The 115,343-nt window shown below is 56.4% G+C and carries 97 protein-coding genes and 1 tRNA gene (1 of these 98 running past the window's edge); 58 read left to right on the top strand and 40 right to left on the bottom strand.

From position 1 onward, the window contains the following. Positions 1–74 precede the first annotated feature (74 nt). The 5 genes from ACQG03_RS14975 (at position 75) to ACQG03_RS14955 (ending at position 4,056) form a co-directional block, all read left to right on the top strand. A complete protein-coding gene (locus tag ACQG03_RS14975) occupies positions 75–518 on the top strand; it encodes a PTS sugar transporter subunit IIA (protein ID WP_023306641.1) in 444 nt (147 codons plus the stop codon). Positions 519–597: 79 nt separating this feature from the next. Next, on the top strand, positions 598–870 hold the full coding sequence (locus ACQG03_RS14970; protein WP_003861447.1) for a PTS sugar transporter subunit IIB: 273 nt from the start codon (positions 598–600) through the stop codon (positions 868–870). Between the two features lie 21 nt (positions 871–891). Further along, a complete protein-coding gene (locus ACQG03_RS14965; RefSeq protein WP_017383437.1) occupies positions 892–2,283 on the top strand; it encodes a PTS ascorbate transporter subunit IIC in 1,392 nt (463 codons plus the stop codon). Further along, positions 2,280–3,110 (top strand): transketolase, encoded by an 831-nt coding sequence (locus tag ACQG03_RS14960; RefSeq protein WP_063163612.1) that lies wholly within the window; start codon positions 2,280–2,282, stop codon positions 3,108–3,110. Before ACQG03_RS14965 ends, ACQG03_RS14960 begins: the two co-directional genes overlap by 4 nt. Then, the gene (locus ACQG03_RS14955) at positions 3,103–4,056 is read left to right on the top strand and encodes a transketolase family protein (protein WP_038416451.1); all 954 of its coding nucleotides are present in this window, start codon (positions 3,103–3,105) and stop codon (positions 4,054–4,056) included. Before ACQG03_RS14960 ends, ACQG03_RS14955 begins: the two co-directional genes overlap by 8 nt. A 110-nt stretch (positions 4,057–4,166) precedes the next feature. On the opposite strand, the gene pta is transcribed toward ACQG03_RS14955, so the two are convergent. Further along, a complete protein-coding gene (gene pta / locus ACQG03_RS14950; protein WP_022648836.1) occupies positions 4,167–6,308 on the bottom strand; it encodes a phosphate acetyltransferase in 2,142 nt (713 codons plus the stop codon). Between the two features lie 75 nt (positions 6,309–6,383). Continuing rightward, positions 6,384–7,586, bottom strand: a complete 1,203-nt coding sequence (gene ackA / locus ACQG03_RS14945) for an acetate kinase (RefSeq protein WP_022648835.1) — start codon at positions 7,584–7,586, stop codon at positions 6,384–6,386. 335 nt (positions 7,587–7,921) lie between these two features. On the opposite strand from ackA, the gene yfbV reads away from it, so the two are divergent. The 4 genes from yfbV (at position 7,922) to ACQG03_RS14925 (ending at position 11,542) form a co-directional block, all read left to right on the top strand. Further along, on the top strand, positions 7,922–8,377 hold the full coding sequence (gene yfbV / locus ACQG03_RS14940; RefSeq protein ID WP_003861459.1) for a terminus macrodomain insulation protein YfbV: 456 nt from the start codon (positions 7,922–7,924) through the stop codon (positions 8,375–8,377). 91 nt (positions 8,378–8,468) lie between these two features. After that, positions 8,469–8,963 (top strand): YfbU family protein, encoded by a 495-nt coding sequence (locus ACQG03_RS14935; RefSeq protein WP_008502874.1) that lies wholly within the window; start codon positions 8,469–8,471, stop codon positions 8,961–8,963. 11 nt (positions 8,964–8,974) lie between these two features. Further along, complete coding sequence (locus ACQG03_RS14930; protein ID WP_063163613.1) at positions 8,975–9,634, top strand: sugar phosphatase; 660 nt, start codon at positions 8,975–8,977, stop codon at positions 9,632–9,634. A gap of 75 nt (positions 9,635–9,709) precedes the next feature. After that, entirely contained in the window at positions 9,710–11,542 is a 1,833-nt protein-coding gene (locus tag ACQG03_RS14925) for an SLC13 family permease (protein WP_063163614.1), read from the top strand. An 82-nt stretch (positions 11,543–11,624) separates the two neighbouring features. Here the strand turns inward: ACQG03_RS14925 and yfbR are convergent, their stop codons facing one another. Beyond that, positions 11,625–12,224 carry a 5'-deoxynucleotidase gene (gene yfbR, locus ACQG03_RS14920; RefSeq protein WP_022648832.1) on the bottom strand — a complete coding sequence of 200 codons (600 nt, stop codon included), beginning with the start codon at positions 12,222–12,224 and terminating at the stop codon, positions 11,625–11,627. Between the two features lie 117 nt (positions 12,225–12,341). Next, positions 12,342–13,556: an alanine transaminase AlaA gene (alaA, locus tag ACQG03_RS14915; protein ID WP_022648831.1), complete on the bottom strand. Its 1,215-nt coding sequence runs from the start codon at positions 13,554–13,556 to the stop codon at positions 12,342–12,344. 936 nt (positions 13,557–14,492) lie between these two features. On the opposite strand from alaA, the gene lrhA reads away from it, so the two are divergent. From lrhA to nuoN, 14 genes are all read left to right on the top strand, one after another. Next, the gene (gene lrhA / locus ACQG03_RS14910; RefSeq protein ID WP_058677682.1) at positions 14,493–15,431 is read left to right on the top strand and encodes a transcriptional regulator LrhA; all 939 of its coding nucleotides are present in this window, start codon (positions 14,493–14,495) and stop codon (positions 15,429–15,431) included. 631 nt (positions 15,432–16,062) lie between these two features. After that, complete coding sequence (nuoA, locus tag ACQG03_RS14905) at positions 16,063–16,503, top strand: NADH-quinone oxidoreductase subunit NuoA (protein ID WP_003861475.1); 441 nt, start codon at positions 16,063–16,065, stop codon at positions 16,501–16,503. Between the two features lie 15 nt (positions 16,504–16,518). Beyond that, entirely contained in the window at positions 16,519–17,193 is a 675-nt protein-coding gene (gene nuoB / locus ACQG03_RS14900; protein ID WP_003861482.1) for an NADH-quinone oxidoreductase subunit NuoB, read from the top strand. A gap of 89 nt (positions 17,194–17,282) precedes the next feature. Continuing rightward, entirely contained in the window at positions 17,283–19,085 is a 1,803-nt protein-coding gene (nuoC, locus tag ACQG03_RS14895) for an NADH-quinone oxidoreductase subunit C/D (RefSeq protein ID WP_003861484.1), read from the top strand. A gap of 2 nt (positions 19,086–19,087) precedes the next feature. Continuing rightward, entirely contained in the window at positions 19,088–19,588 is a 501-nt protein-coding gene (gene nuoE / locus ACQG03_RS14890; RefSeq protein WP_006176513.1) for an NADH-quinone oxidoreductase subunit NuoE, read from the top strand. Further along, a complete protein-coding gene (nuoF, locus tag ACQG03_RS14885; protein ID WP_063163615.1) occupies positions 19,585–20,922 on the top strand; it encodes an NADH-quinone oxidoreductase subunit NuoF in 1,338 nt (445 codons plus the stop codon). The genes nuoE and nuoF overlap by 4 nt, the downstream gene beginning before the upstream one ends. A 54-nt stretch (positions 20,923–20,976) precedes the next feature. Beyond that, on the top strand, positions 20,977–23,700 hold the full coding sequence (nuoG, locus tag ACQG03_RS14880) for an NADH-quinone oxidoreductase subunit NuoG (protein WP_023300626.1): 2,724 nt from the start codon (positions 20,977–20,979) through the stop codon (positions 23,698–23,700). After that, positions 23,697–24,674, top strand: a complete 978-nt coding sequence (gene nuoH, locus ACQG03_RS14875) for an NADH-quinone oxidoreductase subunit NuoH (protein ID WP_022648828.1) — start codon at positions 23,697–23,699, stop codon at positions 24,672–24,674. Before nuoG ends, nuoH begins: the two co-directional genes overlap by 4 nt. Positions 24,675–24,688: 14 nt before the next feature. Then, positions 24,689–25,231, top strand: a complete 543-nt coding sequence (gene nuoI, locus ACQG03_RS14870) for an NADH-quinone oxidoreductase subunit NuoI (protein WP_003861491.1) — start codon at positions 24,689–24,691, stop codon at positions 25,229–25,231. Between the two features lie 10 nt (positions 25,232–25,241). Next, positions 25,242–25,796, top strand: a complete 555-nt coding sequence (nuoJ, locus tag ACQG03_RS14865) for an NADH-quinone oxidoreductase subunit J (protein ID WP_063146681.1) — start codon at positions 25,242–25,244, stop codon at positions 25,794–25,796. After that, a complete protein-coding gene (nuoK, locus tag ACQG03_RS14860) occupies positions 25,793–26,095 on the top strand; it encodes an NADH-quinone oxidoreductase subunit NuoK (protein ID WP_006176506.1) in 303 nt (100 codons plus the stop codon). Before nuoJ ends, nuoK begins: the two co-directional genes overlap by 4 nt. After that, positions 26,092–27,933, top strand: coding sequence for an NADH-quinone oxidoreductase subunit L (gene nuoL / locus ACQG03_RS14855; RefSeq protein WP_023300625.1), 1,842 nt, complete (start codon positions 26,092–26,094; stop codon positions 27,931–27,933). Before nuoK ends, nuoL begins: the two co-directional genes overlap by 4 nt. Positions 27,934–28,093: 160 nt before the next feature. Then, positions 28,094–29,623: an NADH-quinone oxidoreductase subunit M gene (gene nuoM / locus ACQG03_RS14850; protein ID WP_023300624.1), complete on the top strand. Its 1,530-nt coding sequence runs from the start codon at positions 28,094–28,096 to the stop codon at positions 29,621–29,623. 6 nt (positions 29,624–29,629) lie between these two features. Then, on the top strand, positions 29,630–31,087 hold the full coding sequence (gene nuoN, locus ACQG03_RS14845; protein ID WP_022648825.1) for an NADH-quinone oxidoreductase subunit NuoN: 1,458 nt from the start codon (positions 29,630–29,632) through the stop codon (positions 31,085–31,087). 99 nt (positions 31,088–31,186) lie between these two features. On the opposite strand, the gene ACQG03_RS14840 is transcribed toward nuoN, so the two are convergent. After that, positions 31,187–32,191, bottom strand: a complete 1,005-nt coding sequence (locus tag ACQG03_RS14840; protein ID WP_023306639.1) for a chemotaxis protein — start codon at positions 32,189–32,191, stop codon at positions 31,187–31,189. A 64-nt stretch (positions 32,192–32,255) separates the two neighbouring features. Further along, positions 32,256–33,173, bottom strand: coding sequence for a ribonuclease BN (rbn, locus tag ACQG03_RS14835; protein WP_022648823.1), 918 nt, complete (start codon positions 33,171–33,173; stop codon positions 32,256–32,258). Between the two features lie 71 nt (positions 33,174–33,244). On the opposite strand from rbn, the gene ACQG03_RS14830 reads away from it, so the two are divergent. From ACQG03_RS14830 to menE, 8 genes are all read left to right on the top strand, one after another. Further along, complete coding sequence (locus tag ACQG03_RS14830; protein WP_023300622.1) at positions 33,245–33,709, top strand: GNAT family N-acetyltransferase; 465 nt, start codon at positions 33,245–33,247, stop codon at positions 33,707–33,709. Between the two features lie 50 nt (positions 33,710–33,759). Continuing rightward, the gene (elaB, locus tag ACQG03_RS14825) at positions 33,760–34,065 is read left to right on the top strand and encodes a stress response protein ElaB (protein WP_022648821.1); all 306 of its coding nucleotides are present in this window, start codon (positions 33,760–33,762) and stop codon (positions 34,063–34,065) included. Positions 34,066–34,151: 86 nt separating this feature from the next. Beyond that, on the top strand, positions 34,152–35,447 hold the full coding sequence (menF, locus tag ACQG03_RS14820; protein WP_023306637.1) for an isochorismate synthase MenF: 1,296 nt from the start codon (positions 34,152–34,154) through the stop codon (positions 35,445–35,447). Between the two features lie 88 nt (positions 35,448–35,535). Continuing rightward, on the top strand, positions 35,536–37,206 hold the full coding sequence (gene menD / locus ACQG03_RS14815) for a 2-succinyl-5-enolpyruvyl-6-hydroxy-3-cyclohexene-1-carboxylic-acid synthase (protein WP_022648819.1): 1,671 nt from the start codon (positions 35,536–35,538) through the stop codon (positions 37,204–37,206). Beyond that, positions 37,203–37,979 (top strand): 2-succinyl-6-hydroxy-2,4-cyclohexadiene-1-carboxylate synthase, encoded by a 777-nt coding sequence (menH, locus tag ACQG03_RS14810; RefSeq protein WP_063163616.1) that lies wholly within the window; start codon positions 37,203–37,205, stop codon positions 37,977–37,979. Before menD ends, menH begins: the two co-directional genes overlap by 4 nt. Further along, positions 37,976–38,833: a 1,4-dihydroxy-2-naphthoyl-CoA synthase gene (gene menB / locus ACQG03_RS14805; protein ID WP_014832749.1), complete on the top strand. Its 858-nt coding sequence runs from the start codon at positions 37,976–37,978 to the stop codon at positions 38,831–38,833. Before menH ends, menB begins: the two co-directional genes overlap by 4 nt. Beyond that, positions 38,833–39,798 (top strand): o-succinylbenzoate synthase, encoded by a 966-nt coding sequence (gene menC, locus ACQG03_RS14800; protein ID WP_063163617.1) that lies wholly within the window; start codon positions 38,833–38,835, stop codon positions 39,796–39,798. The genes menB and menC overlap by 1 nt, the downstream gene beginning before the upstream one ends. Further along, positions 39,795–41,156 (top strand): o-succinylbenzoate--CoA ligase, encoded by a 1,362-nt coding sequence (menE, locus tag ACQG03_RS14795; protein ID WP_063163618.1) that lies wholly within the window; start codon positions 39,795–39,797, stop codon positions 41,154–41,156. The genes menC and menE overlap by 4 nt, the downstream gene beginning before the upstream one ends. Here the strand turns inward: menE and ACQG03_RS14790 are convergent, their stop codons facing one another. Genes ACQG03_RS14790 through ACQG03_RS14780 form a run of 3 tightly spaced genes read right to left on the bottom strand, consistent with a single transcriptional unit; the run spans position 41,157 to position 44,106 of the window. After that, the gene (locus ACQG03_RS14790; RefSeq protein ID WP_023300617.1) at positions 41,157–42,671 is read right to left on the bottom strand and encodes a tripartite tricarboxylate transporter permease; all 1,515 of its coding nucleotides are present in this window, start codon (positions 42,669–42,671) and stop codon (positions 41,157–41,159) included. Between the two features lie 11 nt (positions 42,672–42,682). Then, a complete protein-coding gene (locus ACQG03_RS14785; RefSeq protein ID WP_022648813.1) occupies positions 42,683–43,114 on the bottom strand; it encodes a tripartite tricarboxylate transporter TctB family protein in 432 nt (143 codons plus the stop codon). Positions 43,115–43,125: 11 nt separating this feature from the next. Continuing rightward, positions 43,126–44,106, bottom strand: coding sequence for a Bug family tripartite tricarboxylate transporter substrate binding protein (locus ACQG03_RS14780; RefSeq protein ID WP_022648812.1), 981 nt, complete (start codon positions 44,104–44,106; stop codon positions 43,126–43,128). Between the two features lie 152 nt (positions 44,107–44,258). On the opposite strand from ACQG03_RS14780, the gene tctD reads away from it, so the two are divergent. The 4 genes from tctD (at position 44,259) to ACQG03_RS14760 (ending at position 48,292) form a co-directional block, all read left to right on the top strand. Further along, positions 44,259–44,933, top strand: coding sequence for a transcriptional regulator TctD (gene tctD, locus ACQG03_RS14775; protein WP_063163619.1), 675 nt, complete (start codon positions 44,259–44,261; stop codon positions 44,931–44,933). Then, positions 44,920–46,329 carry a sensor histidine kinase gene (locus tag ACQG03_RS14770; RefSeq protein ID WP_023306632.1) on the top strand — a complete coding sequence of 470 codons (1,410 nt, stop codon included), beginning with the start codon at positions 44,920–44,922 and terminating at the stop codon, positions 46,327–46,329. Before tctD ends, ACQG03_RS14770 begins: the two co-directional genes overlap by 14 nt. Before the next feature lie 129 nt (positions 46,330–46,458). Next, entirely contained in the window at positions 46,459–46,998 is a 540-nt protein-coding gene (locus tag ACQG03_RS14765) for a YfaZ family outer membrane protein (RefSeq protein WP_022648809.1), read from the top strand. 94 nt (positions 46,999–47,092) lie between these two features. Beyond that, positions 47,093–48,292 (top strand): nicotinamide mononucleotide deamidase-related protein YfaY, encoded by a 1,200-nt coding sequence (locus ACQG03_RS14760; protein WP_063163620.1) that lies wholly within the window; start codon positions 47,093–47,095, stop codon positions 48,290–48,292. Between the two features lie 31 nt (positions 48,293–48,323). Here ACQG03_RS14760 and glpC read toward each other — a convergent pair whose 3' ends face one another. Genes glpC through glpA form a run of 3 tightly spaced genes read right to left on the bottom strand, consistent with a single transcriptional unit; the run spans position 48,324 to position 52,346 of the window. Beyond that, a complete protein-coding gene (gene glpC, locus ACQG03_RS14755; protein ID WP_023306631.1) occupies positions 48,324–49,514 on the bottom strand; it encodes an anaerobic glycerol-3-phosphate dehydrogenase subunit GlpC in 1,191 nt (396 codons plus the stop codon). Continuing rightward, on the bottom strand, positions 49,511–50,728 hold the full coding sequence (gene glpB / locus ACQG03_RS14750; RefSeq protein ID WP_063163621.1) for a glycerol-3-phosphate dehydrogenase subunit GlpB: 1,218 nt from the start codon (positions 50,726–50,728) through the stop codon (positions 49,511–49,513). The genes glpC and glpB overlap by 4 nt, the downstream gene beginning before the upstream one ends. Then, positions 50,718–52,346, bottom strand: a complete 1,629-nt coding sequence (gene glpA, locus ACQG03_RS14745; RefSeq protein ID WP_063137699.1) for an anaerobic glycerol-3-phosphate dehydrogenase subunit A — start codon at positions 52,344–52,346, stop codon at positions 50,718–50,720. The genes glpB and glpA overlap by 11 nt, the downstream gene beginning before the upstream one ends. Positions 52,347–52,596: 250 nt before the next feature. Between glpA and glpT the strand changes: the two genes are divergently transcribed. Further along, a complete protein-coding gene (gene glpT, locus ACQG03_RS14740; protein WP_022648804.1) occupies positions 52,597–53,949 on the top strand; it encodes a glycerol-3-phosphate transporter in 1,353 nt (450 codons plus the stop codon). Positions 53,950–53,960: 11 nt separating this feature from the next. Further along, on the top strand, positions 53,961–55,019 hold the full coding sequence (gene glpQ, locus ACQG03_RS14735; protein ID WP_063163622.1) for a glycerophosphodiester phosphodiesterase: 1,059 nt from the start codon (positions 53,961–53,963) through the stop codon (positions 55,017–55,019). A 542-nt stretch (positions 55,020–55,561) separates the two neighbouring features. Here glpQ and yfaE read toward each other — a convergent pair. The 4 genes from yfaE to ubiG all read right to left on the bottom strand — a co-directional run bounded on the left by yfaE (position 55,562) and on the right by ubiG (position 60,418). Then, positions 55,562–55,816 (bottom strand): class I ribonucleotide reductase maintenance protein YfaE, encoded by a 255-nt coding sequence (yfaE, locus tag ACQG03_RS14730; protein WP_003859419.1) that lies wholly within the window; start codon positions 55,814–55,816, stop codon positions 55,562–55,564. Next, entirely contained in the window at positions 55,816–56,946 is a 1,131-nt protein-coding gene (nrdB, locus tag ACQG03_RS14725) for a class Ia ribonucleoside-diphosphate reductase subunit beta (RefSeq protein ID WP_063163779.1), read from the bottom strand. Before nrdB ends, yfaE begins: the two co-directional genes overlap by 1 nt. Before the next feature lie 108 nt (positions 56,947–57,054). Continuing rightward, positions 57,055–59,340: a class 1a ribonucleoside-diphosphate reductase subunit alpha gene (gene nrdA, locus ACQG03_RS14720; protein ID WP_023300610.1), complete on the bottom strand. Its 2,286-nt coding sequence runs from the start codon at positions 59,338–59,340 to the stop codon at positions 57,055–57,057. A 349-nt stretch (positions 59,341–59,689) separates the two neighbouring features. After that, positions 59,690–60,418 (bottom strand): bifunctional 2-polyprenyl-6-hydroxyphenol methylase/3-demethylubiquinol 3-O-methyltransferase UbiG, encoded by a 729-nt coding sequence (gene ubiG, locus ACQG03_RS14715; protein WP_023300609.1) that lies wholly within the window; start codon positions 60,416–60,418, stop codon positions 59,690–59,692. A gap of 146 nt (positions 60,419–60,564) precedes the next feature. Between ubiG and gyrA the strand changes: the two genes are divergently transcribed. After that, the gene (gyrA, locus tag ACQG03_RS14710) at positions 60,565–63,201 is read left to right on the top strand and encodes a DNA topoisomerase (ATP-hydrolyzing) subunit A (protein ID WP_023300608.1); all 2,637 of its coding nucleotides are present in this window, start codon (positions 60,565–60,567) and stop codon (positions 63,199–63,201) included. A gap of 134 nt (positions 63,202–63,335) precedes the next feature. Then, on the top strand, positions 63,336–66,182 hold the full coding sequence (rcsC, locus tag ACQG03_RS14705; RefSeq protein ID WP_023300607.1) for a two-component system sensor histidine kinase RcsC: 2,847 nt from the start codon (positions 63,336–63,338) through the stop codon (positions 66,180–66,182). A 111-nt stretch (positions 66,183–66,293) separates the two neighbouring features. Here the strand turns inward: rcsC and rcsB are convergent, their stop codons facing one another. Together rcsB and rcsD are read right to left on the bottom strand one after the other, a co-directional pair. Continuing rightward, on the bottom strand, positions 66,294–66,944 hold the full coding sequence (gene rcsB / locus ACQG03_RS14700) for a response regulator transcription factor RcsB (protein WP_003859405.1): 651 nt from the start codon (positions 66,942–66,944) through the stop codon (positions 66,294–66,296). A 16-nt stretch (positions 66,945–66,960) separates the two neighbouring features. After that, positions 66,961–69,633: a phosphotransferase RcsD gene (rcsD, locus tag ACQG03_RS14695; protein WP_023300606.1), complete on the bottom strand. Its 2,673-nt coding sequence runs from the start codon at positions 69,631–69,633 to the stop codon at positions 66,961–66,963. A 745-nt stretch (positions 69,634–70,378) separates the two neighbouring features. On the opposite strand from rcsD, the gene ACQG03_RS14690 reads away from it, so the two are divergent. The 6 genes from ACQG03_RS14690 to mgtE all read left to right on the top strand — a co-directional run bounded on the left by ACQG03_RS14690 (position 70,379) and on the right by mgtE (position 77,721). Continuing rightward, positions 70,379–71,473: a porin OmpC gene (locus ACQG03_RS14690; protein ID WP_063163780.1), complete on the top strand. Its 1,095-nt coding sequence runs from the start codon at positions 70,379–70,381 to the stop codon at positions 71,471–71,473. Positions 71,474–71,587: 114 nt separating this feature from the next. Next, positions 71,588–72,643, top strand: coding sequence for an FAD:protein FMN transferase ApbE (apbE, locus tag ACQG03_RS14685; protein WP_063147195.1), 1,056 nt, complete (start codon positions 71,588–71,590; stop codon positions 72,641–72,643). 72 nt (positions 72,644–72,715) lie between these two features. Next, on the top strand, positions 72,716–73,774 hold the full coding sequence (gene ada, locus ACQG03_RS14680; RefSeq protein ID WP_063163781.1) for a bifunctional DNA-binding transcriptional regulator/O6-methylguanine-DNA methyltransferase Ada: 1,059 nt from the start codon (positions 72,716–72,718) through the stop codon (positions 73,772–73,774). Further along, on the top strand, positions 73,774–74,424 hold the full coding sequence (alkB, locus tag ACQG03_RS14675) for a DNA oxidative demethylase AlkB (protein WP_063150346.1): 651 nt from the start codon (positions 73,774–73,776) through the stop codon (positions 74,422–74,424). The genes ada and alkB overlap by 1 nt, the downstream gene beginning before the upstream one ends. Positions 74,425–74,500: 76 nt before the next feature. Next, positions 74,501–76,144: a multidrug ABC transporter permease/ATP-binding protein gene (locus tag ACQG03_RS14670; RefSeq protein ID WP_003859392.1), complete on the top strand. Its 1,644-nt coding sequence runs from the start codon at positions 74,501–74,503 to the stop codon at positions 76,142–76,144. A gap of 140 nt (positions 76,145–76,284) precedes the next feature. Then, positions 76,285–77,721, top strand: a complete 1,437-nt coding sequence (gene mgtE, locus ACQG03_RS14665; protein ID WP_006811337.1) for a magnesium transporter — start codon at positions 76,285–76,287, stop codon at positions 77,719–77,721. Here mgtE and ACQG03_RS14660 read toward each other — a convergent pair. After that, positions 77,684–78,979 (bottom strand): SulP family inorganic anion transporter, encoded by a 1,296-nt coding sequence (locus tag ACQG03_RS14660; protein WP_045308675.1) that lies wholly within the window; start codon positions 78,977–78,979, stop codon positions 77,684–77,686. The genes mgtE and ACQG03_RS14660 overlap by 38 nt on opposite strands. A gap of 187 nt (positions 78,980–79,166) precedes the next feature. Between ACQG03_RS14660 and mqo the strand changes: the two genes are divergently transcribed. Beyond that, positions 79,167–80,816: a malate dehydrogenase (quinone) gene (mqo, locus tag ACQG03_RS14655; protein WP_058646988.1), complete on the top strand. Its 1,650-nt coding sequence runs from the start codon at positions 79,167–79,169 to the stop codon at positions 80,814–80,816. 134 nt (positions 80,817–80,950) lie between these two features. Here the strand turns inward: mqo and eco are convergent, their stop codons facing one another. Beyond that, on the bottom strand, positions 80,951–81,460 hold the full coding sequence (eco, locus tag ACQG03_RS14650) for a serine protease inhibitor ecotin (protein WP_032622478.1): 510 nt from the start codon (positions 81,458–81,460) through the stop codon (positions 80,951–80,953). A gap of 202 nt (positions 81,461–81,662) precedes the next feature. Between eco and ACQG03_RS14645 the strand changes: the two genes are divergently transcribed. Then, positions 81,663–81,923, top strand: a complete 261-nt coding sequence (locus ACQG03_RS14645) for a DUF2534 family protein (RefSeq protein ID WP_006811332.1) — start codon at positions 81,663–81,665, stop codon at positions 81,921–81,923. 65 nt (positions 81,924–81,988) lie between these two features. Here the strand turns inward: ACQG03_RS14645 and ACQG03_RS14640 are convergent. The 3 genes from ACQG03_RS14640 to ACQG03_RS14630 form a co-directional block, all read right to left on the bottom strand. Further along, a tRNA-Pro gene (locus tag ACQG03_RS14640) sits at positions 81,989–82,065 on the bottom strand. Between the two features lie 73 nt (positions 82,066–82,138). Then, positions 82,139–83,899 (bottom strand): LPS biosynthesis-modulating metalloenzyme YejM, encoded by a 1,761-nt coding sequence (gene yejM / locus ACQG03_RS14635; protein ID WP_022648735.1) that lies wholly within the window; start codon positions 83,897–83,899, stop codon positions 82,139–82,141. Between the two features lie 19 nt (positions 83,900–83,918). After that, complete coding sequence (locus ACQG03_RS14630) at positions 83,919–84,146, bottom strand: YejL family protein (RefSeq protein WP_001135586.1); 228 nt, start codon at positions 84,144–84,146, stop codon at positions 83,919–83,921. A 134-nt stretch (positions 84,147–84,280) separates the two neighbouring features. Here ACQG03_RS14630 and yejK point away from each other — a divergent pair, with 134 nt between their 5' ends. Continuing rightward, entirely contained in the window at positions 84,281–85,288 is a 1,008-nt protein-coding gene (yejK, locus tag ACQG03_RS14625; protein WP_017693031.1) for a nucleoid-associated protein YejK, read from the top strand. 51 nt (positions 85,289–85,339) lie between these two features. On the opposite strand, the gene rplY is transcribed toward yejK, so the two are convergent. Together rplY and ACQG03_RS14615 are read right to left on the bottom strand one after the other, a co-directional pair. Continuing rightward, entirely contained in the window at positions 85,340–85,624 is a 285-nt protein-coding gene (rplY, locus tag ACQG03_RS14620) for a 50S ribosomal protein L25 (protein ID WP_022648733.1), read from the bottom strand. A gap of 125 nt (positions 85,625–85,749) precedes the next feature. Then, on the bottom strand, positions 85,750–87,510 hold the full coding sequence (locus ACQG03_RS14615) for a DEAD/DEAH box helicase (protein ID WP_022648732.1): 1,761 nt from the start codon (positions 87,508–87,510) through the stop codon (positions 85,750–85,752). Between the two features lie 151 nt (positions 87,511–87,661). On the opposite strand from ACQG03_RS14615, the gene rsuA reads away from it, so the two are divergent. The 3 genes from rsuA (at position 87,662) to ACQG03_RS14600 (ending at position 90,205) form a co-directional block, all read left to right on the top strand. Beyond that, positions 87,662–88,369 (top strand): 16S rRNA pseudouridine(516) synthase RsuA, encoded by a 708-nt coding sequence (rsuA, locus tag ACQG03_RS14610; protein WP_022648731.1) that lies wholly within the window; start codon positions 87,662–87,664, stop codon positions 88,367–88,369. 15 nt (positions 88,370–88,384) lie between these two features. Then, positions 88,385–89,584, top strand: coding sequence for a Bcr/CflA family multidrug efflux MFS transporter (locus ACQG03_RS14605; RefSeq protein WP_022648730.1), 1,200 nt, complete (start codon positions 88,385–88,387; stop codon positions 89,582–89,584). 276 nt (positions 89,585–89,860) lie between these two features. Next, the gene (locus ACQG03_RS14600) at positions 89,861–90,205 is read left to right on the top strand and encodes a YejG family protein (RefSeq protein ID WP_003859372.1); all 345 of its coding nucleotides are present in this window, start codon (positions 89,861–89,863) and stop codon (positions 90,203–90,205) included. A gap of 3 nt (positions 90,206–90,208) precedes the next feature. Here the strand turns inward: ACQG03_RS14600 and yejF are convergent, their stop codons facing one another. The 9 genes from yejF to ACQG03_RS14555 form a co-directional block, all read right to left on the bottom strand. After that, positions 90,209–91,798 carry a microcin C ABC transporter ATP-binding protein YejF gene (gene yejF / locus ACQG03_RS14595; RefSeq protein WP_032623895.1) on the bottom strand — a complete coding sequence of 530 codons (1,590 nt, stop codon included), beginning with the start codon at positions 91,796–91,798 and terminating at the stop codon, positions 90,209–90,211. A gap of 1 nt (position 91,799) precedes the next feature. After that, positions 91,800–92,825, bottom strand: a complete 1,026-nt coding sequence (locus ACQG03_RS14590) for a microcin C ABC transporter permease (protein WP_063146219.1) — start codon at positions 92,823–92,825, stop codon at positions 91,800–91,802. Next, on the bottom strand, positions 92,825–93,919 hold the full coding sequence (locus tag ACQG03_RS14585; RefSeq protein ID WP_003859369.1) for a microcin C ABC transporter permease YejB: 1,095 nt from the start codon (positions 93,917–93,919) through the stop codon (positions 92,825–92,827). Before ACQG03_RS14585 ends, ACQG03_RS14590 begins: the two co-directional genes overlap by 1 nt. A 9-nt stretch (positions 93,920–93,928) precedes the next feature. After that, the gene (locus ACQG03_RS14580; protein ID WP_063163782.1) at positions 93,929–95,734 is read right to left on the bottom strand and encodes an extracellular solute-binding protein; all 1,806 of its coding nucleotides are present in this window, start codon (positions 95,732–95,734) and stop codon (positions 93,929–93,931) included. A 75-nt stretch (positions 95,735–95,809) separates the two neighbouring features. Then, positions 95,810–97,363, bottom strand: a complete 1,554-nt coding sequence (locus ACQG03_RS14575) for a cyclic di-GMP phosphodiesterase (protein WP_426726134.1) — start codon at positions 97,361–97,363, stop codon at positions 95,810–95,812. A 127-nt stretch (positions 97,364–97,490) separates the two neighbouring features. Beyond that, on the bottom strand, positions 97,491–98,060 hold the full coding sequence (mepS, locus tag ACQG03_RS14570) for a bifunctional murein DD-endopeptidase/murein LD-carboxypeptidase (RefSeq protein WP_003859364.1): 570 nt from the start codon (positions 98,058–98,060) through the stop codon (positions 97,491–97,493). A gap of 424 nt (positions 98,061–98,484) precedes the next feature. Continuing rightward, positions 98,485–99,189, bottom strand: coding sequence for a phosphatase PAP2 family protein (locus ACQG03_RS14565; RefSeq protein ID WP_046619110.1), 705 nt, complete (start codon positions 99,187–99,189; stop codon positions 98,485–98,487). Positions 99,190–99,222: 33 nt separating this feature from the next. Further along, positions 99,223–100,209 (bottom strand): CobW family GTP-binding protein, encoded by a 987-nt coding sequence (locus ACQG03_RS14560; protein WP_045308657.1) that lies wholly within the window; start codon positions 100,207–100,209, stop codon positions 99,223–99,225. A 123-nt stretch (positions 100,210–100,332) separates the two neighbouring features. Then, a complete protein-coding gene (locus tag ACQG03_RS14555; RefSeq protein WP_063163783.1) occupies positions 100,333–101,799 on the bottom strand; it encodes a mannitol dehydrogenase family protein in 1,467 nt (488 codons plus the stop codon). 205 nt (positions 101,800–102,004) lie between these two features. Here ACQG03_RS14555 and uxuA point away from each other — a divergent pair, with 205 nt between their 5' ends. Next, entirely contained in the window at positions 102,005–103,195 is a 1,191-nt protein-coding gene (gene uxuA, locus ACQG03_RS14550) for a mannonate dehydratase (protein WP_022648722.1), read from the top strand. 116 nt (positions 103,196–103,311) lie between these two features. Here uxuA and yeiP read toward each other — a convergent pair whose 3' ends face one another. Beyond that, complete coding sequence (yeiP, locus tag ACQG03_RS14545; RefSeq protein ID WP_003859355.1) at positions 103,312–103,884, bottom strand: elongation factor P-like protein YeiP; 573 nt, start codon at positions 103,882–103,884, stop codon at positions 103,312–103,314. Positions 103,885–104,048: 164 nt separating this feature from the next. Between yeiP and ACQG03_RS14540 the strand changes: the two genes are divergently transcribed. Then, positions 104,049–104,303: a YkgJ family cysteine cluster protein gene (locus ACQG03_RS14540; protein ID WP_032622476.1), complete on the top strand. Its 255-nt coding sequence runs from the start codon at positions 104,049–104,051 to the stop codon at positions 104,301–104,303. Here the strand turns inward: ACQG03_RS14540 and setB are convergent. Further along, on the bottom strand, positions 104,300–105,481 hold the full coding sequence (gene setB, locus ACQG03_RS14535) for a sugar efflux transporter SetB (protein ID WP_038416423.1): 1,182 nt from the start codon (positions 105,479–105,481) through the stop codon (positions 104,300–104,302). The two genes, ACQG03_RS14540 and setB, sit on opposite strands and share 4 nt — an antisense overlap. A gap of 103 nt (positions 105,482–105,584) precedes the next feature. Further along, complete coding sequence (locus ACQG03_RS14530) at positions 105,585–105,764, bottom strand: hypothetical protein (RefSeq protein WP_139152663.1); 180 nt, start codon at positions 105,762–105,764, stop codon at positions 105,585–105,587. Positions 105,765–105,839: 75 nt separating this feature from the next. Between ACQG03_RS14530 and fruB the strand changes: the two genes are divergently transcribed. The 3 genes from fruB to fruA are packed head-to-tail and all read left to right on the top strand — an operon-like array spanning position 105,840 to position 109,610. Next, positions 105,840–106,970 (top strand): fused PTS fructose transporter subunit IIA/HPr protein, encoded by a 1,131-nt coding sequence (gene fruB, locus ACQG03_RS14525; RefSeq protein ID WP_063163784.1) that lies wholly within the window; start codon positions 105,840–105,842, stop codon positions 106,968–106,970. Then, positions 106,970–107,908 carry a 1-phosphofructokinase gene (gene fruK / locus ACQG03_RS14520; protein WP_006811313.1) on the top strand — a complete coding sequence of 313 codons (939 nt, stop codon included), beginning with the start codon at positions 106,970–106,972 and terminating at the stop codon, positions 107,906–107,908. The genes fruB and fruK overlap by 1 nt, the downstream gene beginning before the upstream one ends. 16 nt (positions 107,909–107,924) lie before the next feature. After that, positions 107,925–109,610, top strand: coding sequence for a PTS fructose transporter subunit IIBC (gene fruA / locus ACQG03_RS14515; protein ID WP_022648704.1), 1,686 nt, complete (start codon positions 107,925–107,927; stop codon positions 109,608–109,610). A 74-nt stretch (positions 109,611–109,684) separates the two neighbouring features. On the opposite strand, the gene nfo is transcribed toward fruA, so the two are convergent. Both nfo and ACQG03_RS14505 read right to left on the bottom strand, forming a co-directional pair. Continuing rightward, a complete protein-coding gene (nfo, locus tag ACQG03_RS14510; protein ID WP_023300589.1) occupies positions 109,685–110,542 on the bottom strand; it encodes a deoxyribonuclease IV in 858 nt (285 codons plus the stop codon). 64 nt (positions 110,543–110,606) lie between these two features. Further along, positions 110,607–111,653, bottom strand: a complete 1,047-nt coding sequence (locus tag ACQG03_RS14505) for a YeiH family protein (RefSeq protein WP_023306611.1) — start codon at positions 111,651–111,653, stop codon at positions 110,607–110,609. A gap of 97 nt (positions 111,654–111,750) precedes the next feature. On the opposite strand from ACQG03_RS14505, the gene yieE reads away from it, so the two are divergent. Together yieE and ACQG03_RS14495 are read left to right on the top strand one after the other, a co-directional pair. Then, the gene (gene yieE, locus ACQG03_RS14500) at positions 111,751–112,617 is read left to right on the top strand and encodes a DNA-binding transcriptional regulator YeiE (protein ID WP_003859337.1); all 867 of its coding nucleotides are present in this window, start codon (positions 111,751–111,753) and stop codon (positions 112,615–112,617) included. A 170-nt stretch (positions 112,618–112,787) separates the two neighbouring features. After that, positions 112,788–114,257 carry an amino acid permease gene (locus ACQG03_RS14495; protein ID WP_022648700.1) on the top strand — a complete coding sequence of 490 codons (1,470 nt, stop codon included), beginning with the start codon at positions 112,788–112,790 and terminating at the stop codon, positions 114,255–114,257. Between the two features lie 54 nt (positions 114,258–114,311). On the opposite strand, the gene ACQG03_RS14490 is transcribed toward ACQG03_RS14495, so the two are convergent. Continuing rightward, positions 114,312–115,343 carry the 3' portion of a ligand-gated channel protein gene (locus ACQG03_RS14490; protein WP_032623906.1) on the bottom strand. Its footprint extends 954 nt past the window's final position, so only the last 1,032 of its 1,986 coding nucleotides appear in the window; the start codon falls outside the window, past its right edge — the gene reads right to left on this strand; the stop codon is at positions 114,312–114,314.

The following is a 115,343-nucleotide window of genomic DNA, read 5'->3' as shown; positions in this document are numbered from 1 at the left end:
TGATCGCGATCGCAGTCATTAATTGATGGGTTGAATAGAGTTTGCCCATGTCTGGTCTTTAGCGGGAGTGAAAAATGCTCAAAAAGTGGATATATGATACAACCATCATCCTACAGGATAGCGTTGAAAGCTGGCCCCAGGCGCTGGAACTGTGCGCGAAACCGCTGCTGAATTTGCAGGTCATTGCGCCGGAATATGTCACGGCTATCATTGAGCAGCATCACAGGTTAGGTCCCTACTATGTGCTGGCTCCAGGACTGGCAATGCCACATGCGCGACCGGAAGAAGGAGCGAAAGGACTTGGCCTGTCATTATTAAAACTGAAACAGGGCGTCTCTTTTGGTGCCGGTGAGTTTGACCCCGTCGATGTGATTGTGATGCTGGCGGCGCCGGACAAGCATAGCCATATCGAAATGATCTCTGCCTTAGCGGAATTATTTTCCAGCGACGAAGATATGGCTGAATTACATCGGGCGAATACGCTGGAGGAGATAAAAACCATCATCAATCGCTTCTGATTTAATTATTTAATCCGATTCATCTCAACATTACGCGTCAGCGTGATGGGGCGTACTCTACTTAAAAAAGGGGATAACAATGAAAATCATGGCTATTTGCGGCTCCGGCCTGGGCAGCAGTTTTATGGTCGAAATGAATATTAAAAAGGTGCTCAAAAAACTGGAAATTGAGGCAGAGGTTGAACACTCCGATCTCTCCTCGGCCACGCCAGGCGCGGCGGACCTGTTTGTAATGGCGAAAGACATTGCCGCCAGCGCCAGCGTGCCGGAAAGCCAGCTGGTGGTGATCAACAATATTATCGATATCAACGAACTCGAAGCGCAGCTGCGCGCCTGGTTCGAAAGACAATAATCCTGAAAAGGCGAGGTGGATATGTTTATCCTTGAAACGCTGAATTTCGTTGTTGATATTTTAAAAGTCCCTTCAGTCCTGGTCGGGTTAATTGCCCTGATTGGTCTGGTGGCGCAGAAAAAAGCCTTTTCAGATGTGGTAAAAGGCACAATTAAAACCATTCTCGGCTTTATTGTACTGGGCGGCGGCGCAACCGTGCTGGTGGGCTCTTTAAATCCGCTCGGTGGTATGTTTGAGCACGCCTTTAATATTCAGGGCATTATTCCCAACAATGAAGCTATTGTGTCAATTGCCCTGGAAAAATATGGTGCCTCCACCGCGCTCATTATGGCTTTCGGGATGGTGGCGAATATTATTGTCGCGCGCTTTACCCGCCTGAAGTACATCTTCCTGACCGGGCATCACACCTTCTACATGGCGTGCATGATTGGCGTGATCCTGACGGTCGCAGGCTTCGAAGGGGTAGGGCTGGTCTTCACCGGTTCGTTGATCCTCGGCCTGATTATGGCCTTCTTCCCGGCGATTGCGCAGCGCTATATGAAGCGTATTACCGGCAACGATGAGATTGCCTTCGGTCATTTCGGCACGCTGGGCTACGTGCTGTCCGGCTGGATTGGCAGCAAGGTCGGTAAAGGCTCGCGCTCCACCGAAGAGATGAACCTGCCGAAGAACCTCAGCTTCCTGCGCGACAGTTCGATCTCCATCTCACTGACCATGATGATTATCTACCTGATTATGGCGGTGAGCGCCGGGCGTGAGTACGTGGAGGCCACCTTCAGCGGCGGCCAGAACTACCTGGTGTACGCCATCATTATGGCCATCACCTTCGCGGCAGGCGTGTTTATCATCTTGCAGGGCGTGCGCCTGATTCTGGCAGAAATTGTCCCGGCCTTTACCGGCTTCTCGGAAAAACTGGTGCCCAATGCGCGACCTGCGCTGGACTGCCCGGTGGTCTACCCGTATGCGCCAAACGCGGTGCTGATTGGCTTCCTGTTCAGCTTCCTCGGCGGGATTGTAGGCTTGTTCATTTGCGGTCAGTTTAGCTGGGTGCTGATCCTGCCGGGCGTCGTGCCGCATTTCTTCACCGGTGCAACGGCGGGCGTGTTTGGGAACGCCACCGGCGGACGTCGCGGGGCGATGATTGGCGCCTTTGCTAACGGCCTGCTGATCACCTTCCTGCCGGTCCTGCTGCTGCCTGTTCTGGGCGCGATTGGCTTTGCGAATACGACCTTCTCGGACGCCGACTTTGGCGCCGTCGGGATTGTGCTCGGCAACCTGGCGCGCTTCCTGTCGCCGCTTGCCATCACCGGACTGGTTGTTGTGTTGTTTGCGCTGCTGGTGGCCTACAACGTCTTCGCTAAAAACAAACCTGCCAGCGGTAACGCGCAGGAAAACCCCGGAGCCAAATCATGAATGAAAATGAAATAACCGAACTGGCGCGTCAGATCCGCCTTGAGACGCTGAAATCCCTGACGCAGCTGGGTTTTGGTCACTACGGCGGCAGCATGTCAGTCGTTGAAACACTGGCCGTTCTGTACGGCGCGGTAATGAAAATTGACCCGGCCGATCCGGACTGGCCAGAGCGCGATTACTTTGTGCTGTCGAAGGGACATGCGGGCCCGGCGCTGTACAGCACGCTGGCGATTAAGGGCTACATCCCGATTGAAGAGCTGAGCACGCTAAACCAGAACGGAACGCGTCTGCCAAGCCACCCGGATCGCCTGAAAACACGCGGCGTGGATGCCACCACCGGATCGCTGGGTCAGGGGATCTCCATTGCAGGCGGCATGGCGCTGTCGCACAAGCTGGCAGAAAGGCCAAACCGGGTGTTTTGCATCGTTGGCGACGGGGAGCTGAACGAAGGGCAGTGCTGGGAAGCCTTCCAGTTTATTGCTCACCATCGACTGAACAATCTGACGGTGTTCGTGGACTGGAACAAACAGCAGCTCGACGGCGAGCTGGACGAAATCATCAGCGCCTTCGATCTGGAAGGCAAATTCCGGGCCTTTGGTTTTGACGTGGTGATGGTGAAGGGGGATGACATTCCGGCGCTGCTGGAGGTGACCGTACCGATCCCTGCGGCCGATGCGCGTCCGCGGGTGGTGATCCTCGACAGCATCAAAGGGCAAGGGGTGCCATACCTGGAACAGCTCAGCAACTCGCATCACCTGCGATTAACTGAGGAGAGCAAAGCAGCGCTCAACGAGACGATTCGCCAACTGGAGGCTTCACATGATTAAGGTTGCACCGACAGGACAGAAAGATGCCGTTGAGATGCGTAAGGTCTATGCGGGTTTTGTGGCAAAACAGATTGAGGCCGGGAGCGAGATTATTGCGCTCGAAGCGGATCTGATGAGCTCGATGGCGATGGACGGCGTAGCGCGTGATTATCCACAGCACGTCATCAACTGCGGCATTATGGAGGCTAACGTGATTGGGACGGCCGCCGGGCTGTCGCTCACCGGACGTAAGCCGTTCGTCCATACCTTTACCGCCTTTGCCAGCCGTCGCTGCTTCGACCAGCTGTTTATGTCCCTGGACTACCAGCGCAATAACGTGAAGGTGATTGCCTCGGATGCGGGCGTGACGGCCTGCCACAACGGCGGGACGCATATGTCGTTTGAGGATATGGGCATCGTGCGCGGTCTGGCGCATTCAGTGGTGCTGGAGGTGACCGATGCGGTGATGTTCGAAGATGTGCTGCGTCAGCTTATCGACCTGGAAGGCTTCTACTGGGTGCGGACCATCCGTAAACAGGCGCCGAGCGTCTATGCCCCGGGGTCAACCTTCACCATCGGCAAGGGCAACGTGCTGCGCGAGGGAACCGATATTACCCTGATTGCTAACGGCATTATGGTGGCGGAAGCGCTGGAGGCGGCGCGCCAGCTGGAGCAGGAGGGGGTAAGCGCAGCGGTCATCGACATGTTTACCCTGAAGCCCATCGATCGGATGCTGGTGAAAAATTATGCCGAGAAAACCAGGCGTATTGTGACCTGCGAAAACCACAGCATTCACAACGGGCTGGGGTCGGCGGTGGCGGAAGTGCTGGTGGAAACCTGTCCGGTGCCGATGCGGCGGGTTGGGGTGAAGGAGCGTTACGGTCAGGTAGGCACGCAGGACTTCCTGCAGAAGGAGTATGGCCTGACGGCACATGACATTGTGTCGGCGGCACGAGAGTTGCTGTAATAAAAAAGGCGACCGTTGAATGGTCGCCTTTTTTTGCCGGATGGCGCTTCGCTTATCCGGCCTACAAAACCCTGGGCCCGGTAAGCGCTAGCGCCACCGGGCTTTTTAGCTTACTGCTGCTGCGAAGACTGAATCGCCGTCAGCGCGATGGTGTAGACGATATCGTCAACCAGCGCACCACGAGACAGGTCGTTCACAGGCTTGCGCATACCTTGCAGCATTGGCCCGATGGAGATCAGGTCTGCTGAACGCTGTACCGCTTTATAGGTGGTGTTACCGGTGTTCAGATCCGGGAAGATGAACACGGTAGCGCGACCTGCAACCGGCGAGTTAGGCGCTTTAGATTTCGCAACGTCAGCCATTACCGCGGCATCGTACTGGAGCGGGCCGTCGATCATCAGATCCGGACGTTTTTCCTGCGCAATGCGGGTCGCTTCACGGACTTTCTCTACGTCGCTGCCTGCACCAGAGGTACCGGTGGAGTAGGAGAGCATCGCGACGCGCGGTTCGATACCGAAGGCAGTCGCGGAGTCCGCAGACTGGATTGCGATTTCTGCCAGCTGCTCTGCGGTTGGGTCCGGGTTGATCGCGCAGTCGCCATAAACGTAAACCTGTTCAGGCAGCAGCATGAAGAACACGGAGGAGACCAGAGAGCTGCCCGGTGCGGTTTTGATCAGCTGCAACGGTGGACGGATGGTGTTCGCGGTGGTGTGAACCGCACCGGAAACCAGGCCGTCAACTTCGTCCTGCTCCAGCATCAGCGTACCCAGCACGACGTTGTCTTCCAGCTGCTCGCGCGCAACGGCTTCGGTCATGCCCTTGTTCTTACGCAGCTCAACCAGGCGGGCAACGTAGCTTTCGCGAACCACTTCCGGGTCAACGATCTCAATGCCAGCGCCCAGCTCAACGCCCTGAGACGCCGCAACGCGGTTGATCTCATCCGGGTTACCCAGCAGCACACAGGTCGCGATACCGCGCTCTGCACAGATGGCCGCCGCTTTAACGGTACGTGGTTCGTCACCTTCTGGCAGAACCACGCGTTTGCCCGCTTTACGCGCCAGCTCGGTCAGCTGGTAACGGAAGGCTGGAGGAGACAGACGACGGCTGCGCTCGGACGTCGCCGTCAGGGATTCGATCCAGTCTGCGTTGATGTAGCCCGCAACGTATTCCTGAACTTTCTCGATACGCTCGTGGTCATCAACCGGCACTTCGAGGTTGAAGCTTTGCAGGCTCAGGGAGGTCTGCCAGGTGTTGGTGTTCACCATGAAGACTGGCAGGCCAGTGGCAAACGCACGTTCGCACAGCTTGCTGACGCGCGGGTCCATCTCGTAGGCACCGGTCAGCAGGATCGCACCGATTTCCACGCCGTTCATCGCAGCCAGGCACGCTGCAACCAGCACGTCTGGACGGTCAGCAGAGGTCACCAGCAGGGAACCTGCGCGGAAGTGTTCCAGCATGTGCGGAATGCTGCGCGCGCAGAAGGTCACGGACTTCACGCGGCGGGTGTTGATATCGCCTTCGTTAACGATGGTGGCATTCAGGTGACGCGCCATATCGATTGCACGGGTGGCAATCAGATCGAAGCTCCATGGCACCGCACCCAGCACCGGCAGTGGGCTGGAATCCTGCAGCTTAGCCGGGTCAACTTTGATGACTTTCGCTTTGGAAGAGTCGTCGAAGATTTCGGACAGGTCAGGACGCGTACGGCCCTGCTCATCTACTGGCGCGTTCAGCTTGTTAACAATCACGCCGGTGATGCTGGTGTTTTTCGCACCGCCGAAGCTGCTGCGCGTCAGTTCGATACGCTCTTTCAGCTGCTCTGGGGTGTCCGTGCCCTGAGACATCACGAAAACAATCTCTGCGTTCAGGGTTTTCGCGATTTCAAAGTTCAGAGACTGGGCAAACTGGTGTTTACGGGTCGGGACCAGGCCTTCAACCAGCACCACTTCAGCGTCCTGCGCGTTTGCGTGGTAGTTGGCGATGATCTCTTCCATCAGCACGTCTTTCTGGTTGCTGGAGAGCAGAGATTCAACGTGGCTCATCTTCAGCGGTTCAGCCGCTGGCAGATTGGAGTTCTTACGAACGATGGAGGTGGTCTGGTCTGGCGCATCGCCACCGGCACGTGGCTGGGCGATAGGCTTAAAGACGCTCAGACGAACGCCTTTGCGTTCCATAGCGCGGATCACGCCGAGGCTGACGCTGGTCAGGCCGACGCTGGTTCCGGTAGGGATCAGCATAATAGTACGGGACACGGTTTATCCTCTTTCGTTACCGCCGCGTTGGGCGGGCTACAAAACAGCACCGCCAGCATTGCTGGCGGTGTGGAATCAGGCAGTCAGGCGGCACGCGTCTTGCGCGATGACCAGCTCTTCGTTAGTTGGGATAACGATAGCCGGGCGGGTGCCTTCTTTGTTGATGAAGCCAGACTTGCCGAAGCGGGCAGCCAGGTTACGCTCGTGATCGACTTCGAAGCCCAGTACGCCCAGTTTGCCCAGGGACAGCTCACGTACCATTGCCGCGTTCTCACCGATGCCGCCGGTGAAGATAACCGCGTCCAGACGACCGTCCATCAGCGCGGTGTAAGAACCGATGTACTTCGCCAGACGGTGGCAGTAAACGTCCATTGCACGTTTAGCGTCAGCTTTTTCTGCGTAGTTGTCTTCAACGTAACGGCAGTCGCTGGTGACTTCGGTCAGACCCAGCAGGCCAGACTCTTTGGTCAGCATTTTGTTGATGTCGTCAACGCTCATGCCCAGGGTGTCGTGCAGGTGGAAGATGATCGCCGGGTCGATATCACCGGAACGGGTACCCATCACCAGACCTTCCAGCGGGGTCAGACCCATAGAGGTATCAACACACTTACCGTTGCGGATTGCAGAAACAGAACCACCGTTGCCCAGGTGGCAGGTGATGATGTTGACTTCTTCAACCGGCTTGTTCAGTACTTTTGCGGCTTCCTGAGTCACATAGAAGTGGCTGGTGCCGTGTGCGCCGTAGCGACGTACGCCGTGCTCTTTGTACAGGCTGTATGGCAGGGCATAGAGGTAAGACTCTTCCGGCATGGTCTGATGGAACGCGGTGTCAAACACGGCCACGTTTTTATCTTTCAGATTCGGGAAGGATTTCAGTGCTTCAGCGATACCGATCAGGTGAGCCGGGTTATGCAGCGGTGCGAAAGACGCAGAGTCTTTGATGCCCTGAATCACAGAGTCGTCGATTACCACGGAGCTGGTGTATTTTTCGCCGCCGTGGACGATACGGTGACCAATCGCAGTCAGCTGAGCAGACAGTTCTGGTTTTTGTGCCAGAATAGTGTTAACGATAAAGTTCAGCGCTTCACTGTGAGCGGCGCCTGCACCTAAAGCCGCTTCTTGTTTGCTGCCGTCCATCTTCCACTTGATACGTGCTTCAGGCAGATGGAAACATTCGGCCAAACCAGAGAGGTACTCATCACCGTTGAGCGCATCGATGATGGCGAATTTCAGTGAAGAGCTACCGCAGTTCAGAACCAGTACTAACTTACTCGACATGGAAGTACCTATAATTGATACGTGGCTAAAAAAACGTCAATGAGTCTAAAGCGTAACGCATGCTGACTCAGACATTTATGATTAACATCATGCCAAACGAACATTCTGGCAGGATGGAAGAAATACCTATGATTTTAAGCCATTTTGAACATTTTTCAGACAATGGCATAATATGCGATAATTTGACGAGTTAACGCTTCTCGTCTACGGCCTATCAGGCTGGCACAGGATACCCGATACGGGGTAGCGATGACAAAATATTTTGAACGTTGTCATAGCCTGTTGTGGTTTTGCACGAAAATTTTAATTTTTATATGTGAAGTTGAGGTACAGCCATGTCAACACCTGAAATCCCGTCCGTGAACTTTTTTAGTCTGTTTCGTCGGGGACAGCATTACGCAAAGACATGGCCGATGGAAAAGCGCCTCGCGCCCATGTTTATTGAAAATCGCACTATTCGCGCCACGCGCTATGCGATTCGCTTTATGCCCCCGATCGCCGTCTTTACTCTTTGCTGGCAAATTGCGCTGGGTGGACAGCTTGGACCTGCCGTCGCGACGGCGCTCTTTGCGTTAAGCCTGCCGATGCAGGGATTGTGGTGGTTAGGTAAACGTTCCGTCACGCCACTTCCGCCTTCTATTTTACACTGGTTTTATGAAGTGCGTGGAAAACTGGAGGAGGCCGGCCAGGCGCTCGCCCCGGTTGAAGGCAAGCCGGATTATCAGGCGCTGGCGGACACCCTCAAGCGCGCGTTTAAACAGCTTGATAAAACATTCCTCGATGACTTGTGATTGATCATCGAAACGACGACCAAAAGAAGGCACAGTAACAATCAGTTACCGTGTCTTTTTTTACAGTGCAATGCGCTACAGGAGTCGAAAGATGGAAATGACCCATGCTCAACGTCTGATTTTGTCTAACCAGTACAAGATGATGACTATGCTTGATCCCGATAACGCTGCGCGCTACAGCCGCCTGCAAACCATTGTTGAACGTGGTTTTGGCTTGCAGATGCGCGAACTGGATCGCGAATTTGGCGAACTGAAAGAGGAAACCTGCCGTATCGTTATCGACATCATGGAGATGTACCATGCGCTGCATGTGTCCTGGACCAATCTGAAAGACCAGCAGTCCATTGACGAGCGCCGCGTAACGTTCCTGGGCTTTGATGCCGCGACAGAAGCGCGCTATCTGAGCTATGTGCGCTTTATGGTGAACACCGAAGGGCGCTACACTCATTTTGATGCGGGTACGCACGGCTTCAACGCCCAGACCCCAATGTGGGATAAGTATCAACGTATGCTGAGCGCGTGGCACGCCTGTCCGCGTCAGTACCATTTAAGCAGCAACGAAATTCAACAAATCATTAATGCCTGACGGAGGTGCGTGTGCAGTGTAAAGGTTTTCTGTTTGATCTGGACGGTACGCTGGTGGATTCGCTGCCGGTAGTGGAGCGTTCCTGGTGTCATTGGGCCGACAGGCACGGCATTGACCATCAGGATGTACTGAATTTCATCCATGGCAAACAGGCCATTACCTCATTGCGGCACTTCCTGGCGGGACGTCCTGAGGAAGAGATTCAGGCGGAGTTCAAATATCTGGAGCAGATTGAAGCTACCGACACTGAGGGCATCACCGCGCTGCCCGGTGCGCGCGAATTGCTTGAGCATCTGAATGAAGCGCAGATCCCGTGGGCTATCGTCACCTCCGGCTCGGTTCCTGTCGCGCATGCCCGCCATAAGGCGGCCGGTTTACCGACGCCGGACGTCTTCATTACCGCTGAGCGCGTAAAGCGCGGCAAGCCCGAACCGGATGCGTTTCTGCTCGGCGCTGAACTGCTCGGCTTTGCGCCAGCGGAGTGCGTGGTGGTGGAAGACGCGGCGGCAGGCGTGCTGGCCGGGCTGAACGCCGGAAGCCACGTCATTGCCGTTAACGTCCCGGCGGGGTCCCCCCGGCTGGAGGAGGCGGATTTTGTGCTTAATACTCTGACCGCCATCGACGTCTCGAAGGCATCAGACGGCGTTGTAACCGTCTCGCTAAAAATGTAATCCCATGATATAGCCCCGCATTACCGGGGCTTTTTTATGGGAGAATTGCTTCTCCTCCACTGACAAGGACATGTTGTGAACGGTGAACTGATTTGGGTCCTGAGCCTGCTGTTACTCGCCATCATTCTTTTTGCCACGGGCAAGGTGCGCATGGATGCCGTCGCCCTGTTTGTGATTGTCGCGTTCGTTCTGAGCGGTACCCTTTCCCTGCCGGAAGCCTTTTCCGGGTTTAGCGATCCCAACGTTATTTTGATTGCCGCCCTGTTTATTATTGGCGACGGGCTGGTACGCACCGGCGTGGCGACAATGATGGGGTCGTGGCTGGTTAAAGTGGCGGGCAGCAGCGAAACCAAAATGCTGATTTACCTGATGCTGACGGTCGCCGGACTGGGTGCGTTTATGAGCTCGACGGGCGTCGTGGCCATCTTTATCCCGGTTGTGCTGAGCGTCTGCATGAGGATGCAGATCTCCCCGTCGCGGCTGATGATGCCGTTGAGCTTTGCCGGGCTCATCAGCGGCATGATGACGCTGGTCGCGACCCCGCCGAACCTCGTCGTAAACAGCGAACTGATCCGTGAGGGGCTTGAGGGGTTTAGCTTTTTCAGCGTCACGCCGATCGGGCTGGTTGTACTGGTGATGGGCATTATCTATATGCTGTTGACCCGTTTCGCGCTGAAAGGGGAGAAGCAGGACAAAGCCAAAGAGGGCTGGAAGCGGCGAACTTTTCGCGATTTGATCAAAGAGTACCGTCTGACCGGGCGCGCCCGTCGGCTGGCTATCCGCCCCGGTTCGCCGATGATAGGCCAGCGGCTGGACGACCTTAAGCTACGCGAACGCTATGGCGCGAACGTCATCGGGGTTGAGCGCTGGCGTCGTTTTCGTCGGGTAATCGTTAACGTGAATGGGGTGTCAGAGTTTCGCGCGCGTGACGTCCTGCTGATTGATATGTCCACCGCGGACGTGGATCTGCGAGAGTTTTGTAGCGAGCAGCTGCTGGAGCCGATGGTGCTGCGCGGCGAGTATTTCTCCGACCGGGCGTTGGATGTGGGTATGGCCGAGGTGTCGCTGATCCCGGAATCGGAGTTATTGGGCAAAACCGTGCGCGAAATCGGCTTTCGTACCCGCTATGGCCTCAACGTAGTGGGCCTGAAGCGCGATGGCGTAGCCCTTGAAGGGGCGGTGGTGGATGAGCCGATCCTGCTGGGGGATATCTTCCTCGTGGTCGGCAACTGGAAACTGATTAGCCAGCTCGGGCAGAAAGGCCGCGATTTTGTGGTGCTGAATATGCCGATTGAAGAGAGCGACGCGTCACCGGCGCACAGCCAGGCGCCCCATGCGATTTTTTGCCTGGTGTTGATGGTCGCGTTGATGCTGACGGACGAGATCCCTAACCCGGTGGCGGCGATAATCGCCTGTCTGTTAATGGGCAAATTCCGCTGTATCGACGCCGAAAGCGCTTACAAAGCGATTCACTGGCCAAGCATCATTCTCATCGTTGGGATGATGCCCTTCGCCCTGGCGCTACAGAAAACCGGCGGGGTGGATTTGATCGTAAAAGGCTTAATGGACGCGGGCGGGGGATATGGTCCGTACCTGATGATGGTTTGCCTGTTCGTCATGTGCGCCACCATTGGTTTGTTCATCTCCAATACCGCAACGGCGGTGCTGATGGCGCCTATTGCGCTGGCGATGGCAAAATCGATGGGCGTTTCGCCCTATCCGTTTGCGATGGTGGTAGCGATGGCGGCGTCCGCGGCATTTATGACGCCGGTATCTTCCCCGGTCAATACCCTGGTGCTGGGGCCGGGAAACTATCGATTCAGCGATTTTGTAAAGCTGGGCGTGCCGTTCACCGTGCTGGTGATGCTGGTATGCGTGGTGCTGATTCCGGTGTTATTCCCGTTCTGAGAACATCGCCGGGTGGCGGCTACGCCTTACCCGGCCTACGTGATTCGTAGGCCCTGCAAGCGCAGCGCCGCTGGGCGAAAAACTACAGCGGTGAATCCTGACTGATCTCATCCAGCGACAAATGGAAGCTCGGCACAAACACCTGCATAAAGTAATCCATCTCTTCGCTACGGCGGGAGTCGAGCGTTTTCTCCAGGCGCGTTTTCGCCAGCAGGAACTCGTTATTCCCCGCGGATAACTCTTCCAGACATTTCAGGTAGGCGCACAGCGCATCGGCCTGCTTAACCAGGGATTTCTCCTCTTCCGTATACTGATGCTCGTCGATCAGCGGCCCGAAGATATCACGCAGCTCATCAGGCACCATATCGATCAGCTTCTGCTGGGCAATCTTCTCAATGGCCTTATATTCCTGGGCAATCTGCGAGTTGAAATATTTCACCGGCGTAGGCAGATCCCCGGTCAGCACTTCCGATGCATCGTGGTACAACGCCAGCAGGGCGATACGTTCGGCATTAACCTGCCCGTTGAATTTGCGGTTTTTAATCGCGGCCAGCGCATGAGCGACCATGGCAACCTGCAAACTGTGCTCAGACACATTTTCAGTGCGCACGTTGCGCATCAGCGGCCAGCGGTTGATGAGTTTCAGGCGGGAGAGGTGGGCAAAGAAATGACTCTGACTCATAGGTTACCTTATGTCTTCACTGCGACGGACTTCATTGTGCGGGGAGGGGAGGGAAGATGCAAATTTGCAGATGTTACAGGCCGGGTAAGCGCAGCGCCACCCGGCGGAAAGTCAGCGTTACTGATGGTACCCCGAGAGGAATCGCCCGAAGCGGCTGATGGCCATTTCGAGATCGTCTTCGCGTGGCAGGGTTACAATACGCACGTGATCCGGCCACGGCCAGTTAAACGCCGTCCCCTGAACCAGCAGCACTTTTTCCTGCAACAGGAAGTCGAGCACCATTTTCTGGTCGTCGTGAATATTGAAGCGCTTCGCGTCGATTTTCGGGAACATATACAGCGCGCCGTTAGGCTTCACGCAGGAGACGCCCGGAATATCATTAATTAATTCCCATGCACGGTTGCGCTGTTCATAGAGGCGGCCGCCTGGAACGATAAACTCGCTGATGCTTTGATAGCCCCCGAGTGCTGTCTGGATCGCATGTTGCGCCGGTACGTTGGCGCACAGACGCATGGATGCCAGCATCTCCAGCCCTTCAATGTAGCCTTTCGCATGTTTTTTCGGACCGTTCAGTACCATCCAGCCCTGACGGAAACCGGCAACGCGGTAAGTTTTAGACAGTCCGTTAAAGGTGACCGTCAGCAGATCGGGCGCCAGCGCGGCGATAGAGTGGTGCTGCGCCGCGTCGTACAGGATCTTGTCGTAAATCTCGTCGGCAAAGATGATCAGGTTGTGCAGGCGGGCGATCTCGACGATCTCCATCAGCAGCTCTTTTGAATAGACCGCGCCCGTCGGGTTATTCGGGTTAATGATCACGATTCCCCGGGTGCGCGGTGTTATTTTGGCGCGAATGTCATCCAGATCCGGGAACCAGTCCGACGATTCATCGCAAAGATAGTGCACCGCTTTACCGCTGGAGAGCGATACCGCAGCCGTCCACAGCGGATAGTCTGGAGCGGGAACCAGCATTTCATCGCCGCTGTTCAGGAGCGCCTGCATCGCCTGAACGATCAGCTCCGAGACACCGTTGCCAATGTAGATATCTTCAACGGTGACGTCGCGCATACCGCGAGCCTGATAGTGCTGCATGATGGCTTTACGGGCGGAGTAGAGCCCTTTTGAATCGCAGTAGCCTTGTGCAGTGGGCAGGTTACGGATCACATCCACCAGGATCTCATCCGGCGCTTCAAAACCAAATGGCGCGGGGTTGCCGATGTTGAGTTTCAGAACCTTATTGCCTTCCTCTTCAAGGCGTTTTGCCTCTTTGAGTACCGGGCCACGGATGTCGTAACAGACGTTGTCGAGCTTGCTGGATTTTTCGATAGGGGACATGAACCTTTAACCTTTTCGCTATTATTGCAACTTCCTGCCGTGGAAGCAGCACGGAACAATGTACTCCCACCGCGCTTCGTTTTGAAGGGCGCACAGAAGAAGATTTTGTCCAACCAGGCAGCACTGCTGTGATTGCTTAATCTAATGATGGAGTGATTTTGCGCCTGAAATTACCGTGAAAACGCTTATTGTTGGGTTTTTTATGCTGAAAGTTTCACATAAATATTAATATTATTCTGATTTAAATAAAAAGACGATCCGGGCTGAAGCGTTAGTCCCCCTGAGTGACCATTCGTAAAACCTGAATGCTGAGATACAGTTTGCTCTATTAGCAAAGCCAGGTTAAAAGTTACTCATGTGAAATTAATGTTAAGTGTTATTAATGAATGGCCTGAATCTAAATTAAACTTTATTTATTATTAACGACGAAAATGCAACTTTCGTTAATTTTAATAAAAAGAGTGTAGTTGCTTATCATTGGCGTTAAATCCGTTATATTGCAATAAGACTTATAAATATAGTGGATTTGGGTTAAGATGTGTTTTGGGAATGCAGCGTAGCGATAGGCCTGTTACGTATATCAGCTTCTGCCTTCCTGTATTAATCGATTGTTATTGTTAAAGTAATCTCTGGCTGATTGGGTAAGTCACATCTTGCTACGCTGGCAACGCCGCGATATAGATGGCAGAAAACATGTCTTACTCTTAATGGAATTTACATCTACCTTCAGATAACGAAATATCCTGAACGCAAGAGAATAAAAATAACGTCATGAAACGTGATTTCTGACTGTTGATATACCAAAGTACAATAACTATCTGTCAGGCAGTCTGCCGGGCCGGGACGCGAGGGAAACTCTTCAGAAGGAATTGCTTAACTGTTACACACAGCTTCAACCCGGGCAGCTCCGCACGAGCAACCTGAAAGTGAAAAGATATGATAAATGCAAATCGTCCGATAATGAATCTCGACCTCGATCTGCTGAGAACGTTTGTTGCGGTCGCCGATCTCAACACTTTTGCAGCAGCTGCTGCCGCCGTTTGCCGTACCCAGTCCGCCGTGAGTCAGCAAATGCAGCGGCTGGAACAACTGGTTGGTAAAGAGCTTTTTGCGCGTCATGGACGTAATAAGCTTTTAACAGAACATGGTATTCAGCTTCTGGGTTATGCCAGAAAGATACTGCGCTTTAATGATGAAGCCTGTATGTCATTAATGTTTAGCAACCTTCAGGGAGTGTTAACATTAGGGGCGTCAGATGAATCAGCAGATACCATTTTGCCCTTCCTTCTCAACCGAATTAGCTCGGTTTATCCGAAGCTTGCCCTGGACGTTAGCGTTAAACGCAATGCCTTCATGGTTGAGATGCTGAAAGAAAACGAGGTTGACCTGGTGGTCACCACGCATCGACCTGGCCAGTATGACTGCCTGACGCTGCGTACTTCTCCTACGCACTGGTACTGTGCCGCGGAGTACGTATTGCAAAAAGGTGAGCCAATACCCCTGGTCCTGCTGGACGATCCTAGTCCGTTCCGCGATATGGTGCTGACTGCGCTCAACGAAGCCAGTATTCCGTGGCGCCTGGCGTACGTTGCGTCAACGTTGCCTGCGGTACGAGCGGCAGTGAAGGCCGGACTTGGCGTAACAGCCCGTCCGGTGGAGATGATGAGCCCCGATCTGCGTGTGCTGGGTCAATCTGAGGGACTCCCGTCGTTGCCGGATACGGAGTACCTGCTGTGCCATAATTCCGCCAGCAATAACGAGCTAGCGAAAGTGGTATTCGAGGCAATGGAAAACTACCACAATCCATGGCAGTACGCGCCTGTTACTCCGGAAGGAGGGGATGACTCCCTGATTGTGGAAAGGGATTTTGAGTGATCATTCCCCCAAAATTCTCGTAACAAAATGTAAGTGCAAAAAAGAGCCACTCGCATGATTTTTTCCTGCGAGTGGTTTTTTTTGCTATTCATAACCGCGAACGGAGCAGGGTTAAAGCAAATACCGCTTATTTATCAATGCAGAAAATGCTTTTGGTTAAGTTGTAAACGATACCTCTTCTAACTTGCCTAATACCCCGCCGATGTTAAAAAAACAGGAAATATGTTGCTGTTTTTTTGATTGAATTAACAAAAGCGTGTCTCAGATCAAGAAAATACTCCCATTTGGGGGGAGGAATCGTTGGCAAATCCTGTCAAAATAGGAGGGTTATTTTTTTTACTTCCAAAACGGACACGATTCAACAAGATGCATTTGACGTAAAGTCATGTACCCACCAGGGTTAAAGGGCACCAAATGTTAATGAGAATCGCACGTTGTAATTTAATGTGAAGAAACCTTTGTTAAAGTTGACAAAAGGTTATAGAAAGGAGTAAAAAAACCCATCATTTTGCTGTCTATGTCTCATTTCTGACAGTTAGTGTAAGGTTATTTTGTTCCTCCCCATGAATCGATGTGATGCCCATCTGCCAGCAAGAGCAGTGTCGTCGGTATCACTTTTGATGAGTAAGCAATGAGTATGTCAACATCCACAGAAGTCATCGCTCATCACTGGGCATTCGCAATCTTTCTTATTGTAGCCATTGGCCTGTGCTGCCTGATGTTAGTCGGCGGCTGGTTCCTGGGCGGTCGCGCCCGCGCAAGGCACAAGAACACACCTTTCGAATCAGGTATTGATTCAGTAGGTACCGCTCGCTTACGCCTGTCTGCCAAGTTCTACCTGGTAGCCATGTTCTTCGTCATTTTCGACGTGGAAGCGCTTTACCTCTTCGCGTGGTCTACCTCCATTCGCGAAAGTGGTTGGGTGGGCTTTGTCGAGGCCGCAATTTTCATTTTAGTGTTACTGGCCGGTCTGGTTTATCTGGTGCGTATTGGCGCGCTGGACTGGACACCTGTGCGTTCACGCCGTGAACACATCAACCCGGAAAACAGTATCTCTAATCGTCAGCAGTAACAGCGAGGCAATAAGATGGATTATACGCTCACCCGCATAGATCCTAACGGTGAGAATGACCGTTACCCCCTGCAAAAACAGGAGATCGTAACCGACCCCCTGGAGCAAGAAGTCAACAAAAGCGTGTACATGGGCAAACTCGAACATGCCATGCACGATATGGTCAACTGGGGTCGTAAGAACTCCATCTGGCCATACAACTTTGGCCTTTCTTGCTGCTACGTTGAAATGGTGACGTCATTCACTGCGGTGCATGACGTTGCGCGTTTTGGGGCCGAGGTACTGCGTGCTTCTCCACGTCAGGCTGACCTGATGGTGGTGGCCGGGACCTGCTTTACCAAGATGGCACCGGTTATTCAGCGTCTTTATGACCAGATGCTGGAGCCAAAATGGGTAATCTCCATGGGCGCATGTGCAAACTCCGGCGGTATGTACGACATTTATTCCGTTGTGCAGGGCGTTGATAAGTTCATTCCGGTGGATGTGTACATCCCGGGCTGCCCGCCGCGTCCAGAGGCCTATATGCAGGCGCTGATGCTGCTGCAGGAGTCAATCGGTAAAGAACGCCGTCCGCTCTCCTGGGTTGTTGGCGATCAAGGTGTCTATCGCGCGAACATGCAGTCTGAGCGCGAGCGTAAACGTGGTGAACGTATTGCCGTCACCAACCTGCGTACGCCTGACGAAATTTAATTTGCGCCTGTGGGCCTGGAGAACACCTTCGCATATCACTACTCAAATAGCGCGAAGCCAGGCTTAACAGTCACCACGGACCATTTGCAATGGTGAACAATATGACCGACTTAACCGCGCAAGAAGCCGCCTGGCAGACCCGGGATCATCTCGATGACCCCGTCATTGGCGAACTGCGCAACCGTTTTGGGCCGGATGCCTTTACTGTTCAGGCCACCCGCACCGGGGTACCCGTTGTTTGGGTGAAGCGTGAGCAATTACTGGAAGTTGTCGATTTCCTCAAGAAATTGCCAAAACCTTACGTCATGCTGTTTGACTTACACGGCATGGATGAACGTCTGAGAACGCACCGCCAGGGTCTCCCTGCTGCGGATTTTTCCGTTTTCTACCACCTGATCTCAATAGACCGCAACACGGATATCATGCTCAAGGTGGCATTGTCTGAAAACGACATGCATCTGCCGACGATCACCAAACTTTTCCCAAACGCTAACTGGTACGAGCGTGAAACCTGGGAAATGTTCGGCATGACCTTCGACGGCCACCCCCATCTGACGCGCATCATGATGCCGCAGACCTGGACCGGCCACCCGCTGCGTAAAGACTACCCGGCACGCGCCACCGAATTCGACCCGTTTGAGCTGACCAAAGCCAAGCAGGATCTGGAGATGGAAGCGCTGACCTTCAAGCCGGAAGACTGGGGCATGAAGCGCGGCACCGAAAACGAGGACTTCATGTTCCTTAACCTCGGTCCAAACCACCCCTCTGCGCACGGTGCATTCCGTATTATCCTTCAGCTTGACGGCGAAGAGATTGTCGACTGCGTGCCTGACATCGGCTATCACCACCGTGGTGCCGAGAAGATGGGCGAGCGTCAGTCCTGGCACAGCTACATTCCGTATACCGACCGTATCGAATACCTCGGCGGCTGCGTGAACGAAATGCCATACGTGCTGGCCGTTGAGAAACTGGCAGGCATCACCGTCCCGGATCGCGTTAATGTGATTCGCGTGATGCTGTCTGAACTGTTCCGTATTAACAGCCACCTGCTGTACATCTCCACGTTCATTCAGGACGTCGGCGCGATGACGCCGGTCTTCTTCGCCTTTACCGACCGTCAGAAAATCTACGATCTGGTGGAAGCGATTACCGGTTTCCGTATGCACCCGGCCTGGTTCCGCATCGGCGGCGTGGCGCACGATCTGCCGCGCGGCTGGGACCGCCTGCTGCGTGAATTCCTCGACTGGATGCCGAAACGTCTGGCGTCTTACGAGAAAGCCGCGCTGCGTAACTCCATCCTGAAAGGCCGCTCCCAGGGCGTTGCCGCCTACGGCGCGAAAGAGGCGCTGGAGTGGGGAACCACAGGTGCTGGCCTGCGCGCAACCGGTATTGATTTCGACGTGCGTAAAGCCCGTCCTTACTCTGGCTACGAGAACTTCGACTTTGAAGTCCCGGTTGGCGGCGGCGTTTCCGACTGCTACACCCGCGTGATGCTGAAAGTGGAAGAGCTGCGCCAGAGCCTGCGCATCCTTGAGCAGTGCCTCAACAACATGCCGGAAGGCCCGTTCAAGGCGGATCACCCGCTGACGACGCCGCCACCGAAAGAGCGCACGCTGCAACATATCGAAACCCTGATCACCCACTTCTTGCAGGTTTCCTGGGGCCCGGTCATGCCGGCACAAGAATCCTTCCAGATGATTGAAGCGACCAAGGGTATCAACAGCTACTACCTCACCAGCGACGGCAGCACCATGAGCTACCGTACCCGCGTGCGTACGCCAAGCTTTGCGCACCTGCAGCAGATCCCGGCCGCTATTCGCGGCAGTCTGGTCTCCGACCTGATTGTGTATCTGGGTAGTATCGATTTTGTTATGTCAGATGTGGACCGCTAATTATGCACGAGAATCAACAACCACAAACCGAGGCTTTTGAGCTGAGTGAAGCAGAGCGTGCCGCCATTGAGCACGAGATGCACCACTACGAAGACCCGCGTGCGGCGTCCATTGAAGCGCTGAAAATCGTACAGAAACAGCGTGGTTGGGTGCCGGATGGGGCGATCTATGAGATCGCAAAAGTGCTGGGCATTCCGGCAAGTGACGTAGAAGGCGTAGCCACGTTCTACAGCCAGATCTTCCGTCAGCCGGTCGGCCGCCATGTGATCCGCTACTGTGACAGCGTTGTCTGCCACATTACCGGTTATCAGGGCATTCAGGCTGCGATTGAGAAGAAACTTAATATTAAGCCGGGCCAGACCACGTTCGACGGACGCTTTACCCTGCTGCCAACCTGCTGCCTGGGTAACTGCGACAAGGGACCGACCATGATGATTGATGAGGACACTCACAGCCATCTGACGCCGGAAGCGATTCCTGACCTGCTGGAGCAGTACAAATGAAAACTGTAATTCGTACTGCTGAGACGCATCCGCTGACCTGGCGTCTGCGCGATGACAAACAGCCGGTCTGGCTCGACGAATATCAGAGCAAAAACGGCTATGCCGGTGCGCGTAAAGCCCTCGGCGGCATGGCGCCAGACGACATCGTTAATGCGGTGAAAGAGTCTGGCCTGAAAGGGCGCGGCGGTGCGGGCTTCTCCACCGGTCTGAAGTGGAGCCTGATGCCGAAAGATGAATCCATGAACATCCGTTACCTGCTGTGTAACGCCGATGAAATGGAGCCGGGTACCTATAAAGACCGCCTGCTGATGGAACAGCTGCCGCACCTGCTGGTGGAAGGCATGCTGATCTCCGCGTTCGCGCTGAAAGCGTACCGTGGCTACATCTTCCTGCGCGGTGAATACATCGAAGCGGCTGAAAACCTGCGTCGCGCGATTGCCGAAGCCACTGAAGCCGGACTGCTGGGAAAAAACATCCTGGGCACCGGGTTTGACTTCGAGCTGTTCGTGCACAGCGGTGCCGGGCGTTATATCTGCGGTGAAGAAACCGCGCTGATTAACTCCCTGGAAGGCCGCCGCGCGAACCCGCGCTCCAAGCCACCGTTCCCGGCAAGCTCCGGCGTGTGGGGTAAACCGACCTGTGTAAACAACGTCGAAACCCTGTGTAACGTTCCGGCTATCCTTGCGAACGGCGTGGAGTGGTATCAGGGCATCTCATCAAGTAAAGATGCCGGTACCAAGCTGATGGGCTTCTCCGGTCGCGTGAAGAATCCTGGCGTCTGGGAGCTGCCGTTCGGCACCACCGCACGTGAAATTCTTGAAGACTACGCCGGCGGCATGCGCGATGGCCTGAAATTCAAAGCCTGGCAGCCGGGTGGGGCAGGGACAGACTTCTTAACCGAAGCCCACCTTGACCTGCCAATGGAGTTCGAAAGCATTGGTAAAGCAGGCAGCCGTCTGGGTACCGCGCTGGCGATGGCCGTCGACCACGAGATCGGCATGGTATCCCTGGTGCGTAACCTGGAAGAGTTCTTCGCCCGCGAGTCCTGCGGCTGGTGTACACCATGCCGTGACGGTCTGCCGTGGAGCGTGAAGATCCTGCGCGCTATCGAACGTGGCGAAGGCCAGCCTGGCGATATCGAGACACTTGAGCAACTGTGTCGATTCTTAGGGCCAGGAAAAACCTTCTGTGCCCACGCACCGGGTGCCGTCGAGCCGCTGCAGAGCGCGATTAAATATTTCCGCGACGAATTCGAAGCAGGCATCAAGCAGCCGTTCAGCAATACCCATTCTATCAATGGTATTCAGCCGAACCTGCTGAAAGCACGCTGGTAAAAACAGAATTTTGATTAACGCTCGGTTTCGGCCGAGCCAACTGGAAGCATGCTAATGGCTACGATTCATGTAGACGGCAAAGAATACGAAGTCAACGGGGCGGACAACCTGCTGGAAGCTTGTCTGTCTCTTGGCCTCGATATTCCGTACTTTTGCTGGCATCCGGCGCTGGGCAGCGTCGGTGCTTGCCGCCAGTGTGCGGTGAAGCAATATCAAAACGCGGAAGACACGCGTGGTCGACTGGTGATGTCCTGTATGACGCCAGCCACCGAAGGCACTTTTATTTCGATTGATGACGAAGAAGCCAAACAGTTCCGCGAAAGCGTAGTGGAGTGGTTGATGACCAACCACCCACACGACTGTCCGGTGTGTGAGGAGGGTGGTAACTGCCACCTTCAGGATATGACCGTCATGACCGGTCACAGCTTCCGTCGCTATCGCTTTACCAAGCGTACCCACCGAAATCAGGATCTGGGGCCGTTCATCTCTCACGAAATGAACCGCTGCATCGCCTGCTACCGCTGCGTGCGTTACTACAAAGATTATGCAGACGGTCAGGATCTGGGCGTGTATGGCGCGCATGACAACGTTTACTTCGGTCGTCCGGAAGACGGTACGCTTGAAAGCGAATTCTCCGGTAACCTGGTAGAAATCTGCCCGACCGGCGTGTTCACGGATAAAACCCACTCCGAGCGTTACAACCGTAAATGGGACATGCAGTTTGCGCCAAGCATCTGCCAGCAGTGCTCCCTCGGCTGTAACACCAGCCCGGGTGAACGTTACGGTGAACTGCGTCGTATCGAAAACCGTTACAACGGTACCGTTAACCACTACTTCCTCTGCGATCGCGGTCGTTTTGGCTATGGCTATGTGAACCTGAAAGACCGTCCGCGTCAGCCGGTTCAGCGCCGTGGCGACGACGTCATTACCCTCAACGCTGAACAGGCGATGCAGGGCGCGGCAGATATTCTGCGCCAGTCGAAGAAAGTGATCGGCATCGGCTCCCCGCGCGCCAGCATCGAAAGCAACTTCGCGCTGCGTGAGCTGGTTGGGGCGGAAAACTTCTATACCGGTATCGCCCATGGCGAGCAGGAACGTCTGCAACTGGTGCTGAAAGTGCTGCGTGAAGGCGGTGTACACACGCCTGCGCTGCGCGAAATCGAATCCTATGATGCGGTTCTGGTGCTCGGGGAAGACCTGACGCAGACCGGCGCACGCGCGGCTCTGGCGGTTCGTCAGGCGGTGAAGGGTAAAGCACGTGAAATGGCAGCGGCGCAGAAAGTGGCTGACTGGCAGATTGCGGCGATCCTCAACATCGGCCAGCGCGCGAAGCATCCTCTGTTTGTGACTAACGTCGACAACACCCGTCTGGACGATATCGCCGCGTGGACCTACTGCGCACCGGTTGAAGATCAGGCGCGCCTCGGCTTTGCCATTGCCCACGCGCTGGACAGCAACTCGCCGGCCGTTGAACTGGATCGCGACCTGCAGAACAAGGTCGACGTGATTGTTCAGGCGCTGGCGGGGGCGAAGAAACCACTGATCATTTCCGGTACCAACGCCGGTAGCGCTGAAATCATTCAGGCCGCAGCGAACGTTGCCAAAGCCCTGAAGGGCCGTGGCGCTGACGTCGGTGTGACCATGATTGCCCGTGCGGTGAACAGCATCGGACTGGGCATGATTGGCGGCGGCTCGCTGGAAGAAGCGTTAAGCGAACTGGAATCCGGTTCTGCTGATGCGGTGGTAGTGCTGGAAAATGACCTGCATCGCCACGCTTCGGCCGCTCGCGTTGACGCCGCGCTCTCCAAAGCACCGCTGGTGATGGTTATCGACCATCAGCGCACCGCGATCATGGACAAAGCACACCTGGTGCTCTCTGCTGCAAGCTTCGCAGAAAGCGACGGGACGGTGATCAACAACGAAGGCCGCGCACAGCGCTTCTTCCAGGTTTATGACCCGGCCTACTACGACAGCAACACCGTGATGCTGGAAAGCTGGCGCTGGCTGCACTCTCTGCACAGCACCGTGCAGAGCCGTGAAGTGGACTGGACGCAGCTCGACCACGTTATCGACGCGGTTGTTGAGAAACTGCCTCAGTTGGCGGGCATTAAAGACGCCGCGCCTGACGCAAGCTTCCGTATTCGCGGCCAGAAACTGGCGCGTGAGCCGCACCGCTACAGCGGTCGTACTGCGATGCGTGCCAATATCAGCGTGCACGAACCGCGTCAGCCGCAGGATAAAGACACCATGTTCGCCTTCTCGATGGAAGGGAACAACCAGCCGTCTGCGCCGCGTTCGCAAATCCCATTTGCATGGGCACCGGGCTGGAACTCCCCGCAGGCATGGAACAAATTCCAGGCTGAAGTGGGTGGTCATCTGCGCCACGGCGATCCGGGCGTGCGTCTGATTGAAGCCTCCGAAACCGATCTGGACTTCTTCTCTACCGTTCCGGAACGTTTCCAGGCTCAGGAAGGCCACTGGCGTATTGCGCCGTACTACCATCTGTTCGGTAGCGACGAAATGTCCCAGCGTTCTCCGGTATTCCAGCAGCGTATGCCGCAGCCGTACATCAAGCTCAACCCGGCGGATGCCGCGAAGCTTGGCGTTAACGCGGGTGCGAACATTGCCTTTAGCTACGACGGCCAGACAATCAGCCTACCGCTGATTATTTCTGAAAGCCTGTCAGCAGGGCAGGTGGGTCTGCCGATGGGGATGCCTGGCATCGCGCCGGTCCTGGCGGGTGCGCATCTTGATAACCTTCAGGAGGCAAAAGCATGAGTTGGTTAACGCCGGATCTTATCGACATCCTGCTGAGCATTCTGAAAGCGGTCGTCATTCTGCTGGTGGTCGTCACCTGCGGCGCGTTCATGAGCTTTGGTGAACGTCGTCTGCTCGGTCTGTTCCAGAACCGTTACGGACCGAACCGCGTGGGCTGGGGTGGTTCACTCCAGCTGGTGGCGGACATGATCAAGATGTTCTTTAAAGAGGACTGGGTTCCGCGCTTCTCGGACCGCGTGATCTTTACGCTGGCGCCGATGATCGCCTTTACCTCGCTGCTGCTGGCGTTTGCTATCGTTCCCGTCAGCCCGACCTGGGTGGTGGCTGACCTGAACATCGGCATTCTGTTCTTCCTGATGATGGCAGGCCTCGCGGTGTACGCGGTGCTGTTCGCAGGCTGGTCCAGTAACAACAAATACTCGCTGCTGGGTGCGATGCGTGCTTCCGCGCAGACGCTGAGCTACGAAGTGTTCCTGGGACTCTCCCTGATGGGCGTGGTGGCGCAGGCCGGTTCATTCAACATGACCGACATCGTCAACAACCAGGCCGACATCTGGAACGTTATCCCGCAGTTCTTTGGTTTTGTGACCTTTGCTATCGCGGGCGTGGCGGTGTGTCACCGTCACCCGTTTGACCAGCCAGAAGCCGAACAGGAACTGGCCGACGGTTACCACATTGAATATTCCGGTATGAAATTCGGTCTGTTCTTCGTGGGCGAGTACATCGGTATCGTCACCATTTCCGCGTTGATGGTAACGCTGTTCTTTGGTGGCTGGCATGGCCCGTTCTTACCGCCGTTCATCTGGTTCGCGCTGAAAACCGCGTTCTTCATGATGATGTTCATTTTGATTCGTGCGTCCTTACCGCGTCCGCGTTATGACCAGGTAATGTCCTTCGGCTGGAAAGTGTGCCTGCCGCTGACGCTCGTCAACTTGTTGGTAACGGCGGCTGTCATTCTCTGGCAGCAGCCATAAGGGGCTTTGAGATCATGACCTTAAAAGAATTACTCGTAGGCTTTGGCACCCAGGTACGCAGTATCTGGATGATCGGCCTGCACGCGTTTGCCAAACGCGAAACCCGGATGTATCCGGAAGAGCCGGTATATCTGCCGCCGCGCTACCGTGGCCGTATCGTGCTGACGCGCGACCCGGACGGCTCCGAGCGCTGCGTAGCCTGTAACCTGTGTGCGGTAGCGTGTCCGGTAGGCTGTATCTCTCTGCAGAAAGCCGAGACGGTAGACGGCCGCTGGTACCCTGAGTTCTTCCGCATCAACTTCTCACGCTGCATTTTCTGCGGTCTGTGTGAAGAAGCGTGCCCAACCACGGCGATTCAGCTGACTCCAGACTTCGAGCTGGGTGAGTACAAGCGTCAGGACCTGGTGTACGAGAAAGAGGATCTGCTGATTTCCGGTCCGGGCAAATACCCGGAATATAACTTCTACCGGATGGCGGGTATGGCAATCGACGGCAAAGATAAGGGCGAAGCAGAGAACGAAGCTAAGCCTATCGACGTCAAGAGCCTGTTACCGTAAGGAGAGGGCAATGGAATTCGCTTTTTATATCTGTGGCCTTATCGCCATCCTGGCTACGCTGCGAGTGATCACGCACACCAATCCGGTGCATGCGTTGCTGTATTTAATCATTTCGCTGCTGGCTATTTCCGGGGTGTTCTTTGCGCTGGGCGCGCATTTTGCCGGTGCGCTGGAAATTATCGTCTACGCGGGTGCCATTATGGTGCTGTTCGTGTTCGTGGTGATGATGCTCAACCTGGGCGGCTCTGAAATTGAGCAGGAACGTCAATGGTTAAAACCGCAGGTGTGGATTGGCCCGGCAATTTTGTCGGCCGTCATGCTGGTGGTGATTGTTTACGCTATTCTGGGCGTTAACGACCAGGGCATTGACGGCACGCCAATCAGCGCCAAGGCTGTTGGTATTGCGCTGTTTGGTCCGTACGTTCTGGCGGTTGAACTGGCCTCTATGCTGCTGCTGGCGGGCCTGGTTGTTGCCTTCCACGTCGGTCGCGAAGAACGTGTTGGTGAGGTGCTGAGCAACCGCACTGATGACCGTGCGAAAAGAAAAACGGAGGAGCGCGCATGATCCCCTTAACACATGGACTGATCCTCGCTGCGATTTTGTTCGTTCTGGGCTTAACCGGTCTGGTTATCCGCCGCAATCTGCTGTTTATGCTGATCGGTCTGGAAATCATGATCAACGCTTCCGCGCTGGCCTTTGTGGTCGCCGGCAGCTACTGGGGCCAGGCCGACGGTCAGGTGATGTACATTCTCGCCATCAGCCTCGCGGCTGCCGAAGCGAGTATTGGCCTGGCGCTGTTGCTGCAGCTCCATCGTCGCCGCCAGAACCTGAACATCGATTCAGTAAGTGAGTTGCGTGGATGAACATGCTTGCCTTAACCATTATTTTTCCGCTGATTGGCTTCGTGCTGCTGGCATTTTCTCGCGGCCGCTGGTCTGAGAATCTGTCTGCCACCGTGGGCATTGGCTCAATCGGTCTGGCTGCGCTGGTGACAGCGTATGCGGGTATCGATTTCTTTAACAATGGACGTCAGGCCTATAGCGTGCCGCTGTGGAACTGGATGTCGGTCGGTAACTTCAACATCGGTTTCAACCTGGTGCTGGATGGTCTGTCTCTGACCATGCTCTCCGTGGTCACCGGCGTCGGCTTCCTGATCCACATGTTCGCCTCCTGGTATATGCGCGGTGAAGAGGGATACTCCCGCTTCTTCGCCTACACCAACCTGTTTATCGCCAGCATGGTGGTTCTGGTGCTGGCCGATAACCTGCTGCTGATGTATCTGGGCTGGGAAGGCGTGGGTCTGTGCTCTTACCTGCTGATCGGTTTCTACTACACCGATCCGAAGAATGGCGCAGCGGCCATGAAAGCGTTCGTCGTGACCCGTGTGGGTGACGTCTTCCTCGCTTTCGCGCTGTTCATTCTCTACAACGAACTGGGCACGCTGAACTTCCGCGAAATGGTGGAACTGGCGCCAGCGCACTTCGAAGCAGGCAACAACATGCTGTGGTGGGCAACGCTGATGCTGCTGGGTGGTGCTGTGGGTAAATCCGCACAGCTGCCGTTGCAGACATGGCTTGCCGACGCGATGGCGGGTCCAACCCCTGTCTCCGCGCTGATCCACGCCGCGACCATGGTCACCGCCGGTGTCTACCTGATTGCGCGTACCCATGGCCTGTTCCTGATGACCCCGGAAATTCTGCATCTGGTGGGTATCGTCGGTGCGGTTACGCTGGTGCTGGCAGGCTTTGCCGCACTGGTGCAGACCGACATCAAACGCGTTCTCGCGTACTCCACCATGAGCCAGATTGGTTACATGTTCCTGGCGCTGGGCGTTCAGGCGTGGGACGCAGCCATTTTCCACCTGATGACGCACGCGTTCTTTAAAGCGCTGCTGTTCCTCTCATCCGGTTCGGTGATCCTGGCCTGCCACCACGAGCAGAATATCTTCAAAATGGGCGGACTGCGTAAGTCCATCCCGCTGGTCTATATCTGCTTCCTGGTAGGCGGCGCGGCGCTGGCGGCACTGCCGCTGATTACCGCAGGCTTCTTCAGTAAGGATGAAATCCTGGCGGGCGCCATGGCAAATGGTCATATCAATCTGATGGTTGCGGGTCTGGTCGGTGCGTTTATGACCTCCCTGTACACCTTCCGTATGATTTTCATCGTCTTCCACGGTAAAGAACAAATTCACGCCCACGCAGGGAAGGGGATTACCCACCACCTGCCGCTGATTGTGCTGCTGGTACTCTCCACCTTCGTTGGCGCGATGATTGTGCCACCGTTGCAGGGCGTACTGCCGGCAACAACCGAGCTTGAGCACGGTCGCGTTCTGACGCTTGAAATCACCTCCGGCGTTGTGGCTATCGCGGGCATCCTGATTGCCGCATGGCTGTGGCTGGGCAAACGCACGCTGGTGACTGCCGTTGCCAACAGCGCGCCGGGCCGTCTGCTGGGCACCTGGTGGTACAACGCATGGGGCTTCGACTGGCTGTACGACATGATCTTCGTGAAGCCGTTCCTGGGCATTGCGTGGCTGTTGAAGCGCGATCCGCTGAACAGCCTGATGAATATCCCGGCGATCCTCTCTCGCTTTGCAGGTAAAGGCCTGCTGTACAGCGAGAACGGCTATCTGCGCTGGTATGTGGCATCCATGAGCATCGGTGCGGTTGTCGTGCTGGCGCTGCTGATGGTGTTGCGATAGTGGTTTTTGCCCGGTGGCGCTGCGCTTACCGGGCCTACGAGACCGTAGGTCGGGTAAGCGTGAGCGTCACCCGACACCACAAACCGCACTAACACGTGAATTTTGTCGAATTCGTTGAAAATCGGTCCCTGAGGGACTTTAACAAGGAATAAAAATCGCCATGTTATTACCCTGGCTAATATTAATTCCCTTCATCGGCGGCTTCCTGTGCTGGCAGACTGAACGCTTTGGCGTGAAGATGCCGCGCTGGATCGCGCTGATCACCATGGGATTGACGCTCGCGCTTGGCCTGCAACTGTGGTTGCAGGGTGGCTACTCATTGACCCAGTCTGCGGGCCTTCCGCAGTGGCAATCTGAGTTCATTCTGCCGTGGATCCCACGTTTCGGTATCACGATCCACCTTGCGATTGACGGTCTGTCGCTGCTGATGGTCGTGCTGACCGGTCTGCTCGGCGTTCTGGCGGTACTCTGCTCCTGGCGAGAAATCGAAAAATACCAGGGCTTCTTCCACCTGAACCTGATGTGGATCCTGGGCGGCGTTATCGGCGTGTTCCTGGCCATCGACATGTTCCTGTTCTTCTTCTTCTGGGAGATGATGCTGGTGCCGATGTACTTCCTGATCGCGCTGTGGGGCCACAAGGCATCCGACGGTAAAACGCGTATCACGGCGGCCACCAAGTTCTTCATCTACACCCAGGCGAGTGGTCTGGTGATGTTGATTGCCATCCTGGCGCTGGTGTTTGTGCATTACAACGCCACCGGCGTCTGGACCTTCAACTATGAAGATCTGCTGAAGACCCCGATGTCCCACGGTGTGGAATACCTGCTGATGCTCGGCTTCTTCATCGCCTTCGCGGTGAAAATGCCGGTGGTTCCGCTGCACGGCTGGCTGCCGGACGCGCACTCTCAGGCGCCAACGGCGGGTTCCGTTGACCTGGCGGGTATCTTGCTGAAAACGGCGGCCTACGGTCTGCTGCGTTTCTCCCTGCCGCTGTTCCCGAACGCCTCCGCAGAGTTTGCGCCGATTGCCATGTGGCTTGGCGTGATCGGTATCTTCTACGGTGCATGGATGGCCTTCACGCAGTACGACATCAAACGTCTGATTGCTTACACCTCCGTTTCCCACATGGGCTTCGTACTGATTGCCATCTACACTGGCAGCCAGCTGGCGTACCAGGGCGCGGTGATCCAGATGATTGCGCACGGTCTGTCCGCAGCCGGTCTCTTCATCCTGTGCGGTCAGCTGTACGAACGTCTGCATACCCGCGACATGCGTATGATGGGCGGCCTGTGGGGCAAAATGAAATGGCTGCCTGCACTCTCCATGTTCTTCGCGGTTGCCACCCTGGGTATGCCAGGTACCGGTAACTTCGTTGGCGAATTTATGATTCTGTTCGGCAGCTTCAAAGTGGTTCCGATGATTACCGTCATCTCCACCTTTGGTCTGGTGTTCGCCTCCGTGTACTCGCTGGCGATGCTGCACCGCGCCTACTTCGGTAAAGCGAAGAGCGAAATTGCTGCTAAAGAACTGCCGGGGATGTCGCTGCGTGAGCTGTCCATCATCCTGCTGCTGGTCGTACTGCTGGTGCTGCTGGGCTTCTATCCGCAGCCGATTCTGGATACCTCGCACTCCGCGATGGGTAACATCCAGCAGTGGTTTGTTAATTCTGCTTCTACTACAAGGCCGTAATTCGCCATGACAATAACTCCACAACAACTGATCGCGCTGCTACCGCTGCTGATCGTCGGATTGACGGTGGTGGTTGTGATGCTCTCCATTGCGTGGCGACGCAATCACTTCCTGAATGCGACCCTGTCCGTTCTGGGTCTGAACGCTGCGTTAGTCTCCCTCTGGTTTGTTGGCCAGGCGGGCGCAATGGACGTCACGCCGCTGATGCGCGTTGACGGCTACGCCATGCTCTACACCGGTCTGGTGCTGCTGGCGAGCCTGGCAACCTGTACCTTTGCGTACCCGTGGCTCGAAGGGTATAACGACAACAAAGAAGAGTTTTACCTGCTGGTACTGATTGCCGCGCTCGGCGGCATTCTGCTGGCGAACGCGAACCACATGGCCGCGCTGTTCCTCGGTATTGAGCTGATCTCACTGCCGCTGTTCGGCCTGATTGGTTACGCTTTCCGTCAGAAGCGCTCTCTGGAAGCGGCGATCAAGTACACCATCTTGTCCGCTGCTGCGTCGTCGTTCCTGCTGTTCGGTATCGCGCTGCTGTATGCACAGACGGGTAACCTCTCCTTCCTGGCGCTCGGTAAGAGCCTCGGCGACGGTATGATGCACGAGCCGCTGCTGCTGGCGGGTCTGGGCATGATGATTGTAGGCCTTGGCTTTAAACTCTCTCTGGTTCCGTTCCACCTGTGGACGCCAGACGTTTATCAGGGTGCGCCAGCGCCGGTCTCTACCTTCCTGGCGACGGCGAGTAAAATCGCTATCTTTGGCGTGGTCATGCGTCTGTTCCTGTACGCCCCGGTGGGTGACAGCGAAGCGGTTCGCGTGGTGCTGGGCATTATCGCGTTCGTCTCCATCATCTTCGGTAACCTGATGGCGCTGAGCCAGACCAACATTAAGCGTCTGCTGGGCTACTCCTCTATCTCCCATCTGGGCTACCTGCTGGTGGCGCTGATTGCGCTGCAAAGCGGTGAGATGTCGATGGAAACCGTGGGTGTGTATCTGGCCGGTTACCTGTTCAGCAGCCTCGGCGCGTTCGGCGTGGTGAGCCTGATGTCCAGCCCGTACCGTGGGCCGGATGCAGATTCCCTGTTCTCCTACCGTGGTCTGTTCTGGCACCGTCCGATTCTGTCTGCGGTAATGACCGTGATGATGCTCTCTCTGGCGGGTATCCCGATGACGCTGGGCTTTATCGGTAAGTTCTACGTGCTGGCCGTCGGTGTGCAGGCGGGTCTGTGGTGGCTGACTGCCGGTGTCGTTATCGGCTCCGCGATTGGTCTTTACTACTACCTGCGTGTGGCTGTGAGCCTGTACCTGAGCGCGCCTCAGCAGCTCAACCGTGATGCGCCGTCCAACTGGCAGTACAGCGCCGGGGGGATCGTGGTGCTGATCTCCGCGCTTCTGGTGCTAATCTTCGGTATCTATCCGCAGCCGCTGATTGAGATTGTGCAGCGCGCGATGCCGCTGATGTAAAAGCAAAAAACCCGCCTCGGCGGGTTTTTTATTGCCCAGCGGCGCTACGCTTGCAGGGCCTACAGGTCTTGTAGGTCGGGTAAGCGAAGCGCCACCCGACTAAGCTAACTGCTTCCTGCTTATAAGCGGCCCGTCAATCTTCTTCATCGAGCGGTCCAGCACCTCTTCAATCACCGACGACAGCTCATTCAGCTCAAACTTCGCCACATAGCCGTCAGCCTTCACTTTGCGTATATGATCTTCGTTCGCGTTGCCGGAAAGAGACGAGTGGATCACCACCGGAATATCTTTCAGTACTGGATCAGTTTTGATTTTGCGCGTCAGCGTAAAGCCGTCCATCTCCGGCATTTCAAGGTCGGTTAATACCAGGGCTATCTTATCGGTAACGGGGACGCCCTCAGCCTGAGCCTGCGCGGCCAGCTGAGTGATTTTCTCCCATGCGTCTTTGCCGGTGATATGCAGCTGAGCCGGGATCTCCATTGCCTGCAATCCCTTCTCCAGCATTGAGCGCGCTACTTTCGAGTCTTCAGCAACAATCGCGACAGAGCCAGGCTTGATGTTGAATTTGGTGGTTTCCAGATGGGTGGCGTGCAGATCGTGGTTCGCCGGGGTGATGTCATACAGGATCTGCTCCACGTCGAGCACCATTGCCAGATCGTTGGTATCGGTCTTATCGTCCAGACAGGCAATGCTGGTGATGTAGCGACCGCTGACGGCGGTTTCCGCGGCGTGCACCTGCTTCCAGTCGAGACGCATGATGTTCTCCACCGATTCCACGGCAAACGCCTGCACGCTGCGGGCATATTCGGTGATCAGCAAAATGTTTAGCCCGGTGGCTGGCTTGCAGCCGGCGACGGCGGCCAGATCGATCACCGGGATCACCTGGTCGCGAATATTTACCATCCCCATCAGCGGAGACTTCATTCCCGCTGGTTTGGTGAAGGTCGGCATCGGCACAATTTCGCGCAGTTTGAACACGTTGATGCCGAACAGCTCGGATTTATTTTCGTTCAGAGAGGTGCCAAGACGGAACAGCAACAGTTCAAAACGGTTGGACTGGGTCAGGTTCGCCCTGTCATCAATATCTTTCTGGAAATTATCCATTCTACCCTCAAGAGAAATGCTGGCCTTTTAATCGTTATCGGCACCCTGAGGGAAAAATGAAGGACTAAACGCTGACCTGAGCAAAATCTTCCGCCAGCTCGCATGCCGGGAACACCTCCCGACACTCTGCCAGCAGGCTTTCACAGCCGCGGACGTCATAGCGTGAGCTGACGTGAGTGACAATCAGTTTCCGGACGCCAGCCTCGCGCGCCAGCTGCGCAGCCTGACGCGTTGAGCTGTGCCCCCGGCTATTGGCTTTTTCTTCCATCGCCGCTTCCAGCGTTGCCTCATGCACCATCACATCCACACCCCCGGCAAGCCGGAGCGCCGAAGGGCAGGGGGCGGTATCCCCAAAAATAGCCAGTTTTTTGCCCGGCTGCGGCGGCGCAAGGTAATCCTGACCGTTGATGACGCGCCCGTCTTCCAGCGTGACGGTCTCGCCGTGCTTCAGACGCTGGAACAGCGGGCCAGGTTTCACCCCATCGGCCTGCAACGCGGCGGCGTTCAGCGCGCCGGGCTTGTCATGCTCCTCAACGCGATAGCCGTAGCATTCCACCGGATGGTTAAGCGGGTAAGCGCGCACCTGGTAATCTCCGTCGTCGAACACCAGACCTTCGCCGATCTCAACCACCTCCAGCGGATAATCGGTCCACGAGCCGCTCAGGCGCAGCGTGGTCTCAACGAATGCCTGAATACCCGCAGGGCCATAAATGGTCAGCGGGTTAGCGTTACCGGCCATCGAACGGCTACACAGCAGGCCCGGCAGGCCAAACAGATGGTCGCCGTGCAGATGGGTGATAAATATTTTATCCACTTTCCCCGGGTGGTATGAGGTATGCAGCAACTGATGCTGCGTACCTTCGCCGCAGTCAAACAGCCACAGCCCGCCGCGGGTAGGATGCTTAAGATCCAGCAGAATCGCCGTCACGTTGCGTGAGCGGGTTGGCACGCCCGCGGACGTACCCAGAAAAATCAGTTCCATAACGCAATCAGCCCTTTGCCGAATGGGAAGGGGTTTAGTATAACGTGATGAACCCCAGGAAGGAGAAACACATGATCCAGTGGCAAGATCTACACCACAGCGAACTGACTATTCAGTCACTCTACGCCCTGCTCAAACTGCGCTGCGAAGTTTTTGTGGTTGAACAAACCTGCCCGTATCAGGATATCGACGGCGATGACCTGGTCGGCGAGAACCGGCACATCCTCGGCTGGCGCGATAACGAGCTGGTGGCGTATGCGAGGATTCTGAAAAGCGAAGAGGATTTTGACCCTGTCGTCATTGGCCGCGTCATTATCAGCGGAAGCGCGCGCGGTGAAAAGCTGGGCTATCAGCTGATGGAAAAAACGCTGGACGCATGCCTGAAACGGTGGCCAGACAAGGCGTTATACCTGGGCGCGCAGGCGCATTTGCAATCATTCTATGGCCATTTTGGTTTTACCCCGGTCACGGACATTTACGATGAAGATGGCATCCCACACATCGGTATGGCGCGCGAAGCGAAACAGGCGCAATAGCGAGACGTTGTCTATAGTTATCGGACTGGTGTACTAACATGGAGAAAAATATGTCATTTCAATCCTGGGATACCCGAGCAGACGACGATTTAACGCTGTTAAGCGAAACGCTGGAAGAAGTACTGCGCTCTTCAGGCGATCCTGCCGATCAGAAGTACATTGAGCTCAAAGCCCGCGCCGAGCAGGCGCTGCATGACGTGAAAAACCGCGTCAGCAACGCATCCGACAATTACTACTACCGCGCCAAACAGGCGGTTTATCGTGCCGACGATTATGTGCACGAAAAGCCATGGCAGGGCATTGGGGTCGGTGCGGCCGTAGGGCTGGTGCTGGGCCTGCTGTTAGCCCGTCGTTAAGCCGGTAAACCCCTCCCTACACGTGGGTACTGCTATTTATCATCAGTACCCCGTATAATGTAAGGTTTTAACAGGGAGAGGTTCGCGTGCATTCGATTTCCATCGCGCTGGAACGCCTGCGCACTCAGCTTGCGCAAGCGTTACCCGCTACACCCGGTTTACGCCATTTCGATGTCTCTTTCCCGTTAAACGACGCCTTCGATCCGCTGGCCTGGCTGGGTGTGCAGCGATGCTATCCCCAGTTTTACTGGCAACAGCGGAGCGGTGATGAAGAACTTGCCGCGCTCGGAAGCCTCGCCCATTTTGACTCTCTGGCCTCGGCCTCCCGGTTTTTGCACACCCATGACGTAGCCAATGATACCCGTATCTGCGGCCTGAACGCCTTCAACCCGGCACAGGGAAAGCTGTTTTTACCGCGCCTTCTCTGGCGACGGTCTGGCGGGGTCGCCACGCTGCGCCTGCAACTGTGGAGCGAAACGTCGCTGTGTGATGATGCCGGTGACGCACTGAAGTTTATTGATAACCTGCGCGACGCCGCGCCGATCCGCCCGTTGTCCGTGCAGATTGTGCAGGAAACCCATCATCCGGAAAAACCGGAATGGCTGGCGTTGATTCGTCAGGCGACGGATACCCTTGCTCGCGGCGATTTTGAGAAAGTGGTGCTCGCACGTGCTACAGACGTGCAGTGCCAGCAGCCCGTGAACGCTATCGCGCTAATGGCCGCCAGCCGCGCGCTAAACCTCAACTGCTATCATTTTTGTATGGTCTTTGACGCCAGCAACGCGTTCCTCGGCTCGACGCCCGAGCGACTGTGGCGGCGACGCGGCATGCTGCTGCGCACTGAAGCGCTGGCAGGCACCGTCGCCAGCCATTCTGACGATAAGCAGGCCCAGCGTCTGGGCGACTGGCTGATGAACGACGACAAAAATCAGCGGGAAAATATGCTGGTGGTGGAAGATATCTGCCAGCGTCTTCAGCACCATACCCGGACGCTGGAGATCCTCCCAGCGCAGGTGCTGCGTCTGCGCAAGGTGCAGCATTTACGCCGCTGTATCTGGACCGAACTCAAACAGTCTGATGACGAGCAGTGTCTGCATATTCTGCAACCGACGGCGGCGGTGGCCGGGCTGCCGCGTCAGGCAGCGCGAGAATTTATTGCGAAAGTGGAGCCGTTTGACCGGGAGTGGTACGCCGGATCGGCGGGCTATTTATCGCGCGATCAAAGCGAGTTCTGCGTGGCATTACGCTCCGCCCGCGTTCATGACGCCGCGCTTCGTCTTTATGCGGGGGCGGGCATCGTCAGCGGCTCCGATCCAGAGCAGGAGTGGCAGGAGATCGAAAATAAGGCCGCCGGGCTGCGTTCCCTCCTCCTGAGGGATTAATACTGATTCGTGCAATCCCGATTCATATCAAAATTCTGACTTTTTCTATTATTTATACTGTGTCGCATTCTTGATACTGGACAATCTCATGTCAGTAAGTTCTTTTAACCGACGCTGGGCGACGGTGATCCTTGAAGCCCTGACCCGCCATGGTGTCAGGCATGTGTGTATTGCTCCGGGCTCTCGCTCCACGCCGCTCACCCTTGCTGCGGCGGAAAACAGGGCTTTTATTCATCACACCCATTTTGACGAGCGTGGTCTCGGCCACCTGGCGCTCGGGCTGGCGAAAGTCAGCAACGCGCCCGTGGCGGTGATAGTGACTTCCGGCACGGCGGTGGCGAACCTCTATCCGGCGCTGATTGAAGCGGGGTTAACCGGCGAAAAGCTGATTTTACTCACCGCCGATCGTCCTCCGGAACTTATTGACTGCGGCGCGAACCAGGCGATTCGTCAGCCTGGCATTTTTGCCTCGCATCCTTCACAGACGGTCTCGTTGCCGCGCCCCACCCAGGATATTCCCGCCAGCTGGCTGGTCTCAACTCTCGACCACGCCATGAACGCACTGCGCAGCGGCGGGCTGCACATTAACTGCCCGTTTGCCGAACCGCTGTACGGCGAAATGAACGAGACCGGCCTAGCCTGGCAACAGCAGCTGGGAGAATGGTGGGAGAGCGAAAAGCCCTGGCTGCGTGAGCAGACGCATCTGGAAAGCGCTAAGCAGCGCGACTGGTTCTTCTGGCGCCAGAAGCGCGGGGTGGTGATTGCCGGGCGGATGAGTGCGGCGGAAGGCAAGCTGGCGGCGGAGTGGGCACAAACGCTTGGCTGGCCGCTGATTGGTGACGTGCTTTCCCAGACGGGCCAGCCGCTGCCCTGCGCTGACCTCTGGCTGGGGAACGCGAAAGCGGTCACCGAGCTGGCGCAGGCGCAAATTGTCGTCCAGCTGGGCTCGAGCCTGACGGGCAAGCGACTGCTCCAGTGGCAGGCCACCTGTACGCCAGAAGAGTACTGGCTGGTGGATCCGCTCGAAGGACGCCTTGACCCGGCGCACCATCGCGGTCGCCGCCTGGTGAGCGATATTGACAGCTGGCTGGAATTGCATCCGGCGGAAAAACGCAAACCCTGGGCGGTGGAGATCCCGGCGCTGTCGCGTCAGGCGTGGGAACTCACCAAAGCGCAGTGCGAGGAGTTCAGTGAAGCCGGGCTGGCGCACCGTATCCGCAAATATCTTCCCGAGCAGGGGCAACTTTTTGTCGGTAACAGCCTGGTGGTGCGCCTGATTGACGCCTTTTCGCAGCTGCCCGCGGGTTATCCGGTATACAGCAACCGGGGCGCGAGCGGCATTGACGGGCTGATCTCCACCGCCGCTGGCGTACAGCGGGCCAGCGCAAAATCCACGCTGGCGATTGTGGGGGATCTCTCAGCCCTCTACGATCTCAACGCGCTGGCGCTCCTGCGTCAGGCGTCGGCTCCGTTCGTGCTGATTGTTGTTAACAATAACGGCGGACAGATTTTCTCCCTGCTGCCGACGCCGCAAAGCGAACGTGAGCGCTTCTATCTGATGCCGCAAAACGTGCAGTTCGAACACGCCGCCGCCATGTTCAGCCTGAAGTACCATCGCCCGGAAAACTGGGACGCGCTGGAGACGGCGCTGAACACCGCCTGGCGGCAGCCTGGCGCGACGCTGATTGAGCTGGTGGTAAACGATTCTGACGGCGCGCAGAAGCTGCAACATCTGCTGGCGCAGGTGAGTCACCTGTGATCCTCGCTGGCGTCACTCAGCCCGGAAAACCAGGCTACCCCTGGCTGGTTTTCCTGCACGGTTTTTCCGGCGACTGTCGTGAGTGGCAGACCGTTGGGGCGTCGCTGCATGACTACCCCAGGCTCTACCTTGACCTGCCCGGGCACGGTGGTTCAGCGGATAAGGGCGTGACGGGGTTTGCAGAGGTAAGTGAATTGCTCACGTATACCTTAATTAGTTACAACATACTAAATTACTGGCTGGTAGGGTACTCACTCGGTGGCCGCATTGCGATGTTCCATGCCTGCCAGCATCCTGCGGGGTTAGACGGGGTGATTGTGGAAGGTGGGCACCCGGGCCTGCAAGACGCCGATGCGCGTCAGGCGCGGCTGACCTCGGACCGCCGCTGGGCGTCACGGTTTCGCAGTGAGCCGCTTGAGGCCGTCTTTGCCGACTGGTATCAACAGCCGGTCTTTGCCTCCCTTACGGATGAACAGCGCAACGCGCTGATCGCGCTGCGTAGCCGGAACAACGGCCCGAGGCTGGCTGAGATGCTGGAAGCCACCTCGCTTGCCGTTCAGCCTGATTTACGTCCCGCGCTCACCGCGCGTGATTTTTCTTTCGACTATCTCTATGGCGAACGTGACGGGAAGTTTGCAGCCATCGCTGCCGAACTTAACGCCATGCGTCATGCTATCCCTCATGCCGGACACAACGCCCACCGGGACAACCCGGAAGCGGTTGCCGCGAGTCTGGCTCAGATACTGCGTTATCGAACAAAGGACACGCTATGATCTATCCTGATGAAAACATGCTTTACGCGCCGGTTGAATGGCAGGACTGCTCCGAAGGCTACACCGACATTCGCTACCACAAATCCACCGATGGTATCGCCAAAATCACCATCAATCGTCCACAGGTACGCAACGCGTTTCGTCCGCTGACCGTAAAAGAGATGATCCAGGCGCTGGCGGATGCCCGCTACGACGACAACATCGGCGTCATCGTCCTCACCGGGGAAGGGGAGAAAGCCTTTTGCTCGGGCGGCGATCAGAAAGTCCGCGGCGACTACGGCGGATACCAGGATGATGCCGGCACGCACCACCTGAACGTGCTGGATTTCCAGCGCCAGATCCGCACCTGTCCAAAACCGGTGGTTGCGATGGTGGCAGGTTATTCCATCGGCGGCGGTCACGTGCTGCACATGATGTGTGACCTGACTATCGCGGCGGAAAATGCCATTTTCGGTCAGACTGGCCCGAAAGTTGGCTCCTTCGACGGCGGCTGGGGCGCGTCCTACATGGCGCGCATCGTCGGCCAGAAAAAAGCCCGCGAAATCTGGTTCCTGTGCCGTCAGTACAACGCCCAGGAAGCGCTGGACATGGGGCTGGTTAACACCGTGGTGCCGATCGCCGATCTGGAAAAAGAGACCGTGCGCTGGTGTCGCGAAATGCTGCAAAACAGCCCAATGGCGCTGCGCTGCCTGAAAGCGGCCCTCAATGCCGACTGTGACGGTCAGGCGGGACTTCAGGAGCTGGCGGGTAACGCCACCATGCTGTTCTATATGACCGAAGAGGGTCAGGAAGGGCGCAACGCGTTCAACGAAAAACGCCAGCCAGACTTCAGCAAATACAAACGGAACCCGTAATGCGTCGCGCGCAGGTTTACCGCTGGCAGATACCGATGGACGCGGGCGTGGTACTGCGTGAAAGGCGGTTAAAAACCCGTGATGGCTTTTTCGTGCATCTCCGGCAGGGCGAGCGGGAAGGGTGGGGCGAAATCGCCCCGCTTCCGGGCTTTAGCCTGGAAACGCTGGATGAGGCGCAGGCGGCGCTGATGGCCTGGACGCACGAATGGCGTGAGGGGGTAGATCCGTCGCTGCCGGACGTTCCTTCCGTCGCGTTCGGCATCAGCTGCGCGCTGGCAGAGCTGGACGGCTGTTTGCCGGATGCGGCGAATTATCGCGCCGCGCCGCTCTGTTCCGGCGATCCGGATGAACTTTTCGCGCTGCTCTCCGGGATGCCTGGCGAGAAGGTGGCGAAAATTAAGGTCGGCCTGTACGAAGCGGTGCGCGACGGAATGGTGGTTAACCTGTTACTGGAAGCCATTCCCGATCTGCACCTGCGCCTGGACGCCAACCGCGCCTGGACGCCGCTCAGGGCGCAGCAGTTTGCGAAGTACGTCAACCCGGCGTACCGCAACCGCATCGCGTTTCTCGAAGAGCCGTGCAAAACGCGCGACGACTCTCGCGCCTTCGCCCGGGAAACCGGCATTGCCATTGCCTGGGATGAGAGCCTGCGCGAAGCCGGTTTTACGTTTGCCGCCGAGCCGGGCGTCGGTGCCGTGGTCATTAAGCCAACGCTGACCGGCAGCCTCGACAAGGTGCGCGAGCAGGTTGCGGCGGCCCATGCCGCAGGGCTGACGGCGGTGATCAGTTCATCCATCGAATCCAGCCTCGGGCTAACGCAACTGGCGCGCATCGCTGCATGGTTAACGCCGGACACCGTTCCCGGTCTTGATACGCTAAACCTGATGCAGGCCCAGCTGATTCGCCATTGGCCGGACAGCACCTTGCCGTGCCTCGATGTCGGGACGCTGGAGCCGCTGCAATGACTTTTACAGACTGGCCGTGGCGGCACTGGCGCTCCAGGAGTGCCGATACACCCGCGCTGCGTTTAGACGATATAACGCTCAACTGGTCACAGCTGGGCGAGCGTATCGATCGTCTGGCAGCCGGTTTTCAGTCTCAGGGTGTCAGGGACGGTGACGGCGTCATGCTGCTCGCCCACAACCATCCGCAGACCCTGCTGGCCTGGCTGGCGCTGCTTCAGTGCGGCGCCCGCATTTTGCCGGTGAACCCTCAGCTTCCCCGTCCGCTGCTGGACGTCCTCCTGCCGCAGATGACCCTGCGCTTTGCGCTGGTGCTTAACGGTGAGTATGACGGTCTGCCTGGGCTGGCATTAAGAGAGGGCGAGGAGCAGGGCGGGGTGACGTGGCGGGCAGAACGGCTGGCCTCAATGACGCTCACCTCCGGCTCCACCGGCTTGCCGAAAGCGGCGGTGCACACCTGTGCCGCCCACCTTGCCAGCGCAAAAGGCGTGTTGTCGCTGATGCCTTATGGCGGTGATGACGACTGGCTGCTGTCCTTGCCGCTGTTTCACGTCTCCGGTCAGGGGATTTTGTGGCGCTGGTTGCAGGGCGGAGGCCGTCTCACCGTGCGTGAAAAACAGCCGCTGGAGCAGGCCCTGCAGGGCTGTACCCACGCCTCGCTGGTGCCGACGCAGCTGTGGCGGCTGCTCAATTCACACCATCCCGTTGCGCTGAAAGCCGTGCTGCTCGGCGGGGCGGAAATCCCCGTTGAGCTGACCGAACAGGCGCGCAAGCAGGGGATCCGCACGTTCTGCGGCTACGGTCTGACCGAGTTCGCCTCCACCGTCTGCGCCAAAGAGGCCGACGGCGCGCCGGACGTGGGCAGCGCGCTGCCGGGCAGAGACCTTCAGGTGGTGAACGGTGAAGTCTGGATCCGGGCGGAAAGCATGGCGGCGGGCTACTGGCGAGACGGCGCCTTACTGCCGCTTGTCAACGAGCAGGGCTGGTTCGCCACCCGCGATCGCGGAGAGTGGCATGACGGACGCCTGACCATTCTGGGCCGAATGGACAATCTCTTTTTCAGCGGCGGAGAAGGGATCCAGCCGGAAGCGCTGGAGCGCGTTATCGTCACACATCCGCAGGTAAGCCAGGTGTTTATCGTCCCGCTGGATGACGCCGAATACGGGCAACGCCCGGTGGCGGTAGTGGAATGTGAGCCGGGCACGGATATCACGCTGTTGCCGGAGTGGGTTCAGGGCAGGCTGGCGCGCTTTGAGCAGCCGGTACACTGGCTGGCGCTGCCGTCAGAACTGAAAAATGGCGGGATAAAGATCTCCCGCCAGGCGTTAAGGCAGTGGGTCAATGCCCTGTTGAGGGGCTAATCAGCCGATATCCGGCTGCGGTTTCTGCTGGCGTCGACGCATCCAGCGCAGCACCGGCGGCACGACAATCACCATGATCGCCATCGCCAGCAGGATCTTCGTCACGCTGCTCTCCCACAGGATCGCCATGTTGCCATTGCTGATGGAGAGGGCGCGGCGCAGGTTCTGCTCCAGCATTTCCCCCAATACAAACCCTAAAATCAGCGGCGACATCGGGAAGTGCATCTTGCGCAGAATGTAGCCCAGCACGCCGAGCAGCACCATTAACACCAGGTCGAAGGTGGTGCTGTGCACCGCGTACACCCCAACCGCAGAGACGGCGGCGATGGCCGGGACCAGGAACCACAGGGGAATGGTCAGCATGCGGGTGAACAGCCCGATCAGCGGGATGTTCATTACCAGCAGCATCACGTTGGCGATCAGCAGGGCGGCAATCAAACCCCAGACGATATCGGGCTGCTCGGTAAACATCGCCGGACCCGGGGTGATGTTATAGAGCGTCAGCGCGCCCATCATTACCGCCGTGGTGCCGGAGCCCGGCACGCCGAGGGTCAGCATCGGGATAAACGAGCCGCAGGCCGAGGCGTTATTCGCCGCCTCCGGCGCCGCCACGCCGCGGATATCGCCTTTGCCGAAGCTGTCGCTGTTACCGCTCAGCTTTTTCTCGGTCATGTAGGTGATGGCGCTGGCGATAGTAGCCCCCGCGCCGGGCAGAATGCCGACGAAGAAACCGATCACCGACGAACGCAGGGTGGCACCCACACACTGCGCCCCCTCTTTGGCATTAAAGAGCATACGTCCGGTTTTACGCACCAGCGTCTGCCCGCTGCTGGTATGTTCCAGCATCAGTAAGATTTCTGAGACAGAGAACAGACCAATCACCACGACGATAAACTGCACGCCGTCGGAGAGATGAACGCTGTCGAAGGTAAAGCGATAAACCCCGGTGTTGGCATCCACGCCGACGGTGGCCAGACTGAGGCCAATCAACGCAGACAAAAACGACTTCAGCGGATTCTGCGCCATCATGCTGCCGAGACAAGCGATGGCGAACACCATCAGGGCAAAATACTCGGCCGGACCAAACGCCAGCGACCACTGGGCCAGCGCCGGGGCGAAGAGGATGATGCCGCCAATGGCGATCAGGGAGCCAAAGAACGAGCTGACGGCGGAAATAGAGAGCGCCACGCCGCCGCGTCCCTGCTGCGCCATCGGATAACCATCCAGCGCGGTCATAATGGCAGCGGCATCTCCGGGCACGTTAAGCAGTATCGAGGAAATACGCCCCCCGTATTCGCAGCCGATATAAACCGTCGCTAGCAGGATCAACGCCGATTCCGCAGGCAGGTGCAGCGCAAAGGCCAGCGGCAGTAAAATCGCCACGCCGTTGATAGGCCCAAGGCCCGGCAGCAGGCCAACGATCGTCCCGACGAAACAGCCGATCAGGGCGATCACCAGGTTTTCCGGGGTCATCGCTACCGCGAACCCCTGAGAGAGATAGATCCAGGTATCCATAGCGTGCTCCGTTAGTTAAACCATGCGCCGAGCGGCAGGGTCACGTCCAGCAGGCGGTCGAAGGCGTACCAGAGTAAAATGCCCAGTACGACCCCGGAGATCCCCGCCGCAGGCAGCGAGGCGTTAAACAGTATGCCAATCACCATCGTCAGCAGGGCGGTGGCGATCGGGAAGCCGAGCCACTCAAAGCCCCACGCGTACATCAGCAGAACAATCACCATTACCAGCAGACGTTGCAGCGTGCGGCGTGGCGGCCACTCCACGGTGTCCGGATGGCGCAGCAGCAGGGCCACCGAACAGAGCAGCATCAGGCCAACAATGCCGACGGGAAAGGGGCGTGGCCCCACGGGTTCATAGCTGTATTCGCTGTGGATCTGCCAGGCGACGAACAGGCCGCCAATGCAGAGCAGCAGCCATATCCCGGCAAAAATGCGATCGCTCATAACGCCTCCGGTTATTTCGCAAGACCAAAGGCTTTCGCCTGTTCGCGATAGTCATTCACCTGTTTTTTCACGTACTCGTCCAGCTGCTTGCCGTTCAGGTTGAACTCAAACAGCCCGCGCAGATCGCGCTGTTTTTTGAACTCCTCGGTTTGCTGAAGTTTTGCGAAGGTATCCACCCACCACTGGTACTCGGCGTCGGTCACTTTTGGCCCGACGAAGAAGCCACGGATGATCGGCCAGACCAGGTTATAACCCTGCTCTTTGGCGGTTGGGACGTCTGCCAGCTGGCCCGGCAGACGGTTTTCTGAGAAGACCGCCAGCACGCGGATCTTATCCCCGCTCAGGTAGGGCACCATTTCGCTGAGATCGCCCGATACTGCCTGCACGTGATTGCCCATCAGCGCCGTCACCGGCTCACCGCCGCCTTCAAAGGCCACGTAACGCATTTTGTGCGGATCTACTTTGGCCTGCTGCGCCAGCAGCGCGGCTTTCATCCAGTCCTGGCTGCCGATAGAGGCGCCTGCGCCAATCACCACGCTGTTCGGATCTTTTTCCATGGCGGTCAGCAGATCTTTCAGGGATTTCCACGGGGAGTCCGCGCGAACGGCGATCATGCCGTAATCGGTGCCCACGGTGGCGAGCCAGCGCACGTCATTTACGTCATAACGACCAAATTTCCCCTGCGACAGGTTCAGCAGCGAGCCGCCGGAGAAGGCCACCACGGTGCCGGGTTCAGCAGGGCGCTGGGCGACGATGGCGTTATAGGCTACCGCGCCCACGCCGCCGGGCATGTAGGTGACGCGCATCGGTTTCTCAATGGCCTTCGTCTCCAGCAGGCTGACCTGAATCAGCTTACAGGTCAGGTCGAAGCCGCCGCCGGGTTTGGCCGGGGCGATACACTCGGTGCGGGACGGGGTGTCCTGCGCCTGGACGACAGAGGCACTCAACAGCAATGCGCTTGCAGCAAGGGTAGAAAGTAATTGTTTTTTCATCGTTTATCCTCACGCCGGAGAACCGGGAGTACGAGTACGGGTGTCTTTTTTCTGATTATGTGAACCACCTTGTAGCGGTTCCGTTGCGTGATTGTTAAAACAATAACCTTTCATTTCCCTTTCACTGCGACACCAACTTTACAGGATGTGATATGCGTCTCTTACTCGCGGAAGATAATCGTGAGCTGGCTCACTGGCTGGAGAAAGCGCTGGTACAAAGCGGATTTGCCGTGGATTGCGTCAACGATGGACGGGCGGCCGATCACCTTTTGCAGGGGGAAAACTATGCCGTCGCGATCCTTGATATCTGCATGCCCGGCTTCGACGGGCTGGAGGTGGTGCATCGTCTGAGAAAGCGCGGGCAGACGCTGCCGGTGCTGTTTCTCACCGCCCGCAGCAACGTAGCAGACAGGGTGAAAGGGCTGAATGCCGGGGCGGATGACTATCTGCCGAAGCCGTTCGAGCTGGAGGAGCTTGATGCCCGCCTGCGTGCGCTGCTGCGCCGCAGCGAAGGGCGAACCCAGGAGCGCCAGCGGCTGGGAGAGCTGGAGTACGATGATGAAGGTTTTTTTCTGCTGCGCGATGAACCCCTTTCCCTCACGCCACGCGAACTCTCTTTGCTGAAGGTGCTGATGCACCGCCGGACCCGTCCCGTCTCCCGGCAACAGCTCTTCGACCAGGTGTTCAGCCTGAACGACGACGTCAGCCCCGAGAGTATCGATCTCTATATTCACCGCCTGCGTAAGAAGCTGACCGGCAGCGGCGTGCGGATCACCACCCTCCGGGGACTGGGCTACGTGCTGGAGTGCGGCGATGAAGTGGGTTAAGCCACAGTCGCTTTACCTGCAACTTTTGCTCTTTCTGGGTTTGCCGCTGCTGCTGTTATGGGGGCTGTCAGCCTTTAACAGCTACGTTAGCGCGCTACAGGCGGCGACGCAGGCCTATGACCGTACGCTGTTATCCTCGGCGCGCACCGTGTCTGAGCGGCTGGTGGTGCACAAGGGCAAGCTGCTGGTGAACGTGCCCTGGGTCGTGCTCGACAGCTTTGAGCTGAACATGAACGATCGCCTCTACTACAAGGTGGTTGACCCTGACGGGCGGACGATCTCTGGGTATGACGATCTGCCAAATATGCCTCCCTCCACGTCGCGCACCACTCACTATCCGGCGCTGGCGTGGTTTTATCATACCGAGTATCGCGGGCAGGCGATCCGCGTGGCGAAGCTGCTCCAGCCGGTTAACGAAGATAATGTGTTCGGGATGGCGGAAATTTATGTCGCAGAAACGTTGCAGTCGCGGCGCTATCTGGCCACACAGCTGCTGTTTTCCTCACTCGTGTCGCAGGGGCTGCTGGTGCTGCTGACGCTGGTCCTGACCGCCTGGCTGCTGCGCCGCGTGCTGCGCCCAATGCGGCAACTCTCTTCGCTGATGGTGCGCCGTGAGCCCGGGCTGCTGGCCCCGCTGCCGGAGCTGCTGCCCTGGTCGGAAACGCGGCTGCTGATTGTGGCGTTTAACCGTTACATCGACCGGTTGCGCGGCGTACTTTCGCGGCAGGAGCGCTTCAATGCCGATGCCTCACACCAGCTCAAAACGCCGCTGGCGGTGCTAAAAACGCAGGTATCCGTTGCTCTGACGCGTAACGATCCGGCGCTGTGGCAGGAGAGCTTACGGGCAATGAACGTTACGCTGGATAACACCATCGTGCTGACGGAAAGGCTGTTACAGCTTTCGGCGGTGAAGCGGAAAGAGCAGGGGGAGCGACAGTTTGCCCCTGTCGATCTGGTGCAGGTGGTGCAAAACTGCTGCTTTTCGCGGCTGGCACAGGCGCGCAGCAAGGGTATCGATCTCGGTTATGACGGCGTACAGCAGCCGGTAATGATTGAGGGGGATGACGTTTTGCTGGGCGAACTCTGCGCTAACCTGCTGGAGAATGCGATCAAATACACGCCGGAGCAGGGCATCGTGACGGTGTACCTGCGCATGGATAACGATGCCGTTGAGCTGAGCGTGGAGGACAGCGGACCGGGTATTGCCGAAGACCAGATCTCCCAGGCCATGCTGCCGTTTCATCGGCTGGATAACGTGGGCGATGCCGCCGGGTCCGGCATTGGCCTGGCGCTGGCCAACGATATTGCCCGCCTGCACCGCAGCCATCTTCAGCTGATGCCCAGTGAAAATCTGGGCGGCCTGTGCGTAAAAATGCGTTTTTTATTGATGATATAAATACCGATATTATCAAATCGTTACAAACTAATTGCCCGATGTCCACTGAGCGCATTGATCCCACAGACAGTCAGGTTAAAATCTCGCGGTTTTTGGACATCTCTGAATATATTGTGCGGGATCACGACAATGAAAAAAGTGGCATTAATGGGCTTAGGCCTGATGTTTGTATCGGCAGCAGCCAACGCTATTTCCTTCAACGGCTCGGCGGGCGAAGATTATACCCACCTGGGCTTTGGTCTTGGCACGGATAGCGCAGGCCTGGCGATGACCGGCGGCTGGACGCATAACGACGACGATGGGGATGCGGCAAGCCTGGGGCTGGGCTTCAACGTACCTTTGGGTCCTTTCCTGGCGACAGTCGGCGGTAAAGGGATTTACACCAACCCGAACGACGGCGACGAAGGTTACGCGGCGGCAGTGGGCGGCGGTTTGCAGTGGAAAATCGGCGACAGCTTTGGCCTGTTCGGTGAATACTACTACTCTCCGGATTCCCTCTCCAGCGGTATCGATAGCTATGAGGAAGCCAACGTGGGTGGACGCTGGACCATCATCCGTCCTGTCACCATCGAAGCGGGTTATCGTTATCTGAACCTGGCGGGTAAAGACGGCCACCGCGACAACGCGCTGGCAGATGGTCCCTACATCGGTGTGAGCGCAGGTTTCTAATCCTTTCGGCGCGGCGTTCAGTCGCGCCAGTTTCTCTCTTCCCCCGGTCTTCGATTGCGCTATAGTGTTTTGACCATTGAAATGGGAGAACACAATGATAAACGTGGAAATGTTATCCACTGGCGACGAAGTGCTGCATGGGCAAATCATTGATACCAATGCCGCCTGGCTCGCCGATCTCTTCTTTGAGCAAGGATTACCGTTAACGCACCGCAACACCGTGGGTGACAATCTTGAGTCGCTGGTCAACGTTCTGCGCGAGCGCAGCGAACGCTGCGACGTGCTGATTGTGAACGGCGGGCTTGGGCCCACCAGCGACGATCTCAGTGCGCTGGCCGCCGCCACGGCCAGAGGTGAAGGCCTGGTCCTGCACGAGGCGTGGCTGGCACAGATGGAGCGATTTTTCTCCGAGCGTGGCCGCGTGATGGCCCCCAGCAACCGCAAGCAGGCTGAAATTCCCGCCAGCGCGGAACTGATTGATAACCCGGTCGGCACCGCCTGCGGGTTTGCCGTTCAGTTGAACCGCTGCCTGATGTTCTTCACTCCGGGCGTGCCGTCGGAATTTAAAGTGATGGTCGAGCAGCAGATCCTGCCGCGCCTGCGCGCGCGCTTCACGCTGCCTGAACCGCCGCTGTGCCTGCGTCTGACCACCTTTGGCCGCTCGGAAAGCGAGCTGGCCCAGAGCCTCGATCACCTGCAACTGCCTCCCGGCGTGTCGATGGGCTATCGCTCATCCATGCCGATTATTGAACTGAAGCTGACCGGACCGGCGTCAGAGAAAGCCGCTATGCTGGCACTGTGGCCGGAAGTGCAGCGCGTCGCCGGGGAAAGCCTGATTTTCGAAGGAACGGAAGGGCTGCCGGCGCAGATCGCAGCGCATTTGCAGTCTCGTCAGCTCAGCGTGACGCTAAGCGAGCAGTTTACCGGTGGGCTTCTGGCGCTTCAGCTTACCCGGGCGGGTGCGCCGCTGCTGGCCAGTGAAGTGGTGCCGTTCCAGCAGGAGACGCTGGCGCAGACGGCGCGCTGGGCGTCCGAGCGCAGAGTGAAGCATTTCGCGGGGCTGGCGCTGTTTGTGGGCGGGCTGGATGAGGAGCATCTCAACTTCGCCCTGGCAACACCGGAAGGGACCCACGCCCTGCGGGTGAAGATGAGTATTACCCGCCACAGCCTGGCCGTGCGTCAGGAGGTGTGCGCGATGATGGCGCTGAACATGCTGCGCCGCTGGCTGAACGGGAAAGAGGTCGCCAGCGAGCACGGCTGGATCAACGTCGTGGAATCGCTGTTCGTAGAGTGAGGATGTGCCGGGGCAGTGTCCCCGGCAACGGTTACGCCAGTGCGTTTGCCAGCAAGGTAATGGGATGTTCACAGCGTTTGCTGGTGGACATCTCGATCTGCCACTTGCAGGTTTCACAATCCGTCACCACGATATCTGCGCCGCTCTCTTCAATCTGCCGGAACAGCGGCGCGCCAATGGCCTGTGACGTTGGGTAGTTTTCACGCTTGAATCCGTAGGTGCCAGCGATGCCGCAGCAGCGTGAGTCCAGCACCGTCAGCTCCAGCCCCGGGATCAGCCGCAGCAGCTCCAGCGTATAGATCGACCAGCCCATCTTCTCCATATGACATGGCGTGTGATACACCACCTTCAACGGCAATTTGCCCAGCGGTAACGTCTGCCCGCTGTCCAGCTTGCGCCAGAGAAAACGGGTCGCCAGCTCAATGTGCTCGCGCAGGCCGGTGTTATCCACATCCAGCAGATGCGGATATTCATCGCGCAGCGTGAAGGTACAGGTTGACGACGTCGCCAGTACCGGGATCCCGTTGTCGACGATCGCCTCACGTAAAGAGGTGACGTTGCTTTTCGCCTGCCTGCGCGCTTTGTCGGTAAAACCGTTGGCAATCAGCGGAACGCCGCAGCACTTCTCTTTGCTCAGCAGCTGAACGCCCGTCCCCATGGCGTTCAGCACTTTCAGCAGGTCTTTCCCCAGCTGCGGATGGTTGTAGTTCACGTAGCAGCCGTGGAAGAAGGCAACCTGCTCAGCGAACTGCGCCTGTTCTGCCGCCACGGATTTATACCAGCGGCGGAAGGTGCCGTGAGAATATTTCGGCAGACTGCGGTGATGGTCGATTTTGAGCGTCGCATCCAGCAGCCTGCGCACCGGCTTCAGGGCGGTGGCGGCATTGACGACCGGCGCGAAAGGCGTCGAGAGGCTGCCCATCAGATCGGTGTGGCTCAGTATCGCGTCGCGCAGCGTCGGTTTTTGCGTACTGTAGCGGGCGCGGGCGCGCTGGATGATATCGCCTATTTTCACGTCCGACGGGCAGGCAACTTCGCAGCGTTTACAGTTGATACAGTATTTCAGCGCCTCGTCGTAGAGCGCGCCGTCCTTCAGGCGCAGACGCTCCCCGTCGGGGCCGGCCTGTTTCGGGCCGGGATAGCGCGGATCGACGCCGCTGACCGGGCAAACCGTGGTGCAGACCGTGCATTTGATACAGCTTTCAAATCGGGTGTCGTTCATTGTGCTCCCTCCCTGCGCTGGATAATCTGCTCCGCGACATGCAGCGCGGTGACGGCGCAGACGCCGCCACCGCAGCCCTGTGCCACGGGATCGTACCCGCCCAGAACCGAGCCGATGGCGTAAAGATTTTCAACCGGTTCCCCGCCCAGCTGCGGGCGCAGCTGGGTATCGACGATCACGCCGAACTGCTGCCAGGGCTGCGGGGTGAAGAAATCGCTTTGATACCAGTCCGCGCGGGAAGCGCTTTGCCGGACATCCAGCCCGAGAATTGCCTCACGCACGCCATCCCGGCTGCTCAGCAGACCGTTACTGAAGAAGCTGCCGCTTGCCAGCACCGTATAGCGTGCTCGAAGCGGGATGTCGCCGTGGTTGCGGGTCCAGATTTCGCTTACCGCGCCCTCTGCCAGGGTGATTTTTTTCACCTCGTCGCCTGCCATCCAGATGCCACCCTGGGCGACAAACTGACGCTGAAGCTGGGTATGCAGACGAATGCCGGGCACGGAAGGGGGGAGCGTCGGCAGTAAACCGAGCGTACAGGGCAGGCGCGCCGAGAGCCAGCGCCAGAGCCGGTTGTCCGTTAAGCCAAAACAGGCGGGCATAAACAGGGCGTCGCAGGTCTCGCCGAGCGGTTGAAGCGCCGCGTACAGCTGCGGCCAGTAGCGTTCATTATCCAGCAGACGGGCAATGTTCACCGCACGAAACTCGCTGGGGTTTTCGCGCAGCACGTCGAGCTCGGGGAGATCAATCTCCGCCGTTTCCACCTGAATGCCCTGCTGTCTGAGAGACGCGGCGGCAAGATGCGGCTGGAAATCAAGGAAACCGCTGATCCCCACCACCCGCACGTGCCCGGCAGCGATGGGGGCGACAGGCACCTCTTCCGGGCTAAGCCAGGCGGCGCGCAGAGTGCCGAGCGGCGTGACGCGCTGATGATTTTGCTCGGCGTCACCCTGCATGCGTGCGCCGCAGGCGGTCAGCAGGTGTTCGGTTTCGCAGGCAAAGCGGGCCATATTCTCTGCGCCCGTCAGGCGGTAGGGATGTTCAGGCGGCAGATCGGAGAACGATAGCGCGCCCAGTAAATCCAGCGAGCCGGAGGAGAAGTGCAGGGCACTTTGACCGCGAGTGACAATGGCGCAGCGCAGACCCCGCTGCGTCAGTTTGAGACCGCACAGCAGGCCCGCCAGCCCTCCACCCACAATCACGGTATCAAATTTCATGGTTGTGCTCCTTCTCCAGACCGCAAAGTCCCTGATAGACCCAGCGGGTAAACTCACTTTCGCGCAGGGCATCGCCCCAGGCGACGGGCTGAATGCCTTTCCAGCGCTCATTTAAAAAATCGCTGAGCTGGGCGAGCGACTGGGTTGAGGAGGTGGCATGAAAACGTTGCAGCAGCCCGGCGGCACGGCAGGCGCACAGTTCCCCCTGACAGGTGCCCATCCCGACTCGCGTGCGGCGGCGTAAATCAAGCAGGTTGTTCACCGTCAGGTTTTCCACGGCATATTGCACCTCGCCTGCGGTCACGGCTTCGCATTCGCACACCAGGCTGCGGCTGAGTCGCCCTTCACCAAGCCAGGTCGGGGTGCGGTCGCCGTGGCGGTAAATCGCCGAACCGCGAAGCGGGGCAGGAAGTGAAATGATTTTGTGCAGCGTTTTTTCTGTCGATTGCTGCGAGCCGGGCAGGGCCCGCTCCGCCGTCACGCACGGCGCGGTGTTACCGAGCTTACGGCAGACGGCATCGGTGGCCCACTGGGCCATCAGCCGGTAGGTCATCAGCTTGCCGCCGGTAATGGTGATAAACCCGTCCATGCCGTCGCGTTCGGCGTGATCGAGCAGCACGATGCCGCGGCTGACGTTACGCCCGCTCGGATCGTTGTCGCTGGCGACGAGGGGACGCACGCCCGCGTAGGCACGCAGAATACGCGTCTGCGCCATCACCGGGGCCAGCTTTTCCCCTTCGCGCAGCAGAATATCCACCTCTTCGGCGGTAACGCGGTTGTAATCGATTTCGCTGTAGTCCACATGCATTGAGGTCGTGCCGATCAACGAAATGGTGTCCCCCGGCACGAGGATGTCGGCGTCAGACGGTTTACGGCAGCGGTTGATGACATGGTTATTGATGCGATGGTCGAGGATCAGCAGCGAGCCTTTGGCCGGGAACATGCGGACGGATAAATCGGCGTATTCCGCGATGCGCTGGCCCCAGATCCCCGCCGCGTTGACCACGACGGTGGCATACAGCTCGCGGTGTTCATTGTACTGCGTATCACACACGCGCACCCCGCGTACGGTATTACCTTCACGAATAAGCCCGGTGACGTGATGCCCGGTCAGGATCTGTGCGCCGTGTTCCCGCGCGTCGAGCATATTGGCGGCGGTCAGGCGGAAAGGATCAACGGTTCCGTCAGGCACTTTTACCGCGCCCAGTAACGCCGGGTTTACCGAGGGTTCAAGACGGCGCGCCTGTGCAGGATCGAGCGCCTCGGCCTGAATGCCTGCCGCCGTGCAGGCGGTGATAAAGGTTTGCTGAAAGCCGAGATCATCTTCGGGAAGGGTGATAAAAAGGCCGTTGGTCGGTTCAACGCAGTGGCGGGCGATGCGCCTGAGGATCTGGTTTTCAGCAATACACTCGCGCGCGGACTCAGCGTCAGTGACCGCATAGCGGGCACCGCTGTGCAACAGACCGTGGTTACGCCCCGTTGCGCCGGTGGCGATGTCGTGGCGTTCCAGAAGCGTGACGCTCAATCCCCGCAGGGCGCAGTCGCGTGCGATGCCGGCACCCGTCGCGCCACCGCCAATGATAATCACATCGCTGAAGCGTGGATCGTGAATAGTCATTGCCTTTCCTCTATGTTCGTTTTTTAGCATTTAGCCACATTGATCGTGTGGTTTGTTTGATTTCGAACATAAACGCGCGAAATTCGAAAGTGAAACGTGATTTCATGCGCTTTTTTGCGCATTCTGTCATATTTCTGTAACAATCTGTGCGTTGATTCACAGTAACATTCACCGTGATTTCTTAACATCGCCGCCTCTGTAGCCGGGCGCGAGATGCCCGGTCATTTTTTGAAAGGCCACGGAGGCTGTTATGCTCAGTATCTTTAAACCTGCGCCACACCGGGCGCGACTGCCAGAGGCAGAGATTGATCCTCTCTACCGCCGTCTGCGTTGGCAAATCTTCCTCGGGATCTTCTTCGGGTATGCGGCGTACTATCTGGTACGTAAAAACTTTGCGCTCGCCATGCCATACCTGGTGGAACAAGGCTTCTCCCGCGGCGATCTGGGCTTTGCGCTGTCGGGGATCTCCATCGCGTACGGTTTTTCGAAGTTCATTATGGGGTCGGTGTCGGATCGCTCGAATCCGCGTGTGTTCCTGCCCGCCGGTCTGATCCTCGCGGCTGCGGTGATGCTGTTCATGGGCTTTGTGCCATGGGCGACCTCCAGCATTGCCGTCATGTTCGTACTGCTGTTCCTCTGCGGCTGGTTCCAGGGGATGGGGTGGCCGCCATGCGGACGTACCATGGTGCACTGGTGGTCACAGAAAGAGCGCGGTGGGATTGTATCGGTCTGGAACTGCGCGCATAACGTCGGGGGCGGGCTTCCGCCGCTGCTGTTCCTGCTGGGGATGGCCTGGTTCAACGACTGGCACGCGGCGCTCTATATGCCTGCCTTTGGCGCCATTCTGGTGGCGATTATCGCCTTCGCCCTGATGCGCGACACGCCGCAGTCCTGCGGCCTGCCGCCGATTGAAGAGTACAAAAACGACTACCCGGATGATTACAGCGAGAAGCACGAAGAAGAGCTGACCGCGAAACAGATCTTCATGAAGTACGTGCTGCCAAACAAGCTGCTGTGGTACATCGCGGTGGCGAACGTGTTTGTCTACCTGCTGCGCTACGGCATCCTCGACTGGTCCCCGACTTACCTGAAAGAGGTGAAGCACTTCGCGCTGGATAAATCCTCCTGGGCCTATTTCCTGTATGAATACGCGGGCATTCCCGGCACGCTGATCTGCGGCTGGATGTCGGACAAAGTGTTTAAGGGCAACCGTGGGGCGACGGGCGTGTTCTTTATGACGCTGGTGACCATCGCGACGGTCGTTTACTGGCTTAACCCGCCGGGTAATCCGGGTGTGGATATGGCCTGTATGATCGTAATCGGCTTCCTGATTTATGGTCCGGTTATGCTGATCGGCCTGCACGCGCTGGAGCTGGCGCCGAAGAAAGCGGCAGGCACGGCGGCAGGCTTTACCGGTCTGTTTGGCTACCTCGGCGGTTCAGTGGCGGCAAGTGCCATCGTCGGTTACACAGTCGATTTCTTCGGCTGGGACGGTGGTTTTATGGTGATGATTGGCGGCAGCGTGCTGGCGGTTCTGCTGTTGATCGTCGTGATGATTGGTGAAAAACGTCACCATGCCGAGGTGCTGGCGCGTCGTCAGTAAGGAGCATTGCGATGAAATTAACTCAGTTAGCGACAGGCCTGCTGCTGGCGGGCCTGATGACAGGCTCCGCGCTGGCGGCGGATAAAATCGTGATCGCCCACCGTGGCGCCAGCGGTTATCTGCCGGAGCATACGCTGCCGGCAAAAGCGATGGCCTATGCCCAGGGCGCGGATTATCTGGAGCAGGATCTGGTGATGACGAAGGACGACCAGCTGGTCGTTCTGCATGACCACTATCTTGACCGCGTGACGGACGTGGCGGAGCGTTTCCCGAACCGCGCCCGTAAAGATGGCCGCTACTACGCCATCGACTTCACGCTGGCGGAGATCCGCTCGCTGAAGTTTACCGAGGGCTTCGAGATTGAGAACGGTAAGAAGGTGCAGGTCTATCCGGGGCGTTTCCCGATGGGCAAGTCTGACTTCCGTATTCACACCTTCGAAGAGGAGATCGAGTTTGTTCAGGGGCTGAACCACTCGACGGGCAAAAATATCGGTATCTACCCGGAAATCAAAGCGCCGTGGTTCCACCTTCAGGAAGGAAAAGACATTGCCGCGAAGACGCTGGAGGTACTGAAAAAGTACGGCTACACCAGCAAGAAGGATAAGGTTTTCCTGCAATGTTTCGATGCCGCGGAACTGAAGCGCATCAAAACTGAGCTGGAGCCGAAGATGGGGATGGATCTCAATCTGGTGCAGTTGATTGCCTATACCGACTGGAATGAAACTCAGGAAAAACAGCCGGACGGGAAGTGGGTGAACTACAGCTACGACTGGATGTTTAAGCCGGGCGCGATGAAGCAGATTGCGCAGTACGCCGACGGCATCGGGCCGGATTACCACATGCTGGTGGCGGAAGGCTCAACGCCGGGCCACGTGAAGCTGACGGCGATGGTGAAAGAGGCGCATGCGAGCAAGATGCAGGTGCATCCGTATACCGTGCGTGCAGACCAGTTGCCGGAGTATGCGACGGACGTGGATCAGCTTTACGACGTGCTGTATAACCAGGCGGATGTGGACGGATTGTTTACGGATTTCCCGGATAAAGCGGTCGAATTCATTCACCGGAAGTAGGTTTTGTAGGTCGGGTAAGGCGAAGCCGCCACCCGACAATCAGGCTCTGCGGCCTGATGCCCTCACCCTAACCCTCTCCCACCGGGAGAGGGATCCCCAGTAATTTTTTTATGCAGAAGCAATAAAGTTGCTTTCTAAATGACTGAGGGCTGTCAGCGATGCCCTGGTCCGGCTGTAAATCGCTGAGGCGTTTGCCTTCCGGCCGGGGCGAGGCGCAGGGATGCGCCGAGAGGGCGGCTTTACAGGGACGTTGCCTCCGCCCGTACCCGATAAGCCGGAAGGAATAAGCCGAGGGCACCGCGAAGCGGCGATTTACCGCCGGGAGCCCGGGTCGCCAGGGTGGTGGCGACTGAGCCACCCTGGCACGTTCACCGGTCATGTCGTTACAGAGTAGCAAGGAACATAAAGTGAACGGAATGACCACCACCGCCGTATGTTCCCCTCACCCTAACCCTCTCCCCGGAGGGGCGAGGGGATTGCTCAGTGCTCGCATTAATTTGTGGGGAACCCTCAGCCCACCGGGAGAGGGGATAAGGACAACATCACATCTCGATCTCTATATCGCCTTTTGCCCGGCAGCAGCAGGGCAAAATTTCCCCTTCACTGATAAAGGCCAGCGGTTCGGTCAGCCAGTCTACCTGGCCTGCGACCAGACGGCAGCGGCAGGAGCCGCAGTAGCCTTCACGACACTGGTACTCGACTTCTACCTGATGTGCTTCAAGCGCCACCAGCAGAGAAGGGTGCTCTTCCTGGCACAACACCTCTGTACCCGAAAGGCTCAGCGTTACGCGGCTCATCAGAGCTGGAAATCGCTCAGGTCGTCGGTGTTGACTTCAGAATCAATCTGACCGACCAGGTAAGAACTCACTTCCACTTCCTGTGGCGCGACCTGCACGTTATCGGACACCAGCCAGGTGTTGATCCACGGGATTGGGTTAGAGCGCGTCTGGAACGGCAGGTCGAGACCGACGGCCTGCATGCGGATATTGGTGATGTACTCAACGTACTGGCACAGAATGTCTTTGTTCAGGCCAATCATGGAGCCGTCGCGGAACAGGTAGTCTGCCCACTCTTTCTCCTGCTGGGCCGCCAGCACGAACAGGTCGTAGCATTCCTGTTTGCACTCTTCCGCAATTTCCGCCATCTCCGGATCGTCTGCACCGCTGCGCAGCAGGTTCAGCATATGCTGAGTCCCGGTCAGGTGCAGGGCTTCGTCACGGGCAATCAGACGGATAATTTTGGCGTTGCCTTCCATCAGTTTGCGCTCGGCAAACGCGAAGGAGCAGGCGAAGCTCACGTAGAAGCGGATTGCTTCCAGGGCGTTGACGCTCATCAGGCACAGATAGAGCTGTTTTTTCAGGATCTGCAGGTTTACGGTGACGGTTTTACCGTTCACGTTGTGCGTACCTTCGCCCAGCAGATGCCAGTAGCTGGTCATCTCGATCAGTTCGTCATAGTAGTGCGCAATGCCTTCGGCGCGCTTCTGGATCTGTTCGTTGGTGACGATATCATCAAACACCACCGCCGGATCGTTCACGATGTTGCGGATGATGTGGGTGTAAGAGCGGGAGTGGATCGTCTCGGAGAACGCCCAGGTCTCAACCCAGGTTTCCAGCTCAGGAATCGAGATCAGCGGCAGCAGCGCCACGTTCGGACTACGCCCCTGAATGGAGTCCAGCAGCGTCTGGTATTTCAGGTTGCTGAGGAAGATGTGCTTTTCGTGTTCCGGCAGCGCCTGGAAATCGATACGGTCGCGGGAAACGTCAACTTCTTCCGGACGCCAGAAGAAAGAGAGTTGCTTTTCAATCAGCTTTTCGAAGATGTCATATTTTTGCTGATCGTAGCGTGCCACGTTGACCGGCTGGCCGAAGAACATCGGCTCTTTGAGCTGGTCGTTTTTCGTCTGTGAAAAGGTGGTATATGCCATTGCGGTGAGTCCTGTGGTGTTATTTCCCCTCACCCCGGCCCTCTCCCACAGGGAGAGGGGGAAAGAGTTCCCTCTCCCTGTGGGAGAGGGTTAGAGTGAGGGAATTTATTAGATCTTACATGCGCCGCTTTCGCAGCCATCGTCCTGAATTGACGGCGCCAGGTCGTCCTGCGCGTCTTCCGCACCATCACGGGTGTTGTGATAGTACAGCGTTTTCACGCCAAATTTGTAGGCGGTGAGCAGGTCTTTCAGCAGTTGCTGCATCGGAACCTTGCCTGACGGGAAGCGCGTCGGGTCGTAGTTGGTATTGGCAGAGATCGACTGGTCGATAAACTTCTGCATGATACCCACCAGTTGCAGGTAGCCATCGTTGTTTGGCATTTCCCACAGCAGCTCGTAGTTGTTGCCCAGCGTTTCGTAATCCGGTACCACCTGACGCAGCACGCCGTCTTTCGACGCTTTGATGCTGACGTGGCCGCGCGGTGGCTCAATACCGTTGGTGGCGTTGGAGATCTGCGAAGAGGTCTCGGACGGCATCAGGGCAGAGAGCGTGGAGTTACGCAGGCCGTGAGTTTTAATGGACTCGCGCAGGCCTTCCCAGTCGAGGTGCAGCGGCTCGCTGACGATCGCATCCAGGTCTTTTTTGTAGGTGTCGATCGGCAGAATGCCTTTCGCGTAGGTGGTTTCATTGAACCACGGGCACGCGCCTTGCTCTTTCGCCAGCTCGTTGGAGGCTTTCATCAGGTAGTACTGAATGGCTTCGAACGTCTGGTGCGTCAGATTGTTGGCGCTGCCGTCGGAGTAACGCTTGCCGTTTTTCGCCAGCCAGTAGGCGAAGTTGATCACGCCGATACCTAAAGTGCGACGGCCCATTGCGCCGCGTTTTGCCGCCGGGATTGGGTAATCCTGGTAGTCCAGCAGGGCGTCGAGCGCACGAACCGCCAGCACGGCCAGCTCTTCCAGCTCGTCCAGGCTCTTAATCGCACCCAGGTTGAACGCAGAGAGCGTACACAGGGCGATTTCACCGTTTTCATCGTTCACATCGTCCAGCGGTTTGGTCGGCAGGGCGATCTCCAGGCACAGGTTGGACTGGCGCACTGGCGCAACCACCGGATCGAACGGGCTGTGGGTGTTGCAGTGGTCAACGTTCTGGATGTAGATACGGCCGGTAGAGGCACGTTCCTGCATCATCAGGGAGAACAGATCGACCGCCTTCACGCGCTGCTTGCGGATGCTGTCGTCTTTTTCGTATTTGGTGTACAGACGCTCGAATTCGTCCTGATCGGCGAAGAACGCGTCGTACAGACCCGGGACATCAGATGGGCTGAACAGGGTGATATCTTCACCTTTCAGCAGGCGGGTGTACATCAGCTTGTTGATCTGCACGCCGTAGTCCATGTGACGCACGCGGTTGCCTTCCACGCCGCGGTTGTTCTTCAGAACCAGCAGGCTTTCCACTTCCAGGTGCCACATTGGGTAGAACAGGGTCGCAGCGCCACCGCGCACGCCGCCCTGAGAGCAGGATTTTACTGCCGTCTGGAAGTGCTTGTAGAACGGGATACAGCCGGTGTGGAACGCTTCACCGCCGCGGATCGGGCTGCCAAGCGCACGGATACGACCAGCGTTGATGCCGATACCAGCACGCTGGGAGACGTATTTTACGATGGCGCTGGAGGTCGCGTTGATGGAATCCAGGCTGTCACCACACTCGATCAGTACGCAGGAGCTGAACTGACGGGTAGGGGTACGCACGCCAGACATGATTGGCGTAGGCAGAGAAATCTTGAACGTAGAGACCGCATCGTAGAAACGCTTCACGTAGTCCAGACGGGTTTCACGTGGATAATTAGAGAACAGGCAGGCGGCCACCAGAATATAGAGAAACTGAGCGCTCTCGTAGATCTCACCGGTTACACGGTTCTGAACCAGGTATTTGCCTTCGAGCTGCTTCACCGCCGCGTAGGAGAAGTTCATGTCGCGCCAGTGATCGATAAACCCGTTCATCTGCTCGAACTCTTCTTCCGTATAGTCTTCCAGCAGATGCGTGTCGTATTTGCCCAGCTCAACCATTTTCACTACGTGATCGTAAAGCTTCGGCGGCTCGAACTGGCCGTAGGCTTTCTTACGCAGGTGGAAAATCGCCAGACGCGCAGCGAGGTACTGATAATCCGGTGCGTCGCGGGAGATCAGATCTGCCGCTGCTTTGATAATGGTTTCGTGGATATCAGACGTTTTGATGCCGTCGTAGAACTGAATGTGAGAACGCAGTTCGACCTGGGATATAGATACGTTGTTCAGTCCTTCTGCTGCCCAGTCGAGAACTCGATGGATTTTGTCCAGATTGATACGCTCGGTAGTACCGTCGCGCTTTGTCACCAGCAGACTCTGATTCATGTGGGTTTTTACCTGTCCGTGAAATAAAAAAATATCCCCCGCTTATCCACAGAACCGCCTTGTGACTAACTCTGTGGATAAATACTACATATAGGGGTTTTGCGATAAGAAGAACGCTATATGGTGAGTATTCTAGTATCGAATCTTTTCAGCACAAGGGTTGATTTTGACGTTAAATTGAGGTTGTGAAAGGGTAAAAAAGGCTAAGTCCTCGTACCGTAAGGCCTGGAAGAGATGTCAATATTCCAGAAAAAAAATTCAAAATTTGATCGAGTGCTGATTTCTTCAACGGGAGGTCAGAATTGCGCAACATGATGTCGCGCAATCTTTATAAGAATAACGAATGACGTTAGTCGTTTTTGGCGGTTGTGTGCAACATATAGTTAACATCCACGCCCGGGGCAAGTTTGAATTTATCCGTCAGAGGATTGTAGTGCAGACCCGTCATGTGCTGCTCCTTAAGCCATGTCTGGTCAACCCAGCCCAGCAGTTCGGCAGGCTTGATGAACTTCTTCACGTCGTGCGTCCCTTTCGGCACCATGCGCAGCACATATTCCGCGCCTACCACGGCCATCAGCCAGGCTTTGCCGTTGCGGTTGATGGTCGAGAAGAAGACCTGTCCACCCGGTTTCACCAGTTGTGCACAGGCGCTGACGACCGACTGCGGATCGGGAACGTGCTCCAGCATCTCCATGCAGGTCACCACGTCATACTGGTGCGCATGTTTAGCCGCGTGCTCTTCCACGGTTTCCTGGACATATTCTACCTGTACGCCGGACTCCAGCGCATGAAGACGCGCAACCTGTAGAGGTTCGAAGCCCATGTCCAGACCGGTGACGGTGGCCCCTTCGCGCGCCATGCTTTCCGCCAGGATGCCGCCGCCGCAGCCGACGTCGAGCACTTTCTTACCGAACAGACCGCCGGAACGCTCCGCGATATAGCCCAGACGTAGCGGGTTAATACGATGCAGAGGTTTGAACTCACCTTCGAGATCCCACCAGCGGGACGCCACCGCTTCAAATTTGGCAATCTCTTCGTGGTCAACGTTGTGAGCCACCGGGGATTTTTCGGCATTCATGGGCGCTTTTACTCCTTATTTAGCAAGACAAATGAGTATATCAGGCAATCCCTGTGAATAAAGCGTATAGGTTTACCTGTATCACCGCGGCTGTGTTATAATTTGCGACCTTTGAATCCGGGATACAGTAGAGGGATAGCGGTTAGATGAGCGACCTTGCGAGAGAAATTACACCGGTTAACATCGAGGAAGAGCTGAAAAGCTCCTATCTGGACTATGCGATGTCGGTCATTGTTGGCCGTGCGCTGCCGGACGTCCGCGATGGCCTTAAGCCGGTACACCGTCGCGTACTATACGCCATGAACGTATTGGGCAATGACTGGAATAAAGCCTACAAAAAATCTGCCCGTGTCGTTGGTGACGTAATCGGTAAATACCATCCCCATGGTGATTCCGCGGTGTACGACACCATTGTCCGTATGGCGCAGCCTTTCTCGCTGCGTTACATGCTGGTAGATGGTCAGGGTAACTTTGGTTCTATCGACGGCGACTCCGCCGCGGCAATGCGTTATACGGAAATCCGTCTGGCGAAGATTGCCCATGAGCTGATGGCTGACCTGGAAAAAGAGACGGTTGATTTCGTTGATAACTACGACGGCACGGAAAAAATTCCTGACGTTATGCCAACGAAGATCCCAAACCTGCTGGTGAACGGTTCGTCCGGTATCGCAGTGGGTATGGCGACCAATATTCCGCCGCACAACATCACGGAAGTGATTAACGGCTGCCTGGCCTACATCGACGATGAAGACATCAGCATTGAAGGGCTGATGGAACACATCCCGGGCCCGGACTTCCCGACGGCGGCAATCATCAACGGCCGTCGCGGTATTGAAGAAGCGTACCGTACCGGTCGCGGCAAGATTTACATCCGTGCCCGCGCCGAAGTGGAAGCGGACGCCAAAACCGGCCGTGAAACCATTATTGTTCACGAGATCCCGTATCAGGTGAACAAGGCGCGTCTGATTGAAAAAATCGCCGAGCTGGTAAAAGAAAAACGCGTTGAAGGCATCAGCGCGCTGCGCGACGAGTCTGACAAAGACGGTATGCGCATCGTGATTGAAATCAAGCGCGACGCGGTGGGTGAAGTTGTGTTGAACAACCTTTACTCCCAGACTCAGCTTCAGGTCTCCTTCGGTATCAACATGGTTGCGCTGCACCATGGCCAGCCGAAGATCATGAACCTGAAAGAGATCCTGAGCGCGTTCGTGCGTCACCGCCGTGAAGTGGTGACTCGCCGTACCATCTTCGAACTGCGCAAAGCGCGCGACCGTGCCCATATCCTTGAAGCACTGGCCGTTGCGCTGGCGAACATCGACCCGATCATCGAACTGATCCGCCGTGCGCCGACGCCAGCAGAAGCGAAGGCGTCGCTGGTTGCGCGTCCATGGGATCTGGGCAACGTGGCGGCGATGCTGGAACGTGCCGGCGATGATGCTGCGCGTCCTGAGTGGCTGGAGCCGGAATTCGGCGTGCGTGACGGTCAGTACTATCTGACTGAACAGCAGGCCCAGGCGATTCTGGATCTGCGTTTGCAGAAACTGACCGGCCTTGAGCATGAAAAACTGCTCGACGAGTACAAAGAGCTGCTGGAGCAGATTGCCGAGCTGCTGCATATCCTGGGTAGCGCAGAGCGCCTGATGGAAGTGATCCGTGAAGAGCTGGAGCTGGTTCGCGATCAGTTCGGCGACGAGCGTCGCACCGAAATCACGGCCAACAGCTCTGATATCAACATTGAAGATCTGATCAACCGCGAAGACGTGGTCGTGACGCTGTCTCACCAGGGTTACGTGAAGTATCAGCCGTTGACCGACTACGAAGCACAGCGTCGTGGCGGTAAAGGTAAATCTGCGGCGCGTATTAAAGAAGAAGACTTCATTGACCGTCTGCTGGTGGCCAACACCCACGACACGATCCTCTGCTTCTCCAGCCGGGGCCGTCTGTACTGGATGAAAGTCTATCAGCTGCCGGAAGCGAGCCGTGGCGCGCGGGGTCGACCTATCGTTAACCTGCTGCCGCTGGAAGCGAACGAACGTATCACCGCCATTCTGCCGGTACGCGAGTACGAAGAGGGCGTGAACGTCTTTATGGCAACCGCGAGCGGTACCGTGAAGAAAACCGCGCTGACCGAATTCAGCCGTCCACGTTCCGCCGGGATTATCGCGGTGAACCTGAACGAAGGCGATGAGCTGATCGGCGTGGATCTGACCTCCGGTTCCGATGAAGTGATGCTGTTCTCTGCCGCCGGTAAAGTGGTGCGCTTTAAAGAGAACGCCGTGCGCGCAATGGGTCGTACGGCGACCGGCGTGCGTGGTATCAAGCTGGCGGGTGAAGACAGCGTGGTTTCCCTGATCGTTCCGCGTGGCGAAGGCGCAATCCTGACCGTCACCCAGAACGGCTACGGTAAACGTACGGCGGAAAGCGAATACCCGACCAAGTCTCGCGGCACGCAGGGCGTTATATCCATCAAAGTGACCGAGCGCAACGGTTCCGTTGTTGGCGCGGTACAGGTGGACGACGCGGACCAGATCATGATGATCACCGATGCCGGTACGCTGGTGCGTACCCGCGTGTCAGAGATCAGCGTGGTGGGTCGTAACACCCAGGGCGTTATCCTCATCCGTACTGCGGAAGATGAAAACGTCGTCGGTCTGCAACGCGTTGCTGAGCCGGTGGATGACGAAGAGCTCGACTCTATCGACGGCAGCGTCGCGGAAGGGGATGATGAAATCGTCCCGGAAGCGGACACCGATGATGAAGCAGCGGATGACGCTGACGAGTAACGTCTCCTGACACATAAAGGGCCGGTTTCCGGCCCTTTTGTTTTACGCAAGCAGACAAGTGAACGTTGCGACAAGCCGCGTTTACCGCTACCTTAACCACATTCTTTTTTCCCCGATGGCGGAGCCTCGCCCCTTTGAAATACCTCGTCTCCTTTCGTACCACGTTAAAAGTCTCTCGCTATCTGTTTCGGGCGCTTGCGCTACTGCTATGGTTGCTGGTGGCACTGCTCTCGGTGTTTTACATCGTTAACGCGTTACACCAGAAAGAAGCGGAGATCCGCCAGGAGTTTAACTTAAGCTCGGATCAGGCCCAGCGCTATATCCAGCGCACGTCTGATGTGATGAAAGAGCTTAAGTATATCGCTGAGAATCGACTGACGGCGGAGAACGGCATTCTTGCCCTCCGCGGTCGGGATGAAAAAACCGAAGTACCTGATTTCGAACCGCTCTTCCCGGACTCCGATTGTTCCGCGATGGGCAAAGCCTGGCGTGGCTCACTGGAGTCCCTGTCATGGTTTATGCGCTACTGGCGCGATAATTTTTCGGCCGCTTACGATCTAAACCGCGTCTACCTGATTGGCAACGAAAATCTTTGCATGGCGGACTTCGGTCTGCGAGATATGCCCGTCGAACGCGAAGACGCGTTGAAAAGCCTGCATGAGCGCATAGTGAAATACCGCAATGCGCCTCAGGAAGAGCGCGGGAACAACATCTTCTGGATAAGCCAGGGGCCGCGCATGGGCGTCGGCTATTTCTATGCCCTGACTCCGGTTTACCTCGGAAACCGTCTGCAAGCGCTGCTGGGGATTGAACAAACCATCCGCATGGAAAACTTCTTCACGCCGGGCAGTCTGCCGATGGGCGTGACCATTCTGGATGAGAACGGCCACCCACTCATCTCCCTTACCGGGCCTGAAAACCGCCTGAAAGTGGAGCCCAGCTGGATGCAGGAGCGGTCATGGTTTGGCTATACCTCCGGGTTCCGCGAGCTGGTGCTGAAGAAAAGTTTACCGCCATCGTCGCTGAGCATTGTCTATTCGCTGCCGGTGGACAAGGTGCTGGAGCGCATTCGCATCCTGATCCTTAACGCCATTTTGTTGAACATCGCGGTAGGCGTCGCGCTGTTTATGCTGGCGAGAATGTATGAGCGGCGGATCTTTATTCCGGCGGAAGCGGATGCTCAGCGTCTGGAGGAGCACGAGCAGTTTAACCGTAAGATTGTCGCCTCGGCGCCGGTAGGGATCTGTATCCTGCGTACTCAGGACGGGACAAATATCCTCAGTAACGAGCTTGCCCATAACTACCTGAACATGCTCACGCATGAAGACCGCCAGCGGTTAACGCAGATCATCTGTGGGCAACAGGTTAACTTTGTGGATGTGCTGACCAGCACGCACACCAATCTGCAAATCAGCTTCGTCCATTCGCGCTACCGCAATGAAAACGTGGCGATTTGCGTGCTGGTGGACGTCTCCGCGCGCGTTAAGATGGAAGAGTCATTGCAGGATATGGCGCAGGCGGCGGAGCAGGCCAGCCAGTCGAAATCGATGTTCCTCGCGACCGTCAGCCATGAGCTGCGTACGCCGCTGTACGGCATTATCGGTAACCTCGATCTTCTCCAGACCAAAGAGCTGCCGAAAGGGGTCGACCGCCTGGTGACGGCCATGAACAACTCGTCCAGCCTGCTGCTGAAAATTATCAGCGATATTCTCGACTTCTCTAAAATTGAATCCGAGCAGTTGAAAATAGAACCGCGTGAGTTCTCCCCGCGCGAGGTGATGAACCATATCAGCGCCAACTATCTGCCGCTGGTGGTGCGCAAACAGCTGGGGCTGTACTGCTTTATCGAGCCGGATGTGCCGCTGACGCTGCATGGCGATCCGATGCGTCTGCAACAGGTCATCTCGAACCTGCTAAGCAACGCCATCAAATTCACCGATATCGGCTGTATTGTGCTGCATGTCTGCCGGGCAGGGGAGTACCTGACGATTCGCGTACGCGACACGGGTGTTGGCATTCCGGCGAAAGAGGTCGTTCGCCTGTTCGATCCGTTCTTCCAGGTGGGGACGGGCGTCCAGCGTAATTTCCAGGGGACCGGGCTGGGTCTGGCGATTTGCGAGAAGCTTATCAGCATGATGGACGGGGATATCTCCGTCGATACCGAGCCGGGTATGGGCAGCCAGTTCACCATCCGTATCCCGCTCTACTCGGCACACTATCCAGTGAAAACCACGGTCGACGGGCTGAGCGAAAAGCACTGCTGGCTGGCGGTGCACAACGCCTCCTTACATGATTTCCTGACCTCGATGCTGACCAGCAGCGGCGTGCGGGTCTCACGCTATGAAGGCCAGACGCCGGACGCAGATGACATGCTGATTACTGACGTTGAGCCAGACAAGGCGTGGGCGGGGCGGGGCGTGGTGATGTTCTGCCGCCGTCATATCGGTATTCCGATTGAGCGTTCGCCCGGGGTATGGGTGCACAGTGTGGCGACACCGCACGAAATGTTGGGCTTGCTGGCGCGTATCTACAGTGTACAGCTTGAGGACAGCGATGGCGCTACCGTGCTGGCTTCCCCTGATGAGCTGGCATCGGTGAATGACGATATGATGATTCTGGTCGTCGACGATCATCCGATTAACCGTCGTCTGCTCGCAGACCAGCTTGGCTCTCTGGGCTATCAGTGTAAAACGGCCAATGATGGCGTGGATGCCCTGAATGTCTTAAGTAAGAATCATATTGATATTGTGCTCAGCGATGTGAACATGCCTAACATGGACGGCTATCGTCTGACGCAGCGTATCCGACAGCTGGGGCTGACGCTGCCGGTGGTGGGGGTGACAGCCAACGCACTGGCGGAGGAGAAGCAGCGCTGTCTGGAGTCGGGAATGGACAGCTGCCTGTCGAAGCCGGTCACGCTGGATGTACTGAAGCAGACGCTATCCGTGTATGCGGAGCGGGTGCGAAAAGCGAGACAATAAAAAAGGCCCGAAAGGGCCTTTTTTATGTGTCCGACGGCACTGCGCTTGCGCGGGCCTACGGGGTCTTTAGACCGGATAACCGCGAGGGTCACCCGGCGTAGACAGCGACGATCAATCTTTGTCCGTTGCGCTCAGCGTCACGGAAGAGAGATAGTTCAGCAGGGCGATATCGTTATCCACACCCAGCTTCATCATCGCGGATTTTTTCTGGCTACTGATGGTTTTGATACTGCGGTTCAGTTTCTTGGCGATTTCAGTAACCAGGAAACCTTCAGCGAACAGACGCAGAACTTCACTCTCTTTAGGCGAGAGACGCTTGTCGCCATAGCCACCTGCGCTGATTTTTTCAAGCAGGCGTGAGACGCTCTCAGGCGTGAATTTCTTCCCTTTCTGTAACGCCGCCAGCGCTTTAGGCAGATCGGTAGGTGCGCCTTGTTTCAGCACAATCCCTTCAATATCAAGATCCAGAACGGCGCTCAGGATCGCAGGGTTATTGTTCATGGTCAGAACAATGATCGAAATGTCCGGGAAGTGGCGTTTAATGTATTTGATGAGCGTAATCCCATCACCGTATTTATCCCCAGGCATGGAGAGATCGGTAATGAGCACGTGCGCATCAAGTTTAGGCAGGTTGTTAATAAGGGCTGTGGAATCTTCAAATTCACCGACTACATTCACCCACTCGATCTGTTCAAGTGATTTGCGAATACCGAACAGTACAATCGGATGGTCATCGGCAATAATTACGTTCATATTGTTCATGTATAAGGCTACCTTGCTACAGCAAGCTCTTGACGTAAGCGTCAATGTCGCTGATGTATTTTTCAATGCCAGAGGCATCTTTCTCACGAATTAGATGTTCCAGCGTTTCACATAACTGCTTGCCGGGAACCAGATTAAGCATGGCAAACACCCCTTTAAGCCGGTGTGCTGTCTGTGCCAGCGCTGCAAAATCCTGCGCAGCGGACTCAGTATACAACCGCTTAACATCATCTGGTACTGTATCAACGAAGAGCGAATAATATCCGCTGGCATGGAGTTCGGCATTTTCATCGCCGCCTAACGGTGACTCCAGGATCTCTTCCTGCGCCAGATTCTCTTCAATCAGTTGTAATACAGCTTCCTGCATTGCATTGCTCATATTAAAGTTGACGCGCAGCTGCCCAGGGCCGATTTTCCGCACGCCTGGCTCATCATCGCTTAAAAGCAAGCCGGAGGCAGTAAGATTAGACGGATTATCAGTTAAAAATAGATCAAATTCTTGACTCGCGAGCCTTTCGTCCGGGGTAATGCAGGACGCGCCCCAGTTTTCCAGCTGACGAACGACGATATTACGGATCTCACTGGAGGTCACGTCCACCATCACCACCACATCATCCAGCAGACGCTCTTCATCCTCTTCCTGAGGATTCGCCGCCATTTTAACATGCAAGGAGTAGCGGGTGCCGAGGGATTCGCGCGCCTTAATGTTCAGATGACCGCCCAGCTTACGCGCCAGCTGATCGCAGAGCCAGAAGGTGAGGGCATTCGCCTTACCGTAGTGGTCGCGCTGGGTATCGTTCAGGAACGGGAAGTGCAGGTTATCGATTTCGCTCACGGTGACGCCTTCGCCCGTATCCAGAATACGGAACGTCAGACGATCGTCGGTGGACTCATCGGTGCTGACTTCAAGGGTGATCTTGCCGATCTGTGTCGTGGTGACGGCATACTGAATCAACATCATCAGGATGCGACGCAGGGCATCGCGATCGCCGTGACGCTCGTCATTGGCCGGTAAATGGTTGTTGATCAGCAGCTGGAGCCCTTTGCGCTTGATCACCGGCAGGACTTCCGGAACCACCTCATCAATCAGATCCTGAATGGAGAAGAGCGTAGGGGTGCCCTTCCAGATGTCATTCTCCAGCATGTTCGCAAGCTGGATTTCGTCCACCAGACGAACCAGCGAGTCGGCCTGGCTGCTAAGCTGTCGGCTTTCCGGCGTGCTTAAATCAGCAATCTGCGTGGCGAGTGACTTCAGCGGCTGTTTAAAGGCATCGCCAATGTTTTGCATAAACGCCGCGCGGCCATGCTGGTTTTTCTCATACAGCCTTTGCGCCTGCTTGAGCTTTTTATTCACCAGCACTTCGCGATCCTGATCGCGGATGATGAAGATTTGCGTGCGCGAGGCGACCTGACTGCGGAACTGACGGATCTCATACAGTTCATTATTAATGGTGGCCTGAATGACGCCCTGATGCTGGTCCGCCATGGCCGTAATATTTTGCAGGTTAAGATGCGGCAGAAGGTGATCGGCAATTTTGTTGCTCATCACCGTCCGGTTTGCCTCCTGATCGTGAACAAGCACCCCAAGCGGCAGCACGGAAATAATCTCTTCATTCAGGGCACGAAGAACACGCAACTCGTTGCTGGTCCCAGCTGATACCGACGTCGAGTCGCTCTGGCGGCCCGACTGGAAACGGAAGGTGCTGTAGCCAAACAGCGCCAGCGCCAGCAGGCCGATATTCAACAGCAGCGGCAGCATAATGTTTTGCAGGGTATCAAGCATCAGGGTGCCAAAAGGCACCTGCCACACCAGCCGCATACCGGTTGAGTTGAGCGATGAGGCAATCTCAATCTTCGAGCCATTAAATGAGATCGCTACGCTGTCCGGGCCTTCTTTATCCGACGGCGTGCGCATATTTTGGGTGCTGTTGTCTGGCTCCAGTCGGAAACTGTCCAGCGGCATATCCGGCGGGATAAGATCGTTAATTGGCAGATCGAAGGCAACCACGGTCGCCAGATGGCCCGGCTGGTTAAAGGTGGTTCGCAGCGTAAAGTAGTGGCCATTCTGCCAGGCAAGACGGCGTAATGACGAGAAACTTTCGCGCTCGTCCAGCGCGTTGGCCTGTTGCAGCATTTCTGCCCGACGGGAATCGACAATGCTGCCAACGGTGGTCTCTTTAAAGCCCGACGAGAGATCCTTAAGCGGCAGGGTCGAGATCAGGATCATGCTGTTGTCCTGACCGTTCAGGTAATACATGGACCACGGTACGGTCTCGGCGCCCCACAGGGTGTCCAGATAGGAGGAGATACGCTGCGTCATCTCAAGCGTTGCGCTGTCGTGCGAGCCGAAAATCAGGGCTTCCGTCTTACGCTGCGGTTTTTCAAGGTAATACACATCCTGCTTAAGGCGCGTTTCCTGCAACCCTTCGCCTGATGAGGTGGCAGGTGCGGCGGCGATATTGTCGTAGATTTGCCAGGTCGCGTAGCGCCACGTATCAATGCGCTTATGCACCGCATGGGTGATATCGACAATTTGATAGCTTTTATCTTTAAGCCAGGTATTCACGGCGCTCTGAACCATCACTCCCATTGTGACTAACAGCACAACGATCAACAGAAGAAAGAAACGGGTGATGCTGCCCGGTAGAAGGGAGAATTTGCTCGGGGCGGTAGTTTCAGTCTGACTCATCGATGTGTTTAACCCGTAATGGCCGCGCGGTAATGGGATAGGGCAGTATAAAGGGTAATAACTGAATTTCCAGCGTCGTTATCGGTATGACCTTGACTTTTTATCTGTCGCAACCCGCTTCAACGTCATCCGTGTGAAAGATGTACAAAACCCAGTGAAATGTACAAATATGCTGTTACAACGGCAGTAAAATAGCACGAATTAACAAGAAATTAATTTTGAAAGTGAAAAGGAAAATCTGTAATCGCCGGGCGATGGATTTAGTTAATAGTCGTTATCATTACAGACGGGTAGCACATAAAATGTCTGTTGACGTAAAGAAAGGTAAAAAAAAACCGAATGCGGAGCATCCGGTTCAATTAGAGATAAACAGACATTCAGAACTGAATGACGGTAATAAATAAAGTTAATGATGATAGCGAGGGTTATTTTAGTGGTGTTGACGGGAATTTTTTTGTCATTCAGTGCTGTACTCTTTTTTAAGTTAGTCTTTTGAATTTTATAGGATATATTGTTGTTTTGATTATCCGTGCTATATTTTTAAACTTTTGATGCTTTGTGAAAGTTCCTTGAAATTTACATATTGAAACATCTTGATGGTAAAGTGAAACATCTTCAAAGTTTTCGTATCATATTCCTGTTGGATTATTCTGCATTTTTGAGGAGAATGAACTTGCCGACTGGTTAAGAGGGTTGACCAGTAAGCAGTGGTAAATAATAAGGCATATAACAGAGGGTTAATAAAATGAAAGTTAAAGTACTGTCCCTCCTGGTACCAGCTCTGCTGGTGGCAGGCGCAGCAAATGCGGCTGAAATTTATAACAAAGACGGCAACAAATTAGATCTGTACGGTAAAGTGGATGGCCTGCACTATTTCTCTGATGACGACAGTGCAGACGGCGACCAGACCTACATGCGTCTGGGCTTCAAAGGCGAAACTCAGGTTAACGACCAGCTGACCGGTTACGGCCAATGGGAATACCAGATCCAGGGTAACTCTGGTGAGAACGAAAACAACTCATGGACGCGTGTGGCGTTCGCAGGTCTGAAATTCGCTGATGCGGGTTCATTCGACTACGGTCGTAACTACGGCGTTGTTTACGATGTGACTTCCTGGACCGACGTTCTGCCGGAGTTCGGCGGCGATACCTACGGTTCTGACAACTTCATGCAGCAGCGTGGTAACGGCTTCGCGACCTACCGTAACCAGGACTTCTTCGGTCTGGTTGATGGTCTGAACTTCGCGTTGCAGTACCAGGGTAAAAACGGCAGCGCAAGCGGCGAAGGCCAGACCAACAACGGTCGTGAGGCACTGCGTCAGAACGGTGATGGCTACGGCGGCTCTCTGACCTATGATCTGGGCGAAGGCTTTGCACTCGGTACGGCAGTCACCAGTTCTAAACGTACTGCTGACCAGAACGCTGCGGGCTACTACGGTGAAGGCGATCGCGCAGAGACCTACACCGGTGGTCTGAAATATGACGCGAACAACATCTACCTGGCTGCACAGTATACTCAGACTTACAACGCGACCCGTGCGGGCGACCTGGGCTGGGCTAACAAAGCGCAGAACTTCGAAGTGGTTGCGCAGTATCAGTTCGACTTCGGTCTGCGTCCATCCGTGGCGTACCTGCAATCTAAAGGTAAGGACCTGGAAAACGGCTACGGCGACCAGGATCTGCTGAAATATGTTGATGTTGGCGCGACTTACTACTTCAACAAAAACATGTCCACCTACGTTGATTACAAAATCAACCTGGTTGATGAGAACGACTTCACTCGCGCAGCAGGTATCGGTACTGACGATATCGTCGCGCTGGGTCTGGTTTACCAGTTCTAATTGCTCATACAGCGACAAAGGGGCCATCAGGCCCCTTTTTTCATGCTTTTTTAGGGTCTTACAAATACGCTGTTTTAGTGTACTCTTGCCGCCCTGGCATGAGGATAATAACCAATGGATATGACTTTTTTACGCGCCAGCGTTCTGGCGACTTTTTTACTCCTGACCGCGTGTGACTCTTCTACACAGCCCGCAAAAATCGGCGCACCCGCCGCGACGGTGCTGGAAGGGAAAACCATGGGGACCTTCTGGCGCGTCAGCGTGATGGATATTGATAAGTCCCGCGCTGAAGAACTACGCGGTAAAATTCAGGCGCAGCTGGATGCCGACGATCAGCTACTCTCTACCTATAAAAATGACTCAGCGCTGATGCGTTTCAATCGCTCCAGCAGCACCTCGCTGTGGCCGGTGAGCGAAGCAATGGCCGATATCGTCACGGAAGCCATGCGCGTGGGCTACAAAACCAACGGCGCAATGGACGTGACCGTGGGGCCGCTGGTGAACCTGTGGGGATTTGGCCCCAACAAGCAGCCGGTGACCACACCCGATCAAGCCGCCATCGACGACGCCCGCGCGCGTACAGGGTTACAGCATCTGGCGGTGATCTCCCAGTACGGTCAGCAATACCTGCAAAAAGACATTCCCGACCTGTTTGTGGATCTCTCCACGGTAGGCGAGGGGTATGCTGCGGATCATCTCGCGGCCCTGATGGCGCAGGAAGGCATTCCCCGTTATCTGGTTTCCGTCGGGGGCGCGCTCGTCAGCCGGGGCATGAACGCCAGCGGCAGGCCGTGGCGAGTGGCCATCCAAAAACCAACCGATCAGCAGAACGCGGTGCAGGCGATTGTCGACATCAACGGGCACGGTATCAGCACCTCCGGAAGCTACCGCAACTATTACGAGCTGGATGGCAAACGTATCTCGCATGTGATTGATCCGCAAACCGGACGCCCGATTACCCACAACCTGGTGTCCGTGACGGTGATAGCGCCAACTGCGCTGGAAGCCGACGCCTGGGATACCGGATTGATGGTGCTCGGCACGGAGAAGGCCAAAGAGGTGGTGCGTCAGGAAGGGCTGGCCGTCTATATGATCACCAAAGAGGCTGACGGGTTTAAAACCTGGAGTTCACCGCAGTTCAACAGCTTCCTGGTGAGCGAAAAAAATTAAAAAGCAAGGTTGCGGGTTTTTGTTCGGTGGCGTTCAGGCAAGCTGAGCGTATGCTTGTAAGAGGAGCCGATGATGAAAAACACAACCTATCTTACCGATGAGGATCGCTGGCAGGCTGTTCTGGCCCGCGATCCGCGTGCGGATAACCAGTTTGTCTTTGCCGTGCAGACGACCGGCATTTATTGTCGTCCGTCCTGCCGTGCCCGCCACGCGCTGCGTAAAAATGTCTGCTTTTATCCTGATGCTCACCAGGCCGCGCAGGCGGGTTTCCGCCCCTGTAAGCGCTGTAGGCCGGACCAGGTCGACCCTATGGCGCAGAAAAAGGCCAACGTTGCGCTGGCCTGCCGACTGCTTGAGCAGGATGCCGCGCTGAACCTGGAGGCACTGGCGCAGCAGGTTGGCATGAGTCCGTTCCATTTCCACCGCTTGTTTAAATCCGTCACCGGCATGACGCCGAAAGCATGGCAGCAGGCCGCGCGTGAACAACGCCTGCGTAGCCTGCTTGCACAGGGCGGTAAAATCACCGATGCCGTACTGGCCGCTGGCTTCCCGGACGGCAGCAGCTACTACCGTAAAGCCAACGGCGCGCTGGGCATGACGGCGAAACAGTACCGTAACGGAGAGGCTGCGGTCCGCTATGCCATCAGCGACTGCTCGCTGGGCCACTGTCTGGTGGCGGAAAGCGAGCGCGGGATCTGCGCAATACTGCTGGGTGATGACGACGCCGGGCTGACGGCTGAGCTGCTGTCACTGTTTCCGCTTGCCGTCCGCGAACTGATGGAAGGCGCATTTGCCGGGCGTGTTCGTCAGGTGATTGCCTCTGTCGACAGCCGCGCGACGCCGTTGACGCTGCCGCTGGATATCCGGGGTACCGCCTTCCAGCAGCAGGTCTGGCAGGCGCTGCGGGCTATCCCCTGCGGTGAAACGGCGAGCTATCAGCAGGTGGCGAAGGCCATTGGTAAACCCAATGCCGTACGTGCCGTGGCGGGGGCCTGCGGAGCCAACAAACTGGCGATAGTTATCCCCTGTCACCGCGTGGTGCGTAACGACGGTGCGCTGTCGGGTTATCGCTGGGGCGTAGCGCGTAAGGTGCTATTGTTGAAACGTGAGGCGAACAACCCGGAGGGATAATGCTCGATCTTTTTGCTGATGCTGAACCCTGGCAGGAGCCGCTCGCGCCGGGGGCGACGATCCTGAGACGTTTTGCGCTTTCCCGCGCGGCGGCGCTGTTCGACGGTATTGATACCGTCACCGCCCGTTCGCCGTTTCGCCATATGGTCACGCCGGGCGGGTATACCATGTCCGTGGCGATGACCAACTGCGGCGAACTGGGATGGGCGACGAATGAGCGGGGCTATGTATATGCCGCGAACGACCCGCTGACGGATCGGCCGTGGCCGCCGATGCCGGAGGCGTTTCAGGCGCTGTGTCACGATGCCGCCGTCGCGGCCGGCTATCCTGATTTTCGTCCCGATGCCTGTCTGATCAACCGCTATGCCGTCGGGGCAAAGCTCTCCCTGCATCAGGATAAGGACGAGCCTGACCTGCGCGCGCCGATTGTCTCGGTATCCCTTGGGCTGCCCGCTGTCTTTCAGTTTGGCGGCCTGCGGCGCAACGACCCGCTCAAACGGCTGATGCTGGAGCATGGCGATGTGGTGGTCTGGGGTGGTGAATCACGGCTTTTTTATCACGGTATTCAGCCACTTAAACCAGGCGATCACCCGGTGGCGGGGGCGTTTCGCTACAACCTCACGTTCCGCCAGGCAGCGTACAGAGAATAAAAATAAGAATTATTCTTGATGTGTGTGAAAGGCAGTTTACACTGCTGGCTGATTTTTCTTGTCCGGATTGCTCTGCATGCAACTACTTCTTCTTGTCTGGCGGCAGTATCGCTGGCCTTTTATCGCGGTGATGGCGCTAAGCCTTGCCAGCGCGGCGCTGGGGATCGGCCTGATTGCCTTCATTAACGTGCGTTTGATCGAAATGGTCGACACGTCACTCTCCGTCCTGCCGGAATTTCTGGGTTTACTGCTGCTGCTGATGGCAGTCACGCTCGGGTCACAGCTGGCGCTGACCGCGCTCGGCCACCACTTCGTTTTCCGTCTGCGCAGCGAGTTCATCAAACGGATCCTTGATACTCAAGTGGAACGCATCGAACAGCTGGGAAGTGCTTCTCTGCTGGCGGGGCTGACCAGCGATGTGCGCGCCATTACCATCGCCTTTGTGCGCCTGCCGGAGCTGGTGCAGGGGATCATCCTGACCTTTGGCTCGGCAGCCTATCTCGCCTGGCTCTCCAGCAAAATGCTGGCGGTAACGGCGCTGTGGATTGTTATTACCATCTGGGGCGGGTTCCTGCTGGTATCACGCGTCTATAAGCACATGGCGGTGCTGCGCGAAACGGAAGACAAGCTCTATAACGATTATCAGACAGTGCTGGAAGGGCGCAAAGAGCTGACGCTGAACCGCGAGCGCGCCGAACATATCTTCAATCATCTCTATATCCCGGATGCGCACGAATATCGTCATCACATTATTCGCGCCGATACGTTCCACCTGAGCGCCGTGAACTGGTCCAACATCATGATGCTGGGTGCCATTGGTCTGGTGTTCTGGATGGCGAACAGCCTGGGGTGGGCGGATACCAACGTGGCGGCAACGTACTCCCTGACGCTGCTGTTTTTACGCACGCCGCTGCTGTCGGCCGTTGGCGCACTGCCGACGCTGCTGAGCGCACAGGTGGCCTTCAACAAGCTGAAGAAGTTCGACCTTGCGCCGTTTAAGGCTGAGTTCCCGCGCCCGCAGGCCTTCCCGAACTGGCAAACGCTTGAGCTGCGTAACGTGACCTTCCGCTATCAGGATAACGCCTTCTCAGTGGGGCCGATCAACCTGACCATTCACCGCGGCGAACTGCTGTTCCTGATCGGCGGTAACGGCAGCGGCAAATCCACGCTGGCGATGCTGCTGACGGGCCTCTACCAGCCGCAGTCGGGTGAAATTTTGCTGGATGGTAAAGCGCTGAGCGCGGAGAAACCGGAGGACTACCGCAAGCTCTTTTCGGCGGTATTTACCGACGTCTGGCTGTTCGACCGGCTGCTGGGCCCGGAAGGGCAGCAGGCGGATCCGGCGCTGGTGGAGAAGTGGCTTGCGCACCTGCAAATGTCGCACAAGCTGGAGCTTCAGGATGGCAAAATCCTGAATCTCAAGCTGTCGAAAGGGCAGAAGAAGCGCGTGGCGCTGCTGCTGGCGCTGGCCGAAGAGCGCGACATCATCCTGCTGGATGAATGGGCCGCCGATCAGGACCCGCACTTCCGTCGCGAGTTTTATCAGGTCCTGCTGCCGCTGATGCAGGCGATGGGGAAAACCATTTTTGCCATCAGCCATGACGATCACTACTTCATTCACGCCGACCGTCTGCTGGAGATGCGCGACGGCAAACTGAGCGAGCTGACCGGCGATGAGCGCGATGCGGCGTCACGGGACGCGGTGGCGCGCACGGCCTGATTGCAATTGTGCCGGGTGGCCCCCGGCACACTCATTTTTCATATATGCCGTTTTTTTCTCCATCCCGACCCGCCGTTTATTCTTATTTACATATCCCCGCGCTATGCTTAACGCCAACTCATTTAATGGATTTATGATTGATGTCGGTATTAAAGAAAAACAGCGCCAGGCAGCGTGACCAGGAGCGTGCGCGGCTCATCTGGCTCCTGACGACCGATAAAGCGGTCACGTCAACGTTATTGGGTAAGCTAACCCTGGCTGAGCAATATGATGTCGGCACGCTGGCCGACGATATTGCTGAGGTAGGTGCGCTGGTTGCACATTTACCACCTCCGGATCTGGCGGACACCCTGGAGGCATTGCCTTCCGAGGAGCGCCACGCCCTGTGGCGGCTGGTGCAGGATCATGAGCGCGGTCAGGTGCTGCTTGAAGCCTCGGAAAACGTCTGGGATGACCTTATCGATGAGATGAGCGATCGGGACATTCTTGACGCCCTGCAAACGCTGGATATCGATGAGCAGATTTACCTCGTTCAGCATCTTCCGCGCAACCTGACCGGACGCCTGCTGGCTTCCCTGCCTGCCGAGGAGCGGGCGCGCGTGCGTCAGGTGATGCACTACGAGAAAAATAGCGTCGGCGCGATCATGGAGTTTGGCGTCATCACCGTGCGTCCGGACGTCACCCTGGGTACGGTGCAGCGCTATCTTCGTCGCCTGGGCAGTATGCCGGACAACACCGATAAACTGTTCGTCACCTCGCGGGATAAAACCCTGCTCGGGGAGCTGGAGCTGAAAACGATCCTGCTGAACAGCACCCAGCAGCGGGTAAGTGAGGTCATGGAAACCGAGCCGATGGTCTTCTCGCCGGAAGACGATGCCGAAAAAGCCGCGCGTACCTTCGAACGTGATGACCTGGTGAGCGCGGCGGTGGTGGATTCGGTGGGCAAGCTGATGGGGCGTCTGACCATTGATGAGATCGTTGACGTGGTCTATGAAGAGACCGATAACGACCTGCGTGCCCTTGGCGGTATCAGTGCCGAAGACGATGTTCATGCCTCCGTCGGCAAGGCCGTCAAAACCCGCTGGGCGTGGCTCGCCATCAATTTATGCACCGCGTTCGTGGCGTCCCGCGTTATTGACGGCTTCGAACATACCATTTCCCAGCTGGTGGCCCTGGCGTCGTTGATGCCGATTGTGGCGGGGATCGGCGGGAACACCGGCAACCAGACTATCACCATGATCGTTCGCGCCCTGGCGCTGGAAAACATTCAGCCGGGTAATTTTTCGTGGCTGATTTTCAGGGAGATGGGCGTCGCGCTGATTAACGGCCTGGTCTGGGGCGGCATCATGGGCGGCATTACCTGGTGGCTGTACGATGATATGGCGCTGGGCGGGGTCATGATGCTGGCGATGGTGCTGAACCTGCTGGTGGCGGCGATGATGGGCGTGATTATCCCATTGACGATGACCCGGCTGGGGCGCGACCCCGCGGTGGGGTCGAGCGTGATGATCACCGCCATTACCGATACTGGCGGTTTCTTTATTTTTCTTGGACTGGCGACGATTTTTCTTCTGTAGCCAGTGCTTTTTGCTTAAGTCGGGCAGGGAGGATGAACATCATCACAATCCCGCCCAGCACGCCAATCGCCAGGTTGCCGGTGGAAACCGTTGCCACAACCGTCACCAGCATCACGACGGTTTCAGCCACCGGCGCGTTTTTCAGCGTTCCGGGCTGAACGCTATGCCAGCTAAAGGTCTTGACGGCCACAATGGCCATAATACCCGCCAGTACCGCCATCGGGATTTTGGCCATCACCTCGCTGAGCGCCGTAACCAGCACCAGCAGTACGATACCCGCCGCAAGGGTGGAGATACGGCTTCTGCCTTTCCCCATCTCCACGTTAACGATGGTCTGCCCAATCATCGCGCAGCCCGCAATGCCGCCGTAGAACCCGGCCATAATATTCCCCACGCCCAGACCGATGCTCTCGCGGCGCTTGCTTGAAGGGGTAACGGTCAGTTCATCCACCAGCTTAGCCGTCAGTAGCGATTCCAGCAGGCCAACAAAAGCGATACTTAGCGCGCACGGCCAGATAATGCTCAGGGTTTCCAGATTGAGCGGCACCAGCAGTTGCGTAAAGCCCGGCAAACCGCCGCTCATGGAGCCTTCATCCCCTACCGTCGGCAGGATTTGCCCGCTGGTGACGGTGAACAAAGTCAGCAGCACAATGGCAATCAGTGGGGAGGGTACGCTTTTAATATAGCGTGGCACCCACAGCACAATCAGCAGCGTCAGCACGAACAGGCCTACTATCAGCGGGCTTCGGCTCCAGAAATGGGGCACCTGGGCAAAGAAAATCAAAATGCCAAGGGCGTTAACAAACCCGGTCATCACCGACTGGGGAATAAAGCGCATCAGCCGCGCCATTCCCAGCGCGCCGAACAGGATCTGAATCACGCCAGCCATCACCACCGCGGGCAGAATGTACTGTACGCCGTGTTGATGGACCATCGGGCCAATCACCAGCGCGACGGAACCGGCCGCCGCCGTCACCATGGCCGGACGCCCGCCGAGCAGGGAAAGGGCGAAACAGAGCACCACGGAGGCGATAAGGCTCACTTTCGGATCCACGCCCGCGACCACGGAAAACGAAATCACTTCCGGGATCAGCGCCAGCGCGGTAATCACGCCGGCCAGGGTTTCGCGCATCAGACGTTGAGGCGAACGTAAAACGGTGGCGACATGGCCTTCTTGGGGTACAGACGAGTGAGGTAATGACATAACAATTCGCTGGTAGGGGCAGGCTTCCGTGCGCGCGATCACAAAGTGCAGCATCATAGCCAGGAAAATCGTCGGGTGCCAGCCTGTATGCCAAAACCCTACAAACAATCCATCATTAAATTTCACAATTACAATAATTTCGTAACCTTTAAACAATATTTAAAAGTTGCTACCGTGCCACCGCAGCGTGTTTCACCTGTAATTTCTACGCATCAAGCACTATTCAACTAAGGCATAAATGATGAAAAAAATGACTGCCGTGCTCTTTTCTCTGGCCGTGGGGCTGAACGCCGTCTCGCTGGCGGCGAAGGCTGACGCACCAAAAGAGCAGGAAACGGATGTCCTTTTAATTGGTGGCGGCATCATGAGCGCCACGCTGGGCACATATCTTCAGGAATTAGAGCCGAACTGGTCCATGACCATGGTCGAGCGCCTTGATGGCGTGGCGCAGGAAAGCTCTAACGGCTGGAATAACGCCGGGACGGGGCACTCGGCACTTATGGAACTGAACTATACGCCGCAGAAAAAGGACGGTTCCATTAGTATCGAGAAGGCGGTAGAGATCAACGAAGCGTTCCAGATCTCACGTCAGTTCTGGTCTCACCAGGTGAACAGCGGTGTGTTGCACAATCCGCACTCCTTCATCAACACCGTTCCGCACATGAGCTTTGTCTGGGGCGATCAAAACGTCAACTTCCTGCGTGCGCGCTACGCTGCCCTGCAACAGAGCACGCTTTTCCGCGGGATGAAATACTCTGAAGATCACGCTCAAATCAAAGAGTGGGCGCCGCTGGTTATGGAAGGCCGCGATCCGAACCAGAAAGTGGCGGCGACCCGCACTGAAATTGGTACTGACGTTAACTACGGTGAAATCACCCGTCAGCTGGTGGCCTCTCTGAAGAAAAAAGAGAACTTTAACCTGCAACTCAGCTCCGAAGTGCGTGGTTTCAAGCGCAACGCGGATAACAGCTGGAGCGTGACCGTTGCCGATCTGAAAAACAACGAAGCCGAGCATGTGATTAAGGCGAAGTTCGTGTTTATCGGTGCTGGCGGCGCGGCGCTGAAACTGTTGCAGGAGTCCGGTATTCCGGAAGCGGACGACTACGCCGGCTTCCCGGTTGGCGGCCAGTTCCTGGTGTCGGAAAACCCTGAAGTGGTTAACCGTCATCTGGCTAAAGTGTACGGTCAGGCTTCTGTTGGTGCGCCACCGATGTCCGTTCCCCATATCGACACCCGTATGCTGGACGGTAAGCGCGTAGTGCTGTTCGGGCCGTTCGCCACATTCTCCACCAAGTTCCTGAAAAACGGTTCCCTCTGGGATCTGCTGAGCGCGACCACGACGTCAAACGTCAAGCCAATGATGGACGTGGGACTGGATAACTTCGATCTGGTGAAATACCTGATTAGCCAGGTGATGCTCTCTGATGAAGAACGCTTCGAGGCGCTGAAAGAGTACTATCCGCAGGCGAAGAAAGAAGACTGGCGTCTGTGGCAGGCGGGTCAGCGCGTGCAGATCATCAAACGCGATCCGAAAGAGGGCGGCGTGCTGCGTCTGGGTACCGAAGTAGTAAGCGATAAGGATGGCACTATTGCCGCGCTGCTGGGAGCATCCCCGGGGGCGTCTACCGCTGCGCCAATCATGCTACACCTGATGGAAAAAGTGTTTAAGGACAAAGTATCCAGCCCGGAATGGCAGGCGAAGCTGAAAACCATTATTCCATCCTACGGTACGAAGCTGAACGGTAACGTTGACGCCACGGAACAAGAGCTGGAATACACCAGCCGCGTTCTGCAACTGCAATACGTCAAACCGCAGGCTGCGGATGCTGCGCCAAAGGCGGAGCTGAAGCCGCAGGCGGAAAACAAGCCGGTGGCGGATATCGCGCTGTAAGCTAAACGCAAAACGGTAACATCCGTTACCGTTTTTCGTGTTTTCTCCCTCTCCCACCGGGAGAGGGTTGGGGTGAGGGCACCAGAACGCACCCTTTCCAGGTCGGGTAAGCGTGAGCGCCACCCGACTTATTTTTAACGAACTACTGCTTGTCCTACCGTCTCATCCGCCTTCCATACGCGATATTTCACATCCACGTTTTCCGGCGTATAAACGACAATCGGCAGCTTGCTGTTATAGCGCAGCAGACTGTTATCACCCAGATAGGCGGTGATAAATTTCTTCTCTTTCTTGCCGTCCGGGCACGCCATCATGGTGGAGACTGGCGAGGTTACTTTGTCGAAGACATAGTAGTCATAACCCCAGCCTTCCAGTGTTTTGCTTTCCAGTTGGCCGCCCAGACGATGCTGGTTGCAGTCCACTTCCAGCGTCTGGCCGATTAACAGCTCGACTTTGAAATTCCCTTCATTCTGCTGAGCCGGGAGCTGAATAACCTGGCGCTTCATCCCTTTGTCCGCTTGCGGATACGGGGCAACTTTTTCCAGCGGCTGCTCTTTTGGGGTTTCGCTGGCAAAAGCGCTGGTGCTGGCGCACGCAGCGGCGATAAGGGCGATGGCAAATTTAGGTGCGTTTTTCACTGTCATTCCTTTTTGTTAAAACGATCCCGGAAAGACTAACATAATGCATGTGAATGGTTGGCGTAATTTACTCACATTTTCATTTTAAACGGAGTAAAGCACTGCTTTTATGCTCTTTTATTGGTGTTTAATGCTGTGGTGGAGTCGGTGCAGAGATCGTGTTATTTTACGCGTTAATTATTGTTATTCATCTGTAAAGGGAGAAGAGATGGTACGGGAAAAACTGAAGACACCTGAAGGCCGCAAGTTCCTGCTGGCGTTACTGGTTGTGTTTATGATTGCTGCTGCATGCGTGGGGCGAGCAACCATTGTCGGCGTGATCGAGCAGTACAACATCCCGCTCTCTGCGTGGACAACCAGCATGTTTGTCCTGCAATCAGCGATGATCTTTGTTTACAGTCTGGTGTTCACCGTTCTGCTGGCGATTCCGCTGGGGATTTTCTTTCTCGGTGGGCGTGAGAAGCACTAAGCATTGTGCATGCGAAGACAGGCAATAAAAAACCAGCCATAACTGGCTGGTTTTCAATGTGTTTTTGGTCGGCACGAGAGGATTTGAACCTCCGACCCCCGACACCCCATGACGGTGCGCTACCAGGCTGCGCTACGTGCCGACGCATAAAAGGAATACTACTCGATTCCTTTTTGATTGCAAGGGGGAAGCAACGCTAACTGATTCATAAATAATCAGTTAGCGATAAAGCGCTTCTCGTCTGTCAGCACCTGCAACAGCAAGCTGAGCTGCGGTTTCTGGTCTTTCAGCTTCTCACCTTCGAGGCTGTACGTCTGGTAATTGCCGTTGCTGTTCAGCACAAGGGACAGCGTCGGCGTGGTCACCACCAGCGTGTTTTCGCCAGCAGCCGTGACCCAATTATGACGCCGCGTGGCGCTAAAGAGGTCTTGTCCCTGCGAGTATTCAATTGCCGGCGTGCTAACGTGCAGCAGCCGCTGCATTAACGTGGTCATGACGTCTTTATGGTCGGTCAGCATATTGATGCGTTGCGCGGGAGTGCCCGGCCAGTGGATCACCAGCGGGACATGCAGGTTCGGGCGCGACCAGTCCATGCCCTTCGCTTCGTCGCCGAGCGGCACGCCATGCCCCGCCGTGATAATGACGACCGTATTGTCCAGCTTGCCCGCGTCGCGCAGGGCGGTCAGCACGCGAGCGATCTGCGCATCGACATCACCCGCCGCACGGCTATAGCGGCGCGCGAAGCCTTTCTGATTGCTGTCATCAAGATTTGTGCCGTTAAACGCAACCCAGGAGAACCAGCGGTTATCTTCCTGTGCATAACGCTTCAGCCAGTCTATCCACTGGTCAGCAGTCCGATCGTCAGACTGGCTCTGCGCGGCTGGCAGTGAGAAATCAGACAGCAGCGCCTGGCGGTACAGCGAGCTGTTGAAACCATCAGAGGCGAACAGCCCCAGCTGGTAGCCCTGCTGATTAAGCCCGGTAATCAATGCAGCCGGAATACGGGCCGACAGCACGCCGTCCATATAACTCGGTGAAATGCCGTAGAACAGACCGAAAATACCCGCGTCGGTCGAATTACCGGAACTCATATGCTGAGTGAATACGATGTTGTTCTCAGCGAATTCAGCCAGGGCAGGCATTTGCTTCTCATAGCGAGAATAGTTCAGGCCATCGACGGTAATCAGCAGCACGTTCTGACCGCGCCCCATGTCGCGATATTTCAGATCGCTCAGGGGATACTGCACGCTGACCGCTTCCGGATTACCCTGTTCGACCAGACGACGCTGATACTCCTGCGCGTCCAGCAGACCGTGTTTTTCAAGGAAACGACGTGCCGTCATCGGATAGGAGAGCGGCAGATTCGCGCGCTGCATGGTAATAGGGCGGTAGAAGTTCGCATCTGCCCAGATATACATCAGGTGCGAACCGATAAATGAGGCGAAAAAGAGCGCCGCGACGGGCTTCGCATAATGTCGGCGTCGGGTCAGGCTGCGGAGCTTTTGCCAGCTCCACGTCGCGAACAACATTTCGATCAGCAGGATAATCGGCACGCTGATAAACATCAGCTGCCAGTCGCGGGCGGTCTCGTTCTGATCCGGGTTAATCACCAGCTCCCAGACGACAGGATTCAGGTGCAGGTGGAACCGGGTAAAGACTTCGCTGTCGATAAGCAACAGCGTCATGCCCGCCGTCGCAAGAATGGCGGACAGGAAGCGCATCAGCCGCTGCGACATGACGATAAACGTCAGTGGGAACAGGATCAGCAGATAGGTGGCGAAGACCAGAAAGCTAAAGTGACCAACAAGGCTCATCCACGAGTAGATACGCCCGGTTAACGTGGTTGGCCAGTCTGCCACAAACAGATAACGGCAGCCGAGCACCATCGCCAACAGAATGTTGAACAGGGCAAACCAGTGCCCCCAGCTGACCATCTGGGAGACTTTTTCACGGTAGCGCTGACGATTCGTCACCATAAACTGTTGTTCGTTTCCCTTAGTGTGCCTGGTCGTCGCTAACTGATGACTGCAAAGCCTGGGCGAAAGATTTGGCGATCGCCTGACGCTGAGCCGGAGCAACGCTGGTATTGATCAGGTTGGTAACCATATTTCCCAAAACCATCAGGGAGAGATCGGTTGGCGTTTTATGTTTTTCCAGTACGTTGACCAGCTCACTGAGCAGTTGTTCAACGTGTTCGTCACTGTAGCGGGAATGTTGTGGCATAAATCAAAATCAGTTTGTTGAGAGAAGGGCGACATATTACCGTAGCAACAGCTTTTTTTCCCCTTTTTTATCTTCTGTTGCACACATGCGTTGGTGGTGGTTGAATACCGCCCGGTCTAAAAGGAGAGTTTATCATGAGTCTGGAAATCAACCAGATTGCCTTGCACCAGCTTATCAAGCGTGATGAGCAAACCCTTGAAGTGGTGCTACGCGATTCGTTACTGGAACCAACGCCTACCGTTGTCGAGATGATGGCGGAGTTGCATCGCGTCTACAGCGCGAAAAATAAAGCCTATGGCTTGTTCAGCGAAGAGAGCGAGCTGGCGGATAGCCTGCGCCTGCAACGTCAGGGCGAAGAGGATTTCCTGGCATTCAGCCGCGCTGCAACCGGCCGTCTTCGTGACGAACTGGCGAAATATCCCTTCGCCGATGGCGGTATCGTCCTGTTCTGCCACTACCGCTATCTGGCGGTAGAGTATCTGCTGGTCACCGTGCTGAATAATTTAAGCAGCATGCGTGTGAACGAGCAGTTGGATATCAGCTCAACGCACTATCTGGATATCAACCATGCGGATATTGTGGCGCGTATTGATTTAACTGAATGGGAAACCAATCCGGAATCGACGCGCTACCTGACCTTCCTTAAAGGCCGCGTGGGCCGCAAAGTGGCCGATTTCTTTATGGACTTCCTCGGTGCCAGTGAAGGGCTGAACGCCAAAGCGCAGAACAAAGGTCTGCTCCAGGCGGTGGATGACTTTACCGCTGAGGCGCAGCTGGATAAATCTGAGCGTCAGACCGTGCGTCAGCAGGTTTACAGCTACTGTAACGAGCAGTTACAGGCCGGGGAAGAGATTGAGCTGGAGTCGCTGTCCAAAGAGCTGGCGGGCGTCAGCGAAGTCAGCTTCCAGGAATTTACCGCAGAAAAAGGCTATGAGCTGGAAGAGAGCTTCCCGGCGGATCGCAGTACGCTGCGTCAGCTGACGAAATTTGCCGGTAGCGGCGGTGGGTTAACCATTAACTTTGATGCCATGCTGCTCGGGGAACGTATCTTCTGGGATCCGGCGACCGACACGCTGACCATTAAAGGCACGCCGCCGAATCTGCGCGATCAGCTCCAGCGTCGCACCTCAGGCGGTAAGTAGCGGCCATAAAAAAACCCCGCAGAAGCGGGGTTTTTCTCGACTGGTTTGCGATTACGCGCGAACGAAGTCGATGTGAGACAGTTTTGGCTTGAACGGGTGACGCTGAACAGCCTGAACTTTCACTTTTTCTTCTTTACCGCCAACAACGATGGTCAGAACTTCGCTGTAGAATTCAGCTTTATTCTGCATGTTCCACACTTTGTCGTGATCCAGTTCGATTGCAACTGGAGCAGCTTCGCCACCGTAAACGATAGCCGGGAACTTGTTAGCGTTACGCAGGCGGCGGCTCGCACCCTTACCCTGCACGTTACGTACTTCTGCTTCGATAGTGAACATTGATTTCTCTCTGTATTTAAAACCCTGCTACAGGCGACCCAGCAGCAGGTGAGTGTTCTGCCTCACGGATGTGAAGCGGGCGGCATTTTATACTCAAATGGCTCGCGCATCAACGAAAAGTCCCGTTAACCGCGCAATTCGTTTGCCCGGCGAAAGCGTCCTTCATAGTCAAAGACCTTCTCACGCACCTGCCAGAACTGCCCTTTTTTACGGGCGACAACAAAATCAGGATGGCGCAGCAGCGCCTGCTGGCGCACGATATCGGCAACGGTTATCCAGCGCAGCGGCACGCCGGGCGTGCGGGTATGCGGGCGGATAAAGAGCTGTTCGAACGCGGTGCGCTGGGCGGGCGTCTGGACCCTGAACCGCTCGCTGACGTCTGCGCCGTCCTCGTCGTAATAGGTAATCTTTAGCCACTCGCCTTTTTCATCCGCACCGGGCTGTAAGACCATGCCGGAACAGCGCAGCACCAGCGCATCTTTCAGTTTCAGCGCCGCTTTCAGCATGTCATCCGGGTCGACCAACACCGTGTCACACTCCCGACAGCGGCGGGCAGCGATATCGTTCTCGGCGTTGCACTGCGGGCAGTTTTTGAAGCGGAAGCGGAAATCACACTGTTCGCGATGGCCTTCATCGTCTTCAAACCAGCCCTGACAGCGGCGGCCAAAATGTTCGATCAGCGTGCCGTCGGCGGTAGTTTTGCCCCAGAAAGTGTTGGCAAACCCGCAGGCCGGACAAAACACCTGTACCGGCACGTTGTCGCTCTTGCCTTTTGGCGTGCCCACTTCCGGGGAGTAGAGATCGTGCGGATTACCGGCATAATCGAGGATCAGACAGTCGGTTTTGCCCGGTGCCAGGCGCAGGCCACGGCCGACAATCTGCTGGTACAGGCTGACGGATTCGGTCGGGCGAAGAATCGCAATCAGGTCAACGTGCGGGGCGTCAAACCCGGTGGTTAATACGGAGACATTCACCAGGTAGCGGAACTGCTGGGCTTTGAAAGCCTCAATCAGGCTGTCGCGCTCCGGCCCGGGGGTTTCACCGGTAATTAACGCCGCGTCGTTGGTGGGCAGAAGCCCCGTGATTTCACGCGCGTGTTCGACGGTAGCAGCAAAAATCATCACCCCTTTGCGCGTTTGCGCAAACTCTTCAATCTGGCTGATGATATGCGGCGTGATCCGCTTCTGTTTTTTCAGCTCATGGTTAAGATCCGCCTCGCTGAACAGCCCGTTGCTCTGCGCCTGTAAGCGGCTGAAATCGTACTGCACGACCGGCATATCCAGCCGCTCCGGTGGCGTCAGATAGCCATGCTTGATCATGTAGCGCAGCGGAAGCTCATAGATACAGTCGCGGAACAGGGCCTTTTCATCGCCACGCACCATGCCGTGATAATGAAACTGATAAATCCAGCCCTTGCCCAGACGAAATGGCGTGGCGGTCAGGCCAAGCAGGCGTAAGTGAGGGTTCACCTCTCTCAGATGAGTGAGGATTTGCTGATACTGGCTGTCGTCGTCATCGCTGATGCGGTGACACTCATCGACAATCAGCAGGGAAAACTCGCTGCGAAACAGGTCCAGGTTGCGCGCAACGGACTGTACGCTGCCAAACACCACTTTCCCGTGGCTCTCTTTGCGCTTCAGCCCGGCGGCAAAAATATCGGCCTCCAGGCCGAGCGCGCAATATTTGGCGTGGTTTTGCGCCACCAGCTCTTTTACGTGCGCCAGCACCAGCACGCGCCCGCGAGCCAGGCGCGCCAGTTCGGCAATCACCAGGCTTTTACCGGCTCCGGTCGGGAGCACGATGGCGGCGGGTTCCCGGTGCTTGCGAAACCAGGCGAGGGTGGCATCAACGGCTTCTTGCTGATAGGGGCGTAGTGTGAACGTCATGGCTTCTCTATTCAGTTAACTCGCATATAGTATGCCACGAAACTTTTTCCCTTGAGTGGCGCAACCAGACCATTATACTGAACTGTTTCTGACTGCTTCTTTTTCGGACGCGTAGTCCGACTTCCAGCACCATTAAGGCTAAAAAGATTTCATGCGACTTGATAAGTTTATCGCTCAGCAACTCGGCGTAAGCCGCGCTATTGCCGGGCGTGAAATTCGCGCCAGCCGCGTAACCGTGGACGGCGACATTGTGAAAGACAGCGCTTTTAAACTCCAGCCTGACCACCAGGTGGAGTATGACGGCAACCCGCTGACCCAGCAGAATGGCCCGCGCTACTTCATGCTCAACAAACCGGAAGGTTACGTCTGTTCAACGGACGATCCGGATCACCCGACGGTGCTCTACTTCCTCGACGAACCTGTGGCGCACAAGCTGCATGCGGCAGGGCGACTGGATATTGATACCACCGGCCTGGTGCTGATGACCGATGACGGTCAGTGGTCGCACCGCATCACCTCCCCGCGCCATCACTGTGAGAAAACCTATCGGGTGACACTTGAGTCGCCGGTCTCGGATGACACGGCAGAGCAATTCGCAAAAGGCGTTCAGCTACATAATGAAAAAGATCTGACCAAACCGGCGGTGCTGGAAGTCATTACCCCAACGGACGTCCGTCTGACCATCAGTGAAGGCCGCTACCACCAGGTGAAACGGATGTTTGCCGCCGTGGGCAACCACGTTGTGGGGCTGCATCGTGAACGTATCGGCGCGATTGAACTCGATCCAGACCTGGCGCCAGGGGAATATCGCCCGCTGACGGAAGAAGAGATTGCCAGCGTCGGGCTGCTTTCACGCTAAATTCAGGAGAACCCTGTGACCACCAGGCCACACTCGTCGTTTAAAATCGTATTTATCCTTGGCCTGTTGGCCATGCTGATGCCGCTGTCTATCGATATGTATCTGCCCGCGCTGCCGGTGATTTCCGCGCAGTTTGGCGTACCGGCAGGCAGCGCACAGATGACGCTCAGCACCTACATTCTTGGTTTTGCGCTCGGCCAGCTCTTTTATGGCCCAATGGCAGACAGCCTGGGGCGCAAACCCGTTATTCTGGGCGGGACGTTGATATTTGCTGCGGCGGCGGTGGCCTGCGCGCTGGCGCAGAGTATCGATCAGCTGATCGTGATGCGTTTCTTCCATGGCCTGGCTGCGGCTGCGGCAAGCGTGGTGATTAACGCGCTGATGCGCGACATCTACCCGAAGGAAGAGTTCTCACGCATGATGTCGTTCGTCATGCTGGTCACAACCATTGCGCCGCTGGTCGCCCCCATGGTGGGCGGGGCGGTGCTGGTGTGGTTCAGCTGGCATGCGATTTTCTGGATCCTGGCGATTGCCGCGCTGCTGGCCTCGGTGATGATCTTCGTCTTTATCGATGAAACGCTGCCGGTCGAGCGCCGTCAGAAGTTTCACGTCCGCACCACGCTTGGCAACTTTGCCTCGCTGTTTCGCCATAAGCGCGTGCTGAGCTATATGCTGGCCAGCGGCTTTAGCTTTGCCGGGATGTTTTCGTTCCTGAGCGCGGGGCCGTTTGTGTACATCGAACTGAACCATGTGTCACCCCAGCACTTTGGTTACTACTTCGCGCTGAATATCGTGTTCCTGTTTGTGATGACCATTATCAACAGCCGCTTTGTCCGGCGGGTCGGGGCGCTGAATATGTTCCGCGCCGGGCTGTGGATCCAGTTCGTGATGGCTATCTGGCTGGTATTGAGCGCATTGTTGGGCGTAGGTTTTTGGGCGCTGGTGGTGGGCGTGGCGGCGTTTGTTGGCTGCGTCTCGATGGTCTCATCCAACGCGATGGCGGTGATCCTCGACGAATTCCCGCATATGGCGGGCACCGCCTCGTCGCTGGCAGGGACGTTCCGTTTCGGGATTGGCGCGATTGTCGGGGCGCTGCTCTCAATGGCGACGTTTAATACTGCCTGGCCGATGCTGTGGGCGATTGCCCTCTGCGCGACTTGCTCCATCCTCTTCTATCTTTACGCCAGCCGGCCCCGTAAGACGGCGCATAAATGAGCACTTAAGGCCCGAAACGGGCCTTTTTGTTGACCCATATCAACCAACCCTCGGTTCGTTTACCCGGTGTTTGTTTCTTTTATGTAAAATCTATTTATGTAAAAAGTCACATCATTGTATTTAAAAAGGTTGAGTTAGATCGCAGAAACGGGTACATATAGCGCCGACGCGAGCCTGCAACGCCTATAAAATCCGCTAAACAGTGCAGGTTGGCGATGATGTGTTACTATAAATGTAAATAAATTGTGAAGTAAATTTGCTTCCGGGGATCTGAACGTGAATACATTACAACTCTCCATTGTCCATCGCTTGCCCCAGAGCTATCGCTGGTCGACGGGTTTTGCAGGTTCGAAAGTTGAACCGATTCCGCAAAGCGTTGCCGGGGAGGATAATTGTCTGGTGGCGCTCAAGCTGCTTAGTCCGAGCGATGAAAATGCGTGGCCGGTTATGGAACGTCTCAGCCAGGCGCTGACGGACATCGAAGTAGACAGCTCCGTGCTGGAATGCGAAGGTGAGCCGTGCCTGTTTGTTAACAGCCAGGATGAATTTGCTGCGACCTGCCGTCTGAAAAACTTCGGCGTGGCGATTGCCGAACCGTTCTCCGGTCAATATCCTTTCTGAGTGCTAGTCAGCGGACAATAGCTGGCGCGTGTAATCCTGCGCAGGCGCAGTGAATACGCGCTGGCACTCTCCCTGCTCAACGACTTCTCCCTGCCGCAATACCACCACCTGATGGCAAAGCGCACGCACCACCTGTAAATCGTGGCTGATAAAGATATAGGCCAGCCGATGCTTTTCCTGTAGCCCCTTCAGCAGCGCCAGAATTTGCGCCTGCACGGTGCGGTCCAGTGAAGAGGTAGGCTCGTCCAGCACGATCAGCTCCGGTTTCAGGATCAACGCGCGGGCAATCGCTATACGCTGGCGCTGTCCGCCGGAAAACTCAGCCGGATACCGGTGCCGGGTCTCGGGATCTAAACCCACTTCCGCCATCACCCGCTTCACGTCGATTTCACGCTGTTGTGCCGTCAGCGCGGGCTGATGAACGCGCAGGCCCTCTTCAATAATCTGCAATACGCTCAGCCGCGGGTTCAGCGAAGAGTTCGGATCCTGAAAGACCACCTGCATCCGCGGGCGGACGGGCAGCATTTGCCGGCGGCTCAGGTTTTGCAGCGGCATGCCGTCAAAGAGAATGCTTCCCTGCGAGGCGATCAGGCGCAGCAGCGCCAGGCCGGTGGTGCTTTTGCCCGAACCGGATTCGCCCACAAGCCCAAGCGACTCGCCCGGACGCAGAGAGAAGCTCATGTTTTTCAGAACATGATTGTGATCGACCACGCGACGCAAAATGCCTTTGCGGATCGGGAATGACACCGACAGGTCCTCAACCTTCAGCAACGGTGCGCTGTCAGCGTTAAGCGGAACCGGGTCGCCAGAGGGTTCGCTATCGAGCAGGCGCTGTGTATACGGGTGCTGAGGCGCGCTCAGCAGGGCAGTTGCCCTGTTCTGTTCGACGCAGCGGCCGTTTTGCATCACGGCCACCGCGTCAGCGAGCTTTTTCACGATGCCCAGGTTATGCGTAATAAACAGCAGGCTCATGTTCAGCTCGTCGCGCAGTTCGCGCAGCAGTTGCAGAATTTGCGCCTGCACCGTGACGTCCAGCGCGGTGGTGGGTTCATCCGCAATCAACAGTTCGGGGCGCGTCAGCAGCGCCATCGCGATCATCACGCGCTGGCGCTCGCCGCCGGAAAGCTGATGCGGGAAATCGTTCAGCCGTTTCGCCGCATTACGAATGCCGGTGCGTTCAAGGCAGTCCAGAATTTCCCCCCGCGCTGCCTCTTTACGCATTCCCCGATGAAGTGACAGCACTTCATAGAGCTGTTTTTCCAGCGTATGCAATGGATTGAGCGACACCATCGGCTCCTGAAAAATCATGGCAATCTTATTGCCACGAATGCCGCGCAGGGTTTGCTCATCAGCGTTCAGCAGGGATTGTCCATGGAACAGAATATCCCCCTGCGGATAGCTAACCGGCGGGGAAGGGAGCAGGCGCAGCACCGACAGCGCCGAAACGCTCTTACCGGAGCCGGATTCCCCGACCAGCGCCAGCGTCTCTCCGCGCTGGATCTGCAACGATAAATCCGTCACCACCGGGCGAGATTCGCCCTGCTTTGAAAACGCAATCGACAGATTTTCTATGCTCAGAAGAGGCCGGGTCATGTCATACCGCCTTGTTGGGATCGAAGGCATCGCGCACGGCTTCGCCAATAAAAATCAGCAGGGAAAGCAGCACCGCCACGGAGAGGAATGCGGCGATGCCCAGCCAGGGGGCCTGGAGGTTGTTTTTGCCCTGCAACAGCAGTTCGCCAAGAGACGGTGAGCCCAGCGGCAAACCGAAACCAAGAAAATCGAGCGACGTCAGGGTGGTAATGGAGCTACACAAAATAAACGGCAGGAAGGTGAGGGTCGCCACCACCGCATTGGGAAGCATGTGACGGAAGATAATTGCGCGATCGCTCACGCCTAATGCCTGCGCGGCGCGAATATAATCGTAATTTCGCGTGCGCAGAAACTCCGCGCGCACCACGCCGACCAGTGCCATCCAGCCGAACAGGACGGTGATGCCTAACAGCCACCAGAAGCCAGGCTGTACTACGCTGGACAGCAGGATAATCAGAAACAGCGTCGGCATACCGGACCAGACTTCAATTACGCGCTGCCCCCACAAATCGATTTTTCCACCGTAATAGCCCTGCATGGCGCCCGCCACGACGCCCATCACGCTGCTAAAGAGCGTCAGAAGCAGCCCAAACAGGAGCGAGATGCGGGTGCCATAGAGGATGCGCGCCAGCACATCGCCGCCGTTGGCGTCCGTTCCCAGCCAGTTCTGCGAGGAAGGCGGGGAAGGGAAGGGGGTGGACGTGGCGTAGTTAATACTGTTCGCGCCAAAGCGAATCGGTGCCCAAAGCGCCCAGCCGTGCTCCGCGATCTGTTCACGTAACCAGGGATCCTGATACTCGGCTGGCGTCGCAAACGGACCGCCAAAATCGCTTTCGCTATAGGTAGTAAGCACCGGCACGTACCAGCGATCTTTGAAATGCACCAGCAGGGGTTTATCGTTGGCAATCAGTTCGGAACACAGACTTAAGGCGAACAGGACGGCGAAGATCCACAGCGACCAGTAGCCGCGACGGTTGTGGCGAAAGCGCGCCCAGCGGGCCTGATTGACGGGGCTTAAACGCAACATCAGCGGCCCTCAAAATCGATACGGGGATCGACCAGCGTATAGCTGATATCGCTGATGATATTCAGCAGCAGGCCGATCAGGGTGAAAATGTACAGTGTGCCAAACATCACCGGGTAATCACGGGAGACGGTGGCCTCATAGCCGAGCAGCCCTAAACCGTTGAGAGAGAACATCACTTCTATCAGCAGAGAGCCGGTAAAAAACATACTGATGAACGTGGCGGGAAAACCGGCAATCACCAGCAGCATGGCGTTACGAAAAACGTGCTTCCACATAATCTGCTTTTCACCGACGCCTTTGGCGCGCGCGGTGACGACGTACTGTTTGCGGATCTCATCAAGAAAGGCATTTTTGGTCAGCATCGTAAGCGCCGCAAAACCGCCGATAACCGTCGCCAGCACCGGAAGCGTGATGTGCCAGAAGTAATCGGTGATTTTCTGATACCACGGCAACGTGCTGAAATCCGCAGAGACCAGCCCGCGCAGCGGGAAGAGGTCGAAATAACTGCCGCCAGCGAAAAAGACAATCAGCAGCACGGCAAACAGAAATGCCGGGATAGCGTAGCCGATGATAATGAACGTGCTGCTCCAGATATCAAAACGGCTACCGTTGTAGACCGCTTTGCGGATCCCCAGCGGAATGGAGACCAGATAAATAATCAGCGTCCCCCACAGTCCGAGCGTGATGGAAACCGGCAGGCTTTGCTTGATCAAGGTTAGCACCGAGGCGCTGCGAAACAGGCTGTCGCCAAAATCGAAACGGACATAATCCCAGAGCATCCTGAAATAACGCTCGTGCAGCGGCTTGTCAAAACCATAGCGATGGGTGATCTCGGCGATCACCTCCGGATCCAGTCCCCGACCGCCCCGGTAGTGGCTTTCACTGATATTGCCCACGCCCGTCCGGGCATGGCTAGCCCCCATTCCTTCACCGCCGCCGCCCGGCATGCCGCCAGCGTGACCAAATTCTATGGCCGCAATCGCCTGGTCCACCGGGCCGCCGGGGGCAATCTGCACGATAAAAAAGTTAATGGTAATGATGGCCCATAGCGTCGGGATAACCAGCAGCAGCCTGCGGATAAGATAAGCGCCCATCGTCACTCCTCAACGCCGCGCTGCGGGCAGTTTTGCGGCTTTATTCACGTCATACCACCACGTATCAAAACCAAGCGTATAAACCGGGCGAACGGCGGGCAGGGAGAATTTGTCCCAGCGGGCCACGCGATCTTCACCCATGTACCACATCGGCAGCATGTAATAGTTCCAGGTTAACACCCGGTCAAGCGCGCGCCCGAGCGGCAGAAGTTTCTCTTTATCGCCCTGAGCGGCAACGATTTTCGCGATCAGCGCATCAATCACCGGACTCTTTACCCCCGGAGCGTTGTAGGAGGAGTCGATATACCCCGATGCCCAGGAGATTTGCAGGTCTGAACTCGGCCACGGCTGGGCAGCCCACAGGGTTTGCATCATGTCGTAATCGCGACTGCGCTTGCGGTTGGTCAGCTGGGCAATATCGACCTGGCGGATATTCATGGTCACCCCAAGACGGGCAAGGTTCTTCTTAAACGGCAGCACCCACTGATCGTTTGCGCCGGAGGCAATCAGCAGTTCGAAGCTGAGCGGCTTACCAGTTTTAACATTTACTCGTAGCCGATTTTTCAACACCCAGCCAGCGTCATCCAGCAGTTTGCTGGCTTTCAGCAGGTTGTCCCGGTCGAACCCGTTTCCGTCGGATTGTGGCGGTTCAAATAGGCGGGTGAACACTTCCGGCGGGAGCTCCGCTTTCATTGGCGCCAGCAAAATCAGCTCGTCCGCGTGGGGATAATCACGGGCGGCATATTCAGTATTCTGGAAATAGCTGTTCGCCCGGCTGTAGGCTCCGTAAAACAGCGCTTTGTTCATCCATTCGAAATCAAACGCCAGGGTAATAGCTTCACGCACCCGACGATCGGAAAAAACCGGGCGCTGAATATTAAACGCCAGCCAGCGCGTGTCCTGCGCGGATTCGTTTTTATGTTCGTCTTTAACGATATAGCCTTTCGCGAAATTTTTTCCGATATACCGGGTCGCCCAGTTTTTGGCGCTGTTCTCGACACGTAAATCAAATGCGCCTGCCTTAAACGCCTCGAAGGCCACGTTATCATCCAGGTAGTAGTCGTAGCGGATTGTATCGAAGTTCCAGCGGCCCCGGTTTACCGGCAGCGTGGCTGCCCAGTAATCTTTCACGCGGGAATAGATCACGTACTGGCCCATTCGCCAGTCGGTAATGCGATACGGTCCTCCGGCCAGCGGCGGGGAAGAGAGGGGATCGCTCAGCTTATGGTTTTTCCAGAATGATTCGGGCATGACGGGCAGGGAGAACAGGCTCAGCATATTCTCTTTGTTTGGCTCAGGGAGTTCGATTCGCACGGTCAGCGGGGCGATGGCTTTCACCGTGGTGCCCTTGTACACCAGACGAAACTGCGGCACGCCTTCGGTCATAAATTTATGAAAGGTGAACGCCACATCGCGGGCGCTAACCGGCGTACCGTCGTGAAAACGCGCCCGCGGATTAATCGCGATTTCTGCCCAGCTAAAATCATCGGCGTAACGTACGTTCTCAGCGACCAGGGGATAATAGCTGCCGGGCTCGTCGTCGGAGGTGACGAACAGCGTGTCATAGAGGGATTCGGTACGTGCTGCCGCCACGCCGCGCAGGGCGAAGCGGTTAAAGTTGTCAAACGTTCCGGTCGCGGAAAGCGTCACGTTCCCGCCTTTCGGGGCGGCGGGGTTCACATAATCGTAGTGAGTAAAGTTGACCGCATACTTCGGCTCGCCAATGACGGCAAAGGCCGTGCTCTCTTTGATGGTCTGCGCCTGGCTCGACAGGCTCACCAGCGCCAACAGCATCAATACAACGCGCATAATCATAGTGCGGCGGATCCCTTTGTTCACAGGCAGGCTCGGTTGAGGAGAATAATAAGGGACAGCGCCGTGATTGTGAAATTATTCCCCGAGCGTGATGTCGGGTTGCCACGTCCTGAACTGCTCCAGCGGCATTGGTCGGCCGATCCAGTAGCCCTGAAGATAGTTCACGCCATGCTCGCGCAGCCACGCCGCCTGCTCGGGCGTTTCAACACCCTCGGCGACTGTTAACATATTCAGGCGTTCTGCCAGCGTCAGCACCGCGTCAAGCACTGGCGAGGTAACGGTTTCAGTCCCGATGGCATTCACGAAGCCACGGTCAATTTTCAGGTAATCCATCGTGAAGCGTTCCAGATAGATCAGCGCGCTGTGGCCGGTGCCAAAATCATCGATGGCGATTTCAAAACCTTCATTGTGCAGCCATTCAAACAGCTGATTTGCCTCGCGGTGGTTGATCATGTCGCGCTCGGTTATTTCCAGCACAATCTGGAAGTGATCGGGCGGAAGGGCAGCGGCAAACGCGCGCATATCCTCCTTAAAGTTTTCCGCATGCAGATGACCGGGCGCGATGTTGATCCCAAACTTGGCCCCAGGCGGGAGCACCGTTTGCAGGACAGGGGCATCGCGGATAATCAGGTCAAAAAGATGCAGCGTCAGCGGGACAATCAGCTTCTGCGCTTCAGCAAAATTAATAAAGGCATCCGGTGGAATTTCGCCCATCACCGGGTGCTTCCAGCGCATCAGGACTTCCAGCCCGGTCATTCTGAGCGACTGCGCATCCACGACGGGCTGATAGACCACGTAGAACTGGTCGTGCTTGATGGCCGTAAGGATCTCTTTCCCGGGATTAAGACGGATAGTGAGAATATAGAAATTCAGCAGACCTGCCGCAATACCGCAGACCAGGCCGAAGAACACGGCGTAGAGCAGTTCATCGGTCTTCCAGGCTTGCGCATAGACGTTAACGGTCAGAGGAATATTTTTCAGCGTGGCGGTGCGGGCAGGGACCTCAGGCAAATCCCGCGCCTGAACCAGCATTCCGGACTGGGTGGATAACGCGGAGTCGCCAATGACGATCGATATTCCGGAAAATTCATCCTGACGTGACGTATAAAGAAGGTAAGGCGTCAGGTTGATGTTCACGGAGGTAAATACGCCGCCGTCTTTTACCAGCGGATTGCGATACCAGATAGCGATCGCGGGTTTATCCGGCAGCATGGGCGTACCCGGCAGGAGCGCGATATCAACAGGTTTGCTGATGTGTAGCTGAGGGATAAGCGTTTCCATTGGGGTATTCATCGGACCTGTTGCCGAAGAGCAGAAGGCCTGTTTATCCCGGACCAGCAAAAAGGCGCGCACGTTAATACTGAAGGCCGCGCGTGAGGTGAGCGCCGCACTGACCTCTTCACAGCTGTTCAGCGTGAGCGGCTGGAGCGTATCAATAGAGGTTTTAAGCTCGTCGAAAAAGCTCTCCATGTAGACGCTTAAATCTGTAATGAGGGTATCGTACCTGACTTCTCGCTTGTGATAACTCCAGTAAAACTGTAACGCACTCAGAAGCAGGGCGGTAAACAACCCCGTCAGAATACTGAGAAACAGCATCTTGCGGTTGCTGGAGAAGTAGCGGGTAAACATAGATGTCGTGATTCCTGAAATGACGCGGGATGTCTATCAGTGTAACGGGCAAAAAAAAACACTGCCGGAGCAGTGCTTTTTTAATCGTATCGCCAGCCAAGGGATAACCAACGATACGACAGCAATATTAACTACGGCTCAGAACGCGGCGAGCTTCGTTGTAGCGCTTCTTCCAGTAAGGTTCGTTCATGCTGGAAATCGTCACACCACTGCTGGTGGAAGCATGGACAAACTGATCGTTACCGATATAGATGCCAACGTGTCGACCGGTTGAACCTGCTCTGAACAGGACTAAATCGCCCGTACGCAGTTTAGTGCGCGAAATGGACTTGCCCATTTCCTGCTGTTCATAAGTAGAACGCGGAAGATCTAACCCAAACTGCTCACGGAAAGTACGCTGTACGAATGCGGAGCAATCGATGCCTTTCTTGGTGCTGCCGCCCAGGCGGTAACGCACGCCTTTCCAGTCAGCATACTGATCCATAATACGCGACTTAACGTCGAGATTACGTACCATATTTTCAAATTCATCCTGAGAGGCTTGCAGTGAAGAGGAATCTTCCATTCCCACAACACGCGTCTCAGGATGCATATTCTTCGCGGTGTTCGTCGTACTACATGCCGAAAGCAGAACCGCCACTGCAATCGCCGGGATCCCCCGCAAGATATATCTCAAAATTGGTTGAGATTTGACCATTTTGTTTGTTTTCCCTTGAAGTCCTTAACGAAAATATCGTTATAAAAATGCCAACCGTGACGAGACTAATTATCTGTTCACAATGAGACAATTCTTTATGGTGAAATCTGTGGCACAACGCACAAAATTATTCACCACGATAATAATTATCTCAATGGGGCAAAACGAGTTCGAGGTTAACCGATTGCAAAGGGCATTGCGAGCAAAAAAGACCGTTTTTTTATAAGAAAATGTGATACACAACGTTACAGCGCGGAATTGCTCAAAATGCCGCCATTCATACCGGTAATCCCTGCAATTGCTTCATTTTTATCACGAATTGTATGACGGAATGATGACAGCGCTGAATGATACCGGAAAGAAGTGACTCAGGGATCGAAAACGATCCCTGATGAATGGTGTTAATTAGCGTTATTTATTTGTTTCAGACTTGTTTAAATTTGCCGGGAAGATAGCGATCAAAAATACCTATTACGCGATCGCTCAGGGGAGTCATCAGCACCCAGGGTAAACCAATTAACACCGCCGTGAGGGAGCCTACGGCGATATCTGTCAGCCAGTGAGCGCCAATCATCACCCGCGGGAATGCAAATACCACCACAATAACCAGGGCGATGGCGAAGGCTTTTTTACCGAAATAGCGCAGCATGAAGCCAGCAAAAATCAGCAGCATCATACCGTGGTCGCCCGGGAAGCTGTCCTTCGACGCGTCTTTGGTTGGAATATGAAGCAGCTCGCTGACGCGGTTAATATTCGGGAAAGAGAGCGACGGACTGGCGCGTTTAACCGGCATCAGATGCTGCGCCAGCTGGTTGATAATCACGGCTGCCAGCAGCATGACCAGGCCGATAATCAGAATACGGCGACGACCCGTTTTGTCTTCCTTCAGCCAGAAGGAGAGCATCAGACAGCCCATTGCCAGCAGCGAACAGCCGTCAAACGCGCGGTTGTTGGTGATCGCCACCAGCCACAGGAAGGCTTCACTCTTCGCCAGCGCCTGGTTAAAGAAGTGGAACAGCCCGGAATCCAGCGGGAACCAGAATCCGTGATCCGCCGGGATATACCAGGAGAAAAAGAGCGCCAGACCGGCAGCGTTGAGCAATAAAATAGCAGGAAGTCGAGTCGTCATAGTCTTCAGCAATGTGTGAAATCAGGGGCAACGTTAGCCGCCCAAACTTAAACGAAGCTTCAACAGGCTTGACTGGAGGGCATTCCAGTCGGTATTAACCGCACTAATTAACTCTATCCGGCTGTCGGGTGGCGCGACGTTCTGGGTTTCAATAAAGAAATCCTCGCCCTGACGATTAATGCGCACCAGACCATCCGGGGTGCGCATGATCCCTTTTACCCGCTCAACCGGCGCCAGTCTCGCCCATTCCAGTATACCAATGGTGTCGAAAACCGTATCGGCATCGAAGATCCAGCCGCAGGCCTGGTGTCCCTGGCCGCTGTTCAGATTTCGACGCCAGCGCTGATGTTCCGGCAGGCTCAGCGCTGCCAGACCTTGCTTCGCGCCGTGGCTATGCGAATGCTCAGCGCTGGCAGGCAGTTGCGTCTGGTTGAGGCGGGGAAGATCGAGCAGGGCGCCATCAATGTTGCCCTGGGTGGTCTGCACGTACTGACGTCCACCGCCAGCCTGCTGCCACCAGGCATTGAACGCGGCCTGACTCTCAGCCGTCGCGCGATCGGATTTATTCGCCACGATGATGTCTGCCGAGGCGAGCTGGTCGCGGAAATTGTCGTTATTGATCGCTTTTTCATCCAGCAGCTGGCGGGGGTCGAGCAGGCAAAGCGTCGCACGCAGCTCAAGCCACGGCTCGTAGACCGGGGCGGTCAGTAAATCAAGAATTTGCTTCGGATGACCCAGCCCAGTGGGTTCAATAAGCAGACGGTCAGGCTTGCCCTGACGCAGCAGCGTATTCAGCCCGACCTGCATCGGCAGACCATTCACGCAGCACATACACCCGCCCGGGATCTCTTTCACCATCGCGCCGCTGTCGGCGAGCAACGCGCCGTCGATCCCCACTTCGCCAAATTCGTTGACCAGCACGGCCCACTTTTCCGCCGGATCTTTATTGGCCAGCAAATGCAGAATGGACGTAGTTTTACCGCTGCCGAGAAAACCGGTGATCAGGTTGGTTTTGGTCACGTGCGCTCCGATAAATAATTGTGATGTAGTAACAACTATCTATCATCCTGACGAAAAAATCGGGCATTGAGAAGAGGGAGGGCGAACGGAGCGTAAAACCGTTCGCCTTAAACGCAATAATCGCTAAATTTTTAACGTTTCGATAACGGCCTGACGCGCGCCGAGCCGGACGAGGCGCTGGTACGCGCCGGTGATTGCCTCGACAAAGACAGAGTTTTGCGGCAGGTCGTCGCCAAAGATTTCTTTTAGCGTCAGCAGGGCGCTAACGCGTTCTGCGTCACTGCTGGAAGCGACAATGGCCTGAAACTTGTCGCTCAGCGGATCGCGCACGTCAATGGCGTTGCCCTGGTCGTCCGTCCCGCTGACGTAGCGCATCCAGCCTGCGACGCCCAGCGCCAGTAATGGCCAGGCGGTGTTACGCTCAAGATGCACGCGGATCCCATCCAGCATGCGCTGAGGCAGCTTCTGACTGCCGTCCATGGCGATTTGCCAGGTGCGGTGCTGTAGGGCCGGGTTGGCGAAACGGTCAAGCAGGCTGTCAGCATAGGCTGTCAGATCGACGTTGGTGATACGCAGCGTAGGGGCCTGCTCATTCAGCATCAGCCTGCGGGCAGCCTCGCGGAAGCTGTCGTCATGCATACATTCATTTATGTGCGCGTAGCCGGCAAGGTAGCCCAGATACGCCAGGAAGGAGTGGCTGCCGTTCAGCATCCGCAGCTTCATCTGCTCCCAGGGCAGGACATCCTCAACCATCTGTACGCCTGCAACCTCCCATTCCGGACGCCCGGCGACAAAGTTATCTTCCACTACCCACTGAATGAACGGTTCACAGCTGATGGCGCAGGGATCTTCAACGCCAAGTTCCTGGGTGATTTCCGCGAGTGAGGCGTCAGTGGCGGCGGGCACGATTCGGTCGACCATGGTGCCAGGGAAGCTCACGTGCGCCTCGATCCATCCGGCCAGCTCTGCGGATCGCTTTCCGGCCATGCCGAGAACGGCATTTTTCACCACGTGGCCGTTATCGGGAATGTTGTCGCAGGAGAGCACGGTAAACGCCGGCAGGCCGCGCTCGCGGCGGCGATGAAGCGCTTCGACCAGAATACCCGGCGCGGAATGCGGCTCAGACGGATGCTCAAGATCGTGCAGAATGCGGCTGTTGTGCATATCCAGTTTCCCCGTCGCCGGATCGATGCAGTAGCCTTTTTCGGTAATGGTGAGGGAGACAATGGCCACCTGCGGTTCGCAGAACTTCTCAATAATGGCTGCCAGCGAGTCGAGTTTTGCGTTCAGGCACTCTTTTACCGCACCGATAATAATGGGCTGATTGCCTTCGGCACCTTTCTCCAGCACGGTAAACAGATGATCCTGCGCGCGGAGCTGGCGCATGAGAACATCGCCGCTAAAGAGGCTAATCTCACAAATACCCCAGTCGCCTCCTTTGGCGTTCAGCACCCGGTTTGTTAACAACGCCTGATGCGCCCGGTGGAACGCGCCAAAGCCGAAATGGACGATGCGGGAGCGTAACTGCTCGCGATCGTAGCGGGGCTGCTGGACATGAGCAGGAAGCGCGGTGGAGGCAATAGTCTTCATGTAGTACACACCTGATTAACCATTAATTAACAATGCCAGTGTAAAGTTATATGACAACAAATTAAATTGGTAAGCCGTAAATATCCCGGTTATGTGAGTTTGATCAATCAATGTCGCGCGCTGTGTTGACCACTTCGATTAAACATGTATGGTAGTCGTCATTGAGGTAATCCATATTGGTATAACAACTTGAGAGGGTGGGGCAATGGAACAAACCTGGCGTTGGTACGGGCCGAACGATCCGGTTTCTCTTGATGATGTGCGTCAGGCTGGCGCAACGGGTGTGGTCACGGCGCTGCATCATATTCCGAACGGTCAGGTGTGGCCGGTGGAGGAAATCCAAAAGCGTCAGGCACAGCTGGCAGAGAAGGGTCTAACCTGGTCTGTCGTGGAAAGTATTCCGGTTCACGAAGATATCAAAACCCACTCCGGTGAGTGTGAAACCTGGATTGCGAATTATCAGCAGAGCATTCGTAACCTGGCGGCCTGCGGTATTGATACCGTCTGCTATAACTTTATGCCAATTCTGGACTGGACGCGTACCGACCTGGAATATGAAATGGCCGATGGTTCGAAGGCGCTGCGTTTCGATCAAATCGCTTTTGCGGCTTTCGAGCTACACATTCTGAAGCGTCCGGGGGCGGAAGCAGACTACACCGCCGAAGAGCAGCAGCAGGCGCTGGCGTGGTTCAATGCCGCCAGTGAAGCGGACATTGAGAAGCTGGTTCGCAATATTATCGCGGGCCTGCCGGGGGCGGAAGAGGGCTATACCCTCGATCAGTTCCGCGCGCGCCTGGCGGAATATGGCGATATCGATAAAAACCAGCTGCGTGAAAACATGGCGCACTTCCTGCGCGCTATCGTGCCGGTGGCAGAAGAAGCGGGCGTGCGGCTGGCGGTCCATCCGGACGATCCTCCGCGCCCAATCCTCGGCCTGCCGCGTATCGTGTCGACCATTGAGGATATGCAGTGGCTAAAAGAGACGGTGGACAGCATCTACAACGGCTTTACCATGTGTACGGGCTCTTACGGCGTGCGTGCGGATAACGATCTGGTGCGGATGATCGAAACCTTTGGGGATCGCATTCATTTCACTCACCTGCGTGCAACCTGCCGTGAAGAGAATCCAAAAACCTTCCATGAAGCAGCCCACCTTGGCGGCGACGTGAACATGGTTGCGGTGGTGGATGCCATTCTCTCTGAAGAAGTACGTCGTAAGCAGGCGGGGGATGTACGTCCTATCCCGTTCCGTCCGGATCACGGGCATCAGATGCTGGACGATCTGCGCAAGAAAACGAATCCAGGGTATTCGGCGATTGGCCGTCTGAAAGGGATGGCGGAAGTGCGCGGTATCGAGCTGGCGCTGAAAATGACGAAGTATCCAGAGCTTCTGTAAGCCTGATCGCCCGGTGGCGCTACGCTTACCGGGCCTACGAAAAACCGGCTCTGAGGCCGGTTTTTGTGTTTTTGTAGGCCGGGTAAGGCGCAGCTGCCGCCCGGCAAACGCCACAATCAGTCAGCGCGACCCATATAGCGTTTTTCTTCGATATGGATACGGATTTTCTCGCCCGCTGACAGGTATTCTGGCACCTGTACGACCAGACCGGTAGTCAGGGTAGCCGGTTTGTTACGCGCGCTTGCAGACGCGCCTTTGATGCCCGGTGCCGTTTCAACGATTTCCAGATCAACGGTCTGCGGCAGCTCCAGCGCCAGCAGCACGCCATCCCAGGTCAGCACCTGCATGTCCGGCATTCCACCTTCAGGAATAAACAGCAGCTCTTCTTCGATCTGATCTTTGGTGAAGATATACGGGGTGTAATCTTCTTTATCCATGAACACGTATTCGTTGCCGTCAATGTAGGAGAAATCAACGTAGCGACGGGTCAGGGTCACGGTATCCACGATATCGTCGCCTTTAAAACGTTCTTCCACTTTCAGGCCGGTACGGACATCGGAGAAACGCATTTTATACAGCGTTGCTGCGCCACGGGCGCTGGGTGCCTGAATGTCGATATCTTTCACAATCAGCAGTTTGCCGTTGTAATTCAGTACCATACCTTTCTTGATTTCGTTCGCTCTTGGCATTGCAGTAATCCTGTTTACGGGAGGTAAAAAATATCGCGCCAAATTACTCGCGCGCGGCCTTTCAGGCAAGCGGAATTCGTGGGTTTTGCTATCAATACATAAAAGGTGTTACTGTGCGCGCAATGCCCGACTGCGCGGGCATCTGCCACCGACAGAGAGCATGTATGGATTGTCGTTCCGACTGTGGCGCGTGCTGTACCGCACCGTCCATCTCAAGCCCCATTCCAGGCATGCCACAAGGCAAGCCTGCCAATACCCGCTGCGTTCAGCTCTCTGACTCCAACCTGTGCATGATCTTTGGCTCGCCTTTACGCCCGAAGGTGTGCTCCGGGCTCCAGCCTGACGCCGAAATGTGCGGCAGTACGCGCCAGCAGGCCATCACTTACCTGCTTGAGCTGGAAGCGCTCACCGCGCCTTAAACGTCCTTAATCCGCGTCAGGCAGCTCAACGTCAGGACGCACATCACCAGCGCAATCCAGAACACCGTATGATAGTTCCAGATTTCAGCCACAACGCCCGCCAGTGAGCCTGCAATAATCCAGCCCACGCGGGTGGTATTAGTATAAAGGGTGGTGGCAGCGCCTGCCTGACCCGGCATCAGATCCTGGAAGTAGAGCATGCCGATACCGGCCAGAATGCCGATATAAATGGCGTTCAGCAGCTGTAAAGCAAGAAGCAGCGCTGGCGTATGAACCGTCAGCATACCGATATAAAACAGCAGCCCGGCAACGGCGGCGATGCGCATCAAAAAGCGCTTGCCGAAGCGCTTCGCGTAATAGCCCGCAATCAGCATGGTGGGGATCTCAAGCCCCGCGGCGGTTCCCATCATGATCCCGGCCAGCTTCTCTGGCAGATGCAGCTCATCAATAATAAACAACGGCATATTAATGATATAGAGGCTGTTCGTTCCCCACATCAGCGTACAGATAATGAATAACAGTAGTGCGTCGCGCCGGTTACGCCGCGGTGCTTCCAGCGTACCGGTCGCCACTTTCGGCTCTTTACGCATGGAAGGCAGGAAGAACCATACCATTGCGCCACACACCACGAAGGCTACCGCCGCGCTGAGGTACATTACCGTAAAGCCAAAACCCATTGCCAGCGCGTAGGCGAGCGGGGGGCCAATCACCCACGCCAGCGACACTTGCGCGCGCAGTATCGAGCTGAACATCACCGCTTCCCGCCCGGTGCGGTCGGCATGCTCGCGGGCAAGGGCGAACATCTGCGGGTTGGCGGTCGAGCCGAAGCTGCTCAGGAACACCCCAACAAACAGCAGAATGAAATAGTTGCGGTTCCAGGCAAACAACACGCAGGCGAAAACGCCCAGCAGACAGCAAAAGACGATCAGGCTTTTACGATCGCCTTTTCTGTCGGAACGCCCGGCCAGAAACTGGCTGACCAGGATGCCAATGATGGCGCTCCCGGTGAAGAAGAAGCCAACCATCGCCGGGCGGGCGTGGACTTCGTTGGTCAAAAACAGGCTCAGCGTAGGCGTTTGTAACGCACCGGCAATACCGGTGAGAAAAGCAACAATCAAAAACGCCGTTGACGTCAAATCAAAGGGCTTTGGTGAGGCGGCAGCGGGGGTGTTATGCATGTTCAGTCTTTGCGAGTAACAGAGAGAGGCGGAGTTTACGCCGCCTGTCATTAAATAAACAGAGGGCAAAATCAAGATTGCCACAATAAATCAAAATAGCATTTCAGTTTAACGCTGTTTCGCTGAAGCGTGCTGAACCTGTTTGCTGAACATCAGCAAAAACCTCCCTATTGAAGAAGAAATGTGCTGCACTTCTAAATTCTGCAACAAGAAATGTAACTTTTCTTGCAACCTTTTGTAGAAAAGACAAGACTTCTTGAAACGTTTCAGCGCTATCTTGCATGTCCTGTAGAAGCAGGTTAGCGCATATTTTCTCAGTTAAGCTGAAACGATTCAATTTCAGCAGGAGAGGAGAATCATGTTCCAGTTATCTGTTCAGGATATCCACCCGGGCGAACAGGCCGGGAATAAAGAAGAGGCTATTCGCCAGGTCGCCGCTGCGCTCGTGCAGGCTGGCAACGTGGCGGACGGCTACGTCAACGGCATGCTGGCGCGTGAACAGCAGACCTCCACCTTCCTCGGTAACGGTATTGCAATTCCGCACGGCACCACGGACACCCGCGATCAGGTGCTGAAAACCGGCGTGCAGGTTTACCAGTTCCCGCAGGGCGTGCTCTGGGGCGAGGGTCAGGTGGCTTACGTGGCGATCGGTATCGCGGCCAGCGGTGACGAACACCTGGGCCTGCTGCGTCAGCTGACGCACGTGCTGAGCGATGATGCCGTCGCGGAACAGCTTAAATCCGCCACCACTGCTGAAGAGCTGCGTGCCCTGCTGATGGGCGAAAAACAGAGCGAAGCGCTGAAGCTGGATAATGAAACCCTGATGCTGGACGTCGTCGCGTCCGATCTGGTGACGCTCCAGGCGCTGAACGCGGCTCGCCTGAAAGAGGTGGGGGCGGCTGATACCGCCTTTGTGACCCGCGCCATCAATGATAAGCCTTTAAACCTGGGTCAGGGCATCTGGCTGAACGACAGTGCTGAAGGCAACCTGCGCAGTGCTATCGCGGTCAGCCGTGCTGCCGTTGCCTTTGAGACAGACGGGGAACGCGCCGCGATGCTGGTAACGGTTGCCATGGCTGACGATCAGCCGGTATCCGTCCTGAAGCGCCTTGGCGATCTGCTGCTGAACAATAAAGCTGAAAAATTGCTGAACGCAGACGCGGCGACGGTGCTGGCTCTGTTGACCAGCGACGATGCGCTGACGGACGACCTGCTGAGCGCAGAGTACGTGGTGCGTAACGAACACGGCCTGCATGCCCGTCCGGGCACCATGCTGGTGAATACCATTAAACAATTTGAAAGTGAGATCACCGTGACCAATCTGGACGGTTCGGGTAAACCAGCCAACGGGCGCAGCCTGATGAAAGTTGTCGCGCTGGGTGTGAAGAAAGGCCATCGTCTGCGTTTTACCGCGCAGGGTGCTGATGCTGAACAGGCGCTGAAAGCGATTGGCGACGCCATCGCGGCCGGTCTGGGGGAGGGCGCATAATGAGCAGACGTGTTGCGACCATTACGCTGAACCCGGCTTACGATCTGGTGGGCTTCTGCCCGGAAATTGAGCGTGGCGAAGTTAACCTGGTGCGAACCACCGGCCTGCATGCCGCAGGGAAAGGGATTAACGTGGCGAAGGTGCTGAAAGATCTCGGCATCGACGTCACCGTTGGCGGCTTCCTTGGCAAAGACAACCAGGACGGTTTTCAGCAGTTGTTCAGTGAACTGGGCATCGCCAACCGTTTTCAGGTTGTGCAGGGCCGTACCCGTATTAACGTTAAGCTGACCGAGAAAGACGGTGAAGTAACCGATCTGAACTTCTCCGGCTTCGAAGTGACCCCGGCTGACTGGGAGCGCTTCGTTGCCGATTCCCTGAGCTGGCTGGGCCAGTTTGACATGGTGTGCGTCAGCGGCAGCTTGCCGTCCGGCGTCAGCCCGGAAGCGTTCACCGACTGGATGACGCGCCTGCGCAGCCAGTGCCCGTGCATTATTTTTGACAGCAGCCGCGACGCGCTGGTCGCCGGTCTGAAAGCCTCGCCATGGCTGGTTAAGCCTAACCGCCGTGAACTGGAAATCTGGGCGGGCCGTAAGCTGCCAGAATTAAAGGATGTGATTGACGCTGCCCATGCGCTGCGCGAGCAGGGTATCGCTCATGTGGTGATTTCGCTGGGTGCAGAAGGTGCCCTGTGGGTTAACGCCTCCGGGGAATGGATTGCCAAACCGCCTTCTATGGAAGTGGTCAGCACCGTGGGTGCCGGGGATTCGATGGTTGGCGGCCTGATCTACGGTCTGCTGATGCGCGAATCCAGTGAACATACCCTACGCCTTGCTACCGCCGTTGCGGCCCTGGCCGTGAGCCAGAGCAATGTCGGTATTACCGATCGTACCCAGTTAGCCGCGATGATGGCGCGCGTTGACTTAAAACCTTTTAACTAACAGCAGGAGAGGAATAATGAAAACGCTGCTGATCATTGACTCCGGTCTCGGACAGGCTCGTGCCTATATGGCGAAGACCCTGCTGGGCGCGGCGGCACAAAAAGCGCATCTGGATATCATTGATAACCCGGGTGATGCTGAAATGGCGATTGTTCTGGGCGACAAAATCCCCGCGGACAGCGCCCTGAACGGCAAAAAAGTATGGCTGGGCGATATTAACCGCGCGGTGGCACACCCCGAACTGTTTCTGAGCGAAGCAAAAGGTCATGCGACGGTTTACAGCGCACCCGTTGAGGCCGCGCCGGTCGCAACCGCTGGGCCGAAACGCATTGTTGCGGTAACGGCTTGCCCGACAGGTGTGGCTCACACCTTTATGGCGGCTGAAGCCATTGAAACCGAAGCGAAAAAACGCGGCTGGTGGGTGAAGGTTGAAACTCGCGGCTCTGTTGGCGCGGGTAATGCCATCACACCGGAAGAGGTGGCCGAAGCCGATCTGGTGATCGTGGCGGCCGATATCGAAGTGGATCTGGCGAAGTTTGCCGGTAAGCCGATGTACCGCACCTCAACCGGCCTGGCGCTGAAGAAAACTGCGCAGGAGTTTGATAAAGCGCTGGCGGAAGCCAAACCTTATCAGGCGACCGGTGCGGCTAAGACGCCTGGCGAAGGTAAGAAAGAGTCTGCGGGTGCCTATCGTCACCTGTTAACCGGGGTTTCCTACATGCTGCCGATGGTGGTGGCGGGCGGCCTGTGTATTGCGCTCTCCTTTGCCTTTGGTATCGAAGCCTTTAAAGAGCAGGGCACGCTGGCGGCAGCGTTGATGCAGATTGGCGGCGGCTCCGCGTTTGCGCTGATGGTGCCGGTGCTGGCGGGCTTTATCGCCTTCTCCATTGCTGACCGTCCGGGTCTGACGCCGGGTCTTATCGGCGGTATGCTGGCCGTGAGCACTGGTTCTGGCTTCATCGGCGGTATCATCGCCGGTTTCCTTGCCGGTTACGTGGCGAAGCTCATCAGCTCTAAGCTGAAGCTGCCGCAGAGTATGGAGGCGCTGAAACCTATCCTGATCATCCCGCTGATTTCCAGCCTGGTGGTCGGTCTGGCGATGATTTACCTGATTGGTAAGCCGGTCGCGGGCATTCTGGAAGGTCTGACCCACTGGCTGCAAACCATGGGGACGGCGAACGCGGTGCTGTTGGGCGCAATCCTCGGCGGTATGATGTGTACCGACATGGGCGGTCCGGTAAACAAAGCGGCATACGCGTTCGGCGTTGGCCTGCTGAGTACCCAGACCTACGCGCCGATGGCGGCGATCATGGCGGCAGGTATGGTGCCTCCGCTGGCACTTGGCCTGGCGACAATCATTGCCCGTCGTAAGTTCGATAAAGCGCAGCAGGAAGGCGGCAAAGCGGCGCTGGTGCTGGGTCTGTGCTTCATTACCGAAGGCGCAATCCCGTTTGCGGCGCGCGATCCAATGCGTGTTCTGCCATGCTGTATCGTCGGCGGTGCGGTAACGGGAGCTATCTCCATGGCGGTAGGTGCGAAACTGATGGCACCGCACGGCGGTTTGTTCGTCCTGCTGATCCCTGGCGCCATCACGCCGGTGCTGGGCTACCTGCTGGCGATTGTTGCCGGTACGCTGGTGGCGGGTCTGTCTTACGCGGTGCTGAAGCGTCCGGAAGCGGAAGTGGTCGCAAAAGCAGCCTAAAAGAGGTGTCGGGTGGCGGCTTCGCCTTACCCGACCTACAAAAAAGCCGGGTCGCGTTAAGCGCCCGGCTTTTTTTATGCCGCCTGTTCAGCGGTCTGCTGTGCCTTCAGCCAGGCAATCTCTTCTGCCCAGATATCCGGATTGATGGTTTCCAGCACCATTGGAATGCCGTCGAAGCGGGGATCCTGCATGATAAAGCGGAACGCATCGTGGCCGATATTACCTTCGCCCAGGCTGTGGTGACGGTCTACGCGGCTGCCGAACGCGCTTTTCGCATCATTTAAGTGCATACCGCGAAGATACTTAAAGCCAACAATACGCTCGAACTCCTCGAAGGTATTTTTTGTGGCCTCGGTTGTGCGCAGATCATACCCGGCGGCAAACGCGTGGCAGGTATCTATGCACACGCCCACGCGGGATTTGTCTTCCACGCCGTCGATGATCGCCGCCAGATGCTCAAACTTAAAGCCGAGGTTGCTGCCCTGACCGGCGGTATTCTCAATCACCGCCGTCACGCCCTGGGTTTTATCCAGCGTCATGTTGATGGACTCGGCGATGCGCGCCAGACAGGCGTCTTCGTCGATTTGCATCAGATGGCTACCGGGATGGAAGTTCAGCAGCGTCAGCCCCAGCTGTTCACAGCGCTGAACCTCATCCAGGAATGCTTCGCGGGATTTTTCCAGCGCCTCAGCAACCGGGTGGCCGAGGTTAATCAGGTAGCTGTCGTGCGGGAGGATCTGCCCAGGCCCATAGCGGTATTTCTCGCAGGCGGCTTTGAAGTCATCAATCACTTCCGCGGTGAGGGGAGCTGCGCGCCACTGGCGCTGGTTTTTGGTGAACAGGGCGAAAGCGGTCGCCTCGATTTCGGCGGCGCGAATGGCGGCATTCGCAAGGCCACCGGCAGCGCTGACGTGCGCTCCAACATATTTCATAAAAAGACTCCTGTTAACCCGAAATGCCTATGATAGCGGGTTAACAGGAGAAGGACGAGATGGTTTATGCCAACAGGCTGTGTACCGCAAGGTTAATCGCACCGCCGCCAACAATCAGCCAGATGAACAGCACCAGCGCCATCAGCAGCGGTTTCGCCCCGGCTTTTTTCAGCGCGCTGACGTGCGTGGTGACGCCCAGCGCCGCCATCGCCATCGCCAGCAGGACCGTATCCAGCGTGACCAGCATATCCACCATCACTTTTGGCAGCAGGTGGAAAGAGTTGAAGATAGCGACCACGATGAACAGGATCGCAAACCACGGAATGGTGATTTTGCTTTTCTCGCTGCCGCCTGCAGGAGCCAGCTGTTTAACCCGCGCCGCGAGGAAAATCAGGAACGGGGCCAGCATCATCACGCGCAGCATTTTGGCAATGACCGCCGCGTTTTCCGCTTCCGGGTTAATGGCGTGACCTGCCGCCACCACCTGCGCCACTTCGTGCATGGTTGAGCCGATATAAATGCCGTAGGTTTCCGGGCTAAACCAGTGCGCCACCAGCGGATACATGGCTGGATACAGGAAGATCGCCAGCGTACCGAAGATAACTACCGTCGCGACGGCAACCGTGACTTTACTGGCTTCGGCTTTGACTACCGGCTCTGTTGCCAGTACAGCCGCTGCGCCGCAGATGCTGCTACCCGCACCGATCAGCCAGCTGGTCTGTTTGTCCAGTCCAAAGATCTTCTGGCCGATAAAGCACGCCAGTAAAAAGGTGCTCGAAAGGGTCAGGACGTCGATGGCAATCCCGCTGACACCCACATCCGCAATCTGCGAAAAGGTGAGACGGAAGCCATAAAGGATGATCCCGAGACGTAATAAATGCTGCTTGGCGAAAATCACGCCGCCGTCGCAGGATTTCCAGATATGCGGGTAAACGGTGTTCCCGACCACCATGCCGAGCAGAATGGCCAGCGTCAGGGCGCTGAACCCTGCACCGGCAACAGCCGGTATACTGCCACCCCATAAGGCCACGCCGGTAACCACGGCGCTGAGCGCGAGACCCGGCACGAAGTGCCACACTGTACGATGATGTTGTAAGGTGATTTCTGACATAACCTTCTCCTTTGTCTGGCTAAAGGTTACGGCGCTCTGGCTTAAAAATAAAATTGATTATATATTTATAATCAATCTTTATAAGTGGTAAGCAACCATGCACATTACATTGCGTCAGCTGGAAGTTTTTGCCGAGGTGCTGAAAAGCGGCTCGACAACCCAGGCGTCACAAATGCTGGCGCTCTCGCAGTCCGCCGTTAGCGCGGCCTTGACCGATCTTGAAGGGCAACTGGGCGTCCAGCTTTTCGACAGGGTAGGAAAGCGACTGGTGGTGAACGAACATGGCCGCCTGCTGTATCCGCGTGCCCTGGCCTTGCTTGAGCAGGCAACGGAGATCGAACAGCTGTTCCGCGAGGACAACGGCGCTATTCGCGTCTACGCCAGCAGCACGATCGGTAACTACATCCTGCCGGAAGTGATCGCCCGCTACCGCCGGGATTTTCCGACCCTGCCGCTGGAGATGAGCGTCGGCAACAGCCAGGACGTGATTAACGCGGTGATTGATTTCCGCGTGGACATCGGTCTTATCGAAGGGCCGTGCCACAACGTCGATATCATTGCGGAGCCCTGGCTTGAGGATGAGCTGGTGGTGTTTGCTTCCCCGGCCTCTTCTTTACTACAGGGCGAGGTTACGCTGGAGCGTCTGGCGCAAGCGCAGTGGATCCTGCGAGAGCAGGGCTCCGGCACGCGTGAGATTGTCGATTATCTACTGCTGTCCCATCTGCCGCAGTTCCAGCTAGGGATGGAGTTAGGTAACTCCGAGGCCATTAAGCATGCCGTACGTCATGGCCTGGGCATTAGCTGTCTTTCCCGAAGGGTGATCGCCGAACAGCTGGAAACCGGCTCTCTGGTTGAGATCCCCGTTCCGCTGCCGAAGCTGGTGCGCACGCTGTGGTGCATCCACCATCGTCAGAAACACCTTTCCAGCTCGCTCCAGCGTTTTCTGCGCTATTGCGAGATGTAAAAGCGCCCCTCACCCTGGCCCTCTCCCCAAAGGGGAGAGGGAAAAATTATGCTTTACTTATAATCCTGGCCGAGTCATGAAGCTCTCTTATAACTGAGCATTTCTGCCGGAAGCAACGCAGATCGTCTGCTACAATCGCGCCTCATTTATTGAATGGACAGCATTTTCACATGGTTTCAGAAACTAAAACCACAGAAGCGCCCGCGCTACGTCGCGCACTTAAGGCGCGTCACCTGACGATGATCGCCATTGGCGGCTCCATCGGTACGGGTCTTTTCGTTGCCTCTGGCGCAACAATTTCGGCAGCCGGCCCGGGTGGGGCATTATTCTCTTATATCCTGATTGGCCTGATGGTCTACTTCCTGATGACCAGCCTGGGCGAACTGGCGGCATACATGCCGGTGTCTGGTTCGTTTTCGACCTACGGACAAAAATACGTTGAGGAAGGCTTCGGCTTCGCGCTGGGCTGGAACTACTGGTACAACTGGGCGGTGACCATCGCCGTTGACCTCGTCGCCGCACAGCTGGTGATGACCTGGTGGTTCCCGGACACGCCCGGCTGGATCTGGAGCGCCCTGTTCCTGGCGGTCATCTTCCTGCTGAACTACATCTCCGTGCGCGGTTTCGGCGAAGCGGAATACTGGTTCTCTTTGATTAAAGTGGCAACCGTCATCATCTTTATCGTCGTCGGTGTGGCGATGATCGTTGGTATTTTCAAAGGGGCCGAACCGGCGGGCTGGAGTAACTGGACAATAGGCGATGCGCCGTTTGCCGGGGGCTTCTCGGCGATGATTGGCGTGGCGATGATTGTCGGCTTCTCCTTCCAGGGCACCGAACTGATTGGCATTGCGGCCGGTGAATCCGAAAACCCGGAGAAGACCATCCCGCGCGCGGTGCGTCAGGTGTTCTGGCGTATCCTGCTGTTCTATGTGTTCGCGATCCTGATTATCAGCCTGATCATTCCGTATACCGACCCAAGCCTGCTGCGTAACGATGTGAAAGACATCAGCGTCAGCCCGTTCACCCTGGTCTTCCAGCACGCGGGTCTGCTCTCTGCGGCGGCGGTGATGAACGCGGTTATCCTGACGGCGGTACTGTCTGCGGGTAACTCCGGGATGTACGCCTCTACCCGCATGCTCTACACCCTGGCCTGCGACGGTAAAGCGCCGCGTATTTTCTCGAAACTGTCTCGCGGTGGCGTGCCACGCAATGCGCTGTATGCGACCACGGTGATTGCGGGTCTCTGTTTCCTGACCTCCATGTTCGGCAACCAGACGGTCTACCTGTGGCTGCTTAACACCTCTGGTATGACGGGCTTCATTGCCTGGCTGGGCATTGCCATCAGCCACTACCGTTTCCGTCGCGGGTACGTCAAGCAGGGTCATGATCTGAATAACCTGCCGTACCGGTCAGGGTTCTTCCCGCTGGGGCCGATCTTCGCCTTCGTTCTGTGCCTGATCATTACCCTGGGCCAGAACTATGAGGCCTTCCTTGCGGACACCATTGACTGGGGCGCCGTCACGGCCACCTATATTGGCATTCCGCTGTTCCTGATCATCTGGTTTGGCTACAAACTGACGAAAGGAACGCGCTTCGTTCGCTACAGTGAAATGGATTTCCCGGAACGATTTAAACAATAACCGCACTTCCTCTCTTTTAGCCCGCTCAATCGAGCGGGCTTTTTTATGGGCAGATCAGAAGCTGTAGGTCATGCCAACGGTATAGCGACGGCCATCCAGCACGGTGTCATACGTATCGTAGTCAATCTGCTTATCGAGCATGTTATACACACCGGCAGTAACCAGCAGGTTTTTGTTGGCGTTGTAGCGCATACCGACATCAACCTGAGTGTAGGACGGTGTACCCTGGGACATTGACGTGCGGCTCAGGTACTCAGACGTTTTACCGCGCAGGTTCAGACGGCTCCAGAAGCCGACGTCGGGCGTTGCCTGCCAGTCCAGGGTGGTGTTGAACATGTGTTTTGGCATTTTGTTCAGTGGCTTGCCGGAGAACTGGCCGCTCTTCTGCTCGGATTCCGTATAGGTGTAGTTTGCAGTCCAGTTCACATCGCGCGTGATTTTCCAGCCGAACGAGGACTCCACACCGCGCATATTGGCTTTGTCCACGTTGACGCGATCGCTGACGAAATCATAGCTATGATCGCCAATCGTACAGGCGGGATCGGCGCTGCTGTTACAGCGGCGAACTTCCGTAATCTTGTCCTTGAAGTCGGTATTAAACAGGGTCACACCGGCATTAAGGTTATCGTTGTTATCCCAGAGCAGGGCGAGCTCTTCGCTCAGGCTCTTCTCGGGTTTCAGATCCGGGTTGCCGACGATGATACCGTCAAGACGGCCGCCACCTGTCACCTGGCCCCAGCTGGCAGATGACTGACGCAGATCCGGCGCACGATAGCCAGCAGAAACCCCGCCTTTCAACGTCCACTGATCGGCCAGGTGCCATACGCCGTAACCGCGCGGCGTCCAGTTCGTCCCGTAGTTTTGGTCTTTATCCATACGCAGGCCGCCGGTCAACGTAAAGCTTTCCGTCATTGACCATTCATCTTCGGCAAACAGGGCCCAGCTCCAGCGCGTCAGTTTGTTCAGGCCGTCAGCAGCTTCCAGCTGATTACCGTTGTCGCGCAGTTTCTCATAGCGGTACTGCCCGCCGAGGGTCAACGTATGATCGCCGAGGAAGATCTGGTTCTGGTTGTTAAAGGTGGTGTT

Origin of the sequence: Enterobacter cloacae complex sp. 342H5, from assembly GCF_050030905.1 — a bacterium.
Lineage (GTDB): Bacteria > Pseudomonadota > Gammaproteobacteria > Enterobacterales > Enterobacteriaceae > Enterobacter > Enterobacter intestinihominis.
The sequence above is the reverse complement of the archived record's forward strand: the minus strand, read 5'-3'. Positions and strand labels throughout refer to the sequence as shown.

Coding starts and splice junctions, on each gene's coding strand:
- ACQG03_RS14970 (WP_003861447.1), top strand. CDS start 598: ATGAAAATCATGGCTATTTGCGGCTCCGGCCTGGGCAGCAGTTTTATG.
- mgtE (WP_006811337.1), top strand. CDS start 76,285: ATGTCGGTATTAAAGAAAAACAGCGCCAGGCAGCGTGACCAGGAGCGT.
- ACQG03_RS14780 (WP_022648812.1), bottom strand. CDS start 44,106: ATGAAAAAACAATTACTTTCTACCCTTGCTGCAAGCGCATTGCTGTTG.
- ACQG03_RS14760 (WP_063163620.1), top strand. CDS start 47,093: ATGATAAACGTGGAAATGTTATCCACTGGCGACGAAGTGCTGCATGGG.
- yejM (WP_022648735.1), bottom strand. CDS start 83,899: ATGGTGACGAATCGTCAGCGCTACCGTGAAAAAGTCTCCCAGATGGTC.
- nuoM (WP_023300624.1), top strand. CDS start 28,094: ATGTTATTACCCTGGCTAATATTAATTCCCTTCATCGGCGGCTTCCTG.
- ACQG03_RS14630 (WP_001135586.1), bottom strand. CDS start 84,146: ATGCCACAACATTCCCGCTACAGTGACGAACACGTTGAACAACTGCTC.
- ACQG03_RS14830 (WP_023300622.1), top strand. CDS start 33,245: ATGATCCAGTGGCAAGATCTACACCACAGCGAACTGACTATTCAGTCA.
- glpT (WP_022648804.1), top strand. CDS start 52,597: ATGCTCAGTATCTTTAAACCTGCGCCACACCGGGCGCGACTGCCAGAG.
- ACQG03_RS14960 (WP_063163612.1), top strand. CDS start 2,280: ATGAATGAAAATGAAATAACCGAACTGGCGCGTCAGATCCGCCTTGAG.
- ACQG03_RS14565 (WP_046619110.1), bottom strand. CDS start 99,189: ATGACGACTCGACTTCCTGCTATTTTATTGCTCAACGCTGCCGGTCTG.
- nuoI (WP_003861491.1), top strand. CDS start 24,689: ATGACCTTAAAAGAATTACTCGTAGGCTTTGGCACCCAGGTACGCAGT.
- mepS (WP_003859364.1), bottom strand. CDS start 98,060: ATGGTCAAATCTCAACCAATTTTGAGATATATCTTGCGGGGGATCCCG.
- ACQG03_RS14965 (WP_017383437.1), top strand. CDS start 892: ATGTTTATCCTTGAAACGCTGAATTTCGTTGTTGATATTTTAAAAGTC.
- ACQG03_RS14670 (WP_003859392.1), top strand. CDS start 74,501: ATGCAACTACTTCTTCTTGTCTGGCGGCAGTATCGCTGGCCTTTTATC.
- ACQG03_RS14770 (WP_023306632.1), top strand. CDS start 44,920: ATGAAGTGGGTTAAGCCACAGTCGCTTTACCTGCAACTTTTGCTCTTT.
- glpA (WP_063137699.1), bottom strand. CDS start 52,346: ATGACTATTCACGATCCACGCTTCAGCGATGTGATTATCATTGGCGGT.
- nfo (WP_023300589.1), bottom strand. CDS start 110,542: ATGAAATATGTTGGAGCGCACGTCAGCGCTGCCGGTGGCCTTGCGAAT.
- apbE (WP_063147195.1), top strand. CDS start 71,588: ATGGATATGACTTTTTTACGCGCCAGCGTTCTGGCGACTTTTTTACTC.
- glpQ (WP_063163622.1), top strand. CDS start 53,961: ATGAAATTAACTCAGTTAGCGACAGGCCTGCTGCTGGCGGGCCTGATG.
- ACQG03_RS14690 (WP_063163780.1), top strand. CDS start 70,379: ATGAAAGTTAAAGTACTGTCCCTCCTGGTACCAGCTCTGCTGGTGGCA.
- rbn (WP_022648823.1), bottom strand. CDS start 33,173: ATGGAACTGATTTTTCTGGGTACGTCCGCGGGCGTGCCAACCCGCTCA.
- menC (WP_063163617.1), top strand. CDS start 38,833: ATGCGTCGCGCGCAGGTTTACCGCTGGCAGATACCGATGGACGCGGGC.
- ACQG03_RS14765 (WP_022648809.1), top strand. CDS start 46,459: ATGAAAAAAGTGGCATTAATGGGCTTAGGCCTGATGTTTGTATCGGCA.
- yfbV (WP_003861459.1), top strand. CDS start 7,922: ATGTCAACACCTGAAATCCCGTCCGTGAACTTTTTTAGTCTGTTTCGT.
- nuoN (WP_022648825.1), top strand. CDS start 29,630: ATGACAATAACTCCACAACAACTGATCGCGCTGCTACCGCTGCTGATC.
- nuoF (WP_063163615.1), top strand. CDS start 19,585: ATGAAAACTGTAATTCGTACTGCTGAGACGCATCCGCTGACCTGGCGT.
- alkB (WP_063150346.1), top strand. CDS start 73,774: ATGCTCGATCTTTTTGCTGATGCTGAACCCTGGCAGGAGCCGCTCGCG.
- fruB (WP_063163784.1), top strand. CDS start 105,840: ATGTTCCAGTTATCTGTTCAGGATATCCACCCGGGCGAACAGGCCGGG.
- rplY (WP_022648733.1), bottom strand. CDS start 85,624: ATGTTCACTATCGAAGCAGAAGTACGTAACGTGCAGGGTAAGGGTGCG.
- ACQG03_RS14975 (WP_023306641.1), top strand. CDS start 75: ATGCTCAAAAAGTGGATATATGATACAACCATCATCCTACAGGATAGC.
- nuoE (WP_006176513.1), top strand. CDS start 19,088: ATGCACGAGAATCAACAACCACAAACCGAGGCTTTTGAGCTGAGTGAA.
- nuoH (WP_022648828.1), top strand. CDS start 23,697: ATGAGTTGGTTAACGCCGGATCTTATCGACATCCTGCTGAGCATTCTG.
- yieE (WP_003859337.1), top strand. CDS start 111,751: ATGCACATTACATTGCGTCAGCTGGAAGTTTTTGCCGAGGTGCTGAAA.
- nuoG (WP_023300626.1), top strand. CDS start 20,977: ATGGCTACGATTCATGTAGACGGCAAAGAATACGAAGTCAACGGGGCG.
- glpC (WP_023306631.1), bottom strand. CDS start 49,514: ATGAACGACACCCGATTTGAAAGCTGTATCAAATGCACGGTCTGCACC.
- ACQG03_RS14580 (WP_063163782.1), bottom strand. CDS start 95,734: ATGATTATGCGCGTTGTATTGATGCTGTTGGCGCTGGTGAGCCTGTCG.
- ACQG03_RS14540 (WP_032622476.1), top strand. CDS start 104,049: ATGGATTGTCGTTCCGACTGTGGCGCGTGCTGTACCGCACCGTCCATC.
- ACQG03_RS14555 (WP_063163783.1), bottom strand. CDS start 101,799: ATGAAGACTATTGCCTCCACCGCGCTTCCTGCTCATGTCCAGCAGCCC.
- ACQG03_RS14530 (WP_139152663.1), bottom strand. CDS start 105,764: ATGCAAGATAGCGCTGAAACGTTTCAAGAAGTCTTGTCTTTTCTACAA.
- lrhA (WP_058677682.1), top strand. CDS start 14,493: ATGATAAATGCAAATCGTCCGATAATGAATCTCGACCTCGATCTGCTG.
- ACQG03_RS14585 (WP_003859369.1), bottom strand. CDS start 93,919: ATGGGCGCTTATCTTATCCGCAGGCTGCTGCTGGTTATCCCGACGCTA.
- setB (WP_038416423.1), bottom strand. CDS start 105,481: ATGCATAACACCCCCGCTGCCGCCTCACCAAAGCCCTTTGATTTGACG.
- nuoJ (WP_063146681.1), top strand. CDS start 25,242: ATGGAATTCGCTTTTTATATCTGTGGCCTTATCGCCATCCTGGCTACG.
- nuoB (WP_003861482.1), top strand. CDS start 16,519: ATGGATTATACGCTCACCCGCATAGATCCTAACGGTGAGAATGACCGT.
- alaA (WP_022648831.1), bottom strand. CDS start 13,556: ATGTCCCCTATCGAAAAATCCAGCAAGCTCGACAACGTCTGTTACGAC.
- rcsD (WP_023300606.1), bottom strand. CDS start 69,633: ATGAGTCAGACTGAAACTACCGCCCCGAGCAAATTCTCCCTTCTACCG.
- nuoL (WP_023300625.1), top strand. CDS start 26,092: ATGAACATGCTTGCCTTAACCATTATTTTTCCGCTGATTGGCTTCGTG.
- menE (WP_063163618.1), top strand. CDS start 39,795: ATGACTTTTACAGACTGGCCGTGGCGGCACTGGCGCTCCAGGAGTGCC.
- elaB (WP_022648821.1), top strand. CDS start 33,760: ATGTCATTTCAATCCTGGGATACCCGAGCAGACGACGATTTAACGCTG.
- fruK (WP_006811313.1), top strand. CDS start 106,970: ATGAGCAGACGTGTTGCGACCATTACGCTGAACCCGGCTTACGATCTG.
- mqo (WP_058646988.1), top strand. CDS start 79,167: ATGAAAAAAATGACTGCCGTGCTCTTTTCTCTGGCCGTGGGGCTGAAC.
- nuoC (WP_003861484.1), top strand. CDS start 17,283: ATGGTGAACAATATGACCGACTTAACCGCGCAAGAAGCCGCCTGGCAG.
- glpB (WP_063163621.1), bottom strand. CDS start 50,728: ATGAAATTTGATACCGTGATTGTGGGTGGAGGGCTGGCGGGCCTGCTG.
- gyrA (WP_023300608.1), top strand. CDS start 60,565: ATGAGCGACCTTGCGAGAGAAATTACACCGGTTAACATCGAGGAAGAG.
- nuoK (WP_006176506.1), top strand. CDS start 25,793: ATGATCCCCTTAACACATGGACTGATCCTCGCTGCGATTTTGTTCGTT.
- eco (WP_032622478.1), bottom strand. CDS start 81,460: ATGACAGTGAAAAACGCACCTAAATTTGCCATCGCCCTTATCGCCGCT.
- ACQG03_RS14955 (WP_038416451.1), top strand. CDS start 3,103: ATGATTAAGGTTGCACCGACAGGACAGAAAGATGCCGTTGAGATGCGT.
- menB (WP_014832749.1), top strand. CDS start 37,976: ATGATCTATCCTGATGAAAACATGCTTTACGCGCCGGTTGAATGGCAG.
- nrdB (WP_063163779.1), bottom strand. CDS start 56,946: ATGGCATATACCACCTTTTCACAGACGAAAAACGACCAGCTCAAAGAG.
- rsuA (WP_022648731.1), top strand. CDS start 87,662: ATGCGACTTGATAAGTTTATCGCTCAGCAACTCGGCGTAAGCCGCGCT.
- rcsB (WP_003859405.1), bottom strand. CDS start 66,944: ATGAACAATATGAACGTAATTATTGCCGATGACCATCCGATTGTACTG.
- nuoA (WP_003861475.1), top strand. CDS start 16,063: ATGAGTATGTCAACATCCACAGAAGTCATCGCTCATCACTGGGCATTC.
- ada (WP_063163781.1), top strand. CDS start 72,716: ATGAAAAACACAACCTATCTTACCGATGAGGATCGCTGGCAGGCTGTT.
- ACQG03_RS14615 (WP_022648732.1), bottom strand. CDS start 87,510: ATGACGTTCACACTACGCCCCTATCAGCAAGAAGCCGTTGATGCCACC.
- ACQG03_RS14935 (WP_008502874.1), top strand. CDS start 8,469: ATGGAAATGACCCATGCTCAACGTCTGATTTTGTCTAACCAGTACAAG.
- uxuA (WP_022648722.1), top strand. CDS start 102,005: ATGGAACAAACCTGGCGTTGGTACGGGCCGAACGATCCGGTTTCTCTT.
- ACQG03_RS14575 (WP_426726134.1), bottom strand. CDS start 97,363: ATGTTTACCCGCTACTTCTCCAGCAACCGCAAGATGCTGTTTCTCAGT.
- menD (WP_022648819.1), top strand. CDS start 35,536: ATGTCAGTAAGTTCTTTTAACCGACGCTGGGCGACGGTGATCCTTGAA.
- ACQG03_RS14840 (WP_023306639.1), bottom strand. CDS start 32,191: ATGGATAATTTCCAGAAAGATATTGATGACAGGGCGAACCTGACCCAG.
- ackA (WP_022648835.1), bottom strand. CDS start 7,586: ATGTCGAGTAAGTTAGTACTGGTTCTGAACTGCGGTAGCTCTTCACTG.
- ubiG (WP_023300609.1), bottom strand. CDS start 60,418: ATGAATGCCGAAAAATCCCCGGTGGCTCACAACGTTGACCACGAAGAG.
- ACQG03_RS14660 (WP_045308675.1), bottom strand. CDS start 78,979: ATGCTGCACTTTGTGATCGCGCGCACGGAAGCCTGCCCCTACCAGCGA.
- yfbR (WP_022648832.1), bottom strand. CDS start 12,224: ATGAGTCAGAGTCATTTCTTTGCCCACCTCTCCCGCCTGAAACTCATC.
- ACQG03_RS14645 (WP_006811332.1), top strand. CDS start 81,663: ATGGTACGGGAAAAACTGAAGACACCTGAAGGCCGCAAGTTCCTGCTG.
- yfaE (WP_003859419.1), bottom strand. CDS start 55,816: ATGAGCCGCGTAACGCTGAGCCTTTCGGGTACAGAGGTGTTGTGCCAG.
- fruA (WP_022648704.1), top strand. CDS start 107,925: ATGAAAACGCTGCTGATCATTGACTCCGGTCTCGGACAGGCTCGTGCC.
- ACQG03_RS14590 (WP_063146219.1), bottom strand. CDS start 92,825: ATGTTGCGTTTAAGCCCCGTCAATCAGGCCCGCTGGGCGCGCTTTCGC.
- ACQG03_RS14790 (WP_023300617.1), bottom strand. CDS start 42,671: ATGGATACCTGGATCTATCTCTCTCAGGGGTTCGCGGTAGCGATGACC.
- nrdA (WP_023300610.1), bottom strand. CDS start 59,340: ATGAATCAGAGTCTGCTGGTGACAAAGCGCGACGGTACTACCGAGCGT.
- tctD (WP_063163619.1), top strand. CDS start 44,259: ATGCGTCTCTTACTCGCGGAAGATAATCGTGAGCTGGCTCACTGGCTG.
- ACQG03_RS14505 (WP_023306611.1), bottom strand. CDS start 111,653: ATGTCAGAAATCACCTTACAACATCATCGTACAGTGTGGCACTTCGTG.
- ACQG03_RS14495 (WP_022648700.1), top strand. CDS start 112,788: ATGGTTTCAGAAACTAAAACCACAGAAGCGCCCGCGCTACGTCGCGCA.
- yejK (WP_017693031.1), top strand. CDS start 84,281: ATGAGTCTGGAAATCAACCAGATTGCCTTGCACCAGCTTATCAAGCGT.
- yejF (WP_032623895.1), bottom strand. CDS start 91,798: ATGACCCGGCCTCTTCTGAGCATAGAAAATCTGTCGATTGCGTTTTCA.
- ACQG03_RS14785 (WP_022648813.1), bottom strand. CDS start 43,114: ATGAGCGATCGCATTTTTGCCGGGATATGGCTGCTGCTCTGCATTGGC.
- yeiP (WP_003859355.1), bottom strand. CDS start 103,884: ATGCCAAGAGCGAACGAAATCAAGAAAGGTATGGTACTGAATTACAAC.